This is a genomic window from Vibrio hepatarius, assembly GCF_043642085.1.
Taxonomy (GTDB): domain Bacteria; phylum Pseudomonadota; class Gammaproteobacteria; order Enterobacterales; family Vibrionaceae; genus Vibrio; species Vibrio hepatarius_C.
In genome coordinates this window covers 418,257-533,599 of the sequence record NZ_JBHZSA010000001.1, presented here as the reverse complement: position 1 = coordinate 533,599, position 115,343 = coordinate 418,257, and the positions used below count along the sequence as shown (strand labels likewise).

At 44.5% G+C, this 115,343-nt stretch carries 102 protein-coding genes and 1 other annotated feature (2 of these 103 cut by a window edge); of the genes, 56 read left to right on the top strand and 46 right to left on the bottom strand.

Annotated features, from left to right (window positions below; genetic code table 11):
* The 5 genes from trpCF to trpL2 form a co-directional block, all read right to left on the bottom strand.
* Positions 1-410, bottom strand: partial view of a bifunctional indole-3-glycerol-phosphate synthase TrpC/phosphoribosylanthranilate isomerase TrpF gene (trpCF, locus tag ACHUFZ_RS02380; RefSeq protein WP_394125709.1) — the 5' portion only. It extends 1,018 nt beyond the left edge of the window; only the first 410 of its 1,428 coding nucleotides appear in the window; the start codon lies at positions 408-410; its stop codon lies off the left edge, out of view.
* A gap of 21 nt (positions 411-431) precedes the next feature.
* Positions 432-1,430 carry an anthranilate phosphoribosyltransferase gene (gene trpD / locus ACHUFZ_RS02375; protein WP_394125708.1) on the bottom strand — a complete coding sequence of 333 codons (999 nt, stop codon included), beginning with the start codon at positions 1,428-1,430 and terminating at the stop codon, positions 432-434.
* Positions 1,431-1,441: 11 nt separating this feature from the next.
* Positions 1,442-2,032: an aminodeoxychorismate/anthranilate synthase component II gene (locus tag ACHUFZ_RS02370; protein ID WP_134833735.1), complete on the bottom strand. Its 591-nt coding sequence runs from the start codon at positions 2,030-2,032 to the stop codon at positions 1,442-1,444.
* Between the two features lie 9 nt (positions 2,033-2,041).
* A complete protein-coding gene (locus ACHUFZ_RS02365; protein WP_394125707.1) occupies positions 2,042-3,619 on the bottom strand; it encodes an anthranilate synthase component 1 in 1,578 nt (525 codons plus the stop codon).
* 128 nt (positions 3,620-3,747) lie between these two features.
* Positions 3,748-3,851, bottom strand: a sequence feature (Trp leader region).
* On the bottom strand, positions 3,798-3,923 hold the full coding sequence (gene trpL2 / locus ACHUFZ_RS02360) for a tryptophan operon leader peptide (protein WP_394125706.1): 126 nt from the start codon (positions 3,921-3,923) through the stop codon (positions 3,798-3,800). Its footprint overlaps the feature before it by 54 nt.
* A gap of 82 nt (positions 3,924-4,005) precedes the next feature.
* Here trpL2 and rnm point away from each other — a divergent pair, with 82 nt between their 5' ends.
* From rnm to rluB, 3 genes are all read left to right on the top strand, one after another.
* Entirely contained in the window at positions 4,006-4,872 is an 867-nt protein-coding gene (gene rnm, locus ACHUFZ_RS02355) for an RNase RNM (protein WP_394125705.1), read from the top strand.
* Positions 4,873-4,908: 36 nt separating this feature from the next.
* Positions 4,909-5,529, top strand: a complete 621-nt coding sequence (locus ACHUFZ_RS02350) for an L-threonylcarbamoyladenylate synthase (RefSeq protein WP_394125704.1) — start codon at positions 4,909-4,911, stop codon at positions 5,527-5,529.
* 106 nt (positions 5,530-5,635) lie between these two features.
* On the top strand, positions 5,636-6,574 hold the full coding sequence (gene rluB / locus ACHUFZ_RS02345; protein WP_134833731.1) for a 23S rRNA pseudouridine(2605) synthase RluB: 939 nt from the start codon (positions 5,636-5,638) through the stop codon (positions 6,572-6,574).
* A gap of 129 nt (positions 6,575-6,703) precedes the next feature.
* Here the strand turns inward: rluB and ACHUFZ_RS02340 are convergent, their stop codons facing one another.
* From ACHUFZ_RS02340 to trxB, 6 genes are all read right to left on the bottom strand, one after another.
* A complete protein-coding gene (locus tag ACHUFZ_RS02340; RefSeq protein ID WP_134833730.1) occupies positions 6,704-7,132 on the bottom strand; it encodes a bactofilin family protein in 429 nt (142 codons plus the stop codon).
* Positions 7,036-7,989 (bottom strand): M23 family metallopeptidase, encoded by a 954-nt coding sequence (locus ACHUFZ_RS02335; protein WP_394125703.1) that lies wholly within the window; start codon positions 7,987-7,989, stop codon positions 7,036-7,038. The genes ACHUFZ_RS02340 and ACHUFZ_RS02335 overlap by 97 nt, the downstream gene beginning before the upstream one ends.
* 238 nt (positions 7,990-8,227) lie before the next feature.
* Positions 8,228-8,425 (bottom strand): DUF1289 domain-containing protein, encoded by a 198-nt coding sequence (locus ACHUFZ_RS02330; protein WP_394125702.1) that lies wholly within the window; start codon positions 8,423-8,425, stop codon positions 8,228-8,230.
* A 96-nt stretch (positions 8,426-8,521) separates the two neighbouring features.
* Positions 8,522-10,243 (bottom strand): heme ABC transporter ATP-binding protein/permease CydC, encoded by a 1,722-nt coding sequence (gene cydC / locus ACHUFZ_RS02325; protein ID WP_394125701.1) that lies wholly within the window; start codon positions 10,241-10,243, stop codon positions 8,522-8,524.
* Positions 10,236-12,023, bottom strand: coding sequence for a heme ABC transporter permease/ATP-binding protein CydD (gene cydD, locus ACHUFZ_RS02320; RefSeq protein WP_394125700.1), 1,788 nt, complete (start codon positions 12,021-12,023; stop codon positions 10,236-10,238). Before cydD ends, cydC begins: the two co-directional genes overlap by 8 nt.
* 146 nt (positions 12,024-12,169) lie before the next feature.
* Positions 12,170-13,132, bottom strand: coding sequence for a thioredoxin-disulfide reductase (gene trxB, locus ACHUFZ_RS02315; protein WP_134833726.1), 963 nt, complete (start codon positions 13,130-13,132; stop codon positions 12,170-12,172).
* A gap of 403 nt (positions 13,133-13,535) precedes the next feature.
* Here trxB and ACHUFZ_RS02310 point away from each other — a divergent pair, with 403 nt between their 5' ends.
* Both ACHUFZ_RS02310 and ACHUFZ_RS02305 read left to right on the top strand, forming a co-directional pair.
* Positions 13,536-14,192: a 2OG-Fe dioxygenase family protein gene (locus tag ACHUFZ_RS02310; RefSeq protein WP_394125699.1), complete on the top strand. Its 657-nt coding sequence runs from the start codon at positions 13,536-13,538 to the stop codon at positions 14,190-14,192.
* Entirely contained in the window at positions 14,176-15,411 is a 1,236-nt protein-coding gene (locus tag ACHUFZ_RS02305) for a cysteine desulfurase-like protein (RefSeq protein WP_394125698.1), read from the top strand. Before ACHUFZ_RS02310 ends, ACHUFZ_RS02305 begins: the two co-directional genes overlap by 17 nt.
* 37 nt (positions 15,412-15,448) lie before the next feature.
* Here ACHUFZ_RS02305 and ACHUFZ_RS02300 read toward each other — a convergent pair whose 3' ends face one another.
* Complete coding sequence (locus ACHUFZ_RS02300) at positions 15,449-16,273, bottom strand: DUF2797 domain-containing protein (protein ID WP_394125697.1); 825 nt, start codon at positions 16,271-16,273, stop codon at positions 15,449-15,451.
* Between the two features lie 305 nt (positions 16,274-16,578).
* Here ACHUFZ_RS02300 and ACHUFZ_RS02295 point away from each other — a divergent pair, with 305 nt between their 5' ends.
* Entirely contained in the window at positions 16,579-17,850 is a 1,272-nt protein-coding gene (locus ACHUFZ_RS02295) for a GGDEF domain-containing protein (RefSeq protein WP_394125844.1), read from the top strand.
* Here the strand turns inward: ACHUFZ_RS02295 and ACHUFZ_RS02290 are convergent.
* The 3 genes from ACHUFZ_RS02290 to ACHUFZ_RS02280 form a co-directional block, all read right to left on the bottom strand.
* Positions 17,840-18,628 (bottom strand): SanA/YdcF family protein, encoded by a 789-nt coding sequence (locus tag ACHUFZ_RS02290; protein WP_394125696.1) that lies wholly within the window; start codon positions 18,626-18,628, stop codon positions 17,840-17,842. The two genes, ACHUFZ_RS02295 and ACHUFZ_RS02290, sit on opposite strands and share 11 nt — an antisense overlap.
* Positions 18,601-18,921 (bottom strand): DUF3392 domain-containing protein, encoded by a 321-nt coding sequence (locus ACHUFZ_RS02285; RefSeq protein ID WP_394125695.1) that lies wholly within the window; start codon positions 18,919-18,921, stop codon positions 18,601-18,603. Before ACHUFZ_RS02285 ends, ACHUFZ_RS02290 begins: the two co-directional genes overlap by 28 nt.
* 161 nt (positions 18,922-19,082) lie before the next feature.
* Positions 19,083-20,771, bottom strand: a complete 1,689-nt coding sequence (locus tag ACHUFZ_RS02280) for an NAD-dependent malic enzyme (protein WP_394125694.1) — start codon at positions 20,769-20,771, stop codon at positions 19,083-19,085.
* 157 nt (positions 20,772-20,928) lie between these two features.
* On the opposite strand from ACHUFZ_RS02280, the gene ACHUFZ_RS02275 reads away from it, so the two are divergent.
* The 3 genes from ACHUFZ_RS02275 (at position 20,929) to ACHUFZ_RS02265 (ending at position 24,730) form a co-directional block, all read left to right on the top strand.
* Entirely contained in the window at positions 20,929-23,274 is a 2,346-nt protein-coding gene (locus ACHUFZ_RS02275) for a helicase-related protein (protein ID WP_394125693.1), read from the top strand.
* Positions 23,275-23,487: 213 nt separating this feature from the next.
* The gene (locus tag ACHUFZ_RS02270; protein ID WP_394125692.1) at positions 23,488-23,865 is read left to right on the top strand and encodes a transporter; all 378 of its coding nucleotides are present in this window, start codon (positions 23,488-23,490) and stop codon (positions 23,863-23,865) included.
* 211 nt (positions 23,866-24,076) lie between these two features.
* Positions 24,077-24,730 (top strand): outer membrane beta-barrel protein, encoded by a 654-nt coding sequence (locus tag ACHUFZ_RS02265; protein ID WP_394125691.1) that lies wholly within the window; start codon positions 24,077-24,079, stop codon positions 24,728-24,730.
* 70 nt (positions 24,731-24,800) lie between these two features.
* On the opposite strand, the gene ACHUFZ_RS02260 is transcribed toward ACHUFZ_RS02265, so the two are convergent.
* The 3 genes from ACHUFZ_RS02260 to ACHUFZ_RS02250 all read right to left on the bottom strand — a co-directional run bounded on the left by ACHUFZ_RS02260 (position 24,801) and on the right by ACHUFZ_RS02250 (position 28,242).
* Positions 24,801-25,991: an amino acid aminotransferase gene (locus tag ACHUFZ_RS02260; RefSeq protein ID WP_394125690.1), complete on the bottom strand. Its 1,191-nt coding sequence runs from the start codon at positions 25,989-25,991 to the stop codon at positions 24,801-24,803.
* Positions 25,992-26,199: 208 nt separating this feature from the next.
* Positions 26,200-27,711 (bottom strand): HD-GYP domain-containing protein, encoded by a 1,512-nt coding sequence (locus ACHUFZ_RS02255; protein WP_394125843.1) that lies wholly within the window; start codon positions 27,709-27,711, stop codon positions 26,200-26,202.
* A gap of 231 nt (positions 27,712-27,942) precedes the next feature.
* Positions 27,943-28,242, bottom strand: coding sequence for a hypothetical protein (locus tag ACHUFZ_RS02250; protein WP_394125689.1), 300 nt, complete (start codon positions 28,240-28,242; stop codon positions 27,943-27,945).
* 186 nt (positions 28,243-28,428) lie between these two features.
* On the opposite strand from ACHUFZ_RS02250, the gene ACHUFZ_RS02245 reads away from it, so the two are divergent.
* From ACHUFZ_RS02245 to ACHUFZ_RS02235, 3 genes are all read left to right on the top strand, one after another.
* On the top strand, positions 28,429-29,820 hold the full coding sequence (locus tag ACHUFZ_RS02245; RefSeq protein WP_394125688.1) for an aminotransferase-like domain-containing protein: 1,392 nt from the start codon (positions 28,429-28,431) through the stop codon (positions 29,818-29,820).
* A gap of 89 nt (positions 29,821-29,909) precedes the next feature.
* Entirely contained in the window at positions 29,910-30,119 is a 210-nt protein-coding gene (locus tag ACHUFZ_RS02240) for a hypothetical protein (protein WP_394125687.1), read from the top strand.
* Between the two features lie 270 nt (positions 30,120-30,389).
* Positions 30,390-32,237 carry a M3 family metallopeptidase gene (locus ACHUFZ_RS02235; RefSeq protein ID WP_394125686.1) on the top strand — a complete coding sequence of 616 codons (1,848 nt, stop codon included), beginning with the start codon at positions 30,390-30,392 and terminating at the stop codon, positions 32,235-32,237.
* Between the two features lie 93 nt (positions 32,238-32,330).
* Here ACHUFZ_RS02235 and asnS read toward each other — a convergent pair whose 3' ends face one another.
* A complete protein-coding gene (asnS, locus tag ACHUFZ_RS02230) occupies positions 32,331-33,731 on the bottom strand; it encodes an asparagine--tRNA ligase (protein ID WP_134833913.1) in 1,401 nt (466 codons plus the stop codon).
* 178 nt (positions 33,732-33,909) lie between these two features.
* Positions 33,910-35,523, bottom strand: coding sequence for a methyl-accepting chemotaxis protein (locus ACHUFZ_RS02225; protein ID WP_394125685.1), 1,614 nt, complete (start codon positions 35,521-35,523; stop codon positions 33,910-33,912).
* Between the two features lie 290 nt (positions 35,524-35,813).
* Between ACHUFZ_RS02225 and queD the strand changes: the two genes are divergently transcribed.
* The 3 genes from queD to ACHUFZ_RS02210 all read left to right on the top strand — a co-directional run bounded on the left by queD (position 35,814) and on the right by ACHUFZ_RS02210 (position 38,820).
* Positions 35,814-36,179 (top strand): 6-carboxytetrahydropterin synthase QueD, encoded by a 366-nt coding sequence (gene queD / locus ACHUFZ_RS02220; RefSeq protein WP_053438104.1) that lies wholly within the window; start codon positions 35,814-35,816, stop codon positions 36,177-36,179.
* Between the two features lie 102 nt (positions 36,180-36,281).
* Positions 36,282-36,926, top strand: coding sequence for a hypothetical protein (locus ACHUFZ_RS02215; protein ID WP_394125684.1), 645 nt, complete (start codon positions 36,282-36,284; stop codon positions 36,924-36,926).
* Positions 36,927-37,665: 739 nt separating this feature from the next.
* On the top strand, positions 37,666-38,820 hold the full coding sequence (locus ACHUFZ_RS02210; protein WP_394125683.1) for an amino acid permease: 1,155 nt from the start codon (positions 37,666-37,668) through the stop codon (positions 38,818-38,820).
* An 81-nt stretch (positions 38,821-38,901) separates the two neighbouring features.
* Here ACHUFZ_RS02210 and tpdA read toward each other — a convergent pair whose 3' ends face one another.
* The 4 genes from tpdA to ACHUFZ_RS02190 all read right to left on the bottom strand — a co-directional run bounded on the left by tpdA (position 38,902) and on the right by ACHUFZ_RS02190 (position 44,447).
* On the bottom strand, positions 38,902-40,617 hold the full coding sequence (gene tpdA / locus ACHUFZ_RS02205; protein WP_394125682.1) for a cyclic di-GMP phosphodiesterase TpdA: 1,716 nt from the start codon (positions 40,615-40,617) through the stop codon (positions 38,902-38,904).
* Between the two features lie 218 nt (positions 40,618-40,835).
* Complete coding sequence (locus ACHUFZ_RS02200) at positions 40,836-42,197, bottom strand: L-serine ammonia-lyase (protein ID WP_394125681.1); 1,362 nt, start codon at positions 42,195-42,197, stop codon at positions 40,836-40,838.
* 97 nt (positions 42,198-42,294) lie between these two features.
* Positions 42,295-43,548, bottom strand: coding sequence for an aromatic amino acid transport family protein (locus ACHUFZ_RS02195; RefSeq protein ID WP_394125680.1), 1,254 nt, complete (start codon positions 43,546-43,548; stop codon positions 42,295-42,297).
* 290 nt (positions 43,549-43,838) lie between these two features.
* Positions 43,839-44,447 (bottom strand): CoA pyrophosphatase, encoded by a 609-nt coding sequence (locus ACHUFZ_RS02190; RefSeq protein WP_394125679.1) that lies wholly within the window; start codon positions 44,445-44,447, stop codon positions 43,839-43,841.
* A gap of 84 nt (positions 44,448-44,531) precedes the next feature.
* Between ACHUFZ_RS02190 and ACHUFZ_RS02185 the strand changes: the two genes are divergently transcribed.
* Together ACHUFZ_RS02185 and ACHUFZ_RS02180 are read left to right on the top strand one after the other, a co-directional pair.
* Positions 44,532-45,074, top strand: a complete 543-nt coding sequence (locus ACHUFZ_RS02185) for a heme NO-binding domain-containing protein (protein ID WP_394125678.1) — start codon at positions 44,532-44,534, stop codon at positions 45,072-45,074.
* Between the two features lie 5 nt (positions 45,075-45,079).
* The gene (locus ACHUFZ_RS02180) at positions 45,080-46,777 is read left to right on the top strand and encodes an ATP-binding protein (RefSeq protein WP_394125677.1); all 1,698 of its coding nucleotides are present in this window, start codon (positions 45,080-45,082) and stop codon (positions 46,775-46,777) included.
* A gap of 31 nt (positions 46,778-46,808) precedes the next feature.
* Here the strand turns inward: ACHUFZ_RS02180 and pabB are convergent, their stop codons facing one another.
* Positions 46,809-48,176 carry an aminodeoxychorismate synthase component 1 gene (gene pabB / locus ACHUFZ_RS02175; RefSeq protein WP_394125842.1) on the bottom strand — a complete coding sequence of 456 codons (1,368 nt, stop codon included), beginning with the start codon at positions 48,174-48,176 and terminating at the stop codon, positions 46,809-46,811.
* Between the two features lie 169 nt (positions 48,177-48,345).
* Here pabB and ACHUFZ_RS02170 point away from each other — a divergent pair, with 169 nt between their 5' ends.
* The 17 genes from ACHUFZ_RS02170 to ACHUFZ_RS02090 all read left to right on the top strand — a co-directional run bounded on the left by ACHUFZ_RS02170 (position 48,346) and on the right by ACHUFZ_RS02090 (position 65,521).
* On the top strand, positions 48,346-49,869 hold the full coding sequence (locus ACHUFZ_RS02170) for a fumarate hydratase (protein ID WP_394125676.1): 1,524 nt from the start codon (positions 48,346-48,348) through the stop codon (positions 49,867-49,869).
* A gap of 112 nt (positions 49,870-49,981) precedes the next feature.
* Positions 49,982-50,167, top strand: coding sequence for a hypothetical protein (locus ACHUFZ_RS02165; RefSeq protein ID WP_053438093.1), 186 nt, complete (start codon positions 49,982-49,984; stop codon positions 50,165-50,167).
* Between the two features lie 117 nt (positions 50,168-50,284).
* Positions 50,285-51,661 carry a YcjX family GTP-binding protein gene (locus ACHUFZ_RS02160; RefSeq protein WP_394125675.1) on the top strand — a complete coding sequence of 459 codons (1,377 nt, stop codon included), beginning with the start codon at positions 50,285-50,287 and terminating at the stop codon, positions 51,659-51,661.
* The gene (locus ACHUFZ_RS02155; RefSeq protein WP_394125674.1) at positions 51,658-52,704 is read left to right on the top strand and encodes a YcjF family protein; all 1,047 of its coding nucleotides are present in this window, start codon (positions 51,658-51,660) and stop codon (positions 52,702-52,704) included. Before ACHUFZ_RS02160 ends, ACHUFZ_RS02155 begins: the two co-directional genes overlap by 4 nt.
* Before the next feature lie 100 nt (positions 52,705-52,804).
* Positions 52,805-54,349, top strand: a complete 1,545-nt coding sequence (tyrR, locus tag ACHUFZ_RS02150) for a transcriptional regulator TyrR (RefSeq protein ID WP_394125673.1) — start codon at positions 52,805-52,807, stop codon at positions 54,347-54,349.
* Position 54,350: 1 nt separating this feature from the next.
* Positions 54,351-54,929, top strand: coding sequence for a ribosomal protein S5-alanine N-acetyltransferase (gene rimJ / locus ACHUFZ_RS02145; protein ID WP_394125672.1), 579 nt, complete (start codon positions 54,351-54,353; stop codon positions 54,927-54,929).
* A gap of 1 nt (position 54,930) precedes the next feature.
* Positions 54,931-55,518, top strand: coding sequence for an HD domain-containing protein (locus ACHUFZ_RS02140; RefSeq protein ID WP_394125671.1), 588 nt, complete (start codon positions 54,931-54,933; stop codon positions 55,516-55,518).
* A 19-nt stretch (positions 55,519-55,537) separates the two neighbouring features.
* Positions 55,538-56,011, top strand: coding sequence for a DUF2947 domain-containing protein (locus tag ACHUFZ_RS02135; RefSeq protein WP_134833693.1), 474 nt, complete (start codon positions 55,538-55,540; stop codon positions 56,009-56,011).
* Positions 56,012-56,331: 320 nt separating this feature from the next.
* Positions 56,332-56,505, top strand: a complete 174-nt coding sequence (locus ACHUFZ_RS02130; RefSeq protein WP_004414321.1) for a hypothetical protein — start codon at positions 56,332-56,334, stop codon at positions 56,503-56,505.
* Between the two features lie 204 nt (positions 56,506-56,709).
* Positions 56,710-57,306, top strand: coding sequence for a GTP cyclohydrolase II (locus ACHUFZ_RS02125; protein ID WP_394125841.1), 597 nt, complete (start codon positions 56,710-56,712; stop codon positions 57,304-57,306).
* A gap of 167 nt (positions 57,307-57,473) precedes the next feature.
* The gene (locus ACHUFZ_RS02120) at positions 57,474-58,736 is read left to right on the top strand and encodes an imelysin family protein (protein WP_394125670.1); all 1,263 of its coding nucleotides are present in this window, start codon (positions 57,474-57,476) and stop codon (positions 58,734-58,736) included.
* A gap of 121 nt (positions 58,737-58,857) precedes the next feature.
* Positions 58,858-60,252, top strand: coding sequence for a di-heme oxidoreductase family protein (locus tag ACHUFZ_RS02115; RefSeq protein ID WP_394125669.1), 1,395 nt, complete (start codon positions 58,858-58,860; stop codon positions 60,250-60,252).
* 8 nt (positions 60,253-60,260) lie between these two features.
* Complete coding sequence (locus tag ACHUFZ_RS02110) at positions 60,261-61,292, top strand: imelysin family protein (RefSeq protein ID WP_394125668.1); 1,032 nt, start codon at positions 60,261-60,263, stop codon at positions 61,290-61,292.
* On the top strand, positions 61,282-62,358 hold the full coding sequence (locus tag ACHUFZ_RS02105; RefSeq protein ID WP_394125667.1) for a DUF1513 domain-containing protein: 1,077 nt from the start codon (positions 61,282-61,284) through the stop codon (positions 62,356-62,358). Before ACHUFZ_RS02110 ends, ACHUFZ_RS02105 begins: the two co-directional genes overlap by 11 nt.
* A gap of 105 nt (positions 62,359-62,463) precedes the next feature.
* Positions 62,464-64,017 carry a L,D-transpeptidase family protein gene (locus tag ACHUFZ_RS02100; RefSeq protein ID WP_394125666.1) on the top strand — a complete coding sequence of 518 codons (1,554 nt, stop codon included), beginning with the start codon at positions 62,464-62,466 and terminating at the stop codon, positions 64,015-64,017.
* A gap of 215 nt (positions 64,018-64,232) precedes the next feature.
* Positions 64,233-64,775, top strand: a complete 543-nt coding sequence (locus tag ACHUFZ_RS02095; protein ID WP_394125665.1) for a peptidoglycan L,D-endopeptidase MepK — start codon at positions 64,233-64,235, stop codon at positions 64,773-64,775.
* An 89-nt stretch (positions 64,776-64,864) separates the two neighbouring features.
* Positions 64,865-65,521, top strand: a complete 657-nt coding sequence (locus ACHUFZ_RS02090) for an MBL fold metallo-hydrolase (RefSeq protein ID WP_394125664.1) — start codon at positions 64,865-64,867, stop codon at positions 65,519-65,521.
* Positions 65,522-65,572: 51 nt separating this feature from the next.
* Here the strand turns inward: ACHUFZ_RS02090 and ACHUFZ_RS02085 are convergent, their stop codons facing one another.
* On the bottom strand, positions 65,573-66,241 hold the full coding sequence (locus ACHUFZ_RS02085) for a DUF2982 domain-containing protein (RefSeq protein ID WP_394125663.1): 669 nt from the start codon (positions 66,239-66,241) through the stop codon (positions 65,573-65,575).
* Between the two features lie 221 nt (positions 66,242-66,462).
* Between ACHUFZ_RS02085 and ACHUFZ_RS02080 the strand changes: the two genes are divergently transcribed.
* The 8 genes from ACHUFZ_RS02080 to ACHUFZ_RS02045 all read left to right on the top strand — a co-directional run bounded on the left by ACHUFZ_RS02080 (position 66,463) and on the right by ACHUFZ_RS02045 (position 73,485).
* A complete protein-coding gene (locus ACHUFZ_RS02080) occupies positions 66,463-66,837 on the top strand; it encodes a hypothetical protein (protein ID WP_004414309.1) in 375 nt (124 codons plus the stop codon).
* A gap of 390 nt (positions 66,838-67,227) precedes the next feature.
* The gene (locus ACHUFZ_RS02075) at positions 67,228-68,316 is read left to right on the top strand and encodes a TRAP transporter substrate-binding protein (RefSeq protein WP_004414308.1); all 1,089 of its coding nucleotides are present in this window, start codon (positions 67,228-67,230) and stop codon (positions 68,314-68,316) included.
* A gap of 123 nt (positions 68,317-68,439) precedes the next feature.
* The gene (locus ACHUFZ_RS02070; protein ID WP_053438076.1) at positions 68,440-68,973 is read left to right on the top strand and encodes a TRAP transporter small permease subunit; all 534 of its coding nucleotides are present in this window, start codon (positions 68,440-68,442) and stop codon (positions 68,971-68,973) included.
* Between the two features lie 10 nt (positions 68,974-68,983).
* A complete protein-coding gene (locus ACHUFZ_RS02065; protein ID WP_394125662.1) occupies positions 68,984-70,267 on the top strand; it encodes a TRAP transporter large permease in 1,284 nt (427 codons plus the stop codon).
* Positions 70,268-70,358: 91 nt separating this feature from the next.
* A complete protein-coding gene (locus ACHUFZ_RS02060; RefSeq protein WP_394125661.1) occupies positions 70,359-71,720 on the top strand; it encodes a cache domain-containing protein in 1,362 nt (453 codons plus the stop codon).
* Positions 71,713-72,351, top strand: a complete 639-nt coding sequence (locus ACHUFZ_RS02055; protein WP_394125660.1) for a response regulator — start codon at positions 71,713-71,715, stop codon at positions 72,349-72,351. Before ACHUFZ_RS02060 ends, ACHUFZ_RS02055 begins: the two co-directional genes overlap by 8 nt.
* An 85-nt stretch (positions 72,352-72,436) precedes the next feature.
* Complete coding sequence (locus tag ACHUFZ_RS02050) at positions 72,437-72,775, top strand: DOPA 4,5-dioxygenase family protein (protein WP_394125659.1); 339 nt, start codon at positions 72,437-72,439, stop codon at positions 72,773-72,775.
* 107 nt (positions 72,776-72,882) lie between these two features.
* The gene (locus tag ACHUFZ_RS02045; RefSeq protein WP_394125658.1) at positions 72,883-73,485 is read left to right on the top strand and encodes a 2OG-Fe(II) oxygenase; all 603 of its coding nucleotides are present in this window, start codon (positions 72,883-72,885) and stop codon (positions 73,483-73,485) included.
* A gap of 3 nt (positions 73,486-73,488) precedes the next feature.
* Here ACHUFZ_RS02045 and ACHUFZ_RS02040 read toward each other — a convergent pair whose 3' ends face one another.
* Positions 73,489-74,355: a patatin-like phospholipase family protein gene (locus ACHUFZ_RS02040; protein WP_394125657.1), complete on the bottom strand. Its 867-nt coding sequence runs from the start codon at positions 74,353-74,355 to the stop codon at positions 73,489-73,491.
* A 286-nt stretch (positions 74,356-74,641) separates the two neighbouring features.
* Between ACHUFZ_RS02040 and ACHUFZ_RS02035 the strand changes: the two genes are divergently transcribed.
* Positions 74,642-74,863: a hypothetical protein gene (locus ACHUFZ_RS02035; RefSeq protein ID WP_394125656.1), complete on the top strand. Its 222-nt coding sequence runs from the start codon at positions 74,642-74,644 to the stop codon at positions 74,861-74,863.
* A gap of 485 nt (positions 74,864-75,348) precedes the next feature.
* Positions 75,349-76,767 carry a basic amino acid/polyamine antiporter gene (locus ACHUFZ_RS02030; RefSeq protein WP_394125655.1) on the top strand — a complete coding sequence of 473 codons (1,419 nt, stop codon included), beginning with the start codon at positions 75,349-75,351 and terminating at the stop codon, positions 76,765-76,767.
* Positions 76,768-76,820: 53 nt separating this feature from the next.
* Here ACHUFZ_RS02030 and rarD read toward each other — a convergent pair whose 3' ends face one another.
* On the bottom strand, positions 76,821-77,711 hold the full coding sequence (rarD, locus tag ACHUFZ_RS02025; RefSeq protein ID WP_394125654.1) for an EamA family transporter RarD: 891 nt from the start codon (positions 77,709-77,711) through the stop codon (positions 76,821-76,823).
* 394 nt (positions 77,712-78,105) lie between these two features.
* Here rarD and tssI point away from each other — a divergent pair, with 394 nt between their 5' ends.
* Genes tssI through ACHUFZ_RS02005 form a run of 4 tightly spaced genes read left to right on the top strand, consistent with a single transcriptional unit; the run spans position 78,106 to position 85,465 of the window.
* A complete protein-coding gene (gene tssI / locus ACHUFZ_RS02020) occupies positions 78,106-80,199 on the top strand; it encodes a type VI secretion system tip protein TssI/VgrG (RefSeq protein WP_394125653.1) in 2,094 nt (697 codons plus the stop codon).
* Positions 80,192-81,067, top strand: a complete 876-nt coding sequence (locus tag ACHUFZ_RS02015; RefSeq protein WP_394125652.1) for a DUF4123 domain-containing protein — start codon at positions 80,192-80,194, stop codon at positions 81,065-81,067. Before tssI ends, ACHUFZ_RS02015 begins: the two co-directional genes overlap by 8 nt.
* On the top strand, positions 81,064-84,366 hold the full coding sequence (locus ACHUFZ_RS02010; protein WP_394125651.1) for a toxin VasX: 3,303 nt from the start codon (positions 81,064-81,066) through the stop codon (positions 84,364-84,366). The genes ACHUFZ_RS02015 and ACHUFZ_RS02010 overlap by 4 nt, the downstream gene beginning before the upstream one ends.
* A gap of 1 nt (position 84,367) precedes the next feature.
* Positions 84,368-85,465, top strand: coding sequence for a DUF6708 domain-containing protein (locus ACHUFZ_RS02005; RefSeq protein ID WP_394125650.1), 1,098 nt, complete (start codon positions 84,368-84,370; stop codon positions 85,463-85,465).
* Between the two features lie 62 nt (positions 85,466-85,527).
* Here the strand turns inward: ACHUFZ_RS02005 and ACHUFZ_RS02000 are convergent, their stop codons facing one another.
* Positions 85,528-86,340, bottom strand: coding sequence for a fumarylacetoacetate hydrolase family protein (locus tag ACHUFZ_RS02000; protein WP_394125649.1), 813 nt, complete (start codon positions 86,338-86,340; stop codon positions 85,528-85,530).
* 228 nt (positions 86,341-86,568) lie between these two features.
* Here ACHUFZ_RS02000 and ACHUFZ_RS01995 point away from each other — a divergent pair, with 228 nt between their 5' ends.
* Positions 86,569-86,925 (top strand): PilZ domain-containing protein, encoded by a 357-nt coding sequence (locus ACHUFZ_RS01995; protein ID WP_134833668.1) that lies wholly within the window; start codon positions 86,569-86,571, stop codon positions 86,923-86,925.
* Between the two features lie 151 nt (positions 86,926-87,076).
* Positions 87,077-87,505: a hypothetical protein gene (locus tag ACHUFZ_RS01990; RefSeq protein ID WP_394125648.1), complete on the top strand. Its 429-nt coding sequence runs from the start codon at positions 87,077-87,079 to the stop codon at positions 87,503-87,505.
* Positions 87,506-87,536: 31 nt separating this feature from the next.
* Here ACHUFZ_RS01990 and copI read toward each other — a convergent pair whose 3' ends face one another.
* The 8 genes from copI to ACHUFZ_RS01950 form a co-directional block, all read right to left on the bottom strand.
* Positions 87,537-88,106, bottom strand: a complete 570-nt coding sequence (gene copI, locus ACHUFZ_RS01985) for a copper-resistant cuproprotein CopI (protein WP_394125647.1) — start codon at positions 88,104-88,106, stop codon at positions 87,537-87,539.
* Positions 88,107-88,171: 65 nt separating this feature from the next.
* Positions 88,172-91,315: an efflux RND transporter permease subunit gene (locus ACHUFZ_RS01980; protein ID WP_394125646.1), complete on the bottom strand. Its 3,144-nt coding sequence runs from the start codon at positions 91,313-91,315 to the stop codon at positions 88,172-88,174.
* Positions 91,312-93,024 carry an efflux RND transporter periplasmic adaptor subunit gene (locus ACHUFZ_RS01975; RefSeq protein WP_394125645.1) on the bottom strand — a complete coding sequence of 571 codons (1,713 nt, stop codon included), beginning with the start codon at positions 93,022-93,024 and terminating at the stop codon, positions 91,312-91,314. The genes ACHUFZ_RS01980 and ACHUFZ_RS01975 overlap by 4 nt, the downstream gene beginning before the upstream one ends.
* A 15-nt stretch (positions 93,025-93,039) precedes the next feature.
* Complete coding sequence (locus ACHUFZ_RS01970) at positions 93,040-94,359, bottom strand: TolC family protein (protein WP_394125840.1); 1,320 nt, start codon at positions 94,357-94,359, stop codon at positions 93,040-93,042.
* A gap of 162 nt (positions 94,360-94,521) precedes the next feature.
* Positions 94,522-94,995 carry a hypothetical protein gene (locus tag ACHUFZ_RS01965; RefSeq protein ID WP_394125644.1) on the bottom strand — a complete coding sequence of 158 codons (474 nt, stop codon included), beginning with the start codon at positions 94,993-94,995 and terminating at the stop codon, positions 94,522-94,524.
* 198 nt (positions 94,996-95,193) lie between these two features.
* Positions 95,194-95,889, bottom strand: a complete 696-nt coding sequence (locus ACHUFZ_RS01960) for a VV20781 family protein (protein ID WP_394125643.1) — start codon at positions 95,887-95,889, stop codon at positions 95,194-95,196.
* 57 nt (positions 95,890-95,946) lie between these two features.
* On the bottom strand, positions 95,947-97,500 hold the full coding sequence (locus ACHUFZ_RS01955; RefSeq protein ID WP_394125642.1) for a hypothetical protein: 1,554 nt from the start codon (positions 97,498-97,500) through the stop codon (positions 95,947-95,949).
* A 4-nt stretch (positions 97,501-97,504) separates the two neighbouring features.
* A complete protein-coding gene (locus ACHUFZ_RS01950; RefSeq protein WP_394125641.1) occupies positions 97,505-98,050 on the bottom strand; it encodes a hypothetical protein in 546 nt (181 codons plus the stop codon).
* Positions 98,051-98,696: 646 nt separating this feature from the next.
* Between ACHUFZ_RS01950 and ACHUFZ_RS01945 the strand changes: the two genes are divergently transcribed.
* Both ACHUFZ_RS01945 and ACHUFZ_RS01940 read left to right on the top strand, forming a co-directional pair.
* The gene (locus ACHUFZ_RS01945; RefSeq protein WP_394125640.1) at positions 98,697-99,401 is read left to right on the top strand and encodes a response regulator transcription factor; all 705 of its coding nucleotides are present in this window, start codon (positions 98,697-98,699) and stop codon (positions 99,399-99,401) included.
* Positions 99,392-100,732: a sensor histidine kinase gene (locus ACHUFZ_RS01940; protein ID WP_394125639.1), complete on the top strand. Its 1,341-nt coding sequence runs from the start codon at positions 99,392-99,394 to the stop codon at positions 100,730-100,732. The genes ACHUFZ_RS01945 and ACHUFZ_RS01940 overlap by 10 nt, the downstream gene beginning before the upstream one ends.
* Positions 100,733-100,789: 57 nt before the next feature.
* Here the strand turns inward: ACHUFZ_RS01940 and ACHUFZ_RS01935 are convergent, their stop codons facing one another.
* From ACHUFZ_RS01935 to ACHUFZ_RS01905, 7 genes are all read right to left on the bottom strand, one after another.
* Positions 100,790-101,761 (bottom strand): aldo/keto reductase, encoded by a 972-nt coding sequence (locus tag ACHUFZ_RS01935; RefSeq protein ID WP_394125638.1) that lies wholly within the window; start codon positions 101,759-101,761, stop codon positions 100,790-100,792.
* A complete protein-coding gene (locus tag ACHUFZ_RS01930) occupies positions 101,754-102,779 on the bottom strand; it encodes a ketoacyl-ACP synthase III family protein (RefSeq protein ID WP_394125637.1) in 1,026 nt (341 codons plus the stop codon). The genes ACHUFZ_RS01935 and ACHUFZ_RS01930 overlap by 8 nt, the downstream gene beginning before the upstream one ends.
* 8 nt (positions 102,780-102,787) lie before the next feature.
* Positions 102,788-104,317 carry an FAD-dependent oxidoreductase gene (locus ACHUFZ_RS01925; RefSeq protein ID WP_394125636.1) on the bottom strand — a complete coding sequence of 510 codons (1,530 nt, stop codon included), beginning with the start codon at positions 104,315-104,317 and terminating at the stop codon, positions 102,788-102,790.
* A complete protein-coding gene (locus ACHUFZ_RS01920) occupies positions 104,304-105,011 on the bottom strand; it encodes a dienelactone hydrolase family protein (RefSeq protein ID WP_394125635.1) in 708 nt (235 codons plus the stop codon). The genes ACHUFZ_RS01925 and ACHUFZ_RS01920 overlap by 14 nt, the downstream gene beginning before the upstream one ends.
* Positions 105,012-105,022: 11 nt before the next feature.
* Entirely contained in the window at positions 105,023-105,673 is a 651-nt protein-coding gene (locus ACHUFZ_RS01915; protein ID WP_394125634.1) for an HAD family hydrolase, read from the bottom strand.
* 11 nt (positions 105,674-105,684) lie between these two features.
* A complete protein-coding gene (locus ACHUFZ_RS01910) occupies positions 105,685-106,413 on the bottom strand; it encodes an SDR family NAD(P)-dependent oxidoreductase (RefSeq protein WP_394125633.1) in 729 nt (242 codons plus the stop codon).
* Between the two features lie 63 nt (positions 106,414-106,476).
* A complete protein-coding gene (locus ACHUFZ_RS01905) occupies positions 106,477-107,637 on the bottom strand; it encodes an MFS transporter (protein WP_394125632.1) in 1,161 nt (386 codons plus the stop codon).
* A gap of 112 nt (positions 107,638-107,749) precedes the next feature.
* Between ACHUFZ_RS01905 and ACHUFZ_RS01900 the strand changes: the two genes are divergently transcribed.
* The 4 genes from ACHUFZ_RS01900 to ACHUFZ_RS01885 all read left to right on the top strand — a co-directional run bounded on the left by ACHUFZ_RS01900 (position 107,750) and on the right by ACHUFZ_RS01885 (position 113,002).
* Positions 107,750-108,634 carry a LysR family transcriptional regulator gene (locus tag ACHUFZ_RS01900; protein ID WP_134833649.1) on the top strand — a complete coding sequence of 295 codons (885 nt, stop codon included), beginning with the start codon at positions 107,750-107,752 and terminating at the stop codon, positions 108,632-108,634.
* 96 nt (positions 108,635-108,730) lie between these two features.
* Complete coding sequence (locus tag ACHUFZ_RS01895; protein ID WP_394125631.1) at positions 108,731-109,486, top strand: alpha/beta hydrolase; 756 nt, start codon at positions 108,731-108,733, stop codon at positions 109,484-109,486.
* Between the two features lie 377 nt (positions 109,487-109,863).
* The gene (locus ACHUFZ_RS01890; protein WP_394125630.1) at positions 109,864-112,506 is read left to right on the top strand and encodes a cellulose-binding domain-containing protein; all 2,643 of its coding nucleotides are present in this window, start codon (positions 109,864-109,866) and stop codon (positions 112,504-112,506) included.
* A 190-nt stretch (positions 112,507-112,696) separates the two neighbouring features.
* On the top strand, positions 112,697-113,002 hold the full coding sequence (locus ACHUFZ_RS01885) for a DUF1330 domain-containing protein (RefSeq protein ID WP_394125629.1): 306 nt from the start codon (positions 112,697-112,699) through the stop codon (positions 113,000-113,002).
* Positions 113,003-113,081: 79 nt separating this feature from the next.
* On the opposite strand, the gene ACHUFZ_RS01880 is transcribed toward ACHUFZ_RS01885, so the two are convergent.
* Together ACHUFZ_RS01880 and ACHUFZ_RS01875 are read right to left on the bottom strand one after the other, a co-directional pair.
* Positions 113,082-114,230 (bottom strand): outer membrane protein assembly factor BamB family protein, encoded by a 1,149-nt coding sequence (locus ACHUFZ_RS01880; RefSeq protein ID WP_394125628.1) that lies wholly within the window; start codon positions 114,228-114,230, stop codon positions 113,082-113,084.
* Positions 114,231-114,266: 36 nt separating this feature from the next.
* Positions 114,267-115,343 carry the 3' portion of a winged helix-turn-helix domain-containing protein gene (locus ACHUFZ_RS01875; protein WP_394125627.1) on the bottom strand. 261 nt of this gene lie beyond the right edge of the window, so the window shows 1,077 of its 1,338 coding nt (coding positions 262-1,338); its start codon lies beyond the right edge, outside the window; its stop codon occupies positions 114,267-114,269.

The window sequence follows — 115,343 nt, the reverse complement described above, 5'->3', positions numbered from 1 at the left end:
TCAACCATAAAGTCTTTACACAGGATAGGCTGCTTTGCTTGCTTTCTAACTTGAGGTAAGAACTCAAAGCTACCTTGGAAATACTTCTCGTCGGTTAGCACTGAAATCGCATTTGCGTGGTTGTTGTATACCGACGCAATGTAATCTAAATCGAAGTCATCTCGGATCAGACCTTTCGAAGGAGATGCTTTTTTACATTCAGTAATGAATACCGTGTTTTGGTTATTGAGTGCATCATAGAAGCTACGATCAGAAGCGGTCAGATCGCTTTTAAATGTATCAAGTGGCTGCTGCTCTTTGCGCTCGGCTACCCATTGATACTTATCTTTGACAATTTTTGCCAATACTTCAGCCATTTCCGCCTCTTTTACTGAAACGTGCTCGGATAGCTTATTTTTAACCTCAGTCATGATGTTTCCTTTTGCTCTGGGTTACGCGTGCGCGGCAAGTTTTTTGACAAGCTCGTAAGCTTTACCTGAATTCATTGCGTCGATGGCTTGTTGGGTATTGGCTTTAAGATCTTCATGACCGAATAAGCGCATCAGTAGGGCAACATTGGCAGCAACTGCGCCAAGTTGAGCATCTGTCCCTTTACCCGTCAGCATGTTAGTGATGATCGCTTTGTTTTCTTCTGGGTCGCCACCTTTAATCGCTTCAAGTGGATGAGATTCTAAACCGAAGTCCGCAGGGGTTAGGGTGTACTCAACAATCTCACCGTCTTTGATTTCAGCGACTGTGGTATCACCGTGAATCGCGACTTCATCTAAACCACTACCGTGTACCACGGCCGCGCGCTTCATTCCCATTTGCAGCATTGTTTCTGCGATAGGGCGCACAAGCTCTTGCGAGTACACACCCATCAGTTCGATGTTTGGACGTGCTGGGTTAATTAATGGGCCTAAGATGTTGAAAATCGTGCGCGTCTTCATGGTTTGACGTACAGGCATCGCATGACGCACACCACCGTGGTATTGCGGCGCGAATAAGAAAGCCACGCCGATGTCATCGACGGCTGTACGAGTATCTTCGGCGCTCATTGCTAGGTTAATACCGAAAGAATCCAGTAAGTCAGAGCTGCCGGATTTGCTCGATACACTGCGGTTGCCGTGTTTAGCGACTTTTAGGCCACAAGCTGCTGCAACGAAAGCAGCAGTCGTTGAAATATTAATCGTGTTATGACCATCACCACCCGTACCGACGATATCAGCGAAATCATAATCCGGGCGCGGGAAAGGGTTCGCATTAGCTAGTAGTGCTTTTGCCGCACCCGAAATTTCGTCTGGGGTTTCACCTTTGATTTTTAGTGCCGTTAACGCAGAGGCCATTAGAATTGGATCTAACTCACCACGAATGATGACATCAAATAGCTGTTGGCTCTCTTCTTGAGTGAGTGACTGCTGCTCGTAAAGTTTGTTGATAATCTGTTCCATGACGTTATTCCTTATTTGTCGTTCTTCTTTAGAGCCCACTCAATCGCATTGGCCAATAAGGTCGCGCCGTAGGTGGTCATAATCGATTCTGGGTGGAATTGGAATCCACACACTTTGTCTTCTTCTTGTACTACAGACATCACTAGGTCATCAACTTCAGCTGTGATGGTTAGCGATTCTGGTACATGCGTTGCGACTAATGAGTGGTAACGTGCAATTGCAAGTGGAGAAGGCAATTGAGCATAGGTCGCGTGATTTTGGTGTTCCATCATCGACACTTTACCGTGGATGATTTCACCAGCGCCTGCAACGGTACCGCCGTATGCTTCAACAATTGCTTGGTGACCGAGACAGATACCAATCATTGGTACTTTGCCTTTTAAGCGTTGAATGATCTCCGGCATAGAGCCAGCGTCAGCAGGTGCACCAGGACCTGGCGATAATAGGACGACAGGGTTTTCTAATTGTTTAACCGCTGATTCAATCGTGTCAGCGGCAATGTTGTTACGATAGATTTTGACTTCGTGACCTAAGGAACGAAATTGATCGACTAGGTTGTAAGTGAAAGAGTCAAAGTTATCGATAAATAGGATATTCGCCATCTCTTCCACCTATTGCTTATCTTGAACTGGCTGATGAGCCGCTTGAATCGCAGAAATTACTGCCTGAGCTTTGCCGCGCGTTTCATCTGCTTCCGCTTGCGGGTCAGAATCGAATACCACACCAGCGCCTGCTTGTACTTGGGCAATACCGTTTTCAACGTATGCTGAACGAATCACGATACAGGTATCTAATGTGCCTTCACCAGTTAGGTAACCAACGGCGCCGCCGTAGCTGCCACGACGAGCTCCTTCAACATCGCGAATCAATTGCATTGCTCGAATCTTAGGTGCACCGGTTAGCGTGCCCATGTTCATACAGGCTTGGTAAGCATGTAGGGCATCAAGGTCGTTACGTAGCTGACCAACCACGCGAGAAACCAAGTGCATGACGTGGCTGTAGCGGTCAACCTTAAGTAGGTCAGCCACATGGCGGGTTCCGGCTTCAGAAATACGTGCGACATCGTTACGCGCTAGGTCAACTAGCATCATGTGCTCGGCGTTTTCTTTTTTGTCGGTACGTAGTTCTAGTTCAATACGGCAATCGAGATCGAAATCGATTTCACCATTTGGGCGTTTGCCACGGCGGCGAGTGCCGGCAATAGGGTAGATTTCAACTTGGTTGGTATGAGTCTCGTACTTAAGTGCACTTTCAGGTGACGCGCCAAACAGAGTAAACAGTTCATCTTGCATATAGAACATGTAAGGGCTTGGGTTTGACTGTTTAAGCTCTTTATATGCCGCTAGAGGAGAAGGGCACGGCAAGGTAAAGCGGCGCGATGGCACGACTTGAAATACATCGCCCTTAACTACGTACTGTTTTAAGTCACGTACGGTTTGACAAAAGTCTTCATCCGAGACACTAGGTACTGCGCTGGTATCTGCTACAGGGGTTGCATTTGGCAATTGCTTCAACGTTGTACAAGCTTGACGTATTTCTTCTAAACGCGCTTCAAGTGTTGGTTTTGTTTCGTCGTTGGCAAACAGTGCCGCTTGTAAGTCACAGCTCTGTGTTTGGTGATCGACAACGAGCAGAGTTTCAGCAACATAGAAGACATAATCTGGACACTGATTGGTTGCCTGCGCGCGACCTAAAGGCTCAAAATTGGCCACAAGGTCGTAAGCGAAAAGCCCGCCGATAAATATCGCATGCTTGTGCAGTCCTTCAATATCGAAGCTGTGCTGAATCAGTCTTAGTGCATCAAAGGAAGAGGCTTCACGCAGCCGTGAATCTTCATCAAGGGTATCGCAAGGAGATGTGTACTCTAGAACAAGCTCTGTTCCGTCAAAGCGGTGTTCAATACCGATGTTGATGTTATTAGTTAAGTGAGAAAGTAGGTGCTTACCGTTTTCTGTCAGCGCGGTCATAGTGACAGTGTGACCAAAACAAACGATACGTACTGCTGAGTCAACAATCAGCAAGCTTTGAAGATCTTGCTTTGAATCGATTTCAGCCGACTCTAGCAAAAGGCTATCCGTCTTGTTCTCGCACAGAGTATGGAACAACTGCGTTGGATCTTGAGCGTAGGGTGCGGTAGTGCGAATGAGCTCAAGATTACCTAGCTTTTGAATATTAATGGCCTTGTTCACAAGACCTCCTTTTCTCTTAATAATTTTTCTTCCTGCCGTACATAGTCGCATAAAGCAAACGTTCTCCCAATTAAGATTTGGTCAAATCTGGCGATTGTTTAAGCACTTAGGTGTGAGGCAGACAACAAAACAAAAAGCCCGCTATGGTAGCGGGCTTTATATACATGAAATCTATAATTTAGAAGTACACGTTAGCCCACCAAGAACTTGTCCAAGTGCGCCACCAAGCAAGGTCAGCTGAGCTACGATTAATCGTATCAGTGTTAACTTTTGCGTTTTGCTTTAGGTTGATGTCTTGTAACATAATGAGCCCAAATTCAGGTACTTCGTATTTGTGTACTAGTTAACTAGTGCAGAGGTAAAAAGTCAACTAAAAAAACAAAATTATGAGAATTGATTTACATAGCCATACCACTGCCTCTGATGGACGATTACCTCCGAATGAACTTATTGATAGAGCGTTAAGCTTTAACCTCGAAGTTTTAGCCATTACTGATCATGATACGGTCGATGGTTTGGATTTGGCTCGTCAATACATTAATGACAATGAACTACCAATCAAACTTATTAATGGTATTGAGATCTCAACGGTTTGGCAGAATAAAGACATTCATATCGTTGGTCTAAATATCGACCCGACAAACGATGCGTTGCTATCTCTTATTGAACAACAGAAAAATCATCGTGAATCTCGTGCAGAGCTGATTGCCCAGCGTCTGGAAAAAGCGACCAGAGAAGGGGTGTTAGCTGAGGTCAAACTCATTGCTGGAGATGCGCCAGTGACTCGTGCCCACTTTGCTAAATGGCTCGTTGACAACGGTTATGCCAAAACCATGCAGCAGGTATTTAAAAAGTACTTAACGCGCAATAATCCAGGTTATGTGCCACCGACATGGTGTTCAATGAAAGATGCGGTTGATGCGATTCACGCGGCTGGTGGCCATGCTGTTTTAGCTCACCCTGCACGTTATGATTTGACCGCGAAATGGATCAAACGCCTCTTGGCGGCTTTTGTTGAAGCTGGTGGAGATGCGATGGAGGTCGCTCAACCTCAACAAGGCCAACAAGAAAGACGCAACTTGGCTGATTATGCTATACAATACAAACTATTAGCCTCACAAGGCAGTGACTTTCATTATCCGTCACCGTGGATGGAGCTAGGACGAAACCTTTGGTTACCGTCAGGTGTCGAAGCGGTATGGAAAGATTGGGGTATTGAGCCTTCTAAATCAGATTCAATCAATACCGATTAACTATAGAGTCGTGAGACTCGATATTGAGGAATTACAATGAGCCAGTTTTTTTACGTTCACCCAGAAAACCCACAGGCTCGCTTGATCACTCAAGCTGTAGCAATCATACGTAATGGTGGGGTAGTGGTTTACCCAACCGATTCAGGCTATGCCCTTGGTTGTCAGCTTGAAAACAAACAGGCGCTAGAAAGAATTTGTCAAATTCGCCGTTTAGATGACAAGCATAATTTCACACTACTGTGTCGTGACCTTTCTGAGCTGTCACTCTATGCACGTGTTGATAATGGCGCATTTCGTCTACTGAAAAACAATACTCCAGGTCCTTACACATTTATCTTCAAAGGGACTAAAGAAGTGCCACGTCGTTTGATGAACTCAAAGCGTAAGACGATTGGTATTCGTGTGCCGGATAACCGTATTGCTTTGGATTTATTGGAAGCACTGGGTGAGCCTCTGATGTCGACGTCACTGATCTTACCGGGTAACGATATCACGGAGTCAGACCCTGAAGATATCCGCGATAAACTAGAGCATGCGGTTGATTGTATTTTGAACGGCGGCTACCTAGGCGAACAGCCAACGACAGTCATCGATTTTAGTGATGATGAACCTAAGGTAGCTCGTTTAGGTTCCGGTGATCCAGCCCCTTTTGAGTAATCAAAAGTTAGTGATTTCCTCCACAGTTTTTGCCATAATGTGCGGCCGCGATTTTGGGTCGCACTTGTTTATTCGACGTCTGAGAAGACGACACATAGGTAGATAAATGAACGAAAAATTACAGAAAGTATTAGCTCGAGCTGGTCATGGCTCTCGTCGCGAACTGGAAGCTTTAATTAAAGCGGGTCGCGTGAGTGTGAACGGTGTTGTAGCTAAGCTTGGTGAACGACTAGAAGATGAAAACGCCGTTGTGCGTATCGATGGTCATACTGTTTCTGCTAAAGCTCAGGAAGAGGTGGTTTGTCGAGTTCTTGCGTACTACAAGCCGGAAGGTGAATTGTGTACTCGTCATGACCCTGAAGGTCGCCGAACTGTATTTGACCGTCTACCTAAAATCCGTGGTTCTCGTTGGATCTCAGTTGGTCGTCTAGATGCAAACACATCTGGCCTACTGCTGTTTACAACGGATGGTGAACTTGCTAACCGTCTAATGCACCCTAGCCGCCAAGTTGAACGTGAATACTTGGTGCGTGTTTTTGGTGACGTCACTGAACAGAAAGTGAAGAACCTAGTACGTGGCGTAGAGCTAGAAGATGGTATGGCGCGTTTCGAAGATGTTGTCTACGCAGGCGGTGATGGTATGAACCACACTTTCTACGTCGCAATTAACGAAGGTCGTAACCGCGAAGTCCGTCGTCTTTGGGAATCTCAAGATACGACAGTAAGCCGTCTGAAACGTGTACGTTACGGTGATATCTACCTAGACAAGAAATTGCCTCGTGGTGGATGGATGGAACTTGATCTGAAAGAAGTGAACTACTTGCGTGAACTAGTAGAACTTCGTCCAGAGAAAGAAACGCTACTTGATGAAAACAAAGCGAACACTTCTCGTAAGCGTGAGCGTTCTCGTAGCCAGAAGATTCGTCGTGCAGTTAAACGTCACGAAGAGCGCGTAAACAGCGGTGGTGGTCGTAGTAACAACCCATCACGCCGTAAGCCTAAGAAAGGTGCCGGCAAACCAAACGCACGTAATAAGCAGCGCTAAACAGTTCTCTTAGCTAAGCAGATTCTAAATCCGAGTGTTGGAAAACACTCGGATTTTTTATTTCTGAAGCTCTAAGAAATTGTTACTGAATTAATTGGGTTGATTCTGTTCTATAGAACCGCTGATAGGCTAGGCGCTTTTGTGGCTTGAGAATGGTTTAGTTTGGCCTTCAGCCGATGGTTTATTTAGGCTCACTACTTCTTTTTCAGGCAGCTCTGCCGCTTCTCCGAAGAATTTACCACCCGGCTCAATACTTAAATTATTGCTCCAAATTTTACCGCTAACACGCCCTTTTGATAGTACTTGAACACGTTCCACGTAGCAGTTGCCATCGAGAATACCGTTGACGATAAGCTGTTTAGCGTAAATTTCTCCTTTTACGCAGCCACTTTCGGCAACGACTAAGGTGCCGTCTACGTGCAGTTGACCTTCTACGATGCCATCAATCTGAATATCGCTTTCTACCTTGAGTTCTCCGCTAACAGCACATCCTTTGGCGATGATAGTTGAAGTTGCTGAGCTACTCGCTGTTCTACGGTCTCGATTAAAGATTCCCATCGTATTTGTCGCTCCTTAGTAAAGATCTCTTCAAAATTATTCAGGTTCCAGTCAACGAATGACCTAGGATTTAGTGCTCTTCCGACAAAACGCACCTCATAGTGAAGGTGGGGACCAGAAGAGAGCCCACTATTGCCAGAGATTGCGATGAGTTGTCCTTTTCTGACGAATTCACCGCTTTTGACTTTGAACCCTTTTAAGTGTGAATAAGAGCTCGAAAAGCCAAATGAATGCTGTAAACGTAAAAAGTTGCCCGAGCCTTTATTGCTATGCCTAGTCACTTCGACCACGCCATCGGCTGGGGCGTATACCTTTGTGCCGGTATTGGCCGCAAAGTCCAACCCTCTATGCATTTTGCTGGTTTTGGTAACCGGATGAATACGCTTACCAAAGCCTGATGAAAGGCGGACATCACCGACTGGAGAGCCGCTCGGAATTTGGTTGAGCATCGCCAGCCTGACGTTAGAGGTGATGGCAGCGATATCTAGGCGAGCATCTAAACTGTGCTCGGTGGTCTCGCTAGCGACACCCAGTACTTTTTCTAACTCGACCAATCTTTCCGAGACCAATTGCACGCGCTCTTCGCGCTCAGACAAATCATTTTCGAGTTCGGATTTGAGAGTCTTCAAGCTATCTAGCTCTTGGCCAATAGTTCGCGAATGTTCAGCCAGTTCTGACTGCTTTAACTTCGCATCTCCAACTTGAGAGTAGAGATGATCAATAAGAAATACGGTTGCTGTGATCGCCAGTGCAAGCACAACTAAACAGGTTTTGAAGTGACGCTGCATCGCTTTGCTGAAATACCAATGTTTGGAGCCATTGATAGTCGAAACAGTAATCGTTAATTGGTCTTTCATGGTGTCTATTGATTCATTGACTTAATTGTTCTTCGTTATTGATAACTGTGACTGTAAGGAAAAATGGTCGTTACTGCTAGGGCTGCACGCGAATGAATTGTCAGGGCGTGAGCTGTTTTCAGACTATCAACAAAAGTTATTTTCACGCTTGAATCTTACGAGAAGTTTGTTTTGCAGGATAGGGCAATGAGCCAATTTTGAGAGGGTGCAATGCTAATAATGATTATATTGAGTGAAGTTAATTTTGGTTCGTTTGTGCTCTTCTTTGCTTACATCTCGCCAAGATGGTTTGTTTTTCTTTATTGGATGACTGCGACCAATGTAGAATTTCTTCAAGCGTGCGAAAGCACCCCAAGCAGATATCGTTTTCGTCGAGACAGCAGTTGCGGACACATGGGTTAGGGAAGGTGGGCTTTTCATCAGGTATTACGTTCAAGAGTTTGCTACCCGTATTCGTCTCATAGGTATAAATATACAAAAAGACCCAGCACAACGAGAAGTCGTGCTGGGTCTTTTTTATCAACTAGCCTGTCTATAAGGTTTGATTCAGCGCGTAGTAACGCCCTTGCTCTGACATCAGCTCATCGTGGCTGCCATGCTCAACGATTCTGCCTTGCTCAATCAGACAAATAGAGTCCATCTTATCGAGGTCGACCAATCGGTGAGTAATGAACACTACGGTCTTACCTTTAAAGTGCTGTTCGAACAACTGCATCATTTGCTGCTCAGTCTGCTTGTCTAAACCTTCAGTTGGTTCATCCAATAGCAAGATTGGCGCATTGTGTAATAATGCTCTTGCAATACCGATACGGCGCTTCTCACCACCAGATAACTGGCGGCCGCCATCACCTAACCAAGTGTCGAGTGCGGTATCTTCTAACAGTTTCGATAGACCCACTTTTTCCAGTGTTTGAGCGAGCTCTTGGTCATCAGCGTCTGGTTTTGCCATCACAAGGTTATCACGCAGTGAGCCATTCAATATATCAACACGCTGACTAACGACACTGATTGCTTGGCGAAGTTGGCTTTCACTCCACTGGTTAATTGGTTTTCCTGCTATCTCAATCGTGCCTTGCTGAACATCCCAATAGCGGTTCAATAATTGGAGTAGGGTAGATTTACCTGAGCCTGTTTGGCCGACAATGGCGATACGATGCTGAGCAGGAATGGTCAGCTCAACATTGGAGATAACTTGGCTAGAGCTGTCTGGATAGTGGAAAGAGATATTCTTATACGCAATAGAGAACTCGTCGCTGTGCTCAATACGCTCTTCAGGAAACTGTACATCTGGTTCTGAAAGAATGATGTCATTGAGTCGACGCGCAGATGTTAGGGTTTGACCTAGATGCTGGAAGGCTCCGGCTATCGGCATCAGTAACTCGACACTTGCCATGGTTGCAAATGCGACCAGTGCGATCATTGGATCAGGGGTGTTACCACCAACACCATCGGCAGCAAGCCACAGCATGAGAACAACCGTCCAGCCGTTAGCTAACATGAGTAACGCTTGAGCAATGCCAGAAAAGTGCGCATTGAAGTACTGGTTTTTCAGTAGTCTGTCTTGAGCGTTTAGAATCACGTTACGGTAACGTTCTTCTGCGCCAAATAAGGTCAGTTCGCTGTATCCTTGAAGCCAGTCGAGCGTCGAAATACGCAATTGAGCTTTATGCTGAGTCAACTCGCTACCGTTACGCTTACCCAGTTTGTAGAACAAGACGGGCCAAGCCAGAACCAGCGACATTAAAATCGCGCCAAGCGTTAGGCCGAGATCTTTATCAAACCAGCAGACTAGGGCGGTTAGGCCAAGAATACCGAGGGTTCCAACAACCATAGGACTGATAAGGCGCAAGTAGACATGGTCCATTGCATCAACGTCAGCGACAAGGCGGTTGAGTAGGTCAGCATCTCGCAGGTTCGAAACTCGACCTGGAATGAGAGGCGCTAACTTCGAAAAGAAGAATACGCGCAGATCAGTCAGCAGCTTAAACGTTGCGTTGTGGCTAACGACGCGCTCTCCCCAACGTCCTGCGGTTCGGCCCATAGCGAAGCCGCGTACAAAAGCACCCGGAAGCATGTAGTTGAAGGTTTCACGAGCAATGGTTAAGCCAGCTACTGCTGCTGCCGATAAGAACCATCCTGATAGGGTCAACAGACCAATCGATGCCGCTACGGTCAAAAAGGCGAGCAGCATACCAAGAGATAGGCCAAACCAGTGCTTTTTATACAGCTTTAAGTAGGGAAGTAAATCACGCATCTAGGTTCCCCTTATTCGCTTGGTTTAAGGCTTGGTTAGCTTGCAGCATTGACTGGAATAGACCTTGCTCTTGGGCAAGCGTTTCAAATTGGCCGGATTGAACCAGAAGTCCATTTTCCATAACGAGTATTTGGTCGACATTACGAAGTGGCGTCAGCTGATGGGTGACCATCAGCGCAGATTTACCTGCAATTTGATTGTCTAAGCCTTGCATAACTAGCTTCTCACTACGAGTATCAAGACTTGCGGTCGGTTCGTCCAATAACCAGAACTTGCCACTTTGTACCATAGCTCGAGCAAGAGCTATGCGTTGGGCTTGACCCACAGACAGGCCACCTGAACGATCGGAAATGGAGTAGTCTAATCCGTGTTGATTAACAAACTCTGCAGAAAACGACTTTTCTAATGCGAGGTTGATCGTTTCATCACTGACATTGGATTTACCTAATGTGATGTTGTCGCGAATCGAACCGTGTAATAGGAGAGGGTTTTGACCAACCCAACTGATCTTTTCACGCCAGTTTTCTAATGAGAGATCACTACGCTCTATACCATTGATAGTGAGCGAACCTTTGTACGGCAGGAAACCAAGAATTGCATTGATTAAGCTGGTTTTACCTGCACCACTTGGGCCGACAAGGGCAGCGGTTTGCTTGGCATTGAGTAAAAAGCTGATAGGGCCAACGAGCTTTTTACCTTCAGGTGAATAGACTTCTAAATCTTGCGCTTGGATTTCAATATCATCGTCATCATTGAGCGTCTTTTTACCTGAGCTGACGGTTTCAACATCGGTTTCGATAAACTCGACAATGCTTTCAGCTGCGCCCACCGCTTGTTGCTTGGCATGATAGAAGGTCCCTAAATCACGCAGCGGCTGGTAGAACTCGGGAGCCAGGACAAGGATAAATAAACCTGCAAACAGCGTAACTCCTGCGCCGTAATCACCGAAGTTTAGCTCACCAATGAAGGCAAAACCGAAGTAGACCGCAGTAAGAGCAATAGAAATTGACGTGAAGAACTCAAGAACGGCTGATGATAAGAAAGCGATCTTTAATACATCCATAGTGCGAGTACGGAACACTTCTGATGCACCGTGCATGACCTCGGTTTCTGCTTTGGTACGATCAAACAATCGGATGGTTGTCATAGATTGCAAGCGATCGTAAAAATGACCAGAAAGGCGCTGTAAGGCTTTGAAGTTTTTGCGGTTTGCATCCGCCGCTTTCATGCCAACTAGCGCCATGAATAGAGGCACAAGTGGCGCAGTGATTAAGAAGATTAATCCCGCAGCCCAGTTAACAGGGAATACCACGATTAGAATAACGAAAGGCACCAAAACGGATAAAGACATTTGTGGCAAGTAGCGGGCAAAGAAGTCGTGCATGTCTTCGACTTGTTCAAGTAGCAAGGTTGCCCACGCACCGGCAGGTTTGCCTTTAATGTACGCCGGTCCTAATTCACGCAGTTTGTCTAAAATTAACTGACGGATATAGACGCGGATCTGTTCGCCGCAACGGTAACCTGCGATTTCTCGTCCCCATGAGCAAAGGGCACGGACCGCAATGATAGCTGCTAGGCCAAGAAAGTGAGGAACAAGCTCGTATTTGTCGACATGTTCTATGATGAGTTGGTGCAAAATAGTGGCAAGCAAAGCGGCTTGGGCCAAGAGAAATATGCTTGAAAGAACACCGAGACCCACAGCAATCATAAGCCAGCGCTTGGCGAGCTTACTCTGCTGCTTGAGCCATTGATTCAAGCTGCGTTGTTTCTTTTTATCCATCGTGAAGGCTTAATGAGAATTATTATTACGAATTAGAATGGCGCATTATACAAAAGAAAGCCCTGCGGGAATACCGCAGGGCTTTAAGGATTTGAGCTAAAAGTGAAAAATATTATTTACGTTTAGCATGTAACTTATAAATGAGGTTACTTGTTATCAGCTAATCCATCTAAGAAACGTTCAGCGTCTAGCGCAGCCATACAACCAGTACCAGCAGAGGTGATCGCTTGACGGTAGTTATGATCCATCACATCGCCAGCGGCAAAGATGCCTGGAACACTGGTTTGAGTCGCGTTACCTTCAAGCCCTGATTGAACGATGATGTAGCCATCTTTCATCTCTAATTGGCCTTCGAACATTGAAGTGTTTGGCTGGTGACCAATCGCAATAAACGCGCCCATCACATCAATTTGTTCGATAGCGTCTGACTGAGTGTCTTTAATACGAACGCCAGTCACGCCCATATCATCACCAACAACTTCATCAAGTGTACGGTCAGTGTGTAGAACGATGTTACCGTTCTCTACCTTATCCATCAGGCGCTTAACGAGAATTTTTTCAGCGCGGAAGGAGTCACGACGGTGAATCAAGTGAACTTCAGATGCGATATTTGAAAGGTAAAGCGCTTCTTCAACCGCAGTATTACCACCACCAACGACGGCGACTTTCTGATTACGGTAGAAGAAACCGTCACAAGTGGCACAAGCTGAAACACCGCGACCCTTGAAGGCTTCTTCAGATTCTAAACCTAGGTACTTAGCAGAAGCACCTGTCGAAATGATTAAAGCATCACAGGTGTATTCGCTGCTATCACCTTTGAGACGAAACGGGCGCTGACTAAAATCAACTTCGTTAATATGATCGAACAAAATTTCAGTTTCAAAGCGTTCAGCGTGCTCTTTCATTCTGTCCATCAAACCTGGGCCAGTCAAACCTTCAGGATCACCAGGCCAGTTTTCAACTTCAGTTGTGGTCGTTAATTGCCCACCTTGCTGCATGCCCGTCACTAGAACAGGGTTAAGGTTTGCGCGAGCAGCATAAACTGCTGCTGTGTAGCCAGCTGGTCCTGAACCTAAGATAAGAAGGTTGCTATGTTTTACGTCGCTCATTTGTGCTCCATTAGCGGTGACGCTTTATCATCTATTTGAGTTCGATTGTATGGAATATATGGGGGCTTTTAAAGCGTTAGCAAGGCAGGGGAATGTAATAATTGGTTATAGATTAGAACGCAAACGTTAACTTGTCGAATAGAGATAAAACTCTAACTTATTGATGAATATAGTGATTTATAAATTGACTAGTGAAGTCATCTAGTTTTCGACATTACGACTTTCTTAAACTGGTATATGTCTCTAGATTTTTATTATTTTATGGTTTATGTGCCTTTATTTTGTTTTTTGATGGATTGAAATGCTAAATAAAGTTGATCTCCCGATATATATGCGCAAATAATAAATGTGAACAAGATGTTAACTGTAACCAAGAGTATGTACCTTCATTAAGGAGATGATGATGCTGCATCAGCGAGAAACAACCCTACAACTGACTAAGTTAAGTGATTCTGCCATTTCTCAACTAGCCCCTTCTTTTATGCACCTGCCGAATACAGAGCACGCAGATGGGAAATTTCGCCTCAGACGTTATTCAGTGGTTGCACTTCAAGATGGTCAGGTCGTCGACTTGAATAAGAACGAGTTTATGCAAACGGATGATATAAACCGCTTCCAAGGAAATGTAGTTCGCCAATTTGAAGGTATTGAAGCATCTATCCTCGAAAGTGACGGTATGCGCGAAATGTGTTCTATGTTCGCTGCATCGAACCAGTTGCAAAATGGTCAAGAAATAGAAATTCACCAAATCCGCATTTCTGCGATTTACGATGAAACACAAGTGGCGCCAGAAGGTGTTCACCAAGATGGCTTTGAACATATCGCGTTGGTCGGTATGGGGCGCCACAATATCGAAGGGGGAGACATCATGCTGTACAACAGTTTTAATGAAGCTCCATTCTTCCGCAAAGTATTATTAAGCGGTGAAGTCGCGATGCTTGCAGATAATAAGCTTTGGCACAACGCCCAGCCAATTCGTTCCGTAATTGAAGGCAAAGAAGGCCATATGGATGTTTTTGTTTTAACTGCAAAGGGCACTGTTAATGAGCTTCACTCCTAACTTATCGAGAGCGCAATTTAGCGCGTTAAGCCAAACGCATAATGATCTACCGGTTATTTTTCTCGATGGACCGGGTGGCTCGCAAGTGCCTAAATCAGTATTAGAGGCGATGCAGGCGTACTTAGGCTTCTTCAACTCAAACTTAGGTGGTCACTATTTTTCAAGTCGAAACACTACTGATTTAATGCAGCGAGCGCGTGAACATGCTCAAGCATTGGTCAATGCCGAATCGGCTGACAACATGGTGTTTGGCGCTAATATGACGTCTTTGACATTCCAATTGAGCCGTGCGATCAGTCGTGGTTGGGAATCTGGAGATGAAGTGATCGTTACAGCGCTCGATCATTACTCGAATGTTTCGAGCTGGCAGCAAGCGGCGGATGATAAAGGGGTCATTGTACATCAGGCTCGAGTGAGTGAAGCAAACTATGGCCTAGATATTGACCATCTTCTGTCGCTTATTAATGATAAAACCAAATTGATCGCTTTGACCTTTGCTTCAAATACCACGGGATCAATTGTTGATGTTAAACGTGTGGTAGAAGCGGCCCACTCTGTTGGCGCGATGGTCTACGTAGATGCTGTTCATTATGCGCCGCATCATCTGGTTGATGTGCAAGCCTTAGGTTGTGACTTCTTAGTTTGTTCAGCATACAAGTTCTTTGGACCTCATGTCGGTATCGCTTATGTCGCACCGAAATGGCTCCATACTCTTCACCCTTATAAAGTTGAACCAGCTACCAACCAAGGGCCTGGTCGATTTGAAACGGGGACACAAAGTTTTGAAGGGCTGGCAGGTGTCATTGCAGCGGTGAAGTATTTGTCTCAATGGGGCAATAGTGCTGACTCACTAAGAGAGCGTCTGGTTGACTCGTACAAACAATTTAATCAGCACGAATCTGCAATCAGTGAACGATTCTTATCGCGTTTGTCTGAACTAAGCGGCGTTACCTTATGGGGAGAGCTGCAAGCTGACTGCGAACTGAGAACGCCAACGTTTGCTTTAACGTTTGATAACCATTCACCAATCGAGATTGCCAAAAAGTTAGGCGAGCGAAATATCTGTGTTTGGAATGGGCATTTCTACGCGCTAGGTTTGGTGCGCCAACTTGGCTTAGAAGAAAGTGGTGGTGTTGTTCGCGTAGGGTTTATGCACTACAACACATTAGAAGAAGTGGATATCTTCTTTGATGAATTGAAAATCATCTTGGACCAATAAAGCTAAACAAAAAGACCTCCAATTGGAGGTCTTTTTACTAGGCCGAGACTTCGACTTCGTAGGAAGTAAACTTCCTGATGTTAATCACACCCGTATCAAAAATCATGTACTGACCTTTGATGCCTTGTAAAACGCCTGTGACTTCAGGGTTCTTATCAAAGTTGTGTGAAGTAATCTTAGTTGGGTGTTGATTGACCGGGTAACTGATTGGTGTAATCGCTTCGCTCAGGATTTCAATTGCATCATCACCAAATTGCTGTTTGATTTCAGTAATCTTATCTTCAACAAGAGGAAGTAGTTCTGCAAAACGAGCTTCCAATTCCATTGGCTCACCATCGCCTTTTAACAGGGTGCGCCAGTTGGTTTTATCAGCGATATGCTTAGCAAGCTCGACTTCGATTAGGCCAGAGATAAAACGGGTTTTAACCTTAAAAATCGGTAGACCTTGGGTTGCGCCTTGATCGATCCAACGAGTTGGAATCTGGGTATGTCGCGTAATACCGACTTTAAGGCTAGAAGTATTTGATAGATACACAAAGTGATCCACCATACAGTTCTCTTCGCCCCATTGCGGCTCACGGCATGTACCTTGGTCGTAGTGGCAAGTTTCTGGCTTCATAATGCACATATCGCAGCTTGCTAGCTTCTTCATGCAAACAAAGCAGTGACCTTGCGAGTAACTTTTCTTCGTTTTTTTTCCACATGCGCTACAAAAAATGTTGCCAGTGTGGGTAAGTGTTAAACGCTGTCCAATAAAGGGGGTTAGGTCGACGAGTTCATCACCAACCGGTAATCGATAGTGGACGGTATTTTCGAGAGAGGCGCGCATTTTACTTAGCGTACCTTTTGCTAATAAAGACATGACATTGCTCTTGCAGTATGGGCTTAACCCTATTGTATTTTAGCCAAATAGTGTAGCAGGTTTTGTATCGTTACTCAGGTATTCCGTTAAATCCTCGTACATCGGTCAGAAGCGGCTAATAATTCGACTATTATTGAATATAAGCTACCTCTTTATGAGTGATTTCATGTTTTTATTGATTTCTCAACAGTAAAAACAGGGTAAAATTGGAACCAAGGTTGCATAATACGCATTGTTTGAATTCTGTTTAGATATTGGTTTCTTGTGGGTGTTGAGTGAAGTTAATACACAAAATTATTTTTGGCATGGGCCTAGGGACCATCTTGCTAGTGCAACTGTATTGGATGCACGGAAGTAGCCTTCTTTTTAAAATCCCACCGAGTAAATTCACCTACCTAGCGACCAACGATCAGTCCCAAGGTGGCGTCTCTACATCTAAGCTGGCATTCGACGGTGAGCAAGCGATATTGGAATGTGAACTCGCCAAATCACCGAGCTATAGCTGGCCTTATTGTGGTGTCTCAATCAACTTAGGTAAGTCCGATTATCAAGGTGTTAACTTAGAGAAATTTCATACCATTCGACTCAATATCGACTTTGAGCAACTTGATGATGATGTGGATCCAGGTTTGCGCTTTTACCTGCGCAATTATAATGAAGCCTATTCGAGTAAAGACAACGAATACACGCAGAAATACAATGGGGTAGAGTTTAAACCCGGAACCGGCCAAGGCGTAATTGAGATACCTATTGCTAACTTACAGGTGATGACGTGGTGGTTGGCAGACAATAACATTCCAATTGAGCATTCTGCGCCAGAATACACCAACACGACTAAATTCGAATTGGCGACGGGCTCTGGTCACCACGATGGGCGCTACCGGATGGTAATCAACAGTATTGAGTTTGTTGGCCACTATATATCTGGTGAAAAGCTAATGCTTGGTTTACTGGTATTCTGGGTCTCTTTGGCACTTATATACAGCATTGTTGAGATTCGCCGTAGCCACCAGTTGATCTTGCAGGCGCATTTTAGACAAGATCATCTTAAAAAGCTCAATCGTAGCTTGAAAGAACAGAACGTCCATTTTGCCGAGCTAGCCAACCGTGATGCCCTAACGGGGGCGATGAATCGCCACTCAATCCGTGAGTGGTTAGATGTGAACTTCGAAAAAGAGGCCAATACAGCCAAGCTTTTATCAGTGCTCTATCTTGATATTGACCATTTCAAGCATGTAAATGACGAGTATGGGCATGCAATGGGGGATGACATCTTACGAGAGTTCACCATGGTCGTGCTTTCAGCTTTGAGCCCGAGTGAACGGCTTGTTCGATGGGGTGGTGAAGAGTTCGTCGTATTCTGTCCTGGAGTCCCTTTATCTGACGCTACTGAGCTGGCAGAGCGAATCCGTCATAAAGTAGAAGCGCACATTTGGGTGCATGGAGACGCATTAACCACCAGTATCGGTGTGGCGAGTCTAGGTAATGAACGCACCAATGAAATGCTTACTCGAGCGGATGAGGCTTTGTATTTAGCGAAGCGCAAAGGCCGCAACCGAGTCGCGGTCAGTGAGTAACCTCTAGCACTTGTTCGGTTTCTTCTAAAGAGAGCTCCAATTCTGTATCTGCACTATCATTGTCAGCACTGAGAATGGGCTCTTTTGGGCCTAAGAATTTTGGTTTAGCGTTTGTTACGTAGATATCCAGTACTGCTTTAGCCCTTGCGAATATTTCTCGTACCCGTACTTTCCAACCTGAGTGGCGAGAAGGACCTGGTACAGCAAAGCAACTCGCATTAATGTTGTGTGATTTGGCAATGAATAGGGCGCGTTCACAGTGAAATTTCTGTGAAATGATAAGAAAGTTATCGGTGTCGAAAATTTCCTTTGCGCGTACAACGGAATCTAACGTTCGGAAACCAGCATAATCGAGAAAAATTTTCTCTTCTGGGACTTCTGCTTTCAATAGGTCCCGTTTCATTGTCCAAGGCTCGTTGTATGAGCGATGGGCATTGTCACCACTTAATAAGAAGTGAGCTACTTTTCCTTCCTTGTACAGTTCTACCGCAGCATCCATACGGTGTGAATAGTATTCGTTGAGGATCTTACCTAGGTATTTACTCGTTCCTAGCACGACAGCCACGTCAAACTTATCTATTTGTTCAACATTGGTAAATAGCTGCTCTCGAGCCTGGTACGAAACCCATCGGTCGATGGCAAACAGTGATGCCGCCAGTACGAGTGCAAATATCGGCAGCCAACTCACAAGCCTGATAACTTGCGTCCAACTGAACCATGTTGATTGTTTTCGGTGGAATAGTCTTCGCACTAGATTTGCCGATTCCTTTGAGCCCATAGGCCGATTACTACAAACGTCATTATAACGCCGCTAAACATAATACCCGACTCGAACGATCGGAGTGTCCGGGATAGGTAAGGTGTTGCTTTTACTATGATTAAGCCGTATCCGAACGCATTAATCAATATGAAAGCGAATGTCCGAATCACAAAGTTATAAGGCCTTAACACTTTTCTCAATAGTGCATTAATTTCGCCACCTGCGACAACGAGCGCGCATGCAATCAGGGCGGTCGAAATTTCATTCAGGTATGGGACAAGGTAGTTGCCTAGTAAGTTCAAATATTCCATGAATTTCGTGAAGTGATTCCTCGTGAGGGTAGAATACCATGAACAGATTGAGCCTTGCGATAATGCAGTGACAAGGGGAAGATATTTTGGTTTTTTACCTAAGCAGAATTTTAAACAAAAAAGCCCAGCATCTCTGCTGGGCTTTTTGATACTTACGGCAATTAGAAAGCGGTACGCTTGTACTTGCGGTAAACCGGCTGCCAGAATGAAGCGTCAATCGCCTCTTCCAATGCTTCGTCGGTGATTTCTAGTGCCACACCTTGCTCAATCGCCTTCTTAGCAACGGCAAATGCAATCTTCTTAGAAACAGAGTGAATCGCTTCTAGAGGTGGAAGTAGTGCACCTTGACCATTGATTGCTAGAGGAGAACACGTTGCAAGGGCTCGGCTTGATTCCATTAGCATTTCGTCAGTAACACGTTTCGCTTGTACAGCAAGTACACCTAGACCAATGCCAGGGAAAATGTAGCTGTTGTTACATTGAGCGATAGGGTAAGTCTTACCTTCATGTGCCACTGGATCAAATGGGCTACCTGTCGCAACAAGTGCTTCGCCATTCGTCCAACGAATAATGTCATTAGGTGTCGCTTCAACACGGCTGGTTGGGTTCGATAGTGGGAAGACAATCGGACGAGCACAATGTGCGTGCATCTCTTTGATGACTTCTTCGCTAAATAGACCTGGTGCGCCAGATACGCCAACCAATACTGTTGGTTTAGCATTACGCATTACATCCAATAGTGAGTAACCGTTGCCTTCTGATTCCCACTTAGCGGTGTTCTTATGTTTCTGAACAAGACGCTGTTGGAAATCGAGCAAGTTAGGCATACCTTCTTGTAGTAAGCCCCAGCGGTCAACCATGAATACTTGAGAGCGTGCTTGTTTGTCACTGATACCTTCCGATACCATTTGCGCGATGATAGCTTCAGCAATACCACAACCAGCAGAACCAGCACCTAAGAAAGTAACGCGTTGGTCAGACAGTTTACTGCCCGCTGCTTGACATGCTGCAAGTAAAGAACCAACAGTCACTGCAGCTGTGCCTTGAATATCATCGTTAAAGCAACATACGCGATCTTTATAACGCTCAAGCAGAGGCATCGCATTTTTCTGAGCAAAATCTTCGAACTGAATTAGTGCATCAGGCCACCGACGCTGAACCGCTTGCATAAACTCTTCAACGAATGCGTCATATTCTGCGCCTGTGATACGCGGATGGCGCCAGCCCATGTACATTGGGTCAGCCAGACGCTGTGGGTTGTTAGTACCCACATCTAATACGATCGGTAGTGTGTAAGCAGGGCTGATACCACCACAAGCGGTGTAAAGAGCCAGCTTACCAATCGGAATACCCATACCACCGATGCCTTGGTCGCCTAGACCTAAGATACGTTCACCGTCAGTGACAACGATTACTTTTACGTTGTGGTTTGAGGCATTGTTAAGAATGTCATCAATGCGGTCTCGGTTAGCGTAAGAGACAAACAGACCACGGCCACGACGGTAGATGTTCGAGAAGTTTTCACATGCTGCCCCAACGGTTGGTGTGTAGATGATTGGCATCATCTCAGAGATGTGGTTTTGTACCAGACGGTAGAATAGAGTTTCGTTAGTGTCTTGAATGTTGCGTAGGTAGATGTGCTTATCCATATCGCTTTCGAAATTACGATATTGTTGGTAAGCGCGTTCCACTTGTTCCTGAATTGTTTCAGTGTTTTCTGGAAGCAGACCTTCTAGGTTAAATGAGCTTCTCTCTTCAGCTGAAAAAGCACTGCCTTTATTAAGGAGTGGGGTGCTGAGAAGCGCAGGGCCTGCATATTGGATATATAGAGGGCGTTTATCGTTATTCATCACATGCCTATAGTAAGGTTTAGGGTCGACAGACCTTTGGGAACAGGAACATAAAAATGATAGGGATTCGTTGTCGTATTGTAAACTGAATATTCCTGCATTCTGGCACAGTTTACGTATATAATTTCGTGCTTTATCCCAACAGATAGCTTAGTCCATGTCTTGCTTGCCAATCGATAGCCTCAAATCTCAATTCTTAGCGCAAATCTCGTCGCATCACCTGATTGTGGAAGCTGAAACAGGCTCAGGAAAATCGACCCGTTTACCACTGTGGGCAGCAGAGAAAGGACGTGTGTTGGTGATAGAACCTCGGCGAATTGCCTGCACATCGTTGGCACAGTTTTTAGCTGAAGAGAGTCAGCAACCACTCGGTAAGCAAGTCGGCTATGCGATCAAGCTTGAAACACGTTACGACGAAGAAACTCAAGTCGTGTTTGTGACCCCCGGCGTCGCGTTGCGTTGGTTCTCTGAAGACAAGCTAGCCAATTTCGATACCATTATTGTCGATGAGTTTCATGAAAGGCGCTGGGATACCGACTTACTGGTGGCTTTGCTCAATGATTGGCAGCAGCACCGACTGGTTGTCACCTCTGCGACCATTGAAGGCGATAAGTTGGCGACTTATGTTGGCGCAAAGCGACTGCAAGCGAGCGGACGAAATTATGATGTTGCGCTCGGCTATCGCAGTGGTGACTCTAGGCAATTGCCGGACGCGAGAAACCTAGACGAAAAAGTCAAACAAGAGGTACTTGCTCTGTCTGATATGGAGGGGGATATCCTCGTCTTCCTTCCTGGGCGTAAAGAAATCGCGCAATGTATGAGTAAGCTATCTAACCTTGAGGGTATTGTCGCCGTTCCTTTACATGCATCGGTGACAGATGAGCAGCGACAGCTTGCATTAAATGCTCAACCTTACAAGAAAGTGGTATTAGCAACCAATGTCGCTGAGACGTCGTTGACGATCCCAAATATCGTTGCGGTGATTGACTCAGGTTTGGAGCGCAGAACTGAACAAAGAAATGGCCGTACGGCTTTTAGTTTAAAGCATATCTCCAAAGCGAGCGCTAAGCAGAGAGCAGGACGCGCGGGTCGTGTCATGGATGGGCTATGCATCCGACTTTATGGTGAGCACGCGGCCTTAGCTGCGACTACGCCTCCTGAGTTACATCGAGAAACACTCACTGAAGCCATGCTCGCGTCTTCAAGCTGCGGCAAAGCGATGACCAAGTTAACCTTCTTAGAGCCGTTACCTGAAAAATCGGTGATTCAGGCGATAGAGGTACTACGCAAAATGGAGGCGATTGACGAAGATGGCATCGCGACTGAGCATGGCAAACGTCTCTATCCACTACCAATTGATGCGCTATATGCGGATCTCGTTACTCGCATCGATAAAAAGGCGCTTAAGGAAGCCATGGTCGATATGACCGCTGTGCTTGCAACACCAGCAAGTCTTTATCGTTATTCGAACAGTGAAGAGCAACAAGAAAAGCTTGCTCAAGAAGAGCCCTTCGGTTGTGATGCCCAATTGGCGATTGCTTTGATTCGTGGAGAGTCGTTCTCTGGCATCAATGTCGATAATGATGTGTTAAAAGAAGCGCAGGCATTGGCCAAACAGATGAGAGAGGCGTTCGAATTACCTGAGCTTTGCGTGGCTTCACGCTACAGCCACTGTGAACTGGTCGACGCAATCGCAGCACTGCATCCAGAGTTAGTTTTTGTAAGACGGGTAAAGCGTCGGGAAGCCTTCGCCAATGGTCTTTTTGAAGTCACTCTTGGTCGAGATAGCCGCTTACTTGATAAAGTGGAAGCGGCATTGGTGCTTGATACCCATAGCTTACCAGGCCGAGGAGTTAAACAAACACTCAATCTAGCCACGTTTACCATGCCAATAGCGCAAGCCAAACTCGCTGAATTGGGCATAGGTGAGTGGGAGCAAGCGGAGACTCAGCTTATTGATGACGTGCCTCATGTTGTGATGCACTTGATCTATGCGGGTAAAGTTATCGCGACTAAAACAGAAATGGCGAAAGGGGAGCTAGCAATTAAACCCATGATTGAAGCGGTAAAAGCGAACACAGTCATGCCGGGATTTGCCAAGTTAAGAACTGAGCAGATTGAACACTGGAAGATCTATAACGCACTTGGATTAAATAGTGAAAGCCCGGAGTCTACTCAGCTTACGTTTGACTCATGGTTTCACGAACAGCTTGCCACGCTAGAGTTAGCTGATATTGAAGAGCTGCAGTTGTTTAACGCCGACGATTTTGTTTTTGATGGGATTCCTTACTGGGAATATGAAGATTTTGCACAAACCTACCCATTTGAATTAATGCTGGGTGATTTAAACCTTGACGTTGAGTATCACGTTAACAAGAAACTGGTTTGTGTCGTGTATCGCGATGGATTGCGTAAAACCTACCCAAAACGTTGGGAGCTCCCAAGGTGGAATGGCTGGCGAGTACAATACAAAAAGGCCAGTAAAGTCGTCGACATCAAGTAGCGCATTTTGATGTATATTATTCGGTAATAAAAATATTAAACTTCGGAAACTGCATGGCGTTTTGTTGTGTGGATTTTGTTACAAAGTGTGTTTTTATATAGCTTTTCTAGCTGTTTTTTGGGTATAAAAGATGATTGTTTTATATCCTATTGCTATAACAAAGCTTATGAAGGATATTGAATACACTGTGTTGCCGACATTACGGGGGATGATATGGAACATCTAGGCAAGACAAGTGTTGTATTCGACTATACTTCTTTTCTCGGTGCTTCTTGTAGTAAGAAATGGACATTCTTAGAGGCAATGAGTACGTTTGCTCCGATCTTTAGTTTAGCTTGGAAGAATACGATAAAAGAAACTATCTCGGTTGAAGACCGCTTGTGGGATCAGGCAATGAAGTCGTTGTCTGCCAATCGTAGCGATGAGTCAAACATCGTAACCTTACTTCAACTAGCACAAACTGAAGGTATTGAAGAGTTAAAACTCGTGATGCCTTATGAGTTAGAGGCAGAACAACTAGAAAAAGTCCGCGCTAAGATTAACGTAGAAATCTCTTCATTGTCTCAAGACGAGCTCATGATTAAGTTCTAACCAAAAAAGATCTCCCTGTGAGATCTTTTTTAGTTTTCATTGTTCATAAGATAGCGCTCGATCATAAATCTTACTATTACTTCAGTAACTTGCCGGATACTTAGGCTATATTCCTAACTGTTGTTCTAATTCATCTATATACACTTTAACTGTCAAACTCCCAAACGTATGGGGTTAGCGTGAAGGTAGTTGTAGAGTCACAGGGGTTATAATGGAATTAAAACTAAGCTGGGTATTGGCACCTCTTCTAGTCGCGGCATCGCTTCCATCATTTGCGAGTCCAGAAACAAATGAGATTAAGTACGACTACTTCTATGCAGACTTAAGTGCGGGTTCACTGAATGAAAACCTAGGGGTAAATAATAACGTTACCGCATTGTCTATAGGTGGCAATTACCTATGGACGGACAACGTTTTGCTTACGCTAGATTATACGGCAAGGTTTATCCACCCGAGTGCGACGACGACAGAGTTCTACACGCTACTACCCGGTGTCGCTTATCGCTATCCTTTACTCGACAAGCTTGATGTTGTTGCTGGTGCTAAGTTGGGTTATTTGTGGGCTTCACAAACTCTCGATGCAACTGATCAGGAACTGTTTAAAGATAACGAAATGATGTGGGGCGCAAGCCTTGAGTTTAAGTATGCGCTAACCAAAACATGGGAACTCGCAATGCGAGGTGAGCTGAACAGCAGTGACTTGGCTGACGTTGGTGTGTTCCATGTTCGTGCTGACTATCAATTTAGCTCTAACTTAAGTGTCGGCGGTTTTTATACTCACAGAGATGGCGACTATCAGACTGCTGAACTTAGCGGCAATGCGACCACTAACGAAGGCGGTATCTCGCTACGCTACCTGTATTAATTCAGTTTTCGAAGTCTAGAATCAAAAAGAGCCAGCAAATTGCTGGCTCTTTTAATTTGTTGCGGCGTTATTAAAGAACAGCAGCGATGCCTTTACAAAGTGGCAGCATGTTTGAGCGAGTCATACCAGCAACACTGATTCGGCCTGAACCAACGATGTAGATAGCGAACTCTTCTTTTAGGCGATTAACTTGTTCTTTAGACAGGCCAGAGAACGAGAACATGCCGTTTTGACGTTCGATAAAGCTAAAGTCAGCGTCAACACCTTGCTCTTTCAACGTAGCCACGAAAAGTTCGCGCATCGCTTGGATACGATCGCGCATTTCAGCGACTTCCGCTTCCCATTCTGCACGTAGTTCAGCGTTGTTCAGAATATGAGTTACAACGGCACTACCGTGTGCTGGTGGGTTAGAGTAGATAGAGCGAATAATTGCTTTTACTTGAGAGAATGCAGTCGTAGCAACTTCTTCAGACTCAGCAACTAGTGTGAAGGCACCAACACGCTCATTGTATAGGCCGAAGTTCTTAGAGAATGAACTCGCGACTAGGATTTCTTTGTTGTATTTAGCAAAAATACGTAGACCTTGCGCATCTTCTTCAACGCCCTTTGCGAAACCTTGGTAAGCAAAGTCGAATAGTGGTAGAAGTTTTTTATCAGCTACAAGTTTCGCTAATGTTTCCCACTCTTCGGCTGTTGGGTCAATACCAGTAGGGTTGTGGCAGCAGCCGTGTAGTAGAACGATATCGCCTTCTGCCGCTTTCTCTAGGTCAGCGACCATAGATGCAAAGTCTTTGTCTTTCGTTTCAGCGTTGTAGTAGCTGTATTGCGCAGTTTGGATACCCGCAGCAGTGAATACACCGTTGTGGTTTGCCCATGTTGGGTTGCTGATCCAGATTTTAGCATCACTTAACTGACGCTTAATGAATTCACCAGCGACGCGAAGCGCGCCTGTGCCACCTGGCGCTTGAGCGGTTTTTGCACGTTTGTCTGCAACGATCTCTGCATCAGCACCGAATAGAAGTTTTTGAACCGCTAATGCGTATTCTGCTGTCCCTTCGATTGTTAAGTATGATTTGGTTTTCTCAGTCTCGATAAGCGCAGCTTCGGCCTTTTTTACCGTCGCAAGAACAGGGGTCTCACCTTGTTCATTTTTGTAAATACCAACACCTAGGTTGATCTTTTCTGAGCGAGCGTCTTTTTTAAACTCTTCAGTAAGGCCTAGAATCGGGTCCGCAGGAGCCGCAACTACTTTTTCAAACATAATCGTCATCCGTGTTAATCGAAGGGAAGATATAAATAACTCGTTTATTTATACCTGTCTAAACGATGAGTGACAACAGCGAAAGGAAGAAAATAGTGAAATATAAACGTTTAGCGTTTACTCAGGTCAATTTGAGGGATTTAAAACAACTATCCCTTTCACTTTTATGCGGAAAGGGATAGTAGAACACATGAAATTGATGAGGGAATTAGGCAGGGCTAGAAGTTAACTGTTGGAGCTGTTCACGCTCAAGTTCATTTTCTTGTTTTTCAAGCCCACGATATTTGTCAGCAATCGCAACAAACTCATGCTCTATGGCTAGGAAAGCGTCTACGATTTGCGGGTCAAAGTGCTGGCCATTTCCTTCAAGGATAATCGATTTCGCCTTGTTATGGCTGAAGGCTTTTTTGTATACACGTTCGGAAATAAGTGCATCATAAACATCAGCTAATGCCATTAATCGACCTGAAAGGGGAATTTCTTCGCCTTTTAGACCGTTAGGATAGCCTTTACCGTCCCACTTTTCGTGGTGAGTAAGGGAAATTTCCTTAGCGAGCTGTAAGAAGGAGTTACTACCAAGTTGTTGCTCGGCCATCGATAGGGCTTTCGCACCAATCTCGGGGTGGCCTTTCATTACTTCAAACTCTTCATCAGTTAACTTCCCAGGTTTTAGTAATATCTGGTCAGGGATACCGACTTTGCCCACATCATGCAACGGTGCGGATTTGTAGAGAAGTTCAATATAGCTGTCAGTGAGTAATGCTTGGTGTTGTTCAAATTGGCTGAGGTATTGCGCGAGAGCTCTGACATATTCTTGAGTTCTTAATATATGTGCGCCGGTTTCGTTGTCACGTGACTCGGCCAGAGCCGAAAGGCTAATGATCGCCACATCGCGAGTTGTTTTAACTTCTTCTTGGCTCGACTGTAAGCTGTCCAACATTTCATTGGTCAATGACGCCATAGAGCCCAACTCGTCATGTTCGAAAATAGGCAGTCGAGTATTGATATTGCCTTTGGTTACCTCTACCAATGAGCATTCTTGAGCCAAGAGGATTTTATGCATAAGTTTTGACCACAACACCATAATAGTGATCGCATAGCCACCTAACACAAAGGCAATATAGATAAACTCTTTGATAACACTGATCTTACCGCTGCCATCAAGGACGCGCTCAGGGTTGTGCTCTAGCCAAAAAATGTCTTTAACAGCAACCATTGCGAGCATCGTTGACAGTGTCACCAACAGCAAACTCACCATGATGATCATCTGCTTGACCATAGATTGGCGTTCACCGCTTAGTTCAAAGTTACGGCGTTGTTGATTGGAAAGGTTGTCAAATTGAGCGAGCTTAGTGGTTAACTGTAAGATTAACCCAGTAAAAAAGCCAAAAAGCGTCATGCCTAGTAGCACTTTTAAATTGCTATCGAGTGTGAACTCATAGTGGAAGTTGTAAAACAGCGCGAGAGGAATACTGGCTAAGAAAAACAAAGTTGCATCAAGCCGCGCAAGCCTGTTTTCAGCGACGAGAGAGTGACCTCGCAGTAAATAGTGACGGAATAAAAAAACGATCCCATAGGTGACAGAGACATGGAAGAGTATTTGGCTCGCCGTTAATGTTTCAAGCATTGGGCAAACGCGCCCACCATAAATGCCAAAGATCAGTGCTGCAACCGCGTAAAGTTTTAATGTAAGGGATGCTTTATAGTTTGAGTTCACCATCATCTAGACCCTGCGCCTTAAGTTTATCCTATGAATAGGATGAGTATTCATAACTACCAGTGATAAAGACCCGGCATCATATCGCTAAATTTCGAAAATGAATACATTAATACAACAATAGTTGTAGATTTGGCTTCGTACTAAAGATTAGTGCAGTTGAGGGGGGAAAGTATGGCAGTAAAGTTCCATGCCCAGACTGGCATGGAACGGATGTTAGCGCTTGAATAGAAGCTACTTCTTGAGATTAATTTCTGACTCGCGCGCTTGAGTTTCAATGTCAGGAGCTGAGTTCAATTTGTTTTTAGCCCACTCATTGATATGAGAAAGAATCGCTTTAACCGCGTGTTTTTCTGTAGCCACTTCACCTTCAGTCACCTCAAGGTCTTGTTTTGGGTGAGAGCCCGTTGCGTCTTCTGCAATATGTAGCCAATCAGGGTGCCAGTAATAAGGCTGGCCACTTGGCGTTGTCCAACTATGAACGCCGTTGCTTTCGCCTTTGTACTCGATATGTGATGAATCGTATTTTTTCATTATTCTTATCCCTGTCATTAAGGTTAATTGGATCACTTTAACCTGATAAATGTAACAGAGTTTTAAAGATTTAATGTGATATGGTGCAACAAACAGGATGCGTTAAAAACTAATCTTGCCGACGAGAGATAAGTAACTCTTTGATTTTGTGAACTATGATATGGTTCGGGTAAGAAAGAGGGAATAATGAACCGATATCAACAGCTCGCACAACAACTTAAAGAACAGATTAAATCGCAAACTTGGAGAGCAGGAGAGAAAATCCCGTCGATCCGAGCGGCAAGCCAAAGCTTCTCTGTCAGTCCTGCTACTGTCCTACAAGCCTATCAACTATTGGAATCTGAAGGGTGGCTCAATGCGCGCCCACAGTCAGGTTACTTTGTTACCGCAATACTTGAGAGAGCTAATGACGGTGAGTCAGAAGAACCCCCAACGTTGCCTAAGTTCAATGATACGCTGTTTGATTTTCTTCAATCGAATAGTCGAGCCTCGGTGGCACTTGGTTCGGCGTTCCCAGACCCGAGCTTATTTCCGATTGCAACGTTAAATCGTCATCTCGCGAGTGCTGGGCGCAAAATGTCGGCGCAAAGCGTGGTATCGAATATGCCACCTGGCAATGAAGACTTAAGACGACTGATTGCTCAGCGCTATCTCAAACAAGGAGTCGATGTTTCTCACCAAGATATTGTCATTACTTCTGGTGGACTTGAAGCGCTTAACCTCAGCTTACAAGTCGTGACGAAGCCGGGAGATTATGTCGCAATTGAAACGCCGACTTTCTATGGTGCATTACAAGCGGTAGAACGGCTTGGCTTAAAGCCCATCGAGATCCCAGTGGACCCCAAACAGGGCCTAAATATCCAAGTATTGGAAAAAGCCTTCCAAAAACACGACATCAAAGCGTTTTGGCTGATGGCCAATTTTCATAACCCTACCGGTTCTACGTTAAGTGATGAGAAGAAACAAGCCGTCGTGCAACTGGCTATTCAATACAAGGTAAAGCTGATTGAAGATGATGTCTATTCAGAGCTGCACTTTGGCAATGATAAGCCTAAACCGCTTAAGGCTTGGGATCATAAAGAAGACGTCTTGCTCTGCGGCTCACTATCTAAAGCGTTGTGCCCTGGTTATCGCATTGGCTGGGTGGTCAATCGACTGTTTAACGAACCAATTCAAAAGCAGCAATTAATTTCCACTTTATCGGGCAGTGCGCCAATTCAGCAAGGCGTCGCGCACTTTTTGACTCACGAAAGCTTTGATAATCACTTAAGGAAGTTACGTAAAGAGTTGGAAGTGAGACAAGAGTACGTTGTGTCTTTGCTTAATCGATTATTGGCGGAGCGAGTGACAATCCATGTACCCAGCGGTGGGTATTTTATCTGGATAGGGTTACCAAAGCATATCGATACGCAGAGTTTATTTAATGTCACTCTTAAACAGGGCGTTACCTTTGGTTTCGGGGAGCTATTTGGTGACAATAAGCTGCACGGCAACTTTATTCGATTGAACACATCATTTAAACCGAGCTCAGAACTTGATCAGGCGTTGAAACTTATCGCATCGAAGATAATGGAGTAACTGCTTGGTTAATTTTTGCCGTAACTGTACTGCTGGTTAACACACTGTTTATGCTGAAATAGCGAAAGTTGTTTAAGTGTGGTGACAGTATGGAAAAGCAGAACATTAACAATGAAGTTCGTTTGATTGGCGTAGCCATTGTGCTCGCGTTGCTCTTAGTTGTGGGGCATTTGATTTTAGCCAAATCATTTGAAGGAATCGCTTGGGTAGAATATACGGCGGCAGCGATACCTTTTGTCATGTTTGGTTTATGCATATTTGGAATACATTCAGCGGCGCGTTCTAGTCGTTCGGAATAATCGAAGCGCTAACCATCAAGGCTAGCCCTTGGGTTATTTAGTGACGCTATCGTGGGGAAGGTGAGGTGTTAGTTTACTGCAATATCAGCCTATAGATTTTTAGCCCCAAGCTTCTGTAAATTGGGGCTTTTTTCGTCTGTAAACTGAAATAGCGTACGTGTAGTAGAATTTACGCTGACTCGAGAAATCAATATGCTCCTCATTTCCTAAATACTGACAAAGCATGTCATAATCTCTTCTCTACACAAAGTTAACATTTGAAGGACCCAAATGACTGCTACCGAATTTCTCAACGATCTAAACCGACGTTATCTTGCCATCCACCGCAACAAAGAAGACTTCTTTTGGGAAACCTATATGGGGATCAGTGATGACCATGATGGCTCAACCAAAGCACAAACTGCATGGACGAGTTTCTTAAGTGATGCAGAGCAAATTGTAACCATCAAACAGCAGCTAGAAGCGGTAGATTCTATTGCCGATACTAGCGAAAGACAGCAAACGCGTATTGGTCTGCAAGGTTGGTTAGCGACGTTTCAATCTCACGCAATTGAAGGGACCGAGGCTCAAGCACTGAAAAATGAATTGATCGCATTTGAAGCTGCCTTGTTTGAGAAAAAGCAAAAACATACGCTCTATTATCAAGATGAAAATGGTCATCAAGCCGAAGGCTCATTACCTGTATTAGCTGCAGCAATCCGTACCAATGATAATGAAGATGCTCGTCAGTCAGCGCATCAGGCACTCCTTAATTTAGAGCAGTGGCTACTTGAAAATGGCTTCATTGAATTGATAAAACTGCGTAACCAATTTGCTCGCTCTCTCGGTTACGATAGTTTCTTTGATTATTCTGTCGCGAAAAAAGAGATGATGTCATCGCAAGAGTTGTTTGCGATTTTAGATGACTTTGAATTGCGTACGCGCGACGCGAACCTGTCTAGTTTAGAAAATCTTGCGCATGAAAAAGGCCAAAATGCTTTAACGGGTCATAACTTTGTCTATTCATATTCTGGTGACGCAATGCGTGACCTAGACCCGTATGTTCCGTTCTCAAAGTCCTTGCGTCGTTGGGTTGAGTCATTTGGCCGCCTAAATATTGATTATTCTCAAGCTAAGCTCACACTGGATTTACTGGATAGAAAAGGAAAATACCAAAACGGATTCTGCCATGGCCCAGTCCCATCATTCTATGATCAGAATGAATGGATCCCAGCTCAAGTCAACTTTACAAGTAACGCCAAGCCAGACCAAATAGGCAGTGGTTATTCTGGTATCAATACTTTGTTCCATGAAGGTGGTCATGCTGCACATTTTGCTAATGTTAAAATGAATGCGCCATGTTTTTCCCAAGAATTCGCTCCAACTTCAATGGCATACGCTGAAACACAATCGATGTTCTGTGATAGCTTGCTAAATGATGCAGATTGGCTAAAACAGTACGCTCTAGATGCAGATGGCAATCCGGTCCCTGATGAGATCATCCAAGCGATGATCAACAGCAGTCAACCTTTTGCCGCTTACCAAGAACGCAGCATACTTGTGGTGCCTTATTTTGAACGTGCTCTTTATCAATTGAGTGATGAGGAACTGACTCCAGAGCGTATTACAGCGTTAGCACGTGAGTGTGAAAAGCGGATTTTGGGGATCGAATGTAGTCCTCGTCCTTTGATGGCTATTCCGCACCTCATTTCTGATGAAGCTGCTTGTGCATATCACGGTTACTTGCTGGCACACATGGCCGTTTACCAAACGCGCGCGTACTTCTTAGATAAGTTTGGCTACCTGACGGATAACCCAGAAATTGGCCCTCTGTTAGCAAAACATTATTGGCACGCTGGGAATCAACGATCTCATAACGAGACAATCACTAGCTTAACTGGGGAAGGGTTTAATGCTAAGTACCTTGCGGATGCATGTAATCAATCACCACAACAAGCATGGGTAGAGCAGCAAGAGAAGATTGCAGGTTTAGCAACCCGCCAGAGAGCAGAGGTCGTTTCACTCAATGCGACAATTAAAGTGGTCGATGGCAGTCAAGAGCTGGCTAATAACCAAGGTTCTGACGAACAGATGTGCGATCAATTTGAGCGTTGCATTAAACAAACTTACGGTTGTTGATGCCTAGTCGATTATAGGCTTGACGGTTTTAAATCGTAGAACAAAAAAACGGTCCTAATTAGGACCGTTTTTATATGTAAACTTGCTAGTTAATTAGAAGTTTGCAGAGCGTGGTGTACGTGGGAATGGGATAACGTCACGAACGTTGCCCATACCAGTTACGTAAGATACTAGACGCTCAAAGCCTAGACCGAAACCAGCGTGTGGCACTGTGCCGTATTTACGTAGGTCGCGGTACCAGTTCATGTGCTCTGGGTCGATGCCTACTTCACGCATACGCTCGTCAAGAATCTCTAAACGTTCTTCACGCTGAGAACCACCAATGATCTCACCGATACCAGGTGCTAGAACGTCCATTGCCGCTACAGTCTTACCGTCATCGTTAGCACGCATGTAGAATGCTTTGATATCTTTCGGGTAGTTCTTAACGATTACAGGCGCTTTGAAGTGTTCTTCAGCTAGGAAACGCTCGTGTTCAGAAGACATATCGATACCCCATTCAACTGGGAATTCGAACTCACGACCTGAATCTAGAAGGATCTGGATTGCGTCAGTGTAGTCTACTTGTGCGAAGTCAGAAGTCACAAACTGCTCTAGGCGAGTGATTGCTTCTTTGTCGATGCGTTGAGCAAAGAACTCAAGGTCATCACGACATTCCGCTAGTACAGCCTTGAATACGAACTTAAGCATATCTTCAGATAGCTTAGCGATGTCTTCTAGATCTGCGAAGGCAACTTCAGGCTCAACCATCCAGAATTCCGCTAGGTGGCGGCTTGTGTTTGAGTTTTCAGCACGGAAAGTAGGACCAAATGTGTAAACTTTGCTTAGTGCACAAGCGTAAGCTTCACCGTTTAGCTGACCTGATACTGTCAGGAACGTCTCTTTACCGAAGAAGTCTTCGTTGTAATCAACGTCGCCTTTTTCTGTGCGAGGTAGGTTTTCCATGTCTAGCGTTGATACGCGGAACATTTCACCAGCACCTTCTGCATCAGAAGCCGTGATCAGTGGCGCAGATACCCAGAAGTAACCTTGCTCGTGGTAGAAGCGGTGAATCGCTTGAGATAGGCAGTTACGTACACGTGCTACTGCACCGATTACGTTAGTGCGCGGACGTAGGTGCGCTACTTCACGTAGGTACTCAATAGAGTGACGAGTTTTTGCCATTGGATATGTTTCTGCATCTTCAACCCAGCCAACAACTTTAACGTCAGTTGCTGCTAGTTCGAAGTCTTGACCTTTTGCAGGAGACTCAACAATCTTACCTGTTACTTCGACAGAACAGCCAGTAGTTAGCTTAAGTACTTCGTCTTCGTAATTATTAAGATTATTAGGGACCACGGCCTGAATCGGGTCGAAACAAGAGCCGTCATAAATGGCAAGGAAAGAGATTCCAGCTTTGGAATCACGACGTGAACGGATCCAGCCACGAACAGTTACTTCACTGTCTACTGCTAGCTGACCTTTCAAAACGTCTGATACAGGCGCGTAAGTCATGTTTGAAATATTCTCCATTGAGGTAAAAATTCAACCCAATGTGATATGGCTCGGTGTAAATTTTGAGCACACATTGGGTTGGATAGAATTCTACTGAATCATTGGAACATATTACCTTTCAAATCTTAGGCTTCAACCTTTATTGTCATTTCCTCGTATAAAAAGCGTGTATAAAGGGCTATTTCTTCACAGAAAGTTTAAATTGGTCGAGCAAAATCTCTAAATGATCAGAGAGTTGCTCAAGATTTATACTAATATCTCGAGTCTGAGCAGCGGACGCTGTGGTTTGATTTGCATGCTCAGTTATTACTTGAACTTTGTTTTGTACTTGATGGCTCAGGTGTGCGGAACTACTCGATTGCTGCTGAATATTATTAGCATGAGAGAGGGCTTGCTTCATTTCATCAGCGACTTGAGACATCGCGGTAGATAACTGTTCAATGTCACTAGAGCGCTGATGCGCAGTGTGACAAACCGTGTCCACTGAAGAAAGCGACTCACGGCTATCGTGCTGGAATTGGGAAATAATCCGTTCAATACTTCCGGTTGCTTCCGCAGTTCTACTCGCAAGTTGGCGAACTTCATCGGCGACGACTGCAAAACCTCGGCCTTGCTCACCAGCGCGGGCCGCTTCAATCGCCGCATTTAACGCAAGTAAATTGGTTTGTTCAGCAACACCTTTAATCACTTCGAGTATCGATGAAACCTCTGCAGTTTGATCATTAAGCTCGACGATGTTGACTTTGACCTGTTCGATATCGGTGACAAGGCTCTTTATTTCATGACTTGCACCGTGAGCTTGCTTGGCACTTTGTTCAGCGATGTGCGTAGTGTGCTTAATAAGGTTTGATGCTTCTTCTGTCGCTTGTTCAACATCCACTTGCTGCAACTGCATCTGTTCAATGTTGCTCTGAACATCAGATGTTTCCACTTGCTGATTGCTGGCTGCAGAGTCGGTGACTTGAGCAAGTTGCGTTAGCTCTGTGGCGCTGCTAGATACCTTATGCGAAGTGTGTTGAACCTGTTCTAAACTCTGGTTTACCGTGCCCATAAACGAGTTAATAGCCCCGGAAAGTTGGCCGATTTCATCTTTTTGGTTAAATGATAGCCTTTGTGACAGGTCTTTAGTTTCACTGAGACTTTGCATAAAGCCAGAGGTTTGTTGAATAGGGCGAACGATGAACTTTCGAATCAGTAATAGTGTTAATACCAGGCCAATAAAGCCAAGGCTGCTCATGATTGCTATGGCGATCATGGTGCGCTGACTGACCATGCTGTTAACATGCGAGAGGTTGTATTCCAAGCGAATGGCGCCTAACACTTCACCTTCTGGTGCCATATGACAAGCGACACAGTTGGTACCACGATAGTTCTCACTCGATTTCATTGGCAGGGCAACCACGATACCTTGCCCCCAATCTGCTTTGATTGGCTCAATGACCAACTCGCCCGCGAGAGCTCTGCTATCGATGTCATCAGTAGGCTTTTGATTTTCTTGCCCTGGACCATAGAGTTTACTGACGGCTTCGGAGCGTAGGACTTTTACTTGCTCAATGCCATCTTGTGCGAGAGCCTTTTGGCGCAGGGTTTCTTTTTGCGCCATTGTGCCAGTCAACATCATCATATTGAGGCTATCGAAATAGTTGCTTGCCTTATCGTGTAGCTGTTCGCTGAGAACGGAATTGATAAGATCCCTTTGTTGGAAGTATTGGTAGCTCGTTGACGCGAGTAATACGATGCCAAAAACGGCCACTAGCGTAACCAAAAGCTTTGTTGTAATTGTTGAGCGCATTATTAGATAGATTTTTTAATTATTGGAATAGACATCAAAAATGATCGCTTAAATAACCACTTTGGGGAATGGCTTAAAATTTATAATGTGACCGCACTCTATGTGTGGATATTGTAAATGTGATGTAAGGTGTGTGTAAGCAAAAGTTTGGCGCTGTGACGGTTTTTCGGCGTAAAGGCGTTATTGTGGCTAAACTTAATAGCGTGAAACACTCTCAATACGGACTAACCTTGTCACGGCGAGAGGAATTACATAGTATTGCCTGTCTTTCTAAAAGCCTGAGAACCAATATGAGAACGGAACTATACAAAGAATTCATGTTTGAAGCGGCACACCACTTACCAAATGTACCGGAAGGTCATAAGTGCGGTCGTTTACATGGTCATTCTTTCTTAGTTCGCCTTTATGTAGAAGGTGAAGTTGATCCACATACAGGGTGGGTCGTCGACTTTTCAGAGATCAAAGCCGCATTTAAGCCAATTTACGATCGTCTTGACCATTATTACCTTAATGATATCGAAGGGCTTGAGAATCCAACCAGTGAAGTACTGGCAAAGTGGATCTGGCAGCAGCTCAAACCAAGCTTACCATTGTTGAGTAAGGTTGAAATTAAGGAAACTTGCACAGCAGGTTGTATTTACAAAGGCGAAGAGTAACTCATTGCCTCTGTTAGAAAAAGCGAAGGAATCTTCGCTTTTTTTGTACCTAAATTACGCTATCATTGGCTCATTAAACCGCAACTTTTCGAAGGAACGAATATGGCTGCTAAGATCGGTTCTGCGATTCAATTGCTACTCGCTATCTCTATTTTTTATTTGGGTTACGCTATTCATTCTATGACCTCGAAGGTTGGCGAAGTGATAGACACCTATCCCCAAGTGTTGCAAGACGTCGGCACGTTATCAAAAAACTTACAAATCGATGAATGGCTGCAAGTCGCTGACACGTTAGAGACGTTGTTGCCTAGTGTCATAAACAGTGTTGACGGTATAACGGCTGCAGTAAACGATACTAATAAAACGGCGGCATCAATCGATCAAAAAATCCCAGCCATTGTTGAAGAAGTTAGTTTATACCGACAACAAGTGATCCCCCCAGTGCTCGCTGAAACCAAGCAATATCGAACTGACGTATTGCCCAAGGTACTGGTTGAAAGCAAAGGCTATCGCCAAGAAACTATCCCTCAGATAGTTAAAGAGTCTGAAGCGCTACGTAGTGATATTCCGCCTATATTGGTCAAAGCTGATGAATTGGCGCTAAAAACCGATCAGATTATTGATAAGAGCCAAGAAATCGCCAAGCAAGCGACACAAGGTGCGGTGAAAGGTGTCATCCTTTCTCCAATTGATCTAATTCGCGAAGCAGGCAATGAGATAAAAGGACGCGTGGTGAGTGAAGAGTAGCAAAACGCAATTTTAAAGGGATTCTATTTAGCAAGAGTCCAAGCAAAAATTAGGGTTACTTCTTGCTATCATCAATGCTGCTTCATAAATACTGACAAGCAAATAAGAAAACCCTCATTCACGCTAGATAGAAAACGAATTAGTATAAAGTTGTGCAGTATCGAAAGGACTTGGACTGTACGCTTTCATTAAACAAAGACGTTTATTCTTTCCGCCATTTTCCCCTCCGTAATGGCGGTTTTTTTATCCGCTTAAATACCATCTCACACTGAATCAGCGCTACTAACGGCGCGCGTTTATTCCTAGTCTCTGTATCTGGAATAGGGGCTAATTGTATTTGCCGTAATGCTAGTGCATGCGATTGGTGTTTATTTGACCACTTAAGAAATAGCCCATTGCAATTGGAATTTGAGCCGATAAGATGGGGTTATCTCATTCGAGATAACGTCACGCAGGATTTGTGGCGAACACTCAAAGGATTGTCTGCGCTATTAGGACATCTTAATGCTTTTCAAAATTACTTCTCCAATCTTGGAGCCAACTGAAGGGTCGCCACATGCGATCATTGATCAGCTACGTACAAACTCAACTTCTCTTTTCTCCTCCTTCTTTCCAAGCTCGGCGTCTCTTCAGCCTCGTTCATTTTCTCGATTTTATTTTTCGTATTGATTCTATCTAAATCAATCACGTCCGTGCTTTCGCACGTCTAAATTTTTTCAATATTACGGTTTTAAAGAAAATGAACACAAAATTAATGGGTAGCGCCCTTATTATCTCAGGTACCGCTCTAGGTGCCGGCATGCTTGCAATTCCAATGGTATTAGCCCAATTTGGCTTACTGTACGGCACATTACTGATGGTGCTGATTTGGTTTGGAACGACTTATTCCGCATTGCTATTACTCGAAGCAACAATAAAATCTGGCGGCGGTTTAGGGCTCAATTCCATTGCACGCAAAACGCTTGGTAAAGGGGGACAGTTACTGACCAATGGTTTGCTCTACGCGCTGTTAATTTGCTTACTAATGGCCTACATCTTAGGTGCGTCGGACCTGTTAGTACAAGCTGCGAGTGCACTTGGTCTTGAGCTAACCTTCATGCACAGCCAGATCATCTTCACATTGACGACGGGTGTGATTGTGGCTTGCGGCACTGGCGTGATTGATAAACTCAATCGCCTGCTGTTCTTTGTGATGTTAGCAAGCTTACTGATGACCTTAGCGGTTCTTCTTCCTGAGTTCTCAACTGATAATTTGAGCCAAGTGAGTAACAGTGATCATATTGGTTTGATCAAAACTAGTGCTGTCCTGTTTACTAGTTTCGGCTTTATGGTTGTGATCCCGAGTTTGGTTTCCTACAACTCAGAAGCGAGTGACAAGCAGTTGAGAAATATGGTCATTGTAGGCTCGATCATTCCATTGGTTTGTTACCTGTGCTGGTTGTTTGCGGTTGTTGGTAACTTGCCGGCGGGTCAACTTAAAGAGTTTGCTAGTGTGTCCGAACTAATGGCAGGATTTGAGCATGATGCTCCGTGGGTTGGCGGGTTCTTATCCGTGTTTACAGGCCTAGCTTTATTGACCTCTTTCTTTGGCGTTGCGATGTCACTGTTCCACCAAAATAGTGACACATTTAATCAAAACCGAGTTGTGACTTATGTGCTGACGTTCGTTCTTCCATTAGTCGGAGCAATTTTGGCAGCGGATCAGTTCTTATCAGTGCTTGCTTATGCGGGGATTATCTTAGTGTTCCTTGCTGTATTTGTACCCCTAGCGATGGTGTACAAGTTGCGTTTGGCCAACGCTTTACCTGAACGTTACACCGCTGAAGGTGGCAATGTGATGATGGTATTTGCCTTACTGTTTGGTGGCTTCTTGCTGGCTTCGCAAGTGATCTAAGCCTAACCTAACTCTACGAATAAACAGCCTTCATTATTGAAGGCTGTTTTTGTTTACGTATCTACTGAGTAATTGGAAAGGCTAATGGCAAAGAGGGTAGTAGAACCCTTGATGGATATGCGCGCCAAGAGTGGTAAGCAGGTGAGCACAATCCCCAGTTTCAACCCCTTCAACAATGACCGTGCAGTGGTAGGTATGCCCCATTGCGATCAACTGGCGTAAGGTTTCAACTTTTTTATCATCTTGTTTTAGGCCCATGACAAACAGTCTATCTATCTTGAGGTAGTTCGGGGCGAGATGGCCAATGAGTTCGACATTGTTATTACCCGTACCGAAGTCATCAATACTGATCTTGCAGCCTAACTCTTTAAGTCTTTTGGTATTGCGGAAGATTTCTTGGGTGTAGTACATCGATGCGTTTTCGGTGATCTCAATTGTTAGTAGTGAGCAATCTAACTGTTCCAGTTGGCGATAAAGACGTTTGAAATTAGCCCCTTCAAGCAGGGAAGGGCACACGTTAACACTCAGCGGAGCCAACAAGCTACGGCTGTTCCCATAGATGAGCTTAATCACTAAAAGCGTGTGGTTAATGAGTAAGCCGTTACTGATCAGGCTCTCGATAAACCGCTGGGTATTTTTGACTTTGAAGCGAGACAGTACTTCATAATGTATGTTCTGGTTATTCGCCGTGTTGTGTATAGGCTCAAGCTTCAAATTAAATTGCCTTATTGCCCATAAGTAAGTGATGAATGCACGTAGCGTTTTACGCCGCGCAATAATCAACAAAAGGAAGCTAAAGCTAATGACGCTACTGATTGGGTTAGAGACGTAATAGATTTCCTTATAGTCATTTTGCTGAAAGTTGTGCATCAGAGATTGACCGCCAGTATCGCCGATCTCCAAGGGTGCTCCAGTATTAGTACATACCTTCATACCTGAAAGGAAGAGGCTAGACATATGACTTTCAATACTATTTTCGACGTTGATGTTCTTGACCCTCACTAACACGTCACTGTCTGCATTTGAAAACGAGTGATAGGTGTAGTTTAGGTTTTCTTGCCACTCATTTTGGTCGCGCGAGTTAACCGGAGCCACTGTTTCTGGTGTCACTAAGCAGCGAACATTATATCGGTCGGTAAATAGCGCTGACTCGACCAATTGAACGTTATCAAACATTTCTCTAAGCAATTTTTCTTGCTCAAAACAGCCGTGCTGAGCAAGCTCCTTAGAAAAGGCCATCGCACCTTCAAAGTAGTTTTGACGAACAATCGTACTAATGGCGTAAAGACAGATCAAAATATAGAGTACAGTCGTGACAGTGAGGAAAAAAGCCATGTTTAGATAGGGCTTACGACTGCGTAGGCATATCCCTATTGCGGCTCTTACACTATGGGGGACTTGCACAAAGATTCGTGCTTGCTGTAGTAAGCCATCTTTCTGCGCATGTTGACTGTCGTAGGGCACGAAATAACCTTTGCGGTGGACATTCTCAATCAGTGATTTAGACACCTTGAGGGAGCTTTTTACCAGTTGCCTGAACTTTTTCCGGATCGATGCGACGGCATTTTTGAACCCGTTTTCTGGCAATATTATCTGGTGTTGAGCTGATAACTTCTTTTCGATTCGTCTTTGGCTGATCGGCGAGTTTACGCTGCCGAAAGCCGCGATAGTGCTCAGGATAAAATATTCAATTTGGCTTATTGAAACAGAGGACTGAATAGACTCGTTGAGCTTTAGTGAAAGCTCGTTTTCGGACAAGCAAACGCAGATTTGGTCTCCAAGTTCAAACCTAATCATGTGTTGAGCGCTCCAGGATTAATTTTTTCGATACGGTAGCAACATTGGTATATTGGGTATGTGACCTTTTACCGGCATATCCCAATCTTATAGATATATCATTAAATTTAGATTTTTTTATAGACCAATCTAAGGTAAGTAGAGAGATATCCGTTGCAACAAGCTAGAAAACAAAAAGCCCGAGCAGGTGCCCGGGCTATATTATTTCAGAGGGGGAGTTAGCAGATAACTTTAACTGCTAGACCACCTTGAGAGGTTTCGCGGTACTTCGCGTTCATGTCTTTACCTGTCTCTAGCATGGTTTCGATAACCTTATCTAGAGAAACGGTTGGAGCAGAAGAACGACGTAGCGCCATACGAGTCGAGTTAATCGCTTTCACTGCTGCGATACCGTTACGCTCGATACATGGAACCTGTACCTGACCAGCTACTGGGTCACAAGTAAGACCTAGGTTGTGTTCCATTGCGATTTCAGCTGCCATACATACTTGCTCAGGGCTACCACCCATAAGCTCAGCAAGGCCTGCTGCAGCCATAGAACATGCCACGCCAACTTCACCCTGACAGCCGACTTCAGCACCAGAGATAGAAGCGTTACGTTTGTACAGACCACCGATTGCGCCAGAAGCTGCGAAGTAACGGATGTAATCTTTCTCTGTGACTGTTTGAATGAACTTGTCGTAGTAAGCCAGTACCGCAGGGATAATGCCACACGCACCGTTGGTTGGTGCAGTAACTACGCGGCCGCCTGCTGCGTTTTCTTCGTTTACTGCGAATGCAAACATGTTTACCCAGTCAACAACAGACATTGGATCGTTGGTTGTTTTCTCTGAAGTAAGTAGCTGCTGGCGAAGTGCTGCAGCACGACGTGGTACACGTAGTGGCCCAGGCAGAATACCTTCAGTATTCATACCGCGGTCCATACACTCACGCATTGTCTTCCAGATGTTTGCAAAATAAGTGCGAGACTCTTCGTCAGAGTGCAGCGCCGCTTGGTTTTTCATAACTAGCGTGCTGACAGAAAGACCGTTCTCTTTACATTGGTTCACTAGCTCTTCCGCTGTTGTGAATTCGTGTGGAGATTTAATCGGGTTTTCTTCTTCTTTGCCGAAGTGCTCTTCATCGACGATGAAACCACCGCCGATTGAGTAATAGGTTTTTGAGTACTCTTTTTCGTCGCCGATCCAAGCGTGGATCTGCATACCGTTTTCGTGTAGCTCAAGGTTAGTAGTATGGAAGTTCATACCACCATCTTTCGGGAACGATACTGTGTGACAGTGCATGCCAACAGGAAGGCGCTCAGTTTCTTCTACGCGAGCAATGAAGCCCGGAATAGAATCGATATCCACTTTCTCAGGAGTATTGCCAGCAAGACCCATGATGATTGCGATATCTGTGTGGTGACCTTTCCCTGTCAGTGATAGTGATCCATATACGTCAACGGTGATTTTAGTGATGTCGCGCAATTTTCCCATTGAACGTAAATCATCAATAAATTCTTTACCCGCTTTCATTGGGCCTACAGTGTGAGAACTAGAAGGACCAACACCGATTTTATAGATGTCAAAAACACTAATCATATCGATTACCTCAAAAGAAAGCCTCCCAAGAGGAGAAGGGAGGCTCATTATTATCGTTATATTCTTGGATTAATCAGACTTTATAAAAGTGTCTAGATTAAAGAGCGCCGTAGATTACAGAAGTAATTGCCGCAATACCACAAAGAGCTGTGAAAACTTGTACAGGTGCTGAAGTTTTGTACTTAGCCATTGCTGGTACTTTCTGCATCGCGAATACAGGCATTAGGAACAGGATAGCTGCAATCATTGGAGCACCCATTGTTTCAATCATGCCAAGGATACTTGGGTTAACGATAGCGACAATCCAAGTTGTTACAACGATGAAGATTAGAGACGCTTTTTCAATCTTGCTTACAGAAGTGTTAGAGCGAGACTTAACTAGACCTACTAGACCTTCATGTGCACCTAGGAAGTGACCGAAGTAGCTTGAAGTGATTGCTGCGAAAGCAACTAGTGGACCCATGTAAGAGATTAGTGGAGATTCGTGAACGTTCGCTAGGTAAGAAAGAACAGAGATGTTTTGCTCTTGCGCCATTGCTAGCTGCTCTGGAGACAGAGAAAGTACTACAGAGAATACGAAGAACATTACGAAGCCCATTAGCATCATCGCTGCACCACCAGTGATCGCGTCAGTTTTCTTAACTGCGTCTTCACCGTATACGCGGCGTTGCTCTTTAGAGAACTGAGAGATTACCGGGCTGTGGTTGAAAGAGAACACGATGATTGGAATCGCTAACCAAACAACAGATGGCATTGCTGACCAATCAGGTGCAACTGACATCATTGAGCTGTTCCAGTCAGGGATAAGGTAGAAAGAAAGTGCTAGCAGGATTGCAACTAGTGGGTAAACCAGTGCAGACGTTGCTTTTAGCATTAGCTCTTTACCAAATACAACACCAGCCGTCATAGCAGCGATTAACGCGCCAGAAAGTAGCCAGCGTGGGATAGATTCCATACCCATTTGGTTAACTAGGAAAGAGTCAACTGTGTTTGTAATACCAACACCGTAGATCAGTACGATTGGGTAGATAGCGAAGAAGTAAGCAAAAGTAATAAGGTTTGCGCCAGTCTTACCAAAATGTTCTTCAACAGTGTCAGTGATATCAGCTTCAGGGTTTTTCGCAGAAAGTACGAAACGTGCAAGAGATTTGTGTGCGAACCAAGTCATTGGTGCCGCGATAAGAGCAAGGATTACTAATGGCCAGAAGCCGCCAGCGCCTGCTTTAATTGGAAGGAAAAGTACACCAGCACCTACTGCAGTACCGAAAAGTGACAGACACCAGGTGAAGTCCTTGTAAGTAAACTTACTAGGGGATTGTGCGGACGAAGCCGCAGAAGTTGTAGTATTCATTTTGTGATACTCATTTTTGGGAACAGGAAATAAGTCAGGTGCAATTTTGCATAAATTTCTTACATCAAAAATAGATCTAAATCATGAATTGATGCGAGTTATAACATGATATGTCAAAAAGGCGTTTTTGGTCACGAAAATGATGTGCTACTAGTGATTTATGCTAATGTTAGGGATTAGTTTTTCTAATCTTACTCATGAAAACTTTTAAGGGCGTTTTAAGTAAACGTTTGCCTTATTGATAAATAATTTAACTAATGTGAGCAAAGTTTGTCCAATGTGTGATTTTATTAACATTGATGCATAATATGATTCTGCATCGCTTGGATAATTTGAGCCGTCATTCCCCAAATGAAATGTTGTTTATATGACAAGCCAAACACACGATGTGAAAAATTATTAATCTGAAATTTCTGACTGTGTAATTTTTGCTTATCTAGAACGATGTTTGCGGGAACCTCAAAGATTTCATCCACTTCATTTCTATCGATAACCGTCTTGTAATCTGGTGAAACAAACGCCAAAAAGGGCGTCACGGTAAACTTGCTGACGGTGATGAGTTCCGGCATTTGACCAAATATTGTGATCTGCTCTTGGTTGATGCCGACTTCTTCAAATGTTTCCCGTAGAGCTGTGTGCGAAAGATCGGCATCACTTGGTTCAAACTTACCGCCAGGAAAGCTTACCTGACCAGGGTGATGTTTTAGATGAAGAGCGCGTTTGGTGAAAATGATATTGAGGCCGTGTGGTCTTTCGACAAAACCAATAAGGACCGATGCCTTACGGAGATGGCTTTGGTTTAAGTGCGAGACACGCTTAAGAGCTTCTTGATGGTAGTCGACCGTCTGATGGAATTGAAATCGTTGAATGAGATGATTTTTGTTTAACTCTGACAACACGTTAGCTCCTGTTTTAATTTGTAAAAGCCTTAAATATGGCTCATGCTTTCTACTAAGTTAGTTAAAGCAAGGATAGCGCCACTGATGAAAGGGATTATCTTTACTGAGTTTATGGATCTCGTAGAGCAAAAGTTTGGTCTAGAAGCTCTCGACAGCTTACTAGCTGATTCCGGTGACTCTGGCATCTATACAGCGGTCGGGAGTTATGATCACCGCAACCTAGTTAAACTGATTGTTCAGTTAAGTAAGAAGACCGGCATCTCTCCAGAAGAGCTTCAGCGTGTTTTCGGACAATCCGTTTTTCATAATCTTTATAACACCTTACCTAATAATAATAGCCTACAAGCGTGTAAGACGTCGTTCCAATTTATTAAATTGGTTGAAGACTACATTCACATCGAGGTCAAGAAGCTTTACCCAGAAGCTAACCCGCCTTCGTTCCGCTTTATCTCTGAATCAGAAACTGAAATGGTGTTTGATTACGTCAGTGCCCGTTGCATGTCTTATGTTTGTCTAGGCTTGATGGAAGGGTGCGCTGAGTTCTTTAACGAGGAGCTATCGATGTCAATGAAGAACGTCGAAGATGAGGGGAGTCACGTTCGCTTTACGGTTAATTTGGTCGAGTAGCTTTAATGGCAAATGATTCCCCTTTAGAGCGTAAATTAGCGCGTGAAATAGCGGCAAGAAAGGAAGCTGAAACTTTACTCGAACAGAAAAGTTTGGAGCTGTACGAAACTAACCAACAATTGCAATTGGTGCTCAACCAGCTTAAGCGCCAAAATCTACAAGATTTAAATAAACTCGAATTTGAGCAGCAAATTAATGAGGCTTTGATTCATTTTGGCCGCGCTTTTCTAAGTCGAACCCTTGATGATGGTTTAATCCTGAGCTTTCTTGAGTGCCTTGAGTCTTCTTCTGCACTGGAAAAAGTCCACCTTTATATTGAAGCGGATTGTATCGCGAGTTTGAATAGTACCGAGTTTGGTGAAAGCTTAGGAGCTGACGTTACCAATATTAAGCCCTACGCGATTTGGAAGGAGAACATCCTCAGTTTACCCATCGAAGTTGATCATAAGGCAGTAGGAATATTGTCTGCGCTTGTGAATGAAGAGGGAATCAGTCGAGATTTTGTTGTCAGTCAAATGCTGTTGGTTGGGGAGCTATTATGCAGCGCGATAAGTCGCCAAATTATCTTATCGAGTCACCAAGAAGCTCGAACTAGAGCGGAAGAATCAGAACGCTCGACCAAAGAATTTGTCGCCATGATTAACCACGAGTTGCGCACTCCGTTAAACGGCTTGCTCGGTAGCGCAGAGCTATTAGATAGCACTGAGTTAGACGAAGAACAGCGAACCCTGTTAACCAACTTAGCTCACTCAGGGGACCTCCTTCGTCATATTATCAACGATATCCTCGATTTCAGTAAAATGAACGCGGGTATGATGGAGCTCATTCCTTCTACATTCCAATGGTCTGAATTACGCAATATGACCCATGGAATCTTTGAGCCCAAAGCTCGAGAAAAGGGGATAGTGTTTACCATCTCTGAAAGTGGTGACCTGCCAATCAGCTTTATCGGAGATTTTGAGCGAATAGGGCAGATATTAGTAAACCTGGTTGGCAATGCAGTTAAATTCACATCAGAAGGTAGCGTTACGGTCAGTACCTTCTGGAAATCAGGTCGTTTAACCATATCAGTTAGCGACACAGGTGTTGGTATTGCCGAAGAAGCGATAAAAGAACTGTATAGCCCGTTTGTTCAAGCAGATAGAACGGCCAAGCGTCATTTTGAAGGAACGGGGCTTGGATTAGCAATTTGTAAAAACCTTGTCGAACTCATGTCGGGCTCGATAACCCTTGAAAGTGAAGTGGGAAAGGGCAGTTGCTTTAAAGTGATAATTCCACTCAAAGTCACCGACAAGGTGCCAGTTAATGAAGCCAATAGTGATGCCATTCTAAGAGATAAACCTTTAGAAGAGATTTCGGTTTTGGTGGTCGATGACATTCGCATGAATCAAGTGATCATTAACCAGATGCTGAAGAAGTTGTCGATCACACCGGATATTGCGAACAATGGAATAGAGGCGATTACGGCTCTTGGAGGAAAGCACTACGATTTGGTCTTTATGGATTGTAGGATGCCGGAAATGGATGGTTTTGAAGCCACGACATACCTGAGAGAGCAAAAATATCAACTGCCGATTATTGCTTTGACGGCAGGAACGACACTGGAAGAGAGAGAGAAGTGCATCGAGTGTGGTATGGATGATATACTCACCAAACCATATTCTGCAAAAGACTTGCAGTTAATGCTAGAAAAGTGGGCTTGATATTCGACTACCAAGCCCGTCTTCATATCCTTTAGTTACGCAATACGGGTAAAATTCGACTTAGCTTATCGAGAGTCTCTTGATACTCGGCATCACACTGACTGTCTGCGACCAAGCCACCGCCCGCCCAAACATGCATATTCTCTTGCTCAGCCACGAGTGTTCGAATGGTGATGCTGGTGTCCATTCTGCCGTGGCGACTGATGTAGCCAATACTGCCACAGTACATGTTTCGGCGATGGGGCTCTAACTCTTCAATGATCTCCATGGCTCTAATCTTAGGCGCGCCAGTAATTGAGCCTCCAGGGAAAGAAGCGCGCAGTAAATCGGCAGGCGAATAGCCCTTATCAAGTTCTGCCCTAATGGTGCTTACTAGGTGGTGAACGGCAGGGAAGCTTTCAATATCAAACAGCTTAGGTACGTGCACGCTACCGGGTTTGGCTACTCGTCCAACATCGTTACGCAGTAAGTCAACGATCATTAGGTTTTCAGCTTGATCTTTTTCGGCATTGGCTAAGTCGCGAGCCGCTTCTTGATCAGTCGCCGGGTCTTCACTACGAGGACGTGTTCCCTTAATTGGCTTAGTCTCAATTTGCTTATCCTTCACTTGCAGGAAGCGCTCAGGAGAAACACTTAGCACAGCGCCTTTATCTGTACGGATAAAGGCAGAAAAAGGGCCTTGGTTGACCTGTTCGAGTTTCTGGTATGCGTGCCATTCACTGCCTTGGTATTGCGCTTTAAAGCGTTGCGCGAGGTTGATTTGATAACAGTCACCGCTACGTAGATATTCTTGAACCTGAGCAAACTTGTCACTGTAACTTTGCTTAGTCATGTTTGACTGCCAGTCACTGGTTAGCTTGAATTCACTGACTTGCTCAGATTGTTGGCTGGTTAGCCATGTCCATTGTTGTTCAACGTCTTCGCCAACGATGAACGCGGATTGTTCTTGATGATCGACAACCAACGCCCAATTGTAGATTCCTACCATCATATCTGGCGTAGTTAAGTCACGTTCTGCCAGTTCAGGCATTCGTTCAACTCGTCGACCTAAATCATAAGAGAAACACCCCAAGGCGCCGCCAATAAACGGTAGCTCTCCGTCGTAGTCGAGATGAGGCAAACAATCGCGTTGAACCTGTTTGATAATGTCAAACGGGTTTTCTTGCGAGGTCGTTGTTTGGTCTTTAATCGTGACTAGGCTTATCGCGCCATCAGTTGTAATCGTTGCGATCGGCTTAGCGACTAAGATATCAAATCGACTGTCGATATGGCTCTTGGAAGGGGAGCGCAGCAACATCGCCCAAGGTAGGGATTCAATGTTAGCGAAGTGTTGAACCGCAAGGTCCGACTGATAGCTGATCGGTTTGATTTCTAAGCAATTTGGCGTGATGTTATTCATTTGTTTAATTTGTGACAAAGAGATCGTTGATTACGTGGCGTGTTGAGGAAAGCAAGAGTATCATATTGGTATCAAAGGCCGCTACATCAGTGTTTTGCAATTATTACAATCGATAAGCAAACGTTTGTGTACGGCAGCAAAAGGAAGCATAAATATAACGAGGCATGCAATGACCGTAATTCGCCAGCAGGATGTGATCAGCAGTGTTGCTGATGCGCTTCAATACATTTCGTATTACCACCCATTAGACTTTGTTCAAGCCCTAGAAAAAGCCTATCACCGTGAAGAGAGCCAAGCAGCAAAAGATGCGATCGCTCAAATCCTAATTAACTCGCGTATGTCAGCAGAAGGGCATCGTCCGATCTGTCAAGATACGGGGATCGTAACTTGTTTTGTTAACGTCGGCATGGCTGTTAAATGGGACTCGACGGATCTCACTGTTCAGCAGATGGTTGATGAAGGTGTTCGTCAAGCGTACACCAACCCAGATAACCCTCTTCGCGCTTCAGTTCTAATGGATCCTGCTGGTAAACGTATTAATACCAAAGACAACACTCCAGCGGTTGTTCACATTAATATGGTACCGGGTGATAAAGTTGAAATTCAAATCGCAGCGAAGGGCGGCGGTAGTGAAAACAAGACTAAGATGGTGATGCTAAACCCATCTGATGATGTTGCTGAGTGGGTAGAAAAGACATTACCTACGATGGGTGCAGGTTGGTGTCCACCGGGCATGCTAGGTATAGGTATCGGTGGTACGGCTGAAAAAGCGGCGGTACTGGCGAAAGAATCTTTAATGGAACACATCGATATCCAAGAGCTTATCGATCGTGGCCCTGAAAATGCTGAAGAAGAGCTTCGTTTAGATATCTTCAATCGCGTGAACAAGTTAGGTATCGGTGCGCAAGGCCTAGGCGGTCTAACAACTGTTGTTGATGTGAAGATCAAAACGGCGCCAACACATGCGGCTTCTAAACCAGTTTGTTTGATCCCTAACTGTGCGGCAACGCGTCACGTACACTTCACGCTTGATGGCACTGGTCCTGCGGACTTGACGCCACCTAAACTTGAAGAGTGGCCAGATATCACTTGGGAAGCAGGTGCGAACACACGCCGTGTTAATCTTGATGAAGTGACTCAGGCTGACGTTGAACAGTGGAAGACCGGTGAGACGGCTCTGCTATCGGGCAAGATCCTAACGGGTCGTGACGCTGCGCATAAACGGATTCAAACTATGCTGCAAAATGGCGAAGGTCTTCCGAAAGGTGTCGACTTCAAAGGCAAGTTTATCTACTACGTTGGCCCAGTTGATGCAGTAGGTGATGAGGCTGTAGGTCCTGCTGGCCCAACGACGTCGACTCGTATGGATAAGTTTACTGACATGATGCTAGAAGAAACCGGCATCATGGGCATGATTGGTAAAGCGGAGCGCGGCCCTGCAACGGTTGAGTCAATTAAGAAGCACAAAGCGGTTTACTTAATGGCGGTGGGCGGTGCAGCTTACCTAGTTGCTAAAGCAATAAAGAAAGCACGTGTTGTCGCGTTTGAAGATCTAGGCATGGAAGCAATCTACGAGTTTGAAGTAGAAGATATGCCTGTGACAGTCGCGGTGGATTCAGAAGGCGCTAACGCTCACCAGATTGGTCCGGACACTTGGAAAGTGAAAATCCAAGAGATGGAATCTCAAGCATAAGATTGTGAGAAAGTGCTGATTTAGTTAGCAAACATTTGACAAAGGTGCGGGTAAAACTGCACCTTTTGTCTATATACTCGAATAATTGTAAAACTATACGTCAGGAGCTCAAATGCCTCGTTTTATTCAAATCCTACAGCTGATTATTGCGGTTGTTATTGGTGCCTTCGTCGGTTATGACTTGATTCTTCACGGCATCAGTATCTTTGATGAAAAATACGTAACGATTACGTGTGTGCTGTTTGGTTTGTTAGAAATCGCACTGTTTGTGATTTATAAATTGATAGAAGAAGATTAACTAATAATCTTTATAAGTTCTTACGAAGCCTCTGATTTATCGGAGGCTTTTTTGTTCATATAAGATTAATATTAGATTCGTTAAGCTAGTATCGAACTGAATTTTAAGAGATCGTGAATGAAGCAAATTACTCAAGAAGTGAATGATTTAATCAGCCGTAGTATGGACTCCCACGTACGTATTGCTGTTACTGGCCTTTCTAGAGCAGGTAAAACGGCGTTTATTAGCTCCTTGGTGAATCAATTACTTCATACTTCTACTCATGATAGCTTGCCCCTATTTGCGGCATCGCGAGATAAGCGATTGGTCGGGGCAAAACGAGAACCGCAAACCAATATGATGGTGCCTCGCTTTGCTTATGATGATGCAATGGAGCATGTGCATTCCCATCCACCCAAATGGCCAGAGCCGACACGAGATGTGAGTGAAATACGTCTTGCGCTCAAATATAAACCGAAGAAAAAGACCAAAAAATTGTTTGGCAGCACCTCGACACTGCATATTGACATCATCGATTATCCCGGCGAGTGGTTGCTGGATTTGCCGCTATTGAATATGGACTTTGAGCAATGGTCTCAAAGCCAGTTTGAAGCGTTAACCGGAAAGCGAAAAGAACTTGCTCAGGCATGGTTAGAGAAGCTGGAAGAGCTAGATGTTTCACAGCCGTTGAATGAAAAAGTGGTTGCTGACGTAGCGCAAAGCTATACCGAATTTCTTTATGCATGTAAGCGTGAAGGTTTGCATTGGGTTCAACCGGGTCGATTTGTCTTGCCGGGCGAATTGGAAGGCGCGCCAGTTCTGCAGTTTTTCCCTTGTCGCGTAGATGATAATGCTAAAGCCAGCAAGGGTTCGAACTTAGCCATGCTAAAAGCTCGCTACCATGAGTATCAGCAGAAGGTGGTGAAAGCGTTCTATAAACACCACTTTTCAACCTTTGATCGTCAGATTGTGCTGGTGGACTGCCTACAACCACTAAATGCAGGTTATGAATCGTTTCAAGATATGCGCCACGCACTAGAGCAAATCATGCATAGCTTTCGTTATGGCCGCAGCAACTTACTCAAGCGCTTATTTGCGCCAAGAATAGACAAAATATTGTTTGCTGCAACGAAAGCGGATCACGTTACGCCAGAGCAGCACCCAAACTTGGTCTCTTTGTTACAACAAATGGTTCATCCAGCATGGCAAAGTGCTTCGTATGAAAATATTGAAATGAGCTGCATGACAATGGCGTCAATTCAGGCGACGCAAGCGGGTTTCATCAATAAAGGTGAGCAAGCTTATCCGGCATTGCAAGGCACGACCATTGATGAGCAGGCGATAACTGTATTTCCAGGGGAAGTGCCGAAGAAGCTTCCTGAGCAAGCGTATTGGCAACAGCAGGGGTTTGAATTTACCGCATTTAGGCCAAGGAAAGCCTCCTCAGATGAGCCATTACCGCATATCCGTATGGATAAAGCCTTAGAGTTTTTGATTGGAGACAAGCTGAAATGACCGAACCAGAACAAACGATATTAAAGCAGAAGCAGGTGTTTGAAGAGTCATTTGGACAGTCGCATGATGATCAAAGTATTGAGATTACCGCGCAAATGCAGTTCGAGCAGCAGGATAAGTTCGTACCAGCAGAGGTTCATAGCGATGAGGACTCTGCAGAGGAAGCGCGCTTAAGCCAAGTGATCCGTCCTCGTTCAGGTTCGAAATGGATGGTGACTGGCCTGCTGACGGCATTTTCCGGATTAGTCGGCTGGCAGGCGATTGATAGCGTCGTGACGGCAGTGCAAACCTCTGATTGGTTAGCATTGGGTTGGGCAGGCTTTATCGCCACAATCTCCCTACTTGGGATCGGTGCGATAGGCAAAGAGCTGTTTAAATTGCGCAGGCTACGTAACCACTTTAGTGTCCAAGAGCAAAGCGAAGCACTAATCCAATCCGACAGTGTCGGCAAAGGCAAAACGTTCTGTGAATCGATTGCGCGTGAGTCTGGAATCAAACCTGAATCACCAAGCTATGACCGTTGGAAAAACAGCATTAACGCTTCTCACAGTGATGCTGAAGTGTTGGATATGTACGATGCAATGGTAGTGTCAGAGCAAGATAAAGCAGCAACGAAAGTGGTGTCTCAGCATGCCACCGAGTCGGCGGCCCTTGTTGCGATCAGCCCACTGGCCGTCGCAGATATGCTGCTTGTCGCGTGGCGAAACTTCAAAATGATAGACAGTTTAGCGGAGATCTATGGCGTTGAGCTAGGGTATTGGTCGCGACTAAAACTATTCAAAGCAACGTTAATCAACATGGCCGCTGCAGGAGCGAGTGAACTTGCCATTGATGCGAGTATGGATCTGATGTCGATGGACCTTGCTGGCAAAGTGTCAGCTCGTGCAGGGCAGGGGCTAGGGGTCGGCATTCTAACCGCAAGGCTGGGGATTAAAGCAATGGCTCTATTGCGCCCAATTCCTTGGCATAAAGACCGCCAAGTAAAACTGGGGGCAATTAGAAAGCAAATTGTTGAAAAAGTCGCCGCAATAACAATCAAATAGTGCGAATGTGAAGCAGGTAATATCAGTTTGCTTGACGAGGATCTAGGCTTAAGAGAAACTACTGTCAACTTTTCGTGACACCTAAGTTAGGAACTCATCTGTGCGCTTAGAAGTTTTCTGTGAGGACAGACTTGGTCTGACTCGTGAACTACTCGATATTCTTGCTTCCAAGAACCTTGATCTCCGTGGTATCGAAATCGATGTCACCGGGATTATTTACCTCAATTGTCCGGATATCGACTTTGATACCTTTAGCGAGCTCATGGCTGAGATTCGCCGTATTGCAGGTGTTAAGGATGTTCGAAAGATCCAATTCATGCCGATTGAGCGTCACAATAATGAGCTTATATCACTTCTTAATAATCTCCCTGAACCCGTTTTAGCGATTGATCTAAAAGGTCACGTTGATATGGCGAACCATGCTGCGCTTTCACTGTTTGCCAGTGAAGAGAGTGAGATGATTGGCCATCAAATTACCACGCTACTGCCGAGCTTCAACTTTGCAAAATGGGCAGAAGGTAATATTACTCGTCAGCGAGAAGAGATTGTTATTCGTGGTTTAGACTACATGATGGAAATCATGCCGGTTTACATTACCAACGAAGCCAAAGAGTCAGTGCTTGCTAGTACGGTAATGATCATTCGTTCAACGCAAGATAAACCGCTGTTTGATGACTCTCTCCCACTGCACAACAACTTAGGCTTTGAACACTTTGTTGGTGCCTCGAACCGACATAAAGCGTTAATTAGTCAGGCGAAAAAACTCTCTATGCTTGATCAACCTTTGTTGATTCAAGGTGAAACAGGAACGGGCAAAGAGATGCTCGCGAGAGCTTGCCACAGTCGTTCTCATCGTGCTGGCAATCCATTTTTAGTTTTAAGCTGCGCATCTATGCCTGATGATGTCGCTGAAACAGAATTATTTGGTCATGCACCTGGTTCGTTTAACCACGAGCAAGGCCACAAAGGTATTTTTGAGCAAGCTAATGGTGGTACGGTCTTCTTAGATGAGATCGGTGAAATGAGCCCGCACCTACAAATTAAGTTGCTGCGTTTGCTTCAAGATGGCCGCTTCCGTCGTGTCGGTGAAGAAGATGAGATACATGTTGACGTTCGTGTTATCGCCTCAACGCGTCATCACCTTGCAGACCTTGCTGAGTCAGGCTCTTTCCGTGAAGACTTATTCTATCGCCTAAATGTACTGACATTGCAGATCCCGCCTTTGCGCGAGCGCTCAAATGATATCACTCCATTACTAGAGCTGTTTATTGCCAAGTATGTGTCCCAACTTGGTATTTCTAAACCTAGAATTTCAGATAGCCTTGTTGATCAACTGGTGAGTTATCAATGGCCAGGAAATATGCGCCAATTGGAAAATATGGTTCTACGCGCATTAACTGAACTAGAAAGTGATGAGTTGACCGCCGATTTATTCCACTTGCCACAACTGGATACACCGAGTGCCAATGGTCCAGTATTAAGTCTCGACGGTTCACTTGACGAAATCATGAAAGAGTATGAGTCTCAAGTACTTGGCCGCTTATATCAGTCATTCCCATCCAGCCGTAAACTAGCTAAGCGCTTGAACGTTTCACACACTTCTGTGGCGAACAAACTTCGTGAATATGGAATTCGTAAAAACTAGTATGAAAAGAGTCAGTACGCCAACTCAAGCTTATGAAGTGGATGAAGATATTGTTATCCGCACTGCTGAGCCGACGGATGGCAAGTTAATCTCTGATTACTTTATCGCAAATCGAGCGCATTTGAAGCCTTGGGAACCAAAGCGCGAAGATGCATTTTATTCCGAAGCAGGTTGGACGCAGCGCTTGGTCAAGCTCAATGAGTTACATCGAATGGGGCTTGGGTACTACTTGATCATCTTAGATAAAGAAACCAACGAAATGCTCGGTACGGTATCGTTTAGTAACGTATCTCGTTTTCCGTTTCACGCTTGTAACTTAGGCTACTCGTTAGCCCGTAGTGCTCAGGGGCGTGGTGTGATGACTCGCGCGGTGAAAATGGCCGTGAACTACATGTTTAAAATCCAAAATATGCACCGCATTATGGCCAGCTACATGCCTAGGAATAAGCGTAGCGAATCGGTGTTAGAACGTGCGGGTTTCGTTAAAGAAGGCTTTGCTGAAAAGTACCTATTGATTGATGGTCAGTGGGAAGATCATAACTTAACGTCAATAGTGAACCCACATTGGAAGGATGTCTAAGATGGAAAGGTTAGAGAAACAACTGGCTCTATTGATGGAGTTGGATCGTCTTAAGTCTGTGCTGCGACGTACTCGTGTAAAAAGCGCAGACAAACGCCTAGAGAACAGTGCGGAGCACAGCTGGCATGTGGCGTTGATGGCGATTCTAATGGAAGAGCATGCCAATGAGCCGGTAGATATTTCACGAGTCGTTAAAATGCTGCTTCTGCATGATGTGGTTGAAATTGATGCTGGTGATCTCTTCGTTTATGACACGGCCGCATCAGCCGAGCAAGAAGAAAAAGAACTCAAAGCTGCCCAGCGTCTATTTGGCATGTTACCGCAAGAGCAGGGCGAAGAACTGTTCGAGTTATGGACTGAATTTGAATCGGCGAACAGCGCTGATGCCAAGTTTGCCAAAGCGCTCGATCGTATTATTCCTATGTTGCTCAATTACCATAATCAGGGCCAAAGCTGGCAGGAGCATGGTGTTACCAGAGAGCAAGCGTTAACCGTCAACCAAAAGATCCAGTTTGGTTCAGAGGCGCTGTGGGATAAAGCGAAACAAATTATTGAAGAAGCCACCAATAATGGTTGGCTAAAAGCATAGTGCTTTAAGAGGTTATTAAATGTCGTATTTAACTTTGGATGAATACCAAAGAAAATGGATTTTCACGCACCAATCAATGCCGGTTGCTGAGGAACAGCTACAAGCGATTAAACCGATGACTCAGGCTAGGTCATCACAGCTATGGCAAGAGAATATTAGTGCGCAGAGTCCAGATGCGGATCGTTTGAGCTCTTCTGATTGGCCGATGAACGACTCGAACTGGAAGGAAACAATTGATTGGATGGCCGCGTGGGAGTCTGATGACGAAAGCTTGCCAGAGGCAATACTTGAGTTTATTGATTGGCAAGATGACGTAACTGTCTACTTTTGTTATGAAAAATACAATGTAATTGAGACCAAATGGTCGACATTTAAAAAGTGTTGGAAGAACTTTCTATTCTACGATGATGGTCCTATTCTTATCGGCCGTCGTCGTAACGAGGCGTTATGGTTTGATGGTAACGGTAACGTAAAACTAGGTTCTCGTAAGTAATATCACAACAACAGGAGTCGCTAAGGCGGCTCTTTTTTTAACTAAATTTTGCGATGCCAAAATGACGTGTTGTGAGGATATGGTTAGTGGACGGATAAACTCAAATAAGGATGATCTATTTGATGATGTTGAACTGTTTTAAATGATCAAAATTGATCGTGTAACTTCATGAATTGTAAAGAGTAAAACCACAACGAAAATGTGACTTTTAGCTCAGAAATAGACGGTGTTTTTGCGCAAATACTGTAATTTGTTATCATTTATAAGAATTATTAATCCAATGAGCAGTTTTAAGCAATCAATCGTCTTAGGGAAGAGCAGTGAACTTAAATATATCTCAATTACGTACTGACTTTTACGCACACATAAGTGCGTTTCAGGCCTATGCACTGCCTCAGACAAAGCCGACGCTGTCATTCTTGAGCGAAGAAGAGCTAAGAGAGCTTGAAACGTTATGGATTGAACATTCAGTTTGGAAGCACCAGCAAGACTAATCTCTATTCGCAGTACCCAATCTCTGACCTCGCAATACTATTGTGAGGTTTTTTATTGCCCAAAGCTCAAATTGTTATATTATAACAATTATCAAACTAACCATTGAATTCTGTGGCAAGAGTCCCCATAGTTAGTTTCAAAGTGAGATCTTTTTGATAAATCCCACACTTAATAAAAACATAGAGATTCAAGTGAGTAAAAATATGGCGGAAGTAAGAGCCAGAGTCGACTTCAAAGTAGGTGTAAACAGTAACATCGATGCGGAGCTACTTTCTTTTCATGGATTGAAAACAGAAAAAGAGCACGTTGCTGTAATATTTAAGCAAGCTGATAAAAACCAAGAAGCGCCACTTGTCCGAATGCACTCAGAGTGCCTTACTGGTGACGTGTTCCACTCATCACGCTGTGACTGTGGTGAGCAACTTGATGAAACGATCAATCGTATGGGTGAATCCGGCGGCATTATCTTGTACTTACGACAAGAAGGGCGTGGGATTGGCCTATACAACAAAATAGACGCTTACAAGCTTCAAAGTGAAGGTATGAATACTTACGAAGCAAACAATCACCTTGGTTTTGGTGACGATCTTCGTGACTTCACTGAAGCAGCACAGATGCTGAAAGCACTCGGTGCTGAGCGAATTCGTTTGGTAACCAACAACCCGAAAAAGGTCAATGATCTGAAAGAGTACGGGATTGAGATCGAAGAAGTTGTCAATACATCTGCGCACGTTAAAGATGGCAATGAAGGCTACCTACAAGCGAAAGTCTCTCACGGTAAGCACAATCTAGATCTCTAACGTATTGAAAAGCCTATGTTGATAAAAGCCTCACTTTTGTGAGGCTTTTTTCGTTTCTGGGTTGCAAAAAAATTGTAAGTTTGTATTATTCGCATCAGTAGTGCAAATGATAATGATTAGCACTAATAAATCAGAATAATTATTAAGCTCAACAAGGACGCTTTTCAATGAATGTTAAAACTCTATTAGCTCAATCTGTCGCAGCTTCACTCTTGATCGCTAGCGGTTCTGCTTTCGCAGCTAGCGTAACGAAAGATCAAGTCGTTGAGCATTATGCAGACGTGGCTCACGCAGTATTTGCCGACTCTGTGACGACCGCAAAAGCGCTAGACGCGTCAATCGACACTTTTCTCGCTAACCCAACTGCAGCAAAATTTGAACAAGTAAAGCAAGTATGGCTTGCTTCTCGCGTACCGTACCAACAGTCTGAAGTATTCCGTTTTGGTAACGCGGTTGTTGATGATTGGGAAGGTCAACTTAACGCTTGGCCACTAGATGAAGGCCTGATCGATTACGTTTCTTCTGACTACCAATATGAACTAGGTAATGAAGGCGCAAACGCAAATATCGTTGCGAACACAGAGCTGACTATCGGTGCATCAAAACTCGATGTAGCAAAGATCACTCCTGAATTGATTGCTGATCTAAACGAAGTTGGTGGCTCTGAAGCAAACGTAGCATCAGGTTACCACGCAATCGAGTTCCTACTATGGGGCCAAGACTTAAACGGCACTAATGCGGGTGCAGGTCAGCGTGCTTATACTGACTTCGTTGTTGGTTCAGAGTGTACCAATGGTAACTGTGATCGTCGTGGTGACTTCTTGAAAGCAGCAGCTGAGCTTCTTGTTCAAGATCTAGAGTGGATGGAAAACCAGTGGTCTGCTGACGTAAAAGGTAACTACCGTGAAGAGCTACTAAACGATTCAGCGGAAAACGGTCTTCGCAAAATGCTATTTGGCATGGGGTCACTATCTCTAGGTGAGCTTGCGGGTGAGCGTATGAAAGTTGCTCTAGAGGCAAACTCAACTGAAGATGAGCATGACTGTTTCTCAGATAACACGCACAACTCTCATTACTACAACGAGCAAGGCATCTATAACGTATACACGGGTCTATACAAGCGTGAAGATGGCACTTTGCTTTCAGGTCCAAGCATCCACGACCTAGTAGCACAACAAGACAAGCAAGCAGCGCAAGAGATTCAAAAGCAATTTGATGTGACACGTTCACAAGTCGGTCAGCTAGTCACTTCTGCAGAGAAAAATGGCCAGTTCTTTGACCAGCTAATAGCTTCAGGCAATACGCAAGGTAATGCGCTAGTTAACGACACAATCATGTCTCTGGTTGCTCAAACGACACAAATTGAACGTGCAGCGAAAATTGTTGGTATCAACAGTCTGAACCCAGACACAGCGGATCACGAGTTTTAAGTAGCACTCGAACGAATACAAAGGGCTCATTAGAGCCCTTTTGACGTTTTATATAAGTCATCTATTTGAGAATTATTCCCATTTAATTTGTGCGGATATGTCCGCTTAGTGAGTCATCGTAATGAAGTTGTACACGAAACCAGCCATTCTCAGTTTGTTGCTACTCAGCGTTTCTTCATCAGTTGCTGCTTACGACGTAAAGTCAGGTGGTGATACCTCTGTGAAGAAGGATGGAGCAAATGCTTTTTCTTTGCCAGCAGGTAACCTGCCAATGTCGAAACGTTTAGATTTTAGCGTTGGTAACAGTTTTTTCAGGAATCCTTGGGTCCAAGCGCCGGCGTCTACCGATGCACGTGATGGCCTTGGTCCACTGTTTAACACTAATGGATGCCAAAACTGCCATATTAAAGATGGTCGTGGGCACCCGCCTGAGGAAAACGATCTGCACGCAGTATCAATGCTCGTTCGATTAAGCATTCCAGCGATGACGCCGGAGCAGAAAAAAGCATTTATTAAGGATGGTGTGATTCCAGAGCCTACCTATGGTGGACAACTTCAAGATTTCGCTTTGCAAGACCAAAAGCCGGAAGGCACCATTAATATTACTTACCAAGACGTACCGGTGACATTTGCTGATGGGACGGTGGTTAATCTACGTAAACCTAACTTAACCATTACCGACTTAGGCTATGGCGAGATGCACCCTGATACCCAAATGTCAGCGCGCGTTGCACCGCCAATGATTGGACTGGGCTTATTAGAAAGCATCCCTGATGAAACCCTAAAAGCGTGGGCTGATGAGAATGACGCTAATGGCGATGGCATCTCAGGTAAGACAAATGTCGTGTGGGATGTGAGAAAAGCGGATTTCGCCATTGGCCGATTTGGTTGGAAAGCGGGTCAACCGAACCTGATGCAGCAGAATGCGGCGGCGTTTAATGGCGATGTGGGTTTAACCAGTAACCTGTTCCCCAATGAAAACTGCACTTCTAAGCAGTCGATTTGTGATGATATGCCGAACGGTGGCAATCCAGAGGTTAGTGACAACATCCTTGATTTTGTAGAGTTTTATTCACAGCACCTTGCGGTTCCAATTCGTCGCAATGTCAATGATCCACAAGTGAAGTCTGGCCAAGAACTGTTCGCTAAATCGGGCTGTGAAAGTTGTCACAAGACCAGTGTGAAAACAGCGAAAAGAGATAACTTACCCGCGCTATCGGAGCAAGTTATTCATCCATACACAGATATGCTCCTTCATGATATGGGGCCAGGGCTAGCTGATAATCGTCCAGAATACCTAGCTAATGGTCAAGAATGGCGTACTCAGCCGCTTTGGGGCATTGGGTATACGCAAGAAGTGAACGGTCATACCTATTTCTTACATGATGGACGCGCTCGAAACTTGATGGAAGCCGTACTATGGCATGGCGGCGAAGCGGAAACAGCCAAGAATAATGTCTTAAAGTTCAACAAGAAAGAAAGAGAAGCGTTAATCGCATTCTTGAATTCTTTATAGGATGAATGATGAATTTCAAACAATTTACTTTGAGTGCAGCAATAGTAGCACTGATGACTGGTTGCCAAGCGACCGATAGTGATGTGCTTAAGCCAGAGGTGACAAACCATCTCAGCCAAGGTGTTTATCAGGTTGAGTTTGCGTCTGCTCAGCGATTGAAAAACGAAGCTGAGAAGTTGTCCCAAACGATGAAAGGTTATTGCTCGGCCAATCAAGGCGTTGATGCCGTTCAGAATCAGTGGCACCAAACTATGGTGGCGTGGATGGCACTGCAAGGCCAAGAGCGCGGGCCAGAATCAGCGTTAGCGCAGAGCTGGAACATTCAGTTTTGGCCGGATAAGAAAAACACCACTGGGCGTAAGATGGGGTCGTTAATCAAACAGCCGAAATCATGGAGCGTTGCAGATATTTCGCAGCAAAGTGTCACCGTGCAGGGACTTGGTTCGATTGAATGGCTGTTGTATGACAAAGCTTCTGATCTAAACACGAATCCTGCGACATGTTCTACCGCGGAGTCGATTGCCGCTAACATTGCGCAGAATACCTCTAGTATCGCGCAGGCGTGGGCAACTAACCCTTGGGTAGAGCTAAAAGAAAAACAGTGGGACTCTGAATACATAGCGCTGCTTTCGAATCAACTTGAATACAGCATGAAGAAGATGAGCAGACCTCTGGCTAAGTTTGGGCAGCCTCGACCGTACTTTGCTGAATCTTGGCGCTCAGAAACGTCAATGACCAACCTTAAAGCCAACCTTGAAGCACTGCAAGCGCTGTACTTTGCCAATGGAAATGGACTTGATGCTATTCTAAGAGCAAAAGATAAATCGACTTTAGCAGATAGCATTGCCAATCAATTCTCCATGGCGATAGATACTTGGCCAACTGACGAGAGCCTGTTTGAGTTGCTACAAACCAAGCGCGGCTATCAAACCGCCTATTCGCAATACAATAAATTAGAACAGCTTAAGTATTTGATTCATGAAGAAGTCGCGATAGAACTTGGCGTGATTATAGGATTTAACGCAACTGATGGTGACTGATACTACAAGACGCTCATTACTCAAAGCGGCGCTATTTGGCGCTGCGTATCCTTTGGTGGGTTGCGCAGTGACTTCTGAGCAAAGCGCGAAGCCAGTGCTGATTGGCTGTTCTATTTCTGGGCGCGACCGTTTTAATGCGGTTGTTGCTGATTCTACCGGAATGCCCTTACGTCAGATTGCGCTACCTGCGAGGGGGCATGGCGTCGCTTCAAATGCGGCATTACACCATGCGGTGGCTTTTGCGCGTAGACCCGGTACCTATTTTCAAGTGTTTGATTACCAAACAGGCGAGACGATTAAGCTAAGAGTGGCAAATAAAAACCGCCACTATTATGGGCACGGCGTCTATTCCAATGATGGGCAGTGGTTATATGCGACAGAAGGTGAGCGCGGCAGCAGTCGTGGCATCATTGGCGTCTATGATGTAGTGGCGGGTTATGAAAAAGTGGCGGAGTTTTCTCAGTTTGGCTTAGGTCCTCATGAAGTGATTGTCATGCCTGATGACACATTAGCGATTGGTGTTGGCGGCGTGCATACCAATGGTCGAGAGCCTCTAAACATTGCGACCATGAAACCGAGCTTGAGCTATCTTGATCGAAACGGTGAATTGATAGAGCAAGTAGGGCTCGCCGATAATAAGTTGAGCATCAGGCATTTAGCTCATGATGGTTCTAAGACCGTGTTGTGTGGTCAGCAGTATCGCGGCGAGCCAGATGAGTACCCATCATTACTGGCGATGCATACTCAAGGCGGAGCATTAACACCATTAAAGGCGGAACCAGAGCAGTGGGCGAGGTTTAACCACTATATAGCAAGCATTGCCGCGACGGACGATTGGATACTCGCCACGTCTCCGCGAGGCAGTTGTTACGGTATTTGGTCCAAGCATACCCAGCAGCTAGTCGAGCTCTCACCTTTACCAGATGCTTCAGGCGTGGTGGTTCAGGGTGAGGAATTTAGAGTCAGCTCCGGTGCCGGTAGTGTCGTCAGTCAGACAACACCCGGCAGCAAAACGATAACGCGAACAGGCGTTCAATGGGATAACCATTGGTCAGTTATTGGATGAGTACGCTTACTCTTACACTTTACTGGCATAATTCTCACAAACAAGCCGTTCTGTTTATCTTTAACTCTGCCATACTAAAAGTTCAAGGAGTTAGAGGGATCTCGAATGGCAAAATGGATTTGCAAACTACTGGTGTTGAGCCTGTTCACACCAGCAGTTTTCGGCGCGCAGTATTTTAACCAAATTGGCTGGCTACCATCAGATAGCCCGCTATATGGTCTATTGCAATACCCGCAAGCGGTAGAAGAAGTGTACCGTGAAAACGACAACCAAATGGTTTGGTTTGATTTGCAACAGGGCAGCAAGCTAGAGTTTCAATTAGAAGTCATCGACCATGCTGGCTTTAGCCCACTGTTTTCTCGTCAACTAAGTTACCTACAGTTTTATCGTAAAAGCAATCGCTGGCATGAGTATGATGTCTTAGCGACAGACACGCTTCTGCTATATCTAAGCTATGCCGAGTCCGCTAAAACCGATGGCAAGTATTGGTTTTTTGAACAAAATTTATCAAGTCCATTACCACTTCCTCCTAAAAGTGCTCAGATCGCACTTAAAAGAGGCATATCTCAACAGCAACTAGCGGGATTGATTGAACGTTACACGCCAGACTCCAAAGAGTATCAATACCTAGTTGATACTTATTTGCACATCATTAAGTTTGACAAGCTGAACACACCGCCATACCACCAAGTCGGGCTTAAACGAGTTGGGGACCGATTAGAAAATAGAGATGTGTTGATTCAGCGCTTATCTATTGTTGATGTTGACCTTATAGATGTTAGAAAAGACATTAGTTGGTTTGACCAAACATTAGAAGTGGCGGTAAAGCAATTCCAAAACTTACACGGTTTGAAACCTGACGGTGTTATTGGCCCTGACACCATCAAGTGGATTAACCTGCCGATAGAGAAACGACTGAGCACACTGGCGATTAATGCGGAAAGAGTGCGTTATTGGCCGTCTCAGCGCGACACGATCATTGTTGTTAATGTGCCAAGTTTTGAAATGACCTATTGGTCGTCAGGGCAAGAGGTGTTTGAGTCGAAAGTGGTAGTAGGCAAGATTGAGCGTCCGACGCCTTTGATGCAAATTAGACTGGATTCATTGATCTTAAATCCGACTTGGAATGTTCCATGGAAGATTATGATCGAAGATATTATCCCTAAGATGCAGCAAGACAGAACCTACTTAGCGAAGCAAAACATCAAGATTATTCCGAAGTGGGGCTCAAGCGAAATCATCGATCCTGACACTATTGATTGGGATACGCTCATCCCTAGCTCATTCCCTTATCGAATGACGCAAGAGTCGGGCAATAGCAATGCTCTAGGTCTATATAAGTTTAATACTCCAAACAGAAGAGCCATCTTCCTCCACGATACCCCAAGTAAGAGCTTATTCAGTCGTCAACAGCGAGCCTTTAGTTCGGGTTGCATCCGAGTAGAAAATGCGGACGTCTTTGCCGAGCGATTGATTGAAGCGCAGGGTGTTTCTCGTAGTGCGAAGCTTGATGAGCCGCCGAGCTCAAATCAATCCATTCCACTAAAAAGTCGTGTTCCAGTGCACATCATTTACCAAACGGCATGGTATGAGGAAGGAAGTGTCCACTATAGGGAAGATATTTACCGCCTAGACAAGCCAGTTTACCCGCAAGGTTAATGTTTAAATAGATGCCAATCGATGCTTTTCATTGATTGGCATTTTTTTACAATTTTTCCTCTATCACTTTTTTATCAACCTGTTCAATAAGTAAGCTTGTTATTGTTGGCCTGATGTCATTTTGTGCATGGTTTATGCATTTGAACTTCATGAAAGAGTTATGTAGTGTCGCCGTTTGACACATTTCTAGAACTTATTTGTGAAGGTATTTTATCGTGGCATTATCCCGACGAGAGTTTATTAAGCTGGCCGGAAGTGGTTTGGCAGTTGCAGCTTGTACACCAAGCATTGCACTTGCGTCGTATCCAGATCAACCGCGCAGCCTCGCCTTAACTAACCTCCATACACGAGAAGCATTAGAAACGCGTTATTTCGATGGTCATGATTATGTAGTCAGAGAGCTAGGACGTTTGAATCACCTTTGTCGCGACTTCCGTCGTAATGAAGTACATACAATGGATAAGCGTCTGTTTGATCATATCAGTGATATCCAGAAAGAGCTGGGTGTTGAAGCCGAAGTACAAATCATCTCCGGCTACCGTTCCCCTGCAACTAACCAAGCGTTACGTAATAAGTCGAGCGGTGTGGCGAAAAAGAGTTACCACATGTTAGGTCAAGCAATCGATTTTCGCTTAGATGGGGTTAATCTAAAGCAAGTGCGTGATATTGCGCGAGAGCTAAAGTTTGGCGGTGTTGGTTATTATCCGGGCAGCAACTTTATTCATATTGATACTGGACCTGTTCGTTATTGGGCATAATCGCCAAATTGAGACCCTTAATGAGAGTTGTCAAAGTGGCGAGCAAGTGTCATAGTTCTGCCAGTTTGGATTGTTATCAAGGTTAGTTTATGTCCCTTAAGTATCAAGTTGTCCCTGTGACGTCGTTTTCTCAAAACTGCTCTATTGTTTGGTGTGACGAAACAATGGAAGGAGTTGTTGTCGATCCGGGTGGTGATGTAAAACAACTCGCGGCTCTTATTAAAGAGCTAGGGGTAAAAGTAGTTAATCTTGTACTAACGCATGGACATTTGGATCACGTTGGTGGCACAGAGCCGCTGGCTCGCGAACTTGATGGCCCACGTATTGTTGGTCCGCACAAAGATGATAACTTTTGGCTTCAAGGTCTAGAAGGCCAAAGTCAGATGTTTGGTTTTCCATTGACCGAAGCATTTGAACCAGACCAGTGGCTAAATGAAGGCGACAAGATCACCTTTGGCAATCAGGTAATGGACGTAATCCATACACCGGGTCATACACCGGGTCATGTTGTATTGTTTAGTGATGAAGCGAAACTTGCGTTCGTGGGTGATGTGTTGTTCAACGGCTCAGTAGGTCGTACTGACTTCCCTAAAGGGGATTTCGATACACTGATTAGCTCAATCAAAACTAAGCTGTGGCCGCTAGGTAGTGACGTTCGCTTTGTACCAGGACACGGTCCTGAGTCGACATTTGGCCGCGAAAGAGCATCAAACCCATTCGTCGCTGACGAAATGCCACTCTACTAAATCGTTAAGAATTGAGTAATCAAAGGTCGCCCAAAGCGGCCTTTTTTGTTTTTATTGCTCTGGATCGGCTGCTGCGAGATAACGACGCACCAGTCCGACGAACTCTTCGGGTGCTCTATCGAGATCATGCGCAGAGATAAAAATATCGTAATCATAATAGCTTCGCTGGTACTTCATGCGATTCGCTAGCATAGCTTGTAAGCCTTTAAACTCTTCACCTTTCGCATTTTTATAAATCGCTGAATCTAAGACGATATCTTCAAATGTATCTCCCTGTTTGTTTTGCTTTGCTCCAAGGTAGAGTAAGGCGCGTTGACTGAGCAGAATTTCGGTGGCAATTCTAGGGCAGATACTATTGAGATAAGGGGAGTAGTGCTTCAGCTTAATCCCTATCCAAGGTAAAGGCTGATGCCAGCCCTCACTTTCATAAGTGCAGATGCCAACCTTGCTGATGTTATTCCATTTCACGACCCAGCCGCCCTTGAACAGGTGCTGCTGAAAGTGACTGGCGGTGAGGGTGAAACGAACGGTACTCTTGAGGATCAGTAAATAGCCAAAACCGCCCAAGGTGATAATCGCGACAATACTCAATACCGCTTGCTCATATCCAGGCGCATAGAGCAGCAAAATTAGGCAGCCGATAGCCAACAATCCTCCTAACCATTTAAGAGTAATTGCAGAGAAAATGAACGGCTGGTTGGTGAGGTGTACGGTTTCCATTTTGGCTCTACTCTAAACAACAAAACACATCTGTTTATATAATCAGTGGTTTACGTCTTATTGCCAATACTATTGATTAAATTGTAGTCTCATGTCGTCATATCGCGTATTTTTGTGCCATAAAGCCGCTCATACCCTGTAAATGTGAACAAAATTTTGGTATAAATCGCGCTTCAAATTTTCACCACTGCTCCGTATGCAGTGAAATGGAGAAATACTCGATGAGACTTGCTCATAAGCGTAAAGTGCAGCTGAAACTGCAAAAGCGCATTAAGGCGACAGTTGCAACAGTAGAAGCAACAAAGAAAGCTAAGCCAGAAGTTGAGAAAAAAGTAGCTGCAAAACCAGCTGCGGAGAAGGTTGTAGCTGCGGCTAAAACAACTGACGTTGCGCTGACTCCAAAGCAGCAACAAGTACTAGACATCGTTGTTAGCAACGCTGAAGGTATTAACCCTAAAGGTATCGGCCTAGCGGCTGGTCAAGAAGATGCAAAAGCAGCATCTTGGGCAACAGGCGCTCTTAAAAAACTTCTAGAAGAAAACCTAGTAGTGAAAGAGCAGCTAGCTGGCAACAAAGTTATCTACAAAGCCGTTTAATTGCCAACAGCCTATCTCTAGCAATCATTGCAGAGAATATATGCTTGAGAGCCTCGACATTGTCGGGGCTTTTTCGTATCTGATATTAGAAAATTATATCTTTGTCACATATCTCATTATTGGTCTATCTAAGACCGCGAAACTTACACTACGTACTATCTGCATGTCTAAATTTTGCTAATGTGAAATAAGTACCTGTTTTGTGGTGACTTAAATTATCTATAAGTCATCTCGTACGTGCTTATACGTAGTTCTTTGGTCTAACTTGCTGATTGGCTGTTAAATAATATCCGTGTTCACGCTGATTTTATGTTGCTTATAGATAACTCACTCTATAAGTGAAACAAAAGGTACCTAGAAAGGTATGATCGTTAAACAAAGGACGTGAACATGAGTCTTATTAAACAATCTCTAAAACGAGTATTAAAAGGCACGGCTATGGCAGCAGCACTCGCTGTTATGGCGACTTCAGCAAGTGCTGCTGAAAAAGTTTATCGCTTGAAATTGGCTGAAACTTGGGGACCGAACTTCCCAGTATTTGGCGACGCGACTAAGAATATGGCGGCAATGGCTGAAAAAATGTCGAATGGCCGTCTGCAAATCCGTATCGACTCTGCAAACAAACATAAAGCACCTCTAGGTATTTTCGATATGGTCAAATCTGGTCAGTACGATCTTGGCCACTCTGGCTCGTACTACTGGAAAGGCAAAGTACCAAACACACTTTACTTTACTTCTATGCCTTTTGGTATGACACCTGCTGAGCAGTATGCATGGTTCTACCATGGTGGTGGTATGGAGCTAATGGAGCAGGTTTACTCTCCGCATAACCTACTGTCATTCCCAGGCGGTAACACAGATATTCAGATGGGTGGTTGGTTCCAAAAAGAGATCAACTCAGTAGAAGATTTACAAGGTCTGAAAATGCGTATTCCTGGCTTCGCGGGTGAAATCCTAGCGGAACTGGGCGCTAAGCCAACAAACATTGCACCGGGTGAACTTTACACGTCACTAGAGCGTCGTACGATTGATGCGCTAGAGTGGGTTGGACCTTCACTTGACCTGCGTATGGGTTTCCACAAAATTGCACCTTACTACTACACAGGTTGGCATGAGCCAGGTTCAGAGCTTCAATTCCTAGTGAACAAGCGTACTTACGAGCGTCTACCAGAAGATTTACGTGAAATCTTACGTGTTGCTATGCGTACAGCGGCTTACGACATGTACACTCAAGCGACTCACGAAAGTGGTAAAAACTGGGTTTCTATCAAATCTGAATACCCAGATGTACAAGTTAAAGATTTCCCACCAGAAGTTATGGGTGCTCTACGTGAAGCGAATGACCGCCTACTTGCTAAACATGCTGAAAAAGATGATCTAGCGAAAGAGATCCAGAAATCTCAAGCGGATTACTTGAAGCAAGTACGTTCATGGACGGATATCTCGCACCGTGCGTACCTAAATAGCCAAGCTCAATAAATATAACAATCTACTAGGGTAGGTGACATGGTCACTTACCCTATCAAAGCCCAAGAAACCTATTTAAATAACTTGTCGTCACAATTGAAAGTGACGCTATTTCAAAATTCCATGGAGTAGGGAATGAGAAGCCTAATTTATGTAGAGCGCCTATTTAATCGCTTTGGTGATTTTTTAGGATGGCTTTCAAGCATACTGTTTATCTTATTGCTCGCGAATGTCGTGTATGACGTGGTGATGCGATATGTCTTTAACGATGTCTCCATTGCTTTCCAAGAGATGGAGTGGCATTTATTCTCAGCGGTATTCCTACTCGGTGTTCCTTATGCGATTAAAGCGGGGGGACATGTGAGGGTCGACCTATTCTATGAGCGTCTATCTCATAAGGCGCAATCCATTATTGATTTACTCGGCACGCTGTTCTTTTTACTCCCATTCTGTTTGTTGGTGGCGTACTACGGTATCGACTTTGCGAAAGAGAGCTATGCATTAGGGGAAACGTCAGGCGATCCGGGCGGCTTACCTTACCGTTGGATCATTAAAGCGATGATCCCGCTTTCATTCTTGTTTATGGCTATCAGTGGTGTTGGTTTGCTGCTGCATTCACTAAACAAGATTTTTAACCCGCACCTCATTCACGCTCAAGAACAGAAGTAAGGAGACAACAATGGTCGGTATTGTAATGTTTTTTGTTGCCTTGTTTGCTCTGCTACTTGGCTTCCCTGTTGCGTTTACCTTTGGTGGTATTGCGCTCATCTTCGGTGTGTGGGCAGAAGGTATGGACATGTTTGCTTTCATGCCATACCGAATACAGTCCATCATGGAAAATACAGTTTTAATGGCTGTGCCTTTATTTGTCTTTATGGGGCTTGTCCTGCAAAAGACGCGCCTTGCGGAGCAATTGCTCGAATCGATGGGTAAACTGTTTGGTGGAGTACGCGGTGGTATCGCGATTTCTACCGTACTGGTTGGTGCCTTACTGGCGGCGTCGACTGGTGTAGTTGGTGCTTCTGTTGTGGCAATGGGTCTTATCTCGCTACCGGTAATGCTCAAGTACAACTACGATAAAGGTCTTGCCTGCGGCACTATCTGTGCGTCGGGCACGCTAGGACAAATCATCCCACCTTCGATTGTACTTATCCTGTTGGGTGATGTACTCGGTGTGCCAGTTGGTGATCTGTTCCAAGCTGCAGTATGGCCGGGTCTTGTCCTTGTTGGCGCTTACGTTATCTATATTCTGATTTATGCCAAGCTTAACCCAGAATCGGCTCAACCTATCCCAAGTGATGGCGACATTAGCCGTAAAGATGAAGTGATTGCGGCGCTGAAAGCGGTTGTTCCGCCACTTGCGCTAATTGTTGTTGTATTGGGTTCTATTTTCGCAGGTGTTGCAACACCAACAGAATCAGCGGCGCTTGGTGGTGCTGGTGCGATCGTCCTTGCGGTATTGTACCGTCAGTTTAGCTGGTCAATGGTTTATGCTGCGTCTAAAGAGACAGTAAAAGTGACCGCAATGGTATTTGCAATCCTATTGGGTGCAACCGCCTTTTCGATGGCCTTTACCTACACAGGTGGTGATTACCTTGTTGAAGAGTGGATGCTGCAAATTCCTGGCGAGAAATGGGGCTTCCTCATCATCACCATGCTGGTCATCCTTATCCTTGGCTTCTTCATCGACTTCGTAGAAATCTGTTTCATTATTGTGCCTATCATTGCGCCAGTCGCTGAGCTGATGGGAATCAATATGACGTGGTTCGCGATCCTGATTGCGATGAACCTGCAGACCTCGTTCCTAACGCCACCGTTCGGCTTTAGCTTGTTCTACTTAAAGGGTGTTGCTCCTAAAGGCGTAACAACGCGTGATATCTATCGTGGGGTAATGCCATTTATCGCAATCCAGATCCTCGTCTTAGCTAGCTTATTGGTCTTCCCTGAATTTTATGGAATGTGATCGAAAAGTTACGCTTATCAGGTAACAACTGATAAAGTGAGGCTGCTTGCCATGAAGGGAAGCAGCCTTTGTTGTTCTGTGAGGAAAAGGAATGCCTCTACAAGCCAAACTGATCTTACTCAGTTTATTGCCATTATTACTGGTTACTGCTTTAACCAGTTGGATCTCGATTCATCAGGCGAAAACGCTTGGTGAAAAAGAGATTCAAATTTTTGAAGATGGCTTAGTCCGCTCGAAAGAAACCGCCCTAAAAGATCACGTCGACCTTGCCTTTGATGCCATTTCTCATATCTATAATGATCCTGATATGCCTGAAGATATCGCCAAACAACAGGTAAGAGAGATCTTATCCAAGCTTCGTTATGGCAAGGACAAAGACGGTTACTTCTTCGCTTATGATGAACAAGGGACCAACTTAGTTCACCCAATCATGCCTGATCTCATTGGGCAGAACTTACTGCACATTCAAGATGAAAATGGCGACCACCTTATTGAAGCATTGCTTGCTCAAGCTCAGAACGGTGGTGGGTTTCATCAATACTTATGGCAAAAACCCTCAACAGGAGAGAACGTTACCAAGCTCAGCTACGCGGCATGGCTAGATAAATGGGACTGGATGATTGGTACAGGTTTGTACATCGAAGATATCGCCTATGAAGTGGCTAACCTCAAGTCTGAAGTGAATAAAAACATCGAGACGACTTTCTTCTCTGTAATCGTGATTATGCTCGTCACGGTGGGCGTCATCGTCGTGATTACCCTAGCGGTAAACTTACATGAACATCGCTTAGCCGATCGCAGTTTAAAAGAGCTGGCCCACAAAACAGTAATGTTCCAAGAGGACGAGAAAAAACACTTAGCACGAGAGCTTCATGATGGCATTAATCAGCTCTTGGTTTCGAGTAAATGTCATTTAGAACTGCTAGCCAGTAAGATTGATGATGCGCCGTTGCAACAGCACATTGCACAATCGCAAAACTCATTGATGACCGCGATTAACGAGGTCAGACACATTTCCCACAACTTAAGGCCAAGTGCTCTTGATGACATTGGCCTTGAAGCGGCAATGAACAGTTTGTTGCTAGACTTTAAAGCACACTCTGGTATGTCGATTGAAGCGTCCTTATCAACTCAGCCCGGTAAGTTACAATCAGAAGTGGCGACAACGCTCTACCGTGTGGCTCAGGAGTCATTGACGAATATTGAAAAGCACGCCAGTGCAAATAAGGTCAGTGTGATCTTGCAGCAAATGGGTAATATGCTACAGCTTATTATTCGGGATGATGGCGTCGGTTTCGATGTGAATTCAACACTGAGAAAACAAGGCATTGGTCTTCGAAACATGCGTGAAAGGGTCGAGTTTATCGGCGGCGATTTCGAAATTGAAAGTGAGCCCGGGTTTGGGACAGAGATAACCGTATTACTGGAATTGGATGGATTAGTTTATGGATAAGCCAATTAAAGTGGTGATCGTGGATGATCACCAAGTTGTACTCGATGGATTTATCGCACGGCTGCAAACTGAACCCGATATCGAAGTCATTGGCTCTGCGAGTAATGGTGTTGAAGCGGTGGAGGTCGTCAAACAGCTACTTCCGGATGTTGTGTTAATGGATGTCAGTATGCCACTGATGAATGGCATCGACGCGACGCGCATTATCAGAGACTCAATACCCGATGCGAAAGTGCTCATGCTCACTATGCATGATAATCGAGAGTATATTATGAAGGTGATGCAAGCAGGGGCGGTCGGCTATATGCTGAAAGAGATCTGTGCCCAGCGAATGGTACAAGCGATCAAAACCGTTTATCTTGGCTCGACTTACTTTTGTGAGTCCGCGACACAAACACTGTTTTCTCAGGAAGTGATTCCTAATATCCAAAAGCCTAACCCATTGAGCCGTAGAGAAGAAGCCGTGTTAAAACTGGTTGCTGAGGGCAATAGCAGTAAGAAAATTGCGTCACTGCTTGATATTAGCTACCGCACCGTTGAAACCCATCGTCAGAACATTAAGCACAAGCTAGATCTACATAGTACGGCCGAGTTGGCTAAATACGCGGTTGAACAAGGTATCGTCGCGTAGCAGTAGTGTAATGATTGTAAGTAAAGCGGTAGAGAAGAGACAAAATTGCTAGTATTGAAATATCGATAATAATCAAACTGATATTATGACGTTTCCAAAAAATATTCATGAAAACTACCACGCTCACATCTATTTCGACCAAGCGACAAGTGGCGTAGCGAAACAGTTACGCCAGCAAGTGATCGAGCAATTTTCACTGCCTGTCGGCAACTTTAACGAGAAATTGGTCGGTCCGCACTTAATGTGGAGCTTTTCTATTACCTTTAGCTCATCCGACTTTGACGCGCTGATTGCTTGGCTAGAAAAACATCGTCAGTCATTTTCTGTTTTGGTCCACGCATTAACGGATGATGACCTCAAAGATCACACCGACTTCGCTTATTGGTTAGGAACGCCAGTAGAGCTCAACCTGTCTGGTTTATAGAGTCTAATTAACGAAATTTATCGTAAAGGTAATAAGCCTGATTTGTGGCTGGTGGCTGCGTTTGTGTATAAGGCGTCCTTGATTTAATCACTGGACAATAGCCATTCATGAACCAACTAATCGATGCTCTTTTTACACAGGGTTACTACGTTTGGGACGACTTTTTATCAGAAGATGAAGTATCACAACTAAGAGACTCTATTCCGGAAGAATGGAAAAAAGCACGTATTGGGCGTAATGATGAAGTTATGCGTGAAAGTGCCATCCGAAGTGACAAAATTCAGTGGCTTCGTCGTGACATGGGCCAAGCAGTTGGGGCATTCCTAGACAAAATGGAGCAGATTCGACTTGAAGCGAACCGCCACTTCTTCCTAGGTTTGTTTGAATATGAAGCGCACTTTGCTAAGTATGAAAAAGGTGACTTCTACCAGAAGCATTTAGATTGTTTTAAAGGCAATGAAAACCGTCGCCTGACAACCGTATTTTATATGAATGAGTCTTGGTCGGAAGAAGATGCGGGCGAGTTGGTGGTTTACGATCTAAACGACAACGTCATCGCGACCATTCCACCAAGATCGGGTCGCCTATTTGTATTTTTCTCGGAGCAATTTCCTCACGAGGTATTACCGACTAACGCGGAACGTTACAGTATTGCTGGTTGGTTCCGCGTTAATGGCGTGAAAGATAATCAGCTTGATATCGCTCACTAATGCTTATAAGCAGAAGTGACAGTTTTCATCTGTTAATCCAAAAACACCTTTCCGACTTGAGAGGTGTTTTTCTCCCTCTTCTAACCCCATTTGATAGCCTTCATTCAATACCTCTTGCTTCATGGTAAGTCGCTTAACTGAGAATGACTCCGGTGGCGCTATGACACGAATAATGACGTCTTGAGGTGGGTTGCGAATAAAATCTAATGATTGGTTATAGCGCCTCGCTCTTTCTTGCATTGCTTGGCCGATCATTGGGTGCTTCTTTAACAGCCTTTTTATTAGCCAAGAGCTCTTACTCTCTGGCATCTCGTAACTGAGCGGGTGGGAAAGAACGACTGTGATTTCCTTCGCTCCACGTCGATACGCTTCAATAACAGGAATTGAGTCAGCAACCCCTCCATCTGCGTAACAACCTCTAGAGAAACATGGAGTTTGCTTATACGCGATCGGCAGAGCAGCAGTTGCTTCAAGTACCATCTCTATATTGTCTGAGGTGACGTTGTAGTAGTCAGCTCGGCCTGTTTCAATGTTGGTTGCAACTGCCCACAGAGGGGTAGTGGAAAATAACTCATTTCGGTTCAGCGGATAGCTAAGCTCCGATTGCGAGACCAACCACTGCACATCGACAAGGCTTCCTCCTTTTAGAAATCGCTTAGGATCAAAGAAAGAGCGGCTCGTTGCTAGGCTTGTTATCACGTTATAGCTTCGCTTTTGTTGCTTTGCTAGGTAGCCGACAAGATTTGAAGTACCTGCAGAAACGCCAATCGCAAAGTCGAATGGAAAATAATCACTCTCAATAAAACGGTCCAACACTCCTGCAGCAAATATGCCCCTCATGGCACCGCCTTCAACAACTATCGCTTTCATAATCTCTATCAATTCTGTCTAGGTTTAGGGCAAGTTTAAAAGCTTGCTAGCCATGACTGAAGTGGGAGATATAGATAGCTGTAATAGGTGCTACCTATCACGATTTTGATAAGAATTACCTATTGAACATATAGATTTAGATGTTTATGTCTATACTTAATAATGAGGTAAGGTTATTCCTATCAGAGAGTTACGAACTTTGACTGTTTTTATATACAGTAAAATGCTTGACGTAAACTTATACCTAACTATACTGGATATAGATACAGGTAACTGGAGGTGTACTATGTTGTCAGAAACAATTGAACGCGTTAACCGCCTACGCCAACAAGCTTTGGCCGATCCAGCTTTTATCCAATCAGCTAAGGCGCACGAAAAGGCAATTCATAGCCAAGATAATCAGCACGCATCAAAATCAAAGAGTGTTAAGCCTAGGAAAGATAGAACGCTTGCAGATATCTACCAGCAAGCAGAGTTTGGGCAGCGAGAAGACACTGCCAACCACTAGAATATTAAACAGAATAAGAAGGCAGCCATTGGGTTGCCTTTTTAGTTTGTAATAGGCAAAAAAATGGCCGCATAAAGCGACCGTACAAACAGGAAGTAATGGATACTCAGAGCGGGTGTTAACGCGTCTCAGCCACTGAGAATAAGTTTAGACCATGTTCTGTTTTATGCGAGTTATTCATTCATATTGCATATTTTTTTGTTGAAATCGTAATGGCGGTGTTAATTTATTGATGATGAATATGTTTTATTTTGACTTTTTAGTGGTTATATAAACTGCCAAATGAGCATTTTACGGGTTTGTTATGATGTTTTTGATTAATATTTTGGGTTAAAAGAATTAGAATGCGGTGCATGAATTGATCGGTGACAATGAAATAGAAGATTCGTTTTAGATGTATGCGATATAGCTCACATAGGCTCTAACGATCGATGACATTTAAGCGTAATATTGCACCTTCCTGAACGGTAACTCCGGAAATAATAATGGACAACAAACTCGGCTTGAGTTCTTTAACAGCGATCGTCATTGGTTCAATGATTGGTGCTGGTGTATTTAGCTTGCCACAAAATATGGCTTCCGTGGCAAGCCCAGCAGCTGTGATCCTTGGTTGGACGATCACGGGTGTTGGCATGATTTTCTTAGCCCTTTCCTTCCAAAAGCTTGCTACGCATCGCCCTCATGTTGATAGCGGTGTATTTGGTTATGCGAAAGAAGGCTTCGGCGACTTCGTTGGCTTTTGTTCTGCGTGGGGCTATTGGCTAAGCGCGATGTTAGCCAATGTCTCTTATCTAGTTATTGTGTTTAGTACTTTAGGTATGTTGTTTGATACGCCTGATAACATCATATTCGGCCAGGGAAACACCCTAATTTCTATCGCAGGGGCATCGTGCTTGCTTTGGATGGTGCATGCCTTGGTGTTACGTGGTGTTCAAACTGCCGCTTTGATTAATATGGTGACCACTTATGCCAAACTGGTACCGCTATTAATCTTTATCATTGCAGCAATGTTTGCTTTTAGCTGGAATACATTCACCTTAGATTTCACTGGCCTGCATTTTGGTGATGGCCATGATCTGATGTCACAAGTAAAAAGCACCATGCTAGTGACGGTGTGGGTCTTTATCGGTATTGAAGGAGCGGTTGTCGTTTCTAGCCGAGCTCGTAACCGTAAAGATATCGGACGTGCAACCATACTTGGCCTTTTGACTGCACTGTCTATTTACGTGTTTGTTACGCTGTTATCGATGGGCGTTGTAAAACCGGTTGAACTTGCGAGTTACCAAAACCCATCAATGGCCAAAGTGTTGACGCACGTTCTTGGTCCATGGGGACAGTACATTATCAGTGTTGGGTTACTGATTTCGGTTTGCGGTGCATTCCTTAGCTGGACGGTGCTGGCATCAGAGGCGCCATACCTATGTGCGAAAGAGAAAATGTTCCCGAAGAAGTACGCTGAGCTTAATAAAGCGGGCAGCCCGGTTAAACCGTTAACCTTGACCAACGTGTGGATTCAAATCTCTTTAATCTTTGTCATGTTTGCAGGAAGCACGTATGACACGTTATTGATTATTGCCTCAGAAATGATCTTAGTGCCTTATTTCCTTGTTGGTGCTTTTGTTCTCAAGATCGCAATTGAAGAGAAGAATCGAGGTAGCCTATTGCTGATTGGTGCAGGTGCGACGGTTTACGGAATCTGGCTGCTGTATGCGTCAGGCCTTAACTACTTGCTACTTTCCGCACTGCTTTACTTACCAGGGCTCTATTTTTACATCCAAGCTAAGAAAGAGCAGGGGATAAATCCTTTTAAAGGCAGAGAAAAATTTGGTGCTGGAATGCTCGGAGTCGTTGCTATAGTTACCGTAGGAATGATTTGGCAAGGCAGTTTGAGTGTTAGCTTCTAATCACAAAAAAGCCCCCGAGCATATGTCGGGGGCTTTGTTTATATGGATAACAGTTATCGATATTTGGCGGTGTAACGGTATCGTAAGCTGTCTAATATGGTAAAGATCAAACCCGCCCAAATGAAGCTAAAGCTAACAAGCTTCACTTCATCAAACGCTTCTCCAAATAAGTATATTGCCAAGAAAAACTGGATCGTTGGTTCGATGTATTGCATCAGTCCAATCGTGGACATTGTCGTTAGACGAATCGCAATGGAGTAGAACACTAAAGGCAACAATGTCGCTGGAGCAGCGCCGACATATAAAGCAAAGGTTACAGCACCTGAATGTAATGACTCAGTACCCACTGTCACTTCTTTTAGCAAAATATACCCGAGCGCCAATGGCAGCAACACCAGTGCCTCGACAAAAAGTCCTGTGCTCCAGTCATAGTTAGCTTTCTTCTTACACCAACCATAAAATGTGAAGAATATAGCCATTGTCAGAGCGATATAAGGCACCTCACCATAGTGGATGATTTGGTAGCCTAAACCAATACACGCAAGGACGAGAGCAACTTTCTTACCGATGGATAGTGACTCTTTTAAGAAAAAGACGCCAAGCGCCATCATGGTAATCGGGCTAATAAAGAAGCCTAAACTCGCATCCATAACCCGATCATTAGTCAATGCCCAGGTAAAAGCGCACCAAGAAATCGACATCATTAATGTTGCTAATGTTGAGTAGAGTAGTGAGCGCTTATCGGACCAAATGGCCTTGAAATCGGGCAGACGTTTAGTGATCAGCAATACAATAGCCGCACAAAAGGGGACTGAAGCAATCAGCCGTATTGCTAATAGCTCATCGGTCGCCGCACCTGGCAAAAACTGGTAATAAAGTGGGAGCAGCCCCCACAGAAGGAAGGAAAAGGCAGCCATCCCATTGCCTAAACGTTGCTCAGACATAATGACTCTCATAGGTTAAGTAATTGAGCGGAATTTATGCCGAATTGTCCAAAAAGTAAAGCGAATATATGGCGTTTTAAAACATGCATACTAACCGCTTATTCTAGCCAGATTTGTGATTACTCAGGTCGATTGATTAGCGCAATTTAGAGCTCATTGAGTGATGGGCAATTGGACATTCATGCCGCACGAGTACGTCTCAGCGCCGGTAAGATTCTTTAGAATGAGACGCTCGCAAGTAAAAGTTTGCTCGTATGAGGCGGCTTTTCGCTTTTACAACAATAGGTTTAAATTAACTCATTGTATTTATTGGCCTTATTGGTTGGTATTAAGTTTGCTTTGTATGCTGTTCATAATGTTGTCTACCTGAACGGTAACCATAAGGACTTTGATAATGCCAACGCTCAACTTGAATATTCATATCGATGGGTTTGAACACGATACTCTACGCGTTATCGAGTATTCAGGCAGTGATAGCATATCAAGTTCCACTGACCGTAATGGCGCGGCGTGTAACGGGTTTCGATTCGAGTTTAAGCTCGCTAGCAGGCAATCCGATCTGGTGCCAAGCGACATCATTGATCGCGCAGTCGACTTCGAATTGATACAAGATGGTCAGGTTGTCCAGCAACTCAATGGTATCGTGCGCCAATTTGGTAAGGGTAATACCGGGCATCATCATACGTTCTACCAGTTAACCATGGTGCCAGCGTTAGAGCGCCTATCTCTGCGTCGTAACTCTCGACTCTTCCAGCATAAAACGACCCCGGAAATTATCTCAATCCTACTTCAAGAGATGGAGATCGTTGACTATGCGTTTGTCTTAAAGAATGAATATGTGCAGCGAGAATTTGTCGCTCAATATCGAGAGTCTGATCTTGATTTTCTACATCGATTGGCCGCAGAAGAGGGCCTGAGCTATAGCTTTGTCCATGAGCAAGGCAAACACACGCTACTCTTTACTGACTCAAATGATGGCTTAATCGCATTAGAGCAACCCGTCCCTTACATTCATTTGAGTGGCGGGATCGTTGAGCAGCCTTATATCAAAACTTTCTCGACCCAATCAACAGTCGGCGTCAGCCATAGTGAGCTTCAAGACTACAGTTTCAAAAAGCCAGCGTATGACTTTGCGCAGCAACAGCAGGGTAAAGAGTTGGGTGCTCAGCGAGCGGATGTTTATGAACATTTCGACTTTCCAGGAAGGTTTAAAAGCGACGCTTTAGGTCAGCAGATCAATAGGGCTCGATTAGAGCTTTTGCGTCGAAATACGCGAATTGCGCTAGGTGAAAGTAACCACGGTTCGTTATTGTCAGGTAAAAAGTTTCAGCTACAAGATCATCCTGACGCTACGGTAAACCGAGAGTGGATCATCGTCTCTAGCCATCATTTTGGTACACAGCCTCAAGTACTGGAAGAAGAAGGCAATACTGGAGAAACCACATACTTTAACCATATTGAAGTGATTCCCGCAGACACAGTTTGGCAAGCGCAACCATCGCCTAAATCTAGCGTTGATGGCCCAATGATCGCAACGGTAGTAGGCCCTGAAGGGGAAGATATCTACTGTGATGACCAAGGCCGCGTAAAAGTCCACTTTGATTGGGATCGTTATTCAAACGCTGATGAGCACAGTTCGTGCTGGGTTCGAGTTTCTCAGGGATGGGCAGGGGCGCAGTTTGGTAATGTAGCGATACCAAGAGTAGGGCAAGAAGTTATAGTCTCTTTTCTTAATAGCGACCCTGATCAACCGATCATTACTGGTAGAACCTACAATGCGGTCAATATACCCCCGTATTCTTTACCTGATCACAAAACCAAAACAGCAATAAGAACTGAGACCTATCAAGGCCAAGGCTTTAATGAGCTGAGTTTTGAAGATCAGGTAGACCAAGAACGTGTTTACCTCCATGCGCAAAAAAACATGGATGTAGAAATTAAAAATGATCATGTGACCAAAATTGAACGTGATGATTACTTAAAGGTTGAAAATGACAGCTTTGAACTGACTAAAAACAATCGTCACACAACGGTTCAAGGTGAGTTGCGAGAAAAGGTCGTTGCCGATAAATCTGTAACTATTGGCGGTGCACTTCAGCAAAAAGTGAAAAGTAAAACCGCCATCGATGCAGGTTCAGAAGTACACCTAAAAGCGGGTAATAAAATCGTTCTCGATGCAGGTAGCGGCATCACCATCAAAGCTGGTGGAAGTTTTGTAAAAGTTGATGCTGGCGGCGTCCATGTCGTTGGTCCTGCAATCAATATGAACTCAGGCGGAAGCGCAGGCAGCGGCAGCGGATTTGGCGGTTTAGCCCCGGCAATGCCGATGGGGTTAGAGGCTTTGGCTGCGCCGGAGGAGGCAACTCCATTACAGATTACGTCAACACAAAATGCAATGAGCCCTCTATTGAAAAGTCGACAGGTAGAGGCTTTAAAAGGGGTGGATCCAGTGTGCGAAGTCTGTGAAGAGCTAAGTAAAAATGGATAATTTAAACGAATCGTTTTTAGAAGCTGGATTTGGCTTTGAGCTGAAGAAAGATGAGCAACTATACCTTGTTGTCGATGGGGCGCAAATTGAGGGATTAGCTTCAAAACTTTATGCCTTAAATGGCCCACTCAATATAGAACCTATCTATATGAAGGCGCCTTATGACCAGCTTATCGATGTTTCCCCCTATATTGTACAAGCTTCAAAGAGTGTTCAGGATTGGTTTTTTGAGCTCAATAATCCATTGGCTGGGTATTTTATTTCCTCGAGCAAGGCTCTAGATATTATCTGCGAAAATTATAGAAAGCTGATTATTGCAGAGTCGCCATACGGGAGTCAGATTTATATCAAGATGGCGAACTCGGAATGTGCTTGGGTTTTTTATGCTACCCAAACACCTCAGTTCTGGAATGAAGTATCGAAAGTATGGATTCCGACTCGTAAAGGTTGGAAGACCGCAAAGGCTCCAGATTTAGAATTTCATAGTGAGCAACTAAAGGTTTCTGACGAACAATGGGCATTGCTCGGGAGAGTTTCTTGGGATACGACGATTGAGAAATTATCCCAGCATGTTTTGAAGTGGTTTCCAGCCTTATTAGACAACCAAACCGATAGTACATCTTGGGTCAACCAACATGCTTTAACAGCGTATGACAAAGGTTTTACTTCGGAACGTGCCCTCTTAATGTATATGAATATTATAGGTTTCTTGGGGGAGGATAAGTTCCGAGACCCAGAGGTTTATCCGGATATTTATCAATTAATCGAAATGCCATCTCAGCGAACGCCATCTCAAAGGATCGAAGCAGCTTCCGATCTAGCCCTAGCTTACTCAAATCAAAAAACTAATCAGGAGAAACAAGTATGAGCAATCCAAATGATGACGCTAAAACGGGTCAGACAAAAGATGCTCAAGACCCTGCTGGTACTTGTTCTCTTAAAAAAAGTAGAATTCAACTAATTCCGGTTAGATACGGGTTGGTTGAAACGCTATCAGCAAAGGAACACACTACATTACCTTTTGAGACTCATTCTAAACCTTTAGGAATTAGGTTACTCCGCGATGGCTGGGTCTACGTTTTGGTAAACACTGATGGCCAGTGGATTCTTCACGAGTATCGAGTAGAGGCTGGGAAAATCACGAAACTACTTTGGCAAGATGCTGAAGTAAATAGTGACGAACGAACGAATTCGATCGGTGACGCTAACTTAGTATTCGAACGGCGCGATGTGATTTATTGCTCCTATTCTGAGCTTCAATGGACAGCAAAAAAATGTTCTCAAGTGATAGGCTCAGATAAAGATAGATTGCGTTTTATGCAAAAGGTAAACCTATCAAGTTTTGATGCGGCTAACGGTGGAAAAGACCTGCTGGCACCGAAACAAGCATCGGAGGTTATTGCAGAGTATTCGGAGCAGCTAGGTAACCATAATAATGACGTAGAGTACAAGCCTTATGAGTGGGAACATAAGTCGCTATTTAAAGAAACAGATTTCACAGCTATCAATAGTTCTGTTCTCGCTGAATATCAAGAAGATCACCTTTACTTAGTTCTTAATGATGACATAGGTGTCTTAAGAGATTTGGCAAGTTACCAAGGCTTAGTCGCTAAGTCTTTAGAGGATTGGCAATCAGATGAGCAACAGTATCAAAAATATGTAGAAGGCTGCTACATCGAAACCCAGTTGCAGATTTCTCCAGAAAAAGTTGATGCGTTAGCAGTTATGATAGGGAATGAAAAGTTCAGTAATGAACTGAATTCAAGTCAAAAAGAAAGCGTAGTCGCTTGGATACAAGAGTACGACGACAAATACCACGATTTTAGCCGTCCCTCTGTTGGAGAGAAATATCGGCTTATGGAGCGGGCTCTTGGCTCTGAAAAAATGGAGAAATACAAAGATCTTATCCATGATATCCAAGAGCAATTTGCCAATGACCTATACGGAGTTCCTGTATGGAAGATCTGGAATGGTTCAAATGGAAAACAAGGAATTAAAGGTGTAATTAATCAGGCAGAAATGGAGGATTTTCTTAAGCAAGAAAGAGAAAAACTTGCTTATTGGGATGAGCGGCTTAATGCAATTTCTCAAGACCGAATAGAGCTATTTCCCCGTTTTTACTCCGCTGCTTGGTACTTTGATTCGACCACAGACTCACAGTTGGAGGAGCTGTTAGCGGCTGAGTACAGCTGTATTCAAGATATATGCTGGAACGATGCGGCTAGCCAATTAGTGGCTGAAAAATTAGAGGAAATGCCTTGGGTCGCAACTTACCGAGCTCTATTCACGAAGTCAGTTGATGAATACGACAAATTGACAGAAGCTATTAGTAAGAAAATCAATGAAGCGAAGCTTATTGCGAAGTATCAAAAAGATCTCGCGGAAATTAACGCTATTGGAATAAGTCTGAATAACATCATCAATGATCAGCTCGGGTCGCCTCATGAATCAATCCAAATGAACGGTACACTGGGTAGTTATTCTCAACTTATTGACTCAACGTTCACTCCTGCTAATACCATTGGTCTAACAAATACAATTGACATGTTCTTTCAGAAAGTAAGCCATGTTCAGGAGTTCAACCCTCACGAAGTGTTACGTGGCTATACTGGTGCTGCGTGGCTAGGAGTATTGAAAGCTTACAGGAACAGTGATATTACACTTGGCTTTGCTAGTGAAGAAGAGTTTCATAAATTTAATTCTCTTACCAAACAAGCGACTAAAATTCGCAACGAAAATACATCGTTAAAAAATACTATGCGTCAAGTATGGGCAGATCATCGAAAAAAAGGGCGAGCTGGTCAACCAGACTTACATGAACTTAAAGAAAGTCACAAAGCTAATCAACTTGAACTATCTAAGCTTGAAACTAAGATTCATAGCTCTATCTCCCCATTAGGTGACGGTCCAGAAAAAGCTGGTTTTTACATAAAGGGACTTACTGAAGCTCAAAAGCTTGATGTTAAAGTCCTAGCTTCGGATTATCGTTCTATAAAAAACGTTAACATGTTGAATAGTCTAAAAGTTTGGGATGGACTGGGAGCAATGATAGCTGGCTTTGCAGTTTATAATGCTATTAGTATTTATAACAGGCAGTTGTCAGCATCTACGCAGAATATAAACTACACATTATTGTTTAAAGAAACTACTACTGCACTAAGTGCGATTTTTGGTTTTGTTCAAGGGGTGAGGGAAGGATACGATAAAGCTGCGCTCAATAATGTCAGCCACTCTAAATCAAAACTGCTATATGGAGCGACTTTAGGTCGTTGGAGTGCGACACTTGGTAGCATCGCATACTTTTTTGGGCTATCAGCATCAGCAACAAAAACATATCAATCAGGATTGTTATTATCCGAAGCAATTAAAAAGGGCGATATCGCAAGTTCATTGAAATATGGTACTGACGTTATGGCTGAGACAACAATGACTTTGGTTAACGGAGCTGGTTTTGTCCGAGCTACGAAAGTTGGTTGGGCAGTAATGAATACAGACAAAGCAGCAAGCGCTGCTATTTGGGCGATGAACAGTGACCGTCTGCTATCGATTGGACTAAGAGTCAACATGATTGGTTTGATTGTGTCTGCGGTGCAACTTGGGGTTACCGCTGGGTATAACTACTTTAGCTTGTCTGACTATATGCAATGGTTTAGAGATAGCCTTTGGGGGGATACCCCAAAAAATAATTCTCTTCAAGTAAGTAACGAGCAACTGGCTAAAATAAGTTCTAAACCAACTATGTCAATTAAACAGCTTCCAAAAGGTAATGCTCTTTCATTGAAAATGCCAGGCATTACTATCAATGAACTTGATGATGCCGGAATTGAAATTGCAGTTTATTGGCTTGTTGATCAGCAAAGAAATAACTGGAAGCCTTGGACTGAAGCCGCTGGGCAGCAATGGGTCTGTTTGAGCCCACCAAATGAGCCACTTGAGATCGGACTTCCAATTTTCCCACGCGAAGCGAATGCTCAACATGGTATCGGCGTAGAATTACATTATCTTCCAACACCGGATTCATCAGAAAAAACGGTCGTGCGTTACCAAACTACAAGTTTAAACCGGCTTGGGCTTTTGAGTGAAGTTGGTATGCTAAAAGTAAGAACCATTGTACACGATAACTTATTACCGCTAACGACAAATCAGCTGAAACTACAAGGTGCATAGTGTGGCTAAAGAACAAAGCGTAGAACAGGATTTTAACTTAAACGACCAGCGTCCTCTTGTAGGTGAGGTGCGTAAGTTCCCTCTTGGTGAAGCTCTATTCTTTTCTCCTAAACCATTGCCTTCATCCAGAGTTAGCCCTAATGGCTTAGGTGAATCAAATCAAATATTGGAAATCAACGAAACTTATATGGATGTAGGCCAAGCTAACCAAGGAAAGGCCTTTCAAGTTCAATTGATTATGTTCTGTATAATGCTCGGTGTGATGGTGGTTACATTTATATTCTTTGCTGGGGCATTCGCGGCGAATGAAAGATTTGGGGGCTTTCTTAAAGCACTACTTGCAGGCGTTCGGGATGATGGCCTAATCATTGGTTCGATATTGTTGATCCCCCTTTTTCTTGGTTGGTACACAATTATCCAAACATCTTTAAAAAAATCTCGTCAAAAGCCCATCCGTTTCAATCGGCAGCGTAGAGAAGTTTGTTATTTCGATGAGTGCAATAAAAAAACAACAATTATTCCTTGGGAGGAAACAGTCTCATGGGTATCAATGCATAAAGGTTTTACTGGTAGTGCTATTGTATCTAACGTCACTTTTGGTATGGCTTTCCCCGACTCGACAGGTAAAGACTATTGGATGTTTAAAAGGCCTGTAGGGATTATGGAAGAAGGGCAACGTTCGTGGGAAATTATTCGCTGCTATATGGAAGAAGAGCCTGAATATTGGGCCCAAAAAGCTCAAGATGAAAATCGACAATCATTTGATGAAAGTCGTTTGCAGATAAAGCAGAAGTTTAAAAGCGGGTCTAAACCTATTTTTGCTATGAGTATGTCAGACCCTACTGCCTCATACTTTAATATGTTTGGCTACTACATGTTTAATATTTTATGTCTGTGGAAGTTACCTTACTTGGTTTCAGAATGGGACAGCAAAATATCGATGGCTAAATTCCCTAAAGAAGTCGATGAGTGGTCTAAAGCAATACCCAAAGAAGAATGGGCTAAACCAAGCGAAGAATTACGTAAGCAAAAAGCTGCGGCAGAAGCGCATTATGCTGCAGGAGGGAACTTAACTACTCTGCAAAAGCTTGTTGCGTAGATGCAGGTTAGTATTACCAAAAGAGGGAGCAGTTTGTGGTTGCTTCCTCTCTTTCTGAATCATCAAAACCTAACCACATTCTCCACACTACCCACACCCTCAATCGACACTTTCACCACATCACTATTGTTCATCGCTTTAGTCTTTCCCGGTGTGCCCATATAAATCAAATCGCCGGGCTTTAAGGTAAAGTGCTTGCTTAGGTAGCTGACCACTTTTGCGGGGCTATGAATCATATTTCGAGTGTTTTCTTGCTGTACTACTTGGCCGTTTAGGCGAGTGGTGAGTTCTACATTATTGTAATCCACACCCACGGCAATGCTACTGCCGATTGGGCCAAATCGATCTGAGCCCTTAGCTCGAATCCATTGTAAGTCACTGCTTTGCCAGTTGCGTTCGGTGATGTCATTGCCGACAGTTACGCCGAAGATCGCTTGCTTGGCCTCTTGCTCTGAAGCGTTTTTAACCGTCTTACCAATAACGATTACAAGCTCACCTTCAAAATGAACATTAGTAGCACCTTGCGGGACGTTAATCGGTGCACCTGAAAGAGTTAATGAAGAAGGTAGTTTAGAAAATATTGGGGGCGGTTGATTCGCCGGAGAGGCCAAATGGCTGGCGTAATTCATCCCGACGGCGAATACCTTTTCTGGCTCAGTCGGAACCAATAAGGTAACCGCGTTTAGATTAATCGTATGAGATGAAATCGCTGTTGAAGAGAACAAATCGCCTTGGAGCGGATAGATTTTATCGTCAACTAGCTTGCCGTAGCTGACTTTGCCTAAGTGCTGATAACGAACGTAATGAGTGATTTCTGCATAAGCTAATGACGGGAGAAAAGGGATAAAACAGATGAGATAACGCCATAAATTCATGGATGAGCTCCTTGGTTGAACCTGTAAGTATATCTTATCTATCAGTGAGCTAGCGAGTGTATTACGTGACCTTCAATCTAACATAACGGTGAAGAGTTTAGACAATTGGTCGATAACTTAGGTAATATATTCAGTACATTGATTGCTCAAACGTCATGTTATGAATGATAGAGCTATACTAAAGGGATGACCTGCTTCAAATATGCAGTGTGGAATGGGATTAAGTCTATGAATGACGTTGAACAAAAACGCAAGTATTACCGATTAAAGTATCCTAAACGAGCTAGGCCTTTCGTTCGATTCGGTGATGAGATGTTTCAGGTGACTGAAGTATCGGAAGGCGGCATTAGAATGGTCTCTAATAACTTCACCAATATGTATAAAGGGCTGACCGTAAAAGGTGTACTGAACCTTAATGAAGAGAACGTCGTCGAGGTTGAGGGAGCTATACTTCGTTTCGATAAGGATGAAGTGATCGTCCAATTGAAAAAAGGCCCGACATTTAAAATTATGGTCGATGAGCAACGTTTTATTCGTACCAAATATCCTTCGTTTTTTGAAAAATTAAGAATTGAAGCGGCATAGTCAGCGCTACGTACAAACCCACACTCAGTTCTGACGAACTAAGGCTCCTTTACGGAGTCTTTTTCTTTTCGGGATATAGATCTTGATGTGAGAAATCATACGCTAACTGTTAGACAATAGAACCATGATGGAAAAAGGTAGATCGCAATCAATGGATAAAAGCGCCTTATTACAACAGCTGTACTTGAGAGAGTGTCAAACCAAGGAGTTGGTGGATATACCACATATACCTTCGGGTTTGGTGAATTTGCCAGAGTATCAGCGTTGGTTAGACACCAAGCGTAATATTGAGATTGAAGATGTAGAGAACACTCATTGGATAAAAACTTGCACGGGCGGCTACATTACTGAGTTAGTTTTTCATAGTGATGGAACACTCGAAGAGTTTCGATTGTTTGATCGTTTTGAAACTACGGGGTATTGGAAACTGGACGATGGTGTGTTGCTCGTTGAAATCCACAAAGGTTCAAACAAGTACAACTTAGCCGTGATTGGCAATGCGGATATCAATATTCACTCTGCGGTAGAACTGAAAAATGATGAACTGCATTCGTACCTAAAGCTTGCGCAAATAAAGTAAAAAAGAGGCAGCTTTCGCTGCCTCATTGATATTAAAGAGTAGTCTTTTTGACCATGCCAGCTTCAGCGTGGCCGGGGATATTACAAGCAAACTCGACCTTGTTATCTCCGTGGAAGTGCCACAGAAGTTGCTTCGCTTTACCCGGCTTGACCGTAACTGCGTTGCCAGAGTCGTGGGCATGGTGACTCATCGTCTTCATCATTTCACGATGCTCTAGCTGCTCTTTCGCTGAACCAATGGTGAACTCGTGGTCAATCTTACCTTTGTTCATCACAACGAATTGGACAACATCGTTTGGTTCAATCTTTACCTCTTTCTTAAACTTGATAGTCATATCATCATCTAAGATTACGTGAACAACTTTGTCTGGTTTTGCTCCTTTAGCTGGCATACCAACATCAGACATACCTTCCATATTCATCATAGAATGGTCCATCTTATTATTTGACATGTTGCTGTGATCCATAGAGCCATGATCCATTTCCCCGTGGTCCATACTGCCATGGTTCATCTTGCCGTGATCCATGTTTGCGTGATCAGAGTTCGCGTAAACTGCAGTTGTCGTCAGAGAAAGCATGATTGCAAGTAGTGTTTTTTTCATTGTTCTTCCTTACCTAGTAGGCGAAATAATTATGATTGGGGAAATTGATTCCCCAATGTGTTGAGTTAGTTGTGTGTTGATTGATTTTGAGACTTAAGCTCGCGTTGTTTCCACAATTTGAAAATTGCAGGTAGCACGAGTAGGGTAAGCATCAGTGCTGAAGCCATACCGCCGATCATTGGCGCTGCGATACGCTGCATAACTTCAGAGCCAGTTCCTTCCCCGTACATAATAGGGATCAAGCCGATAATCACGGTAAGAACCGTCATCATCACTGGGCGCACACGAAGCCCTGCACCTTCTCGAATCGAGTCAGTCAAATCACGGGTTTCGAGTGCTCGATTGCTTTCCTCAGCCTTAAGTTTGGTGTAATGCCATGCTTGGTTGAGGTAGACCAACATGATTACACCTATCTCCACGGCGACACCTGCTAGGGCAATAAATCCAACCCCGACGGCAATAGAGAAATTATAGTTAAGGTAATGCATTAACCAGAGACCACCGACCATAGCTAACGGAAGAGTAAGCATGATGATCATTACTTCGCCCACGCGGCGGAAGCTGAAGTAAAGCAGTAGCATGATGATGGCAATGGTAATCGGCACGACGACGCCTAAACGTTCTTTAGCGCGCTCCATATATTCATACTGACCTGACCAAGCTAATGAATAACCCGCAGGGAGGTTGAGTTGCTCGGCAACGGTCTGCCTTGCTTCTTCAACGTATGAACCTAGGTCTCGGCCATCAATGTCGACAAATACCCAGCCATTAGGGCGTGCGTTCTCTGTCTTGATCATAGGTGGGCCGTCTTCGTAACGGATATCGGCTACGTCAGCGAGTGCGATACGAGCGCCATTTGGAGTGACAAGTGGCAAGTTCTGTAGTTTGACCACAGAATCACGGTAGTCTTGCGGGTAACGAACGTTGATTGGGTACCGTTCTAGTCCTTCAATGGTTTCACCCACGTTCATTCCGCCCACGGCTGTAGAGACCACTTGCTGAACATCTTTGATGCTTAACCCGTAGCGCGCGGCTGCACGGCGGTTGATATCTATAGTGACATAACGACCACCTGCAACGCGCTCAGCATAAACTGAAGCAGTACCGTTAATCGCATTAAGAATAGGCTCAAGATCCGAACCAATCTTCTCAATCACTTTTAAGTCAGGGCCAGCGATTTTGATACCTATAGGCGTTTTGATACCTGTCGCAAGCATGTCGATACGCGTTTTGATTGGCATAACCCAAGCGTTGGTTAGCCCCGGGAATTTGACGAGTTCATCAAACTCTCTGCGCAGGGATTCTGTTGTGACGCCGTCACGCCATTGGTCGCGTGGTTTCAACTGAATCACAGTTTCGATCATAGTCAGCGGGGCAGGGTCCGTGGCTGTTTCGGCTCGGCCAATTTTACCCCAAGCGGTTTCCACTTCAGGTACGGTCATGATCAGCTTGTTGGTTTGCTGTAGAACCTCACGCGCTTTACCAATCGAGATGCCCGGATACGTGGTCGGCATGTACATTAGGTCGCCTTCGTCTAGCGGTGGAATGAACTCGCTACCCATTTTAGTGGTTGGGTAGTAAGCCGAAGCCATTAACACTAGGGCAAGCGAAATAACACTTTTCGGATATTTCAGACTTAGATTCAATAAAGGTTTGTACAGTGACACCAACCCTTTGTTGATCGGGTTTTTGTTCTCCGGTAACACGTTACCGCGAATGAAATAACCCATCAGCACAGGCACTAGGGTAATCGCTAGACCGGCAGACGCTGCCATCGCATAGGTTTTAGTGAAGGCGAGAGGAGAGAACATCTTACCTTCTTGACCTTCTAAGGCGAATACTGGCACGAAACTCAATGTAATGATCAGCAGTGAGAAGAAGAGCGGTGCGCCCACCTCTTGAGCTGCATTACCGATCACCTGCCAACGGTTTTTATCGTTGAGAGGAGTCCGTTCAATATGTTTATGCACGTTCTCTATCATTACGATCGCGCCATCAACCATGGCACCGATGGCAATTGCGATACCCCCGAGGGACATAATGTTGGCGTTAATTCCCTGCCAATGCATAACAATAAATGCCGAGAGAATACCGACAGGCAGACTTAACGCGATCACCAGTGATGAACGAATATGGAATAAGAACAGCGCACAGACGATAGCAACCACGATGAACTCTTCAGTCAGCTTCTTCCATAGGTTTTCAACGGCTGAATCAATCAGTGTTGACCGGTCGTAAGTCGCGACAATTTCCACACCTTCTGGCAAGCTGTTTTGTAGTTCGCTGAGCTTGTCTTTAACTTTGGCAATAACCTCACTGGCGTTTTCCCCAAAGCGCATCACAATGACACCACCAACGGCTTCGCCTTCACCATTAAGCTCTGAAATACCACGGCGCATTTGTGGGCCAAGGTTGATGTCAGCAATATCGCCAAGTAGTAGTGGTGTACCTTGCTCGGTCACTTTCAGTGGCAAGGCTTTTATGTCTTCAATACTGGATAGATAACCTGTGGTACGGACCATATGTTCCGCTTCAGCCACTTCAACCACCGATGCGCCACTTTCTTGGTTACCGTTTTGAATCGCCATATTGACCTGTTGTAGCGTTAGGTCATACGCACGCAGCTTAGCTGGGTCAATCTGAACTTGGTATTGCTTAACCATACCGCCAACAGTGGCGACTTCTGAAACGCCATCAACGGTTTGCAGCTCGTACTTCAAGAACCAGTCTTGTAGGCTACGAAGTTCGGCTAAGTCGTGTTGCCCAGTTTTGTCTTGAAGCACATAGCTGTATACCCAGCCCACACCCGTCGCATCAGGGCCGAGTGTCGGCTTGGCACTGGGTGGTAAATTAGGCGCAACCTGACTTAAGTATTCCAGTACGCGTGAGCGAGCCCAATACATGTCGGTATCATCATTAAAGATGATGTAGACATAGGAGTCGCCAAAGAACGAATAGCCACGGACTGTTTCTGCTCCGGGTACCGCGAGCATAGCAGTGGTCAGTGGGTAAGTGACTTGGTCTTCAACCACCTGTGGCGCTTGACCTGGGTAGCTAGTCTTGATGATAACCTGTACGTCAGAGAGATCAGGAATCGCATCAACCGGCGTGTTCTTGATGCTGTATAAACCACCGAATACCAGCGCAATGGTCGCAACAAGGACTAAGAATCGATTGTTGATCGACCAGCGAATAATCGCATTAATCATACTCGGTCCTCATCTAACTCAAGTTGTTTCAGGATGTACTCAGAACCTTGTTTCTCGATTAGAAACCGAACTTTTTGGCCTTCTTCAAAGCCTGATAGGTTGATCTCTTCGCCAACAGAGAAATTCAGCTCACCTGAATCCCAATCCCACTCAGTTACCGGTAAGTGGTTTAACGTGATCATGCCAAAATCGGCCATCAACATAGAGATGTCGCCAGTTGCCCAAACTTCTGCAACGATGGCGGCATCACTGATTTTGTAGTCAACGATCTCGTATTGGCCTTGTGGTGTTTTTTGCATTTCGAACTCAATCGCTTGCCCTTGAGCAAACGAGTTGAAATCCACTTCATCTGCAACATTGAAGTTCATCACCATGCCCGGCCAGTCCCATTCAGGTACCGGTTGATGGTTGATGGTCAGCATACGATGCCCTTGCATTACATCGGTGATCTCACCTTTGGCCCAGGCAGTTTCTGCTGGTGGTTCGATGCCGTTGATGCGCGATAGATCTGCCGATTGACTTGATTCCGAGTCGAGCATGAAATGCGCTGAAGTAACGATTTTCTCTCCTGCTTGAAGGCCACCTAATACTTCGATTTTGTCTCCAGCTTCTCGACCGACTTCGATGCGCGCTGAGCGATATTTGCCGTCACCTTCAGCGAGCACAACACGAGTCATTCCGCCTGAACGGATAACCGACGAGCGAGGAATTGTGAGTACTTGTTCGTTACTAACAGGGAGCAATGCGACGTTAGCAAACATATTCGGTTTGAGTTCACCGTTAGGGTTAGGGAACTTTAAACGGACTCTTAAGGTGCGCGTTTTTGGGTCTAGAATCGGGTAGACGTAATCGACTTCACCTGTCCAGTTTCCACCCGGAATGGCGTCTAAGGTCATTGAAGCTTGGCTCCCTTTGCTAATCCAATGAGACTGGCGCTCAAAGACCTCCGCATCTACCCAAACTTCGCCGAGAGGGCCAGCACTGATTACAGCTTGCGCAGGTGATAAGTAACCGCCTTCACGAATGTTTAAACTAGCGATAATGCCATCTGCCGGGGCTTTAATTTCGATAGTCTGAGACGCTTTGCCTCGACGTGTAATTGCGCGTATTTGCTCTCTATCTACGCCAAGGGTTAACAATCTATCTGTTGCGCCTTTGATCATGCCTTTACGTTGAGTTTTATAGGCACTGAGCAGTTCTTCTTGGGCTTTGACTAATTCAGGAGAGTAAAGCGAAAACAGCACTTCACCTTGGGATACTTTCTCGCCGACTGCGTTGATGTTGAGTTTTTCAACCCAACCCGAAGCGCGGACGTTGGTCTGCCATAATTGGCTTTCATCAAAGGCAATGTAGCCAACGGTTTCAATGCGAGGCGATAGGGCTTCTTTTGTCACTGAAGCGGTTTTTACACCCAAATTGTTTTCTACCGCTGGGTCAATTTTGACTGTTCCCGGCTTATCATTGTCACCGTTTAGGTCAGACGCATAAACCGGAATAAGGTCCATGCCCATTGGAGATTTTCCAGGCTTGTCTCGCTGGTAATTTGGGTCCATTGGGGCCACCCAATACAAAGGTTCATCTGAACTTGCTGCCGCTTCAGATGAAGCGCTTGGCATTGCATGTCCAGCGCCTGATAAATAGAAGTTAGCGCCGTAGCCAATAGCACCGCCCACCAATAACGCAAGCGTCGCAACTTTAAATGTACTCATGTCTATTCCTTATTCTTACTTGCTGTGGGTAAGGGGTGATTCAGGGCTTGTGTATTCAAAGCCGCCAAGTAACGCTGCCAATTTGCTATTGGTAATGTTTAGGTCAGTCGTCAAACGTGCGACTTCAAGTTGCAGTGCGAGCTCATCACTTGATGCAGTAATAACATCGCCAAATTGTGCGGTGCTATTCTGGTAGCCGCGCTCGACCGCTTGGGTTCTTGCCGTCGCTTGAGGAAGCAAACGCTCTTGATAGCGTTCGATGCGTTCTTGCAAGTTTATGCGGTCGTTCATCAGTGCGTTCACCTGAGCGTTCATTTGCGCCAGCAAAGTATCTTTTTGATATTTCGCTGCACCTACTTGATGCTGCGCCGCGGCAAGGTTCTTGTCTTGGCGATTACCTGTAAAGAGAGGAATATCCATGGTCAAATATGCACTTACGAGGTCAGACGCTGGTTCGCCCTTCATGTTGTTGGCTTGACGGTAGGCGTACATGACCTCAACCCCAAATTGCGGCGTGTAAGCTTGTTCAGCCACTTCTACCTGTATTTGGTTAACGGAAATGTTGGAGTCAGCCATTTGTGCCATTGGGTGCTGGTTTAGCTGGTTATAGTATTGGGCAGTACCGGCGTGTGACGACAAAATCGTATTTAGTGCAGGCCAACTCAGAGAGTAGCTCGCCGAAAGAGAGCGATTGCTGCCTAACCAGTTAGAGCCAAGCCATTCAGAGAACTGAGAGACGATACGACTTTGCATTTGATGATTGAGTTGCAGCTTTTCTTCTAGCTTATTCACTTGCAATTGAGTGTTGAGCAGGTCCTGAGCTTCGCTTTTACCAATGGAGTAATTGGTCGTCACGAATTGTTCCATTTCAGTCATTAGACGTTGGTTTTCAACGATGATCGACTCGGCGTATTGTAGGTAACCAAGCTCCAACCAAAGCTGCGTCATTTGACTGGCGACTTCTCGTTCTCTTAGAGAAACTTGTAACGACAGCCCGCTCGCTTGTTGACTCGCCTTGCGTTGGTTCAACTCTAATGTTGAACCGCGTTCGAACTGCTGCATTAAGCCAACGGATATATTGGTCATTGGATCTTCGTCAAACTTAAATGAGTCGACAGGCAGTCCACCAAAGCCAACTTTGAGTTTTGGATCCATTAATGTCGCGCTCGCAGCACCCGATTCAGTCATAGCCAGTGACTGAGCCGTGTATTGCGCTCGGCTACTGTCTTGGCTTAACGCAGATTCAATCAGTGCATTGAGCTGGTTTGTTGACGCCGCGATGCTCGTAGAAGCTTTCATTTCTTTAGCATAAGAGACGGCTGGTATCGCGGCGATTGATACGGCGATACAAAGGCTTATCGGTTTAGTAAAACCAAGGCCGTATAATTCATTGTTCACAATCATAATCCATTCAGGGCGTTAGAAAACGCATAGACTTATCCCAGTACTTTTATCGGACAAACGTCACGATCGGGAAACGATATTTATGAAAGAGAATTAAACGGTCGGCGGGCGCAGGATAGATTGAAGGCGCGCAACGGTGTCACCAATTATAATCGACTGGTGTAGCGCTAATGACGGCGTAATCGCACTCAAGAGTTGAGCGCCATGATTAGGGTAGGAGGCACTAGAACAGACAGTTGTACAGCAAGTGTGCATACCGCTGTCACTTTCTCCGCAATGTGCAGAGTTTGTGGAATCTTGTTGGGCACTATTCGCCATCGAATGAGGGGTGTTACCCTGACTCATCGACATGCAATCAGTATGCTGTGATTGGGTGCGTTTAGGTACAGATGCCTCGGCCATTTGCATGGATTGAGAGTGGTGGCTGTGAGCCTCATCCATTACCTTAGCACTTTCAAAGGTTACGCTATTCATCGCCATCGCTGGTGAACTCGACACATAGTTCGAGATCAGCATCAATACGATACTGAACATCAAAATCATTGTGTTCTTTAGTGAGTGAGTCATAGCATACCTTTGTTTATAAGGCAGAACTCTAAAGGCTCCCCTTAGGGTAAGGTCAACAGTTTTTTCGATTTAGAGTGAATTTTGTCGATCTATGTTTAGTATAGCGCTCTGGACGAGAAGGCAATGAACTTATGGGCTGCGTTGAGCGTAAAAAGGCGCAGAACATGCGCCTTTTATCTTATCGGTGTGTTGCCTAGGTTAGTCAGCCGGACGCCAACTTAGCGCGCTCGCAATCGCACCGACAGCCAGAACATCGTTTTGCTGAGCCGTCATTTCTGGTAGCCACTGTACCGTGAGAATGCCATTGGTTTGCACCGCAGCGACCTCTTGTCCTTTAAACTTAAAGCTGTAACCCAAAGGGTTTTGCAGTGGCATCATTAGGCCAGAACCTGTGTGTACAGTTTCAACGTCAAAGTGAATGCCATCAACAGCAATAGAACCTTTCTCTTTGTTTTCAGTGCCAAAGTCGATCACTTTTGCATCGCGTTCAAGCAAGAAAGTGCCAGCAGGCTCGCCTTGAGAGGTAATATCGCAAATGTAAGGAGCATCACCGCCAAACTGAAGCATGCTGAACTTAACCGATGTGCCGCCACCGCTGCAGCTCAGCAGCCAAGTTTTGCCACTGTCTTTATTGGTCACTTCAGCCGCCATTGAACCATCTTTAGTTGAAATCGTATTGAACCAAGTTGATGTAGATGCGTCGCGCGAGTACTTACCCTCGTAAGTTGCACCTAATGTAAATTGACCGTCACCGCCTAAGCCCCATAGGTCGCCATCGGTTTTAATTAGCATTTCAGGCTGAGCTTTCACAGCTTCGGATTTATCCATAATGGCAAGGCTGCCACATGCAGTTAAACCAAGCACAGAAATTAAAAGAGTAAGTTGCTTTTTCATTGTATATACCAGTTGAGCTCTCCCAGCAGATTCACTGAGAGAAAGTAGTGATTATTATTAGAGAGCGATTGTCTTGTCTGAGAAGGAGACTTTCTCGACATAAACGAGTTCATCAGTACCCGTTGTAGGGCAGGTAATGGTCGCGCCATACTTGGTTTTGGTGATCGAACACTCTGCATATTTATGATCGACAAGGTAGGTATCGACACCACCTTTACCAAATATGATGTTATTGGCCGAGTTGCCTTTAATGACGTTATCTTCATCGTTAGCAATTAGGTTGATTTGTTTATCGCCAATGATCTCAGCGTTAATCAGCCATTGTGACTTGTAGGTGTAGCCATCTGTTGGCTGGGCATCATCTCGGTTCATTACGAATGTCGGTATTTCCCCTGAACCCGGATAAGTGTGCTCAAAATAGGTAACGACGCCCACAGAGTCGATTCTGGCGGTGTATTGTAAGTGCTTGTGGAACATGCCTTCGATCCATTCTTTCGCTTGCTTATCTTGGCTTTCCATTGCTTCGCGAGTTAAGGCTTGGTAACCGTCTAAGCCGTGACCGTTATGCTTTGCGACGCCCATGTAAGCTTCAAAGGCCGCGGCAAAATACTCATGCGAGTAAGAGGTACCAACAGTAGGGTTGTTGTCATCACCTTCCCAATCTTCCCAGCTAGAGTCCGTTGGGCGCCAAACTGCGTTGCCACCAGCTTTGTGTAGGTTATATAAGTTAAGTGCGCGAGCATCGATGCCTGCTTGAAGGCCCTTCAGTGTGGGTGCAATACCTTGAGCTTGCGTGATATGTAAGATCTCTTCAAAAGCAGCGTCACGGTCGGCATGGGCACCAAGGTTAGGGCAGTAATCGGCGTAATTGCTCATATAGTGGCAATCGCCTTCAAGAGATAGCTCACGATACATGAGAGATTGACTGTTGAGTAACCACTGTGACGATTGCTTACTTGTTACGATCCCTTCAATCAAACCATCGACAACCGCTTCGAAATCTTTCTCAGAGTGTTGATCTTCGTATTGAACTAACGACTTTACAAATGCTTCTGCACTGCTGAAGTTCAGACCTGAAAAGGTGCTCGCCCCAGATGCTTTAACCCAAGCTTCAAGTTTGCCCTGACGCTCAGCTTCTTTGGCATAAATGCGAGTTAAAACCTTCTGATTCTCGTCGTCGTTAGCGGTCAAAATTAGCGTTGCATTGCGCTTGGCCATGCTATTGGTAATCGATTGTTTGTCAGAACCGTACTGACTGCCTGCATAGTTGGTGAGCAGGTGCTGCATGATCATAGCAGCGCGGCGAACTTTTTCATTGTTAACGCCATCGTTGGTCGCAATGATATGAATCGTAGGAACAGAGGCTGTTTTACTTGCGCGATAAGCGTTACTCGATTTAGGCGTGATTTTTACGTACGTCTCGATACCTTCCACTTTGAACTGCTCTGGAACCTCATCAGTCATCACCACTGAGCCAAAAGTCGAGTTAGCAACAACCGGTAAAGCTGTCCCTTGTTGCTGGGTAGTCGTGTTAGTTGTGCTGCTATCGTCACTGCAACCACCTATCAACGCGATAGATACAGCTAGCGCTAATGCTTGTTTAATCATCATTTTCTTACTTCCCCTTAAGACCTAGCGAATAAGAAATCGATTTAATCGTTCCGTCTGGCGCGGTTTTTACCACATAGCCAGAGTAATCTTCGAAGAACTTATCGTGAATTAATTCCCAGTGAGTGTCCTTTTGTAGAACGTAAGGTTCAACTTCTCTAAATGATGAGTTGTAGGTGTGGAAAATACCGCTTAGTGCTTCGAGTAAAACCTCTGCGTCTTCGCTATTTGAAATCACAAACTCTTTTTTGAAGCATTGAGTAAACTCAGGCAGAGGCTGAGTTGTACTTGGTGAACTGATGAGCTCTACCTGTCCGTCTTTATGTAGGAAGTAATGATCACCAAAGCTGGAACTTCCGTCTGTCGTGCTCACTGTTGGTGTCGCTGAGTAAAAATCGCAGTCAAATACAGCGCGAATGGCTAAGCTTTTGACTTTTTTTACCTCTACGCTAAACCATGTTTTAACGATATCGGAAATTTGGGAATCAACCGAAGCTGAAGCGGTAGCTGAGAAAACAGAAGTCAATAAAAGGACAGAAGAGGAAAGCTTCATACGCATATACCAGTCAATGATGAATAACAGAACTGGAACGAATGTTAGCGGCAAATAAATATAATTTAAGTAAGCGCTTGTATGCGTATTGGATTTTTATCTCGTTATGTAAGCTAATACTCAGTGGTGGTTACAATAAGTTAACAAAACTTGGTCTGTTTTTATGAATAAACTACCAGTTCATAATGGTTTGAACAGAGAACTAAGCAATTTTCATTAATTTATTGGGTATGTCATTTTGTAAGGTTTGGGTATGTAAGCACATGTAAGCGTTTGTCTGAGGGGCATGAGAAATTAGGCGATTCTTTCTGTCTCATAACTGATACGCAATGCTGTAAAGCATATTTTACGCAGTGTGATTTTTGAACGCCTTTTACTGGGGCTGTTAATTAAATTGCCCATAATTAAATATAATGAGTCACAAGTTTTAATATATTTTTATATTCAAGCGTGTGTCTGTTTAATAATTATACATTGCCGGTATTATATGAAACGAAAGCCTGTAATCGATTGCATCGCTTAGTGAAAATACACTTTAAATGTAAGGTAATTCTTACTCTAATTATTTGCCAAGTTAATGAGTTGCCTTGAAGGGTGAAACGTTTGCTATATACTGCGCGCAAATTTATAAACAGCGTGCAGATAGATGAATTCAAAGATTTTATTGATCGAAGACGATCGTGATATTTCTCAGCTTACTCAGATGTACTTAACCGCAGAGGGTTACCAAGTTGAAGCGATATATGATGGCTCAAGTGCGATAGATAAAATCAAAGAACTTCAACCAGATCTTGTACTGCTTGATTTGATGCTACCGGGCAAATCAGGGGCTGAAATATGCGCTGAAGCGCGTCAGTTTTATACCGGTATGATAATGGTACTCACCGCCGCAGAAGATGAAATGAGCGAAGTGAGCTTATTCAAATTTGGTGCGGATGATTATGTTACAAAGCCTGTAAGAGGGCACATACTTGTTGCTCGAATTGAAGCCTTGATGCGACGTTACCAACGCCAGCAGAAGTTAGAGCAATCGAGCTATGTTTCTGACGCTCATGGGATTGTGATTAACGCCCAGAACCAAACCGCGTATTACGAACACAAACCGATCAATTTGACCAACTCAGAGTTTGAGATCTTACAATTGCTGATTGAGCATGTTGGCGAAACGGTTTCTCGCGATCACTGTTGTCGCTTAGCAAGGGGCATCGAATACAACGTCAATAATCGATCTATTGATATGCGAGTATCAGGACTGCGCAAAAAACTCATTCAAGCTGAAGTCTACAGTGCCACGATTAAAACTATTCGCAATCAAGGTTATAAACTGGTGAGCAGCAACGCATGCACATAGAATCTCGACCTCGTTCTATGTTTACCTGCCTATACATAGAGAGCTTACTGGGCATGATGCTTACTTTTGCAGTCTTCATGCACTTTGGTACTGGTTACATGCGTAAAGCGGACCTGGATATCTTTGTTGATGACGGAATCCACCATGCTCAACGCTATGTGAACAGTCGTTATGAACGTCATGGGTTGTATGAGAAGTTAAACCAGTATGGTGAGTTGACTTTTTACGATTACAAACTGGCCCTCCTAAAAGGGTGGGATGAAGCTCAGCCGTTATGTCAGCAATGTACAATGCATATTAGCTCTCAAGGTGTTCGGGTCTACATGGATGATGATGAATTGTTAAGAATGGTGTCACCGATTCCAAACTCTCCTTATCATTTGCTCTTTCAGGAAATAGACGACCCTCATAATGATGTGCTTCCTTGGTATGAAGATGAAGAAGTCCATTTTATGGCTTCTCTCTTTATTACCATGAGTATTGCGCTTGGTTTATTAATCTACTTACCGCTTCACCGTGTAAATAAGCGTGTTAATCGGCTCATTATGACGCAAGAGCGCTTTGGTCAAGGTGAACTGAGCGTGAGGGCAGAGGCTTATCATATCTCTCCAATCAAAGAGATTGCTCAAAGCTTCAATGAAATGGCTGAAGATATTGAACGTCGCGTCAAGCAAAATCAGATATTCTCGCATGCGATCCCCCATGAAATCCGCACGCCTTTGAGCAAGATTCAGATGGCATGTGATCTGATTAGGCGAAAGGACTGCCAAAACAGAGAGCAGCTTTTTAATGATATCGATGACTACATTGAAGACATTTCAGATCTGACGAGCGATATACTGCAGCTCTCAAAGCTGAACAATAAAATGGGTTACGATGAAAAGCCGATTGAAAAAGTGGTGCCACTGAAACGCCTATGTCGTTGTCGTTTAGACATGATTGCGAGCAACACAACCAAGCTGAATATTGCAGATGACGTTGTTGAAGATGAAGTGACGTTACCACCCGCGTTAGCCAAGCTCGTGATAGACAACCTGATCAAAAACGCTGACAAATACGGTAATGGTTTAGTTGAAGTAACATTGCACGAATACCCAACGTGTTGGACCATTGATGTAGAAGATAACGGCGAGGGCATACCTGAAGAAAAACGCCAAGAGATCTTCATGGCTTTTGCCCGATTAGATAAGAGCCGCAACGCGAATGATGGTGGTTTTGGACTCGGCCTTGCGATTGCAAAAAACGCCGCGAGAAACCTAAATTGGACGATTTCAGTCGATCAAAGCCATTTAGGTGGTGCTCGCTTTACGGTTGTGATTCCTAAAAGGTAAAAGCCGTATTCGATGAATTTTGAAGAAAACGGCTTTTTTAAATTAACCAATGAGTTTCTATGCAGCGGACGTAGAAACTAAGTACTTCTCTCCCTGGATTTTTTCAGAAGCAAAAGCAAGGTCTAAACATTTTAGTTCTTCATCAGTAAGGGAGATATTCTGAGCTAATACATTTTGCTCCAAGTACTTAATGTGACGTGTTCCTGGGATCGCCATTAGGTTTGGCGCTTGATTAAGAAGCCAAGCTAGGCAGACTTGTGCACCAGAAGCGCCGTATCGTTTTCCAATCGTATCAATGAGGCTAAACAGTGGTCTGTTGGCTGACATGTTATGTGCAGAAAAGCGTGGAATGTTAGTTCTGAAGTCAGTGGTTTCCAACTTAATAGAGGGCTTAGTGAGTCCTCTCCCCAGCGGGCTGAAAGCGACAAAGGTGATATTGTTTTGCTGACAGAATGGCAAAATTGACGCTTCGACTTCACGGCTCCACAATGAGTATTCTGATTGCAGGCAATCAATTGGGTGTACTCCCTGAGCGCGAACTAAATCGTCTGCAGAGACCTCTGATAATCCGATAGCTTTTATTTTTCCTTGCGCTTTTAATTTTCCTAGAGCTTCAACGCTTTCTTCTATTGGTGTATTCGGGTCAGGGCGATGCAAATAGAAAAGATCTATGCACTCAATGCCTAAGCGTTTTAAGCTTGCTTCGCAACTATCAGATATGTATTTAGTGGTGCCATTGTAAGTGCGTTTGAAATTGCCATCTGGGAGTATTTCTTTGTGGCGGACGATGCCACATTTTGTCGCTACTGCGGGCTTAATTTTCGACTGTTTTAAGAACTTCCCAATTAGTTTTTCGTTGTGCCCATCGCCATAAAGGTCAGCTGTATCAAAACAATTCACACCTAGTTCAACTGCTCTGGCCATGACTTTGAGTGAATCATTGTCGTTACTTGAACCATAAAATTCAGACATGCCCATACAGCCGAGCCCGATACGGTTCATTTTTAAATCTGAGGTGATATTAATCATTGGATTTCCTTCTTTTGATAATTTCAGGCGTGATTTCTAACAACATGACGGAACATGTGAAGCCAGCTCCAGCACTAACAAGTAGTACTAATTCACCCACATCAACTTGTTCGTTGTCGATTAATTGATGAAGCCCTAACAAAGCGTCGCTTGCCCCTGTGTGACCAATTTTTCTTCCTTGTTCCCAAAAGCTATGTTTGCAAAGAGGGGCAAAAACTTTTTCATAGGTTGATAACCGGACTGAGTCTCCAACAAAAGGGGCGATTAACCAGTCGATTGGTTGCGTTTCATCACCTATTTCATTGATGAGCTGGTCCTTAAGTGATGTCAGGCAAGTCAAAATAGGTTTGATGAAGGCCTCTCTTGAGTTACGTTGTAAGAAATGTTTTTTGGTTGCTTTGATGTCGTAATCTTGTTTCCAGCTGTCACCGTTTTCTTTGTGCGGTTGCTCCAAACGATGCAGGGCTTCAAGTTCAGGGATAGTGCGTGTCTCAAAGAAACGAACTTTGGCAAAACCTTTTTCAGAATCAAACAAGGCACTCACTGCGGCATCGCCATAAATCAACCCATAATCTGCGTTCCAGCGGCAAAAATTGGAATGAGTGAAATTGTCAGCACTAGTTAGCAGTAACTGCTGCTTTTGTAGAGGGTGCCGATAAACCTGCTGTAGGGCGAGAAAGCCTCCGTTACAACCGTGCTGTACATTAAGGGGTAAAGCGTCAATTAAACCTAGGCGACTTTGCAGATACGACGCGGGGTTCCAAATTCGTTCGTATCCTTGCCAGTGAATAGATGCATAAATAATATTTTGTAAGCTTGTGCCATCTTCTTCTGCATCTTGAAGGGCGGCGAGTGATGCGATCTCTGCCATTTGTGGAGCAAACAGTTCGGTTTCAATAGCCGCGCTTTCGTAACCATCTTTTTCAAGATACTCAATCGGGTAGCGATCGTGAACGGTAGCATATTGAACTGAGCGTCTGTGGCTGGGTAAATAGGCTCCGATACCTCTGATGTACATTGTGTTCCCTATAGCCATTTTTTCAGTGAATCAACGATTTGAGCGCTGTCTTCGATCTCACTAACTGCATAGATGTACCCATCAGGGCGGAGTAAGACAGCTTTGTTTTGCCACGATTTAGGAATATCCATGCTGTAGCAAGGGACTGGACCAGCTTGGCCGATGGCGCTCTTGAAGTACTTATTCTCAACAATATGGAATTGTTGTATTGCGCCTTTAAGGAGATTATTGATTTCTCGAGCAGCTGTAGTGTCTTTAAACCGAGGGCCAAAGGTCATCAGCGTCCAGTTTTTCCCGTCGATAAGGTCGAGCGTGGAATAGCCTTGAACTGTTTTCATCCATGGAAAACGTTGTCCAATTGGGGTGCTTTTTCTGCCGTAGCGAGTGGTAAGTTGTGCCATCGCAGCAATCAAACTTTTTGGCTGGTAAAATTTGAGGATGAGTGGATAGATAACATGAGTCAGCAATTTAGTTTTTAAACCGCGTTGAGAAACAAAGGCCATGGCTTGGTCTGTATGTTTAACAACGGATTTGGATACATTACGGCGCTCTAGGCTGTAACTGCTCAGTAGTCGTTCAGGGAAAGTACCACGTGTTACGGAGGCAAGTTTCCAAGCTAAGTTAATGGCGTCTTGCATTCCGGTATTCATTCCTTGACCGCCAGCAGGGGAGTGAATATGTGCCGCGTCGCCACAAATGAAGACATTTCCTTTTGAGAACTGACTAGCGACACGTTTATGCATCTTGTAATCGATGACGCGGTTAGGTGAGTGTAATGTCACGTCAGAAAACAGCGATTGACTGTCAAGAAAATGCTGAAAGTGAGTGAAATCACTGATGCCACTTGGGTCAGGGTTTGGTCCGACAATACGGTATTTACCACATGGCATTGGGATGACCGCACAAGCGGTTTGCGGAGCCATATATACATGTGTTGCATTGGTTTCAATGCTTGGTTCGCTTATCTCTACTTCAGCTAAGCTAAAGAGTGCTTCGTAAGTTTCGCCTTCAAACTGAATACCTAAGCTCTGTCGTACGAGGCTGTTCGCACCATCACAACCGACTAAGAATCGAAATCTTTCTGATGACTGATTATCGCCTTGGGCCAATTGACATGAGATGTGGCCGTCAAACTGCTCGAAGTTAGATAAGCTAGTATTCCACTCTATCTCAACTCCCTGTTTAGCTAAGTGGCGAATGAGGACTCGTTCGGTCGTGGTTTGAGGCAAAATCAGATAATAAGGGTAGGGAGTGTCATTTTCTAAGCAGTCGAACTTTAACGAAAACAACTTACGTTTTTGATCGTGAAAGTGCATGTCATGGGTGATTCGCCCTAGTCTTATGAATTCTTTGTCTAGCCCAAGTGGTTTGAGAAGTTCTAACGTACGGGCATGCACTCCCAATGCACGAGATTCTTTGACAGGGCCAGAACGCTCATCAATAAGGCGAAAAGGGACGTCATTTTGTTTTAAGAAGGCTGCGAGAGTCAGCCCAACGGGGCCGGCTCCACTAATGAGTATTTGGCTATCTAACTTCATGATGGTCTCCTAAAATGAAGTTGCAAGCCGATTGGAAACTCTGATCGTTAGCGTATTGATTGAAACGCGAACCATATCCACCATAGCCAATTTCTTCTTTGGTAAAGCTATGTTGTACCCCTCCAAGCATCAGCATCTGCCAACAACAATTTGCGTTATCCATTTCATTGATAAATTGACCGACTGAGCTTAGTGGGATGTGGGGATCACTACTTCCTTGAATCAACAGAAATCGAGTACCCACAATATTCTCAAGAGGCTCTGGAGAACTGGGTGTACCATGAATTGAAACTGAAACATCTACACCAATATCGGCACGGCCGGCTTCAAAGGCTATCGAGCCTCCAAAGCATATGCCGACAAAGGCTACTTTCTTATTTTCTGCGCCAAGAACTTCTTTAAAAATGGGAAATAGTCCGGAAAGAAGATTTCTTAATTCGACAGGGTTAGCGAGTGTTCTGTGAATGAAAGCATCTGCACGACCGACATAAGTTTCGGGTTGTTTACCAGCCCCATAGATATCGGTAAGAAGTACTTTCCCTTTTAATTCTTTAGCGAGTTGTTTTGCCTTTCTGTTTGCATAATCGGTGTGGCAACCTTCCCAATCCGGGAAAAAGACCACATGCGCTTGGTCGCCGTAATCGTATAGCGTTGAATCAAAACGCTGATCGTTATAAGCCAAAATTTGTTTCATTGTTTATCCTGTTAGAGCTCTAGCCAGCCTTTTTGACGTGCGATACTTTTTAGTTGTTCATCTGGATTTACGACCATTGCGTGAGTCGCGAGTTCGAGCATTGGCAAATCACTGATATGATCACCGACAACGATAAGGTCACGGGTCGTGGTATCTTCTTCACGCAAAAAAGCTTGAATGGACTGACGTTTTTGCATACCTATTACAGGTTCGCCTATAAGTTCACCTGTAAAAGTATTGTTTTTTACTTCGGGTGTACTGCAAAGCACTTGAGAAATACCTAGCTCTTTTAAAAACTCCGAAATGATGAAACGCGCACTTCCCGATACCACAACGATCTGATAACCCTGCTGCTTAAACTCTTGGATCTTTTGACAGGTTTGCTCAAGATAAACATTGCTTGTTAGGTTATGTCTCCAACGTTTGGCTACGCTCTTAGCGAAGTTATATTCAACGCCTTTAAGAGTGGAATAAAACCAGCGATTTACTTCAGAGCGAGGGAATACTTCGGCTCGTTGCTTTAGCTCTTGCATAAAGGAGTCGAACGCTTCAGATGAGTGTCCTTGCTCGCTCATCAAAGCTTGTTTAAAAGCAAACATGCTTTTAATTGAGACAATGGTCTCGTCGAAGTCAAAAAAAGCGTATTTCTCTTTAGGCTGCATGTTTTGCTCTTTTAAAACTGAACGTGATTAGTTGCTGCGCCATCAACATAAAGGTTGGCACCAGAAGTAAAACTTGAACGAGGACTTGATAGAAATATGACTGAAGAGGCCACTTCATCAGGTCGGCATAAACGTCCCATCGGGTTGCTGTCGACAGTTGCTTGATACACTTCGGGGCTATTTTGTTTGATAACGTCCCAAAAACCATCTTTGACAAATGTGTCACCCGGAGAGACGACGTTGACTCTAATTCCACGCGTGATGACGGTTTTCGACAGTGACTTCATGTAGTGAGCTAAAGCTGACTTGATAGCGCCATAACTCTCAAATCCAGGAGTGGCAAAGCTCGCAGCTTTGGAGCTAACGTAGGTGACGGCACTGCCATTCGATAGATGAGGTAGTGCCGCTTGTACAGTATCGATCGTTGATTGTAGGTCGACTTCGATTGATTGGTTCCAATCCCCGGAAAGTGCGCTGACGTTAAGTACGAGTACATCGATGTTTCCAATACCTTCGAACCACTGAGCCATTGACTGACTGTCACAAGCATCAATTGCTTTACCGTGGATCTTATTCGTTAGTCCTGAGTACTGATCGAGTACGTTATCTATGCCTTTGATATCGCGCGCGCAGAAGTAGACATTGGCTCCTTCAGCAATGAAATGATCGACGGTTGCTTTACCAATTCCTTTTGAACCGCCTGTGATAACGACGTTCTTGTCTTTTAGTTGTAAATCCATTTTTATCTCCTTGTAGAGGCTCCCTAAAAGAGAGCCCCAAATGATTCTTTTGTTTAAGGTGAGTTATGCTGTCGCAAGTTGAGTGTCTTGTTTTTTGCTTCGTACTGAGAAAGCTAAAAGTAGCCCTAGACCTGTAACAGCGGCGGCAACGAGCGGTAATAGCTGCAGTGATAAACCAGAGTTGATTACTTCACCGCCAAGCCATGCGCCTCCAGCATTACCTAGGTTGAATGCCGCAATGTTGAAAGCAGAGGCCAAAATAGGTGCTTTACCAGCTTCGGATAGGACATAAGTTTGCAGAGAAGGGATAGTTGCAAACATGGCTGCGCCGAAGAGGAAAGTAACAACAACCATGCCTACGCTTGACCCCATAACAAAGTAGAGAGCAATAAGCATTGTCATCAAAATTAGCAGCGTACTACGCATGCCAAAGACAACGCTGTTGTTGGTGAGTCGTGCTCCAATTGGGTTACCTACGGCCATACCAACACCAAATAGAAGTAACATTGCTGGGACATAATCCAGTGACATACCAGTAATGTCAGTCAGAATAGGGGAGATGTAAGTAAACGCAGTAAACGTTCCGCCAAATCCAAAGATTGTGATCAGTAGAGCGCGAATCATTCCTGGTTGTACAAGCGCAGCAAATTCTTGCTTAAGGTTAGTTGGCGCTTCTGTCTCGATATGAGGCAATAACTTGGCGATTGAAATCGCGGACACAACACCAAGAACAGCAATGATGTAGAAAGTGTTTCTCCAACCAATCTCTTGTCCAATATAAGTACCGAATGGTGCACCAAGGATATTAGCCAAGGTTGCTCCAAGGAACATTGCTGCGATTGCGCTCGCTTGCTTGTCAGGTTCAACTAAACGTGTTGCCACAACGGCACCAAGACCGAAGAAGGCTGCTTGGGCAAGGGCAGTAAATACCCGTGCTAGCAACATAGTGTTGTAGTCTGGCGCCAGTGCACAAGCGACGTTACCTACGGTAAAGAGAAGCATGAGCCCGATTAATACCGCTTTGCGTTTTAGCCCGACTAAAAAGGGTGTTAAAAAAGGTGCGCCGAGCACTACGCCCAATGCGTAGCCTGTGACCAGAAAACCTGACTGGGGGATAGTCACGTTGAGGTCTTTAGCAACTTCTTGCAGTAGACCCATAATAACGAACTCGCTCGTGCAGATGGCAAAAGCTCCAATTGAAAGCGCCCATATTGCTATTGGCATTGTATATTCCTCGCAAAATTGTATGTGAATGTTTATGCAACACTATGATGTTGGAAATGCTGTGTTATAAAAACGCTCATTTTCTTTTTTCACTAACAACTCTGGGTGTCTAATGGATCAGCTAACCAGCATGAAAACATTCGTTACGGTGGTTCAAAGTGGTAGTTTCGCTTCAGCTGCGGAAGTATTAGGAATTTCATCGACCATGGTGGGGAAACATATAAAAAGCCTTGAAACCAACCTTGCCATCAAATTGCTTAATAGGACGACACGAAAGCAGAGCTTGACGGAGTCAGGCAATTTGTATTTCGAGCATTGCATGGAGATTCTGGAAAAAATTCGAGTCAAAGAGTCAGAAATTCGGGAGTCCAATTCAAAGCCATCCGGCGTTATAAAAATAACGGCTCCAATCACTTTCGGTTCTGAATGTGTTTCTAACGCAATCCATGAGTTCGTGCGAATCTATCCAGACGTCAAAATTGATTTGATGCTAAGTGATTTTGTAGTTGACCTGATCGGGGGGCAATACGACTTAGCATTTAGGATAGGTGATGTGCCGGATTCGGGAATGGTGGCAAGGCCTTTGCAGCCTTATCGTTTGGTTGTATGCGCATCTCCTCAATACATTGCCCGTTACGGAGAACCTGAGACTCCACTAGACCTTGAGCGTCATAATTGTCTGTTGTTTAACTACCATAAAATTTTACGAACTTGGACGTTCTGCTCTAAATCGTCCAATATTTCAGTTGAGCTCAACGGGAACTTAAGCATCAATAACGGGTTTGCTTTAAAAAATGCAGCACTGAATGGCTCTGGGATAATCATCCAGCCAGAAATTCTATTAGAGGAAGAGCTGCGAAGTGGAAAGCTAGTAGAAATATTAAAGAATTTTCCCTTGCCTATTCGACCGATGCACCTAATTTATATGCGTGATCAGAAAATGCCGCTTAGATTAAGGAAATTTATCGAGTTCTGTATGAATCAGTGGGGAATATAAACTCCTAGTTGGGAAACAACCAACTATCATAGGGTTAATCGGCGCGAGTATTTATGGATACTTCTGTTTGTCTTTTTACTAACAAGGAAGCAGATAGTGAAAAAGTATTTACTGTTAACTCTATTATTATTCAGTTCTGGCTTGGCATATGCGCAACAGGTTCGTAATGTTGTTTTAGTACATGGAGCATTTGTAGATGCTTCTAGTTGGAGGCCTGTCGCTAACATTCTAATGCGCCAAGGCTTTCACGTTACAGCAGTGCAAAACCCATTAACCTCATTATCTGATGATGTTGAAGCGGTACGTCGTGTACTGGAACAGCAACAAGGGGACACTATTCTCGTCGGCTACTCTTGGGGAGGCATGCCGATTACTCAAATTGGGGATGATGAAAAGGTGAAAGGGTTGGTCTACATCGCCGCAATGGCTCCAAAAGTGGGTGAATCGATTACTGATCTGCAAAAACAAGAACCCGAGCAAGCAACAATGCGTGGTTTGGAAAGGGTTATAGAAGATGGTTATGGTAACTATCTTATTGATCCTGACTGGTATCACTACGCATTGGCTCACGATAGTGACCCTGAGGTTGTTAAATGGTTCGCATACAGTCAAATCCCTATGTCAAAGTCAGCATTCGATGAAAAAGTCACTTATGCCGCTTGGGCTGATAAACCATCTTGGTACGCTATCTCTGGTGATGACAAGATTGTTTCGCCAAAGTTACAACAGATGATGGCTAAGCGGATGAACGCAGAAACTATTACAATTGATAGTGGGCACGCGTCCATCTTATCTCACCCACATGAAGTGGCTGATCTTATTGAGCAAGCTTCAAGGTACTCATACAAATAGCAGATACTAACTAAGGCTTAACAGTGCGTTAAGCCCTTTTTATTGAGCTAGAGATTTTTAGCATCCACCTATAATCCTCTCTTAAAACAACCACCTATATATACTCGTTACATTAATTATCTAGCAGCATGTCTTATCTTTTTGCTATATCCATTTGTGTTGTAAATGTGTTGTTTTTCCCAAATAAGTAAGTTGTATGGTGAATCATGGGTTCTCGTGATATTAACCGCATAACAGTATGATTTTTGATGATTTGACAGATAAATTCGCCAAGAGTTGCTAACTTAATTTTTGATGATTATTTATCCGCTTAATCAGTGGATTATCAAACAAAACGTGAAAACTAAATAAAAAATCAATAACTGAAAGGAACTGATATGTTTAGGATGAACAAGGTGGCGGCCACGTTAGCTTGTATTGTATTAAGTGGCAACTTGTTTGCAGCTGAACCTTACGATGCTACGAAATCATACGCAGGCGGAACACAGGTAACGGTTGACGGTAATACCTATGAAGCCAAGTGGTGGGTTAATGCAGGACAAAGTCCTACAGACGCTTATGCTAATGAATGGGACTCTCCTTGGAAACTTGTGAGCGGTACAGAGCCAACGCCAGACCCTGATCCAACTCCGGACCCTACACCGGACCCTACACCGGATCCAGACCCGACGCCTGATCCTACACCAGACCCAACTCCGGACCCAGATCCGACACCAACACCAGATCCTACGCCAGGTGTTGGCGCATGTGCTGAATTCAATGTCTATCCAAACTGGACGCAAGGTGACCACGCCACAGGTGGCGACATTATGGTCAATGACAATATCGCCTATAAAGCTAACTGGTGGACGTCTTCAATTCCGGGTAGCGACAGCAGTTGGGGGCATCATCTAGATTGTGATAACTCTTCTTCTGGTGGCGGCGGTACAACAGCGCTTTCATTGCCAAACCCTCTTGACCCAGTACGACTAGAAGTAGCAGGTTGGCCAAGTAATTTTGTGGTTGCGGGCCCTGCTACGTTAGACACGCCATCAACTCTTAGCGTGAATGTAGCGAACAGTCAGGATCTCGCTGATGTCGCGAAACTTACCGATGCGTTTGTCGCGTTGATCCAAGCGGCTGACACGGCGGGTTCGACGTCTATTATCCTTAGCAGTGATGTACTTGATGTAGCAACAGCCGACAAAGGCGCTGCGTTAGGTGCGGTAGCTGTTAAACAAGCTTTAACCGCAGCAGTTGATGCAACGGGTACACATAGCCAACTTGATGCGAATGCAATCAATGCACTGACTGATGATGTGAAAGGTTGGGCGCAAGCACATAACCTTGTTGTTTCTACTTTTGCTCCACAAGCGACGTTTGGTTGGACGCTAAGTATCGGTGACTTTGCGTACAATACGCATTCAGGTAAGCGAGCAGTTTGGAATGCCGCTTCTGGTGCTTCTTCAGACTTGTTATCAACGTTCGAGCTGTATAAAGCAGATTCGCTGAACAAAGCTGATTTTGTGGCATTTTCTAAGTCTGCAACGACGGCAGCACTAAGTAACGAGCAGTGGCACTATGCGTTAGAGTACGTTAAACAGGTTTCTGATCACATTAAGACACCTGCGTTACTAGAGTCGATCCCAACTGCTCAGGCCGCGACCTATTTCTTAGGAAGTACGTCAGGTGATCGTAACATTCGTAAAGCGGCGCACAGCAACGTCTTCGCTATCTTGTTTGATGCGGACAGTGCAGATCTGAATGCGAAAATCGCTCGCTACCAGACAGAAATAGTACCTTTGTATTACGTCGGTGAAAGCGTTCAAAATGGTCCTTTGACTCGTATCGCATCATTAAACTCTGAGTTAGCCAGTGCAGAAAATGCAATGAACAACGAAGCGTTCCTGTATGAAGTGGCACAAGCGCAATGGGCTCCGTCTACGGTGTACAAATGGGCTGACTTCCTAGCAGGTCTTAACTCGATGCACAACGTCGGCGTAGCAGGCAATACTTTCTGGTTATTAGATGACGCGGCAGATGATGCAACGAACTCTATCTACGCAAAAGTCGCTATCGCAGCCTTCTTGTCACAAAGTATGCAAGAAACCATTCGCTACAATGCTTGTGATGAGAACAACTGGTCTGAAGTACGTTACGGCGCGCCGGTTAACTACCCAATGACAGCGAGCTGTGGTCAGTTAGGTCAAAAATATGCTGATTACGGCATGGATCCAAACACCGGTATTGACCACCCGTACTCTTGTCCACGCGATCCTAAGATGGAAGTGACTGCGTTGACCAATGCGAAATGGTATGGCGCACCAGCTCCTGTATTTGCTGCACCTGACTCTGTTCTTGCAGAAAAAGGCTTGCTAGTAAATGGCAATGTTGGTCGCTGGACAAACGATGGTCACTGTATGGAAGTCCCAACTAGCGTTGATACCTCGAAGCAGGTTTGGGAACGTGGTGAATGTAAGATCTATGAAGGTCAGAAAGCCGGTAAGTTCATCTGGGATGGTAGCGATACTAACGGTACTGTTGAAGGCTGTGGCTGGTGGGGTCGTGGTGTAATCCAAACTACGGGTCGTCAGAACTTTGGTACTCTGAACCACTTCATGGGTCGTTCACACGTAGATCCTGAGACTATTGGTACAACGGTGAATGGTACGGTTGTTGAAGCGCCACCGGCTAACCCACTTTATGCTGACCTAGATTTCTGTTCTAACCCTGGCTTGATTTGTAGCTCGGAAGAGAACAGAGAGATCAAGTGGATTGCTGGTCTATTCTACTGGGTGTCATCAGTTCAGACTTACAATGATGTAGGTGGTCCATACGCAGATTGGAACTACCATGCTGAGCTGAAGAAGTACGTTGATGGTGGCCTACAAGGTACAGCGTTTATCGATGCAGTTTCAGGTATCGTAAACCGTGGTTGTCCAGATAGCCACTGTCCAGTGAGTGGTGAAGTACACGCAGTTAAAGAGCGTCAAGATAACTTTAAGCTAGTGCTTCAGACTTTAGGTCTTAACCCTCAGTAACACAAAATGAAATAACACCTCATTAGGTTAAACGACTAAAGCTCCCAACTATCGGGAGCTTTTTGTTTGCCTCTTGTGTATTGATGAGTTCGTAGGGCAGTCAAATGGCACTCTAGCAGTCGTTACCTATACTCAGTAAGACGTTTCGACCACTAATTGAACATTAGCATATATACAACTGGAGTCTTATATGGCGAGCTACTACTCAGTAATCGAAGTAACACCGACACAAGAAGAATGGATCCCAGGCTATATTGGCCCTGCAACCCAACTGGTCCACAAGCATGGGGGCAAATACTTAGCGCGAACGGCGACTCATGAACGTGTTGAAGGGGATAGAGATAACCCAGCCTTAAGAGTGATCATCGAATGGCCATCAAAGCAAGCCGCTCTGGATTTTATGAGTGACCCTGAATACGCACCTCACCTCAAAGCCCGTACGGATGGTTCTATCAGTCATCATGCATTGGTGGAAGGTAAAGATGATATGGCGTAGCAATGCTAGATAGAGAAAAGCAATGGGATGAATCATTGCTTTTTTTTAATGTGTGTTTCTTGAATGTATATAAGCGTAGTTACATTTTAAAAATGTAGACGTGACCATCCAAATCAGGAACAAAGACTTCGTCATTATTGACAGCAACACTGCCAAATACGCCGCCATGAACATAATCATCTATTGGTTTCGGTTGGTAACTCCAATGTTCTTTACCGGTGACGGCATCGATAGCAAAAAATCCGCGTTTTACTGTCGTCCAGTTTTTCTCCGTACCAGTCGCTCCTAGGTAAACTCGTCCATTATTGTATGTAGGGATTCCCCATGACCAACCTTGAGTGTTGAAGGTCCAAAGTGGTTTACCAGTATTCGCATCGAATTTCATCAGCTGTTTATTGTCAGAGCTGCCGATGTAGAAGACGTGGTCGTTTTCTCCCTTGGTAGCGGAAGACTCTACCCAAGAACCATTGCTAAACTTGTACTCCCAAAGAGCATGGCCTTGCTGCGCGTTCAATGCGTAAATTCGAGTATCGCGGGAACCAATAATGATTTTATCACCAATCAGTGCGGGGCTAGAAACAATGCGCGTTTGGCTTACGTGTTGCCAGACAAGTTCGCCGCTTTGTTTATTTAGTGCGTAGGTACCGCCGTCCCAAGAGCTAATAAATACGAGAGAGTCATTGAAAGCTGCGGTAGATCGGATACGATCGCCAGCCTTAAAGCTCCATTTTAACTCGCCCGTTGAAATAGAAAGCGCATAAAGGTGATGGTCTGAGCTACCAATGTATAAGACATTGCCATCGACAACAGGGGAAGATTTCGTATAGTCAAATACCCATGGAGCATAGCCAGCAGGTAAGATCCGCTTGGCATCTTTGTCGCTAAGGTTAAACTTCCATTTAAGCTTTCCACTTCGTTTATCAAGCGCGTAGAGAAGTCCATCATCACTACTGAAAAAGACGGCATTGGCTGAGAAGTCGGCTGAAGATCGTACTTTACCACCTGTAGCGTAGCGCCATTTTAATTTTCTAGAGTTGCGGTCATAAGCGTAAATATTGCCGTCGTCACTGCCAAAGTAGACAAGGTCACCATCAACCTTTGGAGATGACCAAATTTGCCCCTGAGATTTCAGGCTCCCTAATAAGTCACCACTTTCGGCTGCTATCGCCTTACCGAATAGTAATGCGATAGAGCCAATGATTAATAGCAGTCCAAGATGTCGTTTCATCGTCCTATTCCATTTGTTGAATCATTTGAGTCAACATTACGGAGTGATAGAAAGTAAATCCTTAGGATTGGCTGAGGTTTTCTTAAGATTATGCGGAATCGGTAGATTTAGGCGCTTTAGAATGGCTTGATAACGTTCTTCTTTGTGTAGTGGAATATATTTAGGATCGACGCCTAGCCATAGTAGCTCTGGGCGGTACTGCAATTCGGCTTGCTCTAAGCAGTCCAATGCCAAGGAAATATCATTGGCTGAGACTGCATATCGAGCCGTTGAGAGTGGGGGAGCGTATTGACCGATAGAGATTTGTTGTTGATCTTCCGTGGCTAACCAACGGTATGCCCCTTGTAATCCTTCGGATTGGAATCTTTCTTTAACGGTTTTGAGTTGGTCTTCGTTGTACCCAACATGTTCCAGTAACCAATAGAGTTCTTTGAACGATTTATCATACTCCTGCCTTTGCTCGTAAATAGCTTGGAGCGAAACATGGTAATACATATTCTCCTCGGCAAACTCGCGAATTTTTTCAATCTCGTGATGGCTTTTCTCATAATCTTGCTGCATGCAATAGAGCCAAGCAACGCACTCTTTTGAGTATTCTGTTGGGTAGCACTGTAAATGTTTTTGCAGCGCAATGTAGGCGCCTTTGAAGTCAAACTGTGTTAGCAAAAACTGAGCAAAAGAATAGTGCGAATAGGGGACGGATTCAGCTTGCTGGAAATGAAAGCGTGCTTTGGAATGATCTTTAAAAACCAGAAAGTAAAGGTTACCTAATAGTAGGTGGGCTGCTTTTTGGTTACTGTCCAGTGCAAGGGCGCGTAGCAACAGTTTTTCAATGCGTTTTTTCTCTAAAGTGAGCTCAGCACTTTCCGTAAATAAGTTAAGCAGCATGGTATCTGCCAGTTGAACATAAGCGGGGGCAAAGTGTGGTTGATGGCAAATTACCTCATGGAGTAAATCAATCCCTTGCTGATGATTGGATGCGCCTTGAGAGATTAAAAAGCGTGCTCGCTGATATTTATCACGTAACTCGTCATCAAGATGGTCTTCATTGTGCGGTTCTAGCTTGTAGGTTTTAGCGATGAGTTGATAACCTTTGCCAGATAGAGTCTTGAT

Coding starts and splice junctions, on each gene's coding strand:
- ACHUFZ_RS02105 (WP_394125667.1), top strand. CDS start 61,282: ATGGTGACTGATACTACAAGACGCTCATTACTCAAAGCGGCGCTATTT.
- ACHUFZ_RS01900 (WP_134833649.1), top strand. CDS start 107,750: ATGGATCAGCTAACCAGCATGAAAACATTCGTTACGGTGGTTCAAAGT.
- ACHUFZ_RS01890 (WP_394125630.1), top strand. CDS start 109,864: ATGTTTAGGATGAACAAGGTGGCGGCCACGTTAGCTTGTATTGTATTA.
- ACHUFZ_RS02070 (WP_053438076.1), top strand. CDS start 68,440: ATGAGAAGCCTAATTTATGTAGAGCGCCTATTTAATCGCTTTGGTGAT.
- ACHUFZ_RS01880 (WP_394125628.1), bottom strand. CDS start 114,230: ATGAAACGACATCTTGGACTGCTATTAATCATTGGCTCTATCGCATTA.
- ACHUFZ_RS02155 (WP_394125674.1), top strand. CDS start 51,658: ATGACCGAACCAGAACAAACGATATTAAAGCAGAAGCAGGTGTTTGAA.
- cydC (WP_394125701.1), bottom strand. CDS start 10,243: ATGCGTGATTTACTTCCCTACTTAAAGCTGTATAAAAAGCACTGGTTT.
- ACHUFZ_RS02280 (WP_394125694.1), bottom strand. CDS start 20,771: ATGAATAACGATAAACGCCCTCTATATATCCAATATGCAGGCCCTGCG.
- ACHUFZ_RS01940 (WP_394125639.1), top strand. CDS start 99,392: ATGCACATAGAATCTCGACCTCGTTCTATGTTTACCTGCCTATACATA.
- ACHUFZ_RS02115 (WP_394125669.1), top strand. CDS start 58,858: ATGAAGTTGTACACGAAACCAGCCATTCTCAGTTTGTTGCTACTCAGC.
- asnS (WP_134833913.1), bottom strand. CDS start 33,731: ATGACTTACGCGCCTGTATCAGACGTTTTGAAAGGTCAGCTAGCAGTA.
- cydD (WP_394125700.1), bottom strand. CDS start 12,023: ATGGATAAAAAGAAACAACGCAGCTTGAATCAATGGCTCAAGCAGCAG.
- ACHUFZ_RS02245 (WP_394125688.1), top strand. CDS start 28,429: ATGAACCGATATCAACAGCTCGCACAACAACTTAAAGAACAGATTAAA.
- ACHUFZ_RS02015 (WP_394125652.1), top strand. CDS start 80,192: ATGGATAATTTAAACGAATCGTTTTTAGAAGCTGGATTTGGCTTTGAG.
- ACHUFZ_RS02135 (WP_134833693.1), top strand. CDS start 55,538: ATGTCGTATTTAACTTTGGATGAATACCAAAGAAAATGGATTTTCACG.
- ACHUFZ_RS02275 (WP_394125693.1), top strand. CDS start 20,929: ATGTCTTGCTTGCCAATCGATAGCCTCAAATCTCAATTCTTAGCGCAA.
- ACHUFZ_RS02055 (WP_394125660.1), top strand. CDS start 71,713: ATGGATAAGCCAATTAAAGTGGTGATCGTGGATGATCACCAAGTTGTA.
- ACHUFZ_RS02050 (WP_394125659.1), top strand. CDS start 72,437: ATGACGTTTCCAAAAAATATTCATGAAAACTACCACGCTCACATCTAT.
- trpD (WP_394125708.1), bottom strand. CDS start 1,430: ATGGAACAGATTATCAACAAACTTTACGAGCAGCAGTCACTCACTCAA.
- ACHUFZ_RS02100 (WP_394125666.1), top strand. CDS start 62,464: ATGGCAAAATGGATTTGCAAACTACTGGTGTTGAGCCTGTTCACACCA.
- ACHUFZ_RS02140 (WP_394125671.1), top strand. CDS start 54,931: ATGGAAAGGTTAGAGAAACAACTGGCTCTATTGATGGAGTTGGATCGT.
- ACHUFZ_RS02075 (WP_004414308.1), top strand. CDS start 67,228: ATGAGTCTTATTAAACAATCTCTAAAACGAGTATTAAAAGGCACGGCT.
- ACHUFZ_RS01965 (WP_394125644.1), bottom strand. CDS start 94,995: ATGACTCACTCACTAAAGAACACAATGATTTTGATGTTCAGTATCGTA.
- ACHUFZ_RS02215 (WP_394125684.1), top strand. CDS start 36,282: ATGGCTGCTAAGATCGGTTCTGCGATTCAATTGCTACTCGCTATCTCT.
- ACHUFZ_RS02255 (WP_394125843.1), bottom strand. CDS start 27,711: ATGGTGAACTCAAACTATAAAGCATCCCTTACATTAAAACTTTACGCG.
- ACHUFZ_RS01995 (WP_134833668.1), top strand. CDS start 86,569: ATGAATGACGTTGAACAAAAACGCAAGTATTACCGATTAAAGTATCCT.
- ACHUFZ_RS02290 (WP_394125696.1), bottom strand. CDS start 18,628: ATGGGCTCAAAGGAATCGGCAAATCTAGTGCGAAGACTATTCCACCGA.
- ACHUFZ_RS02180 (WP_394125677.1), top strand. CDS start 45,080: ATGGCAAATGATTCCCCTTTAGAGCGTAAATTAGCGCGTGAAATAGCG.
- ACHUFZ_RS02335 (WP_394125703.1), bottom strand. CDS start 7,989: ATGAAAGACCAATTAACGATTACTGTTTCGACTATCAATGGCTCCAAA.
- queD (WP_053438104.1), top strand. CDS start 35,814: ATGAGAACGGAACTATACAAAGAATTCATGTTTGAAGCGGCACACCAC.
- ACHUFZ_RS02085 (WP_394125663.1), bottom strand. CDS start 66,241: ATGGAAACCGTACACCTCACCAACCAGCCGTTCATTTTCTCTGCAATT.
- ACHUFZ_RS01920 (WP_394125635.1), bottom strand. CDS start 105,011: ATGAAACAAATTTTGGCTTATAACGATCAGCGTTTTGATTCAACGCTA.
- rnm (WP_394125705.1), top strand. CDS start 4,006: ATGAGAATTGATTTACATAGCCATACCACTGCCTCTGATGGACGATTA.
- tpdA (WP_394125682.1), bottom strand. CDS start 40,617: ATGATTAGGTTTGAACTTGGAGACCAAATCTGCGTTTGCTTGTCCGAA.
- ACHUFZ_RS01975 (WP_394125645.1), bottom strand. CDS start 93,024: ATGAGTACATTTAAAGTTGCGACGCTTGCGTTATTGGTGGGCGGTGCT.
- ACHUFZ_RS01960 (WP_394125643.1), bottom strand. CDS start 95,889: ATGAAAAAGCAACTTACTCTTTTAATTTCTGTGCTTGGTTTAACTGCA.
- rimJ (WP_394125672.1), top strand. CDS start 54,351: ATGAAAAGAGTCAGTACGCCAACTCAAGCTTATGAAGTGGATGAAGAT.
- ACHUFZ_RS02270 (WP_394125692.1), top strand. CDS start 23,488: ATGGAACATCTAGGCAAGACAAGTGTTGTATTCGACTATACTTCTTTT.
- ACHUFZ_RS02240 (WP_394125687.1), top strand. CDS start 29,910: ATGGAAAAGCAGAACATTAACAATGAAGTTCGTTTGATTGGCGTAGCC.
- ACHUFZ_RS02065 (WP_394125662.1), top strand. CDS start 68,984: ATGGTCGGTATTGTAATGTTTTTTGTTGCCTTGTTTGCTCTGCTACTT.
- ACHUFZ_RS02250 (WP_394125689.1), bottom strand. CDS start 28,242: ATGAAAAAATACGATTCATCACATATCGAGTACAAAGGCGAAAGCAAC.
- ACHUFZ_RS02305 (WP_394125698.1), top strand. CDS start 14,176: ATGAGCTTCACTCCTAACTTATCGAGAGCGCAATTTAGCGCGTTAAGC.
- ACHUFZ_RS02090 (WP_394125664.1), top strand. CDS start 64,865: ATGTCCCTTAAGTATCAAGTTGTCCCTGTGACGTCGTTTTCTCAAAAC.
- ACHUFZ_RS02265 (WP_394125691.1), top strand. CDS start 24,077: ATGGAATTAAAACTAAGCTGGGTATTGGCACCTCTTCTAGTCGCGGCA.
- ACHUFZ_RS02000 (WP_394125649.1), bottom strand. CDS start 86,340: ATGAATTTATGGCGTTATCTCATCTGTTTTATCCCTTTTCTCCCGTCA.
- ACHUFZ_RS01935 (WP_394125638.1), bottom strand. CDS start 101,761: ATGATTAATATCACCTCAGATTTAAAAATGAACCGTATCGGGCTCGGC.
- ACHUFZ_RS02340 (WP_134833730.1), bottom strand. CDS start 7,132: ATGGGAATCTTTAATCGAGACCGTAGAACAGCGAGTAGCTCAGCAACT.
- ACHUFZ_RS01925 (WP_394125636.1), bottom strand. CDS start 104,317: ATGAAGTTAGATAGCCAAATACTCATTAGTGGAGCCGGCCCCGTTGGG.
- ACHUFZ_RS01885 (WP_394125629.1), top strand. CDS start 112,697: ATGGCGAGCTACTACTCAGTAATCGAAGTAACACCGACACAAGAAGAA.
- trpL2 (WP_394125706.1), bottom strand. CDS start 3,923: ATGTTACAAGACATCAACCTAAAGCAAAACGCAAAAGTTAACACTGAT.
- ACHUFZ_RS02210 (WP_394125683.1), top strand. CDS start 37,666: ATGAACACAAAATTAATGGGTAGCGCCCTTATTATCTCAGGTACCGCT.
- ACHUFZ_RS02120 (WP_394125670.1), top strand. CDS start 57,474: ATGAATGTTAAAACTCTATTAGCTCAATCTGTCGCAGCTTCACTCTTG.
- ACHUFZ_RS02370 (WP_134833735.1), bottom strand. CDS start 2,032: ATGGCGAATATCCTATTTATCGATAACTTTGACTCTTTCACTTACAAC.
- ACHUFZ_RS01930 (WP_394125637.1), bottom strand. CDS start 102,779: ATGTACATCAGAGGTATCGGAGCCTATTTACCCAGCCACAGACGCTCA.
- ACHUFZ_RS02195 (WP_394125680.1), bottom strand. CDS start 43,548: ATGAATACTACAACTTCTGCGGCTTCGTCCGCACAATCCCCTAGTAAG.
- rarD (WP_394125654.1), bottom strand. CDS start 77,711: ATGTCTGAGCAACGTTTAGGCAATGGGATGGCTGCCTTTTCCTTCCTT.
- copI (WP_394125647.1), bottom strand. CDS start 88,106: ATGAAAAAAACACTACTTGCAATCATGCTTTCTCTGACGACAACTGCA.
- ACHUFZ_RS02125 (WP_394125841.1), top strand. CDS start 56,710: ATGGCGGAAGTAAGAGCCAGAGTCGACTTCAAAGTAGGTGTAAACAGT.
- ACHUFZ_RS02200 (WP_394125681.1), bottom strand. CDS start 42,197: ATGATTAGTGTTTTTGACATCTATAAAATCGGTGTTGGTCCTTCTAGT.
- tssI (WP_394125653.1), top strand. CDS start 78,106: ATGCCAACGCTCAACTTGAATATTCATATCGATGGGTTTGAACACGAT.
- ACHUFZ_RS02350 (WP_394125704.1), top strand. CDS start 4,909: ATGAGCCAGTTTTTTTACGTTCACCCAGAAAACCCACAGGCTCGCTTG.
- trxB (WP_134833726.1), bottom strand. CDS start 13,132: ATGAGCGACGTAAAACATAGCAACCTTCTTATCTTAGGTTCAGGACCA.
- ACHUFZ_RS01955 (WP_394125642.1), bottom strand. CDS start 97,500: ATGATGATTAAACAAGCATTAGCGCTAGCTGTATCTATCGCGTTGATA.
- ACHUFZ_RS01950 (WP_394125641.1), bottom strand. CDS start 98,050: ATGAAGCTTTCCTCTTCTGTCCTTTTATTGACTTCTGTTTTCTCAGCT.
- ACHUFZ_RS02300 (WP_394125697.1), bottom strand. CDS start 16,273: ATGTCTTTATTAGCAAAAGGTACGCTAAGTAAAATGCGCGCCTCTCTC.
- ACHUFZ_RS02110 (WP_394125668.1), top strand. CDS start 60,261: ATGAATTTCAAACAATTTACTTTGAGTGCAGCAATAGTAGCACTGATG.
- ACHUFZ_RS01910 (WP_394125633.1), bottom strand. CDS start 106,413: ATGGATTTACAACTAAAAGACAAGAACGTCGTTATCACAGGCGGTTCA.
- ACHUFZ_RS02080 (WP_004414309.1), top strand. CDS start 66,463: ATGAGACTTGCTCATAAGCGTAAAGTGCAGCTGAAACTGCAAAAGCGC.
- ACHUFZ_RS01945 (WP_394125640.1), top strand. CDS start 98,697: ATGAATTCAAAGATTTTATTGATCGAAGACGATCGTGATATTTCTCAG.
- ACHUFZ_RS01990 (WP_394125648.1), top strand. CDS start 87,077: ATGGATAAAAGCGCCTTATTACAACAGCTGTACTTGAGAGAGTGTCAA.
- ACHUFZ_RS02225 (WP_394125685.1), bottom strand. CDS start 35,523: ATGCGCTCAACAATTACAACAAAGCTTTTGGTTACGCTAGTGGCCGTT.
- rluB (WP_134833731.1), top strand. CDS start 5,636: ATGAACGAAAAATTACAGAAAGTATTAGCTCGAGCTGGTCATGGCTCT.
- ACHUFZ_RS02170 (WP_394125676.1), top strand. CDS start 48,346: ATGACCGTAATTCGCCAGCAGGATGTGATCAGCAGTGTTGCTGATGCG.
- ACHUFZ_RS02260 (WP_394125690.1), bottom strand. CDS start 25,991: ATGTTTGAAAAAGTAGTTGCGGCTCCTGCGGACCCGATTCTAGGCCTT.
- ACHUFZ_RS02040 (WP_394125657.1), bottom strand. CDS start 74,355: ATGAAAGCGATAGTTGTTGAAGGCGGTGCCATGAGGGGCATATTTGCT.
- ACHUFZ_RS02310 (WP_394125699.1), top strand. CDS start 13,536: ATGCTGCATCAGCGAGAAACAACCCTACAACTGACTAAGTTAAGTGAT.
- ACHUFZ_RS02010 (WP_394125651.1), top strand. CDS start 81,064: ATGAGCAATCCAAATGATGACGCTAAAACGGGTCAGACAAAAGATGCT.
- ACHUFZ_RS02185 (WP_394125678.1), top strand. CDS start 44,532: ATGAAAGGGATTATCTTTACTGAGTTTATGGATCTCGTAGAGCAAAAG.
- ACHUFZ_RS02045 (WP_394125658.1), top strand. CDS start 72,883: ATGAACCAACTAATCGATGCTCTTTTTACACAGGGTTACTACGTTTGG.
- ACHUFZ_RS01905 (WP_394125632.1), bottom strand. CDS start 107,637: ATGCCAATAGCAATATGGGCGCTTTCAATTGGAGCTTTTGCCATCTGC.
- pabB (WP_394125842.1), bottom strand. CDS start 48,176: ATGAATAACATCACGCCAAATTGCTTAGAAATCAAACCGATCAGCTAT.
- ACHUFZ_RS01915 (WP_394125634.1), bottom strand. CDS start 105,673: ATGCAGCCTAAAGAGAAATACGCTTTTTTTGACTTCGACGAGACCATT.
- ACHUFZ_RS02035 (WP_394125656.1), top strand. CDS start 74,642: ATGTTGTCAGAAACAATTGAACGCGTTAACCGCCTACGCCAACAAGCT.
- ACHUFZ_RS02165 (WP_053438093.1), top strand. CDS start 49,982: ATGCCTCGTTTTATTCAAATCCTACAGCTGATTATTGCGGTTGTTATT.
- ACHUFZ_RS02160 (WP_394125675.1), top strand. CDS start 50,285: ATGAAGCAAATTACTCAAGAAGTGAATGATTTAATCAGCCGTAGTATG.
- ACHUFZ_RS02030 (WP_394125655.1), top strand. CDS start 75,349: ATGGACAACAAACTCGGCTTGAGTTCTTTAACAGCGATCGTCATTGGT.
- ACHUFZ_RS02285 (WP_394125695.1), bottom strand. CDS start 18,921: ATGGAATATTTGAACTTACTAGGCAACTACCTTGTCCCATACCTGAAT.
- ACHUFZ_RS02295 (WP_394125844.1), top strand. CDS start 16,579: ATGGGCCTAGGGACCATCTTGCTAGTGCAACTGTATTGGATGCACGGA.
- ACHUFZ_RS02060 (WP_394125661.1), top strand. CDS start 70,359: ATGCCTCTACAAGCCAAACTGATCTTACTCAGTTTATTGCCATTATTA.
- ACHUFZ_RS02235 (WP_394125686.1), top strand. CDS start 30,390: ATGACTGCTACCGAATTTCTCAACGATCTAAACCGACGTTATCTTGCC.
- ACHUFZ_RS01980 (WP_394125646.1), bottom strand. CDS start 91,315: ATGATTAATGCGATTATTCGCTGGTCGATCAACAATCGATTCTTAGTC.